Origin of the sequence: Pseudomonas abietaniphila (assembly GCF_039697315.1) — a bacterium.
In the GTDB taxonomy this organism is placed as follows: domain Bacteria; phylum Pseudomonadota; class Gammaproteobacteria; order Pseudomonadales; family Pseudomonadaceae; genus Aquipseudomonas; species Aquipseudomonas abietaniphila_B.
In genome coordinates, this window is sequence record NZ_CP155619.1 from 3,555,451 (window position 1) to 3,670,793 (window position 115,343).

Below are 115,343 nucleotides of genomic sequence, written 5' to 3' on the forward strand. Positions count from 1 at the left end.
TCGATTTCCTCGGTGGATTTTTGTGTGCGTTGCGCCAGGCTGCGAACCTCGTCCGCGACCACCGCAAAACCGCGGCCGGCCTCACCCGCGCGCGCCGCTTCGATCGCCGCGTTCAGGGCCAGCAGGTTGGTCTGTTGAGCAACCGACTTGATGACGTCGAGCACGCTGCCGATTTTGTCGCTCTCGCGCTTGAGCTCGCCCATGGCCGTTGTGGAACGGCCCACCTCGCTGGCCAGACGCTCGATCTGAGCGATGGCTTCGTTGACGACCTTGTCACCCTCACGGGCTTGCTGATCGGCAGCGACAGCCGCCTCTGAAGCTTCCTCGGCGTTACGCGCCACTTCCTGCACGGTTGCCGTCATCTGATGCATGGCTGTGGCCACCTGATCGGTTTCGACCTTCTGGCTGTTGACGCCCGCGCTGGTCTGTTCGGTGACCGCCGAGAGTTCTTCGGCGGCGCTGGCGATCTGAGTCACGCTGTCGCTGATGCCGCCGATCAGTTCGCGCAGGCTCAGGGTCATGCGCTGGATACCACCTTGCAACTGGCCCAGTTCGTCGCGACGCTCGATGTTCAGGTTATGGGTCAGGTCGCCGGAGGCCACACGATCAACGGCAATCAGGGTTTGCTTCAACGGGAGGGTGATCTGGCGCGTGATCGCCCAGGCCGCCAGTATGCCGAAGAACAGGGCAAGTACGGTCGCAAGGCCCAGCATCGACTGCGCCTGACGGCTGTCGGCATCACGCTTGGCGTTTTGCGAAACAGTCAGTTTGTCGCTGATATCCAGCAATTGCTGGCCCAGGTTGGTCATCTTTTCCAGGGCTTGTCGGCTGACCTGTTGAGCATCGCGATACTGACCCACGGCGGCGCGATACCCTTTGAGCGCCAGATTGGCCTTTTGCAATTGCGGGATGTACTGAGACGAGACGTCTCCGGCCAGTGTATTCACACCGACGATGGCTTCATCGATGGCCGCGTTCGCGTTCTTCTCGAAATCGGGGTTACCGCTGAAGGTGTAACCGCGCACCTGAAACCGCGCCTGCTGGATCAACTTGCTGACGCTCACTGCGCTGTTGAACTGCAGGATGTTGTCATGCTGGATCAGGGCTTCTTCGATCTTGTTGACCTCGTCCACCGCCGCATCGGCGGTAGCGCCCAGGTTCACACGGCTGGCTTCGCGGACCTGGATCGCCTTGGTCATGTCGTCAAACGCGCGACGGTAATCGGCAGCGGCCTGGATCTGCCCGTCCAGTAGCTTGAGGTCATCAGTGCCGGTGATTTTGCTGCGGGCGTTCTTGAGGTCTATGTCGAGTGTGTCCAGCGCGGTCATGACACCCGTCGCCGCCTCGGCGCTGGATTGCGTTTCATAGCGCATGCGTGCGGTACGCAGGTCCATCGTCTGCTCGCTGATCTGCGAAATGGCTGCCAGCTTGTCGCCGCGTTCAATCAGCGACGAAACGCTCGACCATCCGGTGGCGGTGATGATCAGCGTCAACAACAGCACCAGTCCGAAACCGATACTGAGTTTGCGACTGACACTCACATTGCCGAGGCGTTGGGCAAACCAGCGATACATGTTGTGATTCCTTGCACATTGTTTTTATGGACATCTGTAGATCGGCCATCATGCCCCAAACTGAAGCACCGTATGGCGGGCGATCCTGCCAACTGTTGTAGGGATTGCCGCGGCCTCGAACGACGTGATTCAGGCAGGTGAAATACCTTCCCTGTGGGATCGGGGCTTAGAACAAGCGGGCGAGTAGGGCGGTGACGGCGGTTTCGACGCGCAGGATGCGCTCGCCGAGCTGGACAGGGTTTAAACCCGATGCGCGCAGCAGCTCGATCTCATAAGGAATCCAGCCACCTTCAGGGCCGATCGCCAGCGTTACCGGCTGCTCGACGGCACGGGGGCAGGCAGGGAAATCCCCCGGGTGTCCGACCAGTCCCAGTGTCCCGTCGACAATGGCGGGCAGACGGTCTTCCACGAACGGCTTGAAGCGCTTCTCGATGACGATCTCAGGCAGCACGCTGTCGCGGGCTTGTTCCAGACCCAGAATCAGCTGCTCGCGAATGGCCGCAGGCTCCAGGAACGGGGTCTGCCAGAAGCTTTTTTCAACGCGGTAGCTGTTGACCAGAATGACCTTCTGCACACCCATCGTTGCGACGGTCTGGAACACCCGGCGCAGCATCTTCGGGCGTGGCAGCGCGAGGACCAGCGTCAACGGCAGTTTGGCAGGAGGTTCGCGGTCGAAGGCCACCGAGAGCTCGGCCTCCCGAGGTTCCAGACGCAGCAACTCCGCGCTGCCCAGCAGGCCGCCCATGCGACCGACGCGCAGGCTGTCGCCGACTTCCGAGCGATGCACTTCCTGCATGTGCTTGAGGCGTCGGTCACGCAGGACCACACGATCCGCCGAAATGAAGTCGGCTTCTTCCAGAAGCAGCAGGTTCACGGCTGTGCCGCTGGCGGCTGGTCTTTTTCGTCTTCGGCCTTCTCGTCGTCTTCGTGGTCGCCCCGTTTGGTCACCATCGAGCTGCACAGCACCCCGATTTCAAACAGCAGCCACATCGGTACGGCGAGCAGTGTCTGCGAGAAGATATCCGGCGGGGTGAGAATCATGCCGACCACGAAACAGCCGATCACCACGTACGGACGAATCTTCTTCAGGTATTTGACGTCGACGATGCCGATCCACACCAGCAACACGACAGCCACAGGAATTTCAAAGGCCACGCCAAAGGCCAGGAACAGCGTCATGACGAAGTCCAGATAACTGGCGATGTCCGTCATCATCGACACGCCTTCCGGGGTCACGCTGGCGAAGAAGTGGAAAATCAGCGGGAATACCAGGAAGTAGGCAAACGCCATCCCGGCATAAAACAAAATGATGCTGGACACCAACAGCGGCACCGCCACGCGTTTCTCGTGTTTGTACAGGCCCGGTGCGATGAAGCCCCAGATCTGATGCAGGATGACCGGCATGGCGAGGAACAGCGCGACCATCATGGTCAGCTTGAAGGGCGTAATGAACGGCGAAGCCACGTCGGTGGCAATCATCGTCGCGCCTTCGGGCAGGAATTTGCGCAATGGCGCCGAAACGAAGGTGTAGATCTTCTGCGTGAAATAGAACAGCGCGCCGAAGATCAAGAAGATCGCCAGTACACAACGCAGCAGGCGCGAGCGCAGTTCAGTAAGGTGCGAGACCAGCGGCATTTGCTGGTCGTTTTCCGGAATTTCGCTCATGGGGCTCGTGGTGGCTGTGACGAATCGTTGGCGGAAGGTGCGCTCTGCACCGCAGTGGCCGGTGTAGTGACCGGTGCTGGCCCAGGTGTCGAGGCTGGCTGTGCCGGCTCGGGATGAACCTGAGCGGGCGCTGAGCTGACCGACGCGCTTTCAGCCGGTGCAGCCGGGCCTATATCGGCAGCAGGGCCTGGCGAAGGCGCTGCGCCCATGACCGGCTGGCTGGCGGGTGGCGTATCGGTCTGCGCACTTGGCTGCACGACCGGCGGAGCCGGTGGCTGCTGCGGCTGCATGATTTTGCGCGCTTCTTCTTCGAGCGAAAGAATGTGCTCGTTGTGCAACTGACGGCGAATTTCATCGGCGCCGATTTCGCGCTCAACTTCCTGTTTGATCGCATTGAAGCTGCGTTTCAGACGCCCGACCCAAAGCCCGGCGGTACGCGCTGCGCCCGGCAGGCGCTCGGGACCCAGCACCAGCAGGGCAACGAGACCGACCAGCAGCAGTTCAGAGAAGCTGATACCAAACATGCGTCACGACCTAGTCTTTGCGGATGGGCTCTTCGACTTTCTGCGCCTGCGCATCGATGGTGTGCGGCTGATGCAGCGGCTGGGTCGGCGGAACGGGCTGCGCAGTCGGTTGCGGCTGAACCGGTGGCTGCTCGGAAGGCTTCTCGTCGTCGTTCATGGCTTTGCGAAAGCCTTTGATCGATTCCCCGACGTCGGTGCCCAGGTTCTTGAGTTTCTTGGTGCCGAAGACCAGTACGACGACCACAAGAATGACGATCCAGTGTTTCCAGTCAAAAATGCCCATGTCACGTTCCTCACAAGAAATTCAGAGCCCGCAGGCCCACTGTTTATTCCGCCGAACGAGCTGCTTTTTCGGCGTGGCCGGAGAGCCCGAAACGGCGATCCAGTTCATCCAGTACGGCTTGTGGATGCTGGCCCAGTGCTGCAAGCATGACCAGGCTATGGAACCACAAATCAGCGGTTTCGTAGATGACATCGCTGCAGTCACCGCTGATGGCGGCGTCTTTGGCGGCGATGATGGTTTCGACCGACTCTTCGCCGACTTTCTCCAGAATCTTGTTCAGCCCCTTGTGGTAGAGACTGGCGACATAGGAAGAATCGGCAGCCGCGCCCTTGCGCTCTTCGAGCACTTGCGCAAGGCGGGACAAGGTATCAGTCATGTTCAGTGTCCTGCTTGATAAATGGCTTCGGGGTCTTTGAGCACCGGGTCCACGGTCTTCCAGCCGGCATCGTCGTAGACGCGGTAGAAGCAGCTTTCGCGGCCGGTATGGCAGGCGATGCCGCCGATTTGCTCGACCATCAGAATGATCACGTCGGCGTCACAGTCCAGACGCAGCTCGTGCAGTTTCTGCACATGGCCCGATTCTTCGCCTTTGCGCCACAATTTGCCACGCGAACGCGACCAGTAGATGGCGCGGTTCTCAGTGGCGGTCAGGCTCAGTGCTTCGCGGTTCATCCAGGCCATCATCAGGACGCGCCCGGTTTTATGGTCTTGCGCAATCGCGGGCACCAGACCGTCGCGGTCCCACTTAATCTCGTCCAGCCAGTCTTTCATCCTCGGCTCCGGCCGCTCTATCGAAGGGTTAGTGTGCCAGTGGCGCCTGCCGATGGCTATCGGCGCACGACCAGATAAAGGCCTGCGACCAGCATCAACAGGGCGGGCCAGGCGCTCAGCGCCATCAGCTCATCACCCGATTGAGTATGGGCCGTTCCCAGTACCACGCCACCTGCGAGCAGCGCCGCACCGATCAACCGCAGCGCCCAGTGATCGCCGTTGTGCGAGTAGGGCGGCGGCGGATCGTTGCGATGAGGCTGCGACAAACGCTCCAGCAGGTCGCGCGTCATGTTGGCCAGGTGAGGAATCTGCTCGACCTGGGACTGCAGGTTGCCGATCACTGTCCTGGGGCTGACGCGCTCACGCATCCAGCGCTCCAGGAACGGTTGAGCCGTGCTCCACAAGTCCAGCTCCGGGTACAGCTGACGGCCCAGACCTTCGATGTTGAGCAGGGTCTTCTGCAGCAACACCAGTTGCGGCTGCACTTCCATGTTGAAACGGCGCGCGGTCTGGAACAGGCGCATCAACACCTGACCGAAGGAAATGTCCTTCAGGGGCTTTTCAAAGATCGGCTCGCACACTGTACGGATGGCTGCTTCGAATTCGTTGAGCTTGGTTTCTGCAGGCACCCAGCCTGAATCGATGTGCAACTGGGCGACTCGGCGGTAGTCACGCTTGAAGAAGGCGAACAGGTTGCGCGCCAGGTAATCCTGATCTTCCGGTGTCAGGCTGCCCACGATGCCGCAGTCGATGGCAATGTACTGCGGATCCCACGGCGCAACGGTGCTGACGAAGATGTTGCCGGGGTGCATGTCGGCGTGGAAAAAGCTGTCGCGGAACACCTGGGTGAAGAACAGCTCCACGCCACGTTCGGCGAGTTTCTTCATGTCGGTGCGCTGATCGGCCAAGGTCGCCAGATCGGTGACCTGAACCCCGTAGATGCGCTCCATCACCAATACTTTCGGCCGGCACCAGTCCCAGTAAACCTGCGGCACGTAGAGCATGGTCGAGCCTTCGAAGTTACGGCGCAGCTGGCTGGAGTTCGCCGCTTCGCGCAACAGGTCGAGTTCGTCGTAGATGGTCTTCTCGTAGTCGGCGACCACGTCCACCGGGTGCAACAGACGGGCGTCGGCAGACAGCCGTTCGGCGATTTTGGCGAGAATGAACAACCAGGCCAGATCCGACCCGATGATCGGTTTCAAGCCAGGACGCACCACCTTGACCACCACCTCTTCGCCGGTTTTCAGTTGCGCGGCGTGAACCTGTGCCACCGAAGCGGACGCCAGGGGGGCGACGTCGAAGCGGGCGAACACCTGGTTGATCTTCGCGCCGAGCTGAGACTCGATCAGTGCGATGGCTTTCTCGGATTCGAACGGCGGCACTCGGTCCTGCAAGAGCATCAGCTCGTCGGCGATGTCTTCAGGCAGCAGGTCGCGCCGGGTCGAAAGCAGCTGGCCGAACTTGATGAAGATCGGCCCCAGGTCCTGCAACGCCAGGCGCAATCGAGCGCCGCGCGTCAGCTCATTCTTGCGTCGCGGAGTCCAGCGCCACGGCAGCACGAAGCGTACGGCCAGCAGCCACCAGGGCAGCGGCAGGGCAAACAGCAGGTCATCGAGGCGGTAACGAATTACGACACGCTGGATGCGAAACAGGCGGCGGACGGCAAGCAGGCTCATGCGTTATCGCTGGATGTGAGGGATTGGGCCAGACGCTCGAAGCGGGCTTCGAGGCGTTCCAGGTCTTGTTTGGTCTGATCCAGTTCGGCGAAGCGGGCTTCTGCCTCGCGTTTGCCGACCAGGGTGCGTGATTCTTCGGCCAGATACTCGGCCAGGTTCAGGCTCAGGCTGGCGAAGCTGTCGCTGGTCCAGCGTGCGCTGTTGCGCAAGTGGCCACCGATCAGCGTCGTGGCCACGGGCCCCAGCCAGCGTTGCAGCTCATATTCCCAGTCCAGATCGAGGTCTTGCAGCACGCCGGTCAGTTCCAGCAGTACGGCGCTCTCGCCATCGAGCTCGACTTCCGGGCTGTGCAGCACCGCCGTCTTGTCCTTGCTCAACGCCAGACGCATCAGGCTCGCCGCAGGTGCGCGCAGGGTTACATCCGCACCACCTTCCCAGTTCGCGGCCAGCATCAGGCCTTCGTCACTGGGGAGGATGTACAGATGAAACGCAGGGCTGCTGCACTCGACCGCGATCACCTTGCCACTGAGCCGGTCAAGGCGTGGCAGGGCGGTGCTGTCCATCTGCAGCACGCGATTGATGCCGTGCTCGACGCCGGCGAGCAAGCCGCTGATCAACATCAGGGCTTGATACCACGGTGCAGGGCAACGATACCGGAGGTCATGTTGTGGTAAGTCACGCGGTCGAAACCGGCGTCCACCATCATCGACTTCAGGGTTTCCTGATCCGGGTGCATGCGGATCGACTCGGCCAGGTAGCGGTAGCTTTCCGAGTCATTGGTGATCAGCTTGCCGGCCAGTGGCATGAACGCGAACGAGTAGGCGTCGTAGACCTTGGACATCACCTTGTTGGTCGGCTTGGAGAACTCCAGCACCAGCAAGCGGCCGCCCGGTTTGAGCACGCGCAGCATGGAGCGGATGGCGTCGTCTTTGTGAGTGACGTTGCGCAGGCCGAAGGCGATGGTCACGCAATCGAAGTAGTTGTCCGGAAACGGCAGCTTTTCAGCGTCGGCCTGGACGAACTTGATGTTGCCTGCCACACCGCGATCAAGCAGACGGTCACGACCGACCTTGAGCATCGAAGCGTTGATGTCGGCCAGCACGACTTCACCGGTCGGGCCGACCAGGTGGGAAAACTTCTTCGCCAGATCGCCCGTGCCGCCTGCGATGTCCAGCACGCGGTTGCCGGTGCGAACGCCCGAAAGCTCGATGGTGAAGCGCTTCCACAGGCGGTGCATGCCGCCGGACAGCACGTCGTTCATCAGGTCGTACTTGGCTGCAACGGAGTGGAAAACCTCGGCGACTTTCTCGGCCTTCTGGCTTTCCGCTACGGTTTTGTAACCGAAGTGGGTGGTGGGTTCGGCATCGCTGCCTTTGCGCGGATCGTTCATATCGCTGTCACCGGAATAAAGTGCCGCCATTCTAATCGTCGGGGCTGGCTTTGTCTTGACAAGGCTTACCGTGAACAGTTTCTTCGTTGGGCGCCGCTGGTATAGTGCGCCGACGATTTACCTCGATGAAGGAGCCCGCCAATGGCGCGAATTACCGTAGAACGCCCGCATGCGCTGGGTAAGGACAAGGCCCGCGAGAAGGCCGAGCTGCTCGCTGAAAAGCTGGGCGACAAATATGGCATCGAGCACACCTGGAATGGCGACACGGTGTCGCTGGAAGGCAAGGGCGCAAAAGGCACCGTTGAAGTCGAAGAGGCGCTGGTGCGCGTCAACATTGAACTCAATTTCTTCCTCTCAGCCATGAGCAGCACGATTCAGTCGGAGATCGAGCGGCAGCTGGACAAAGCGCTGACGGCCTGAGGCCTGCCTCTTCTTGTAGGAGCGCGCTTGCCCGCGATGCTAGCGACGCGGTCGTTCAGACACACCGCGTATTATTCATCGCGGGCAAGCGCGCTCCTACAGTCATCTTCTATGCAGCGATCCCAACCTAGGGTGAGCTTTCTAATTTTTCTCTCTACTTTGTGCCCATGCCCCGACTTCCAGCGGGCGGTTCCTCCTATCCCTTTCGAGCGTGAGGTGCGACATGGTCAAAGTTACCTTGAAGAAGAAAATCGAAGCCGAAGAAACGAAGGCCGTTTCCGAGGTTCGTCTTTATGCGCGCAAGATCTGGCTCGCGGGCCTGGGCGCTTATGTCAAGGCTGGGCAGGAAGGCGCCGAGTACGTCAAAGAGCTGATCAAGACGGGCGAGCAGACCGAGAAAAAGGCCAAGAAAGTCATCGATGAAAAAGTCGAGGCGGCCAACAGTGAAATCGATTCGGCCAAGGGCGAGATCAAGGGCGAAATCACCAAGGCCAAAGGTCGTGTCGAAGTGCAGCTCGACAAAATCGAAAGCGCATTCGACCGCCGTGTAGCCAGCGCCTTGAATCGCATTGGCATTCCGTCTAAACATGATGTTGAGACACTCTCTGCTAAGCTCGATGAGCTGACGGCATTGCTCGAACGTGTCGCGCGTAAACAATAAGGAGAGCAGGATGGCTGGCAAGAAGAAATCTGAAAAAGAAGGCAGCTCCTGGATTGGCGAGGTTGAAAAATACTCCCGTCAAATCTGGCTGGCTGGTTTAGGCGCTTACTCGAAGATCAGCAATGACGGCAGTAAGCTTTTCGAAACGTTGGTGAAAGACGGCGAAAAAGCCGAGAAGGAAACCAAAGCGACCGTTGGCAAGACTGTCGACACCGCCAAGGCTTCCACCAAGTCCCGCGTCGGCGACGTGAAAGACCTGGCACTGGGCAAATGGGGCGAACTGGAAGGGGCGTTCGACAAGCGCCTGAACAGCGCGATTTCTCGCCTGGGTGTTCCGAGCCGCAACGAAGTCAAAGCCCTGCACAGCAAGGTTGATCTGTTGACCAAGCAAATCGAGAAACTGACCGGTGCATCGGTCACGCCTATCTCGACAACCGCAGCGGCAAAACCTGCAGCCAAGCCAGCGGCCAAAACCACCGCCAAGCCCCTGGCCAAAGCAGCTGCCAAGCCTGTCGCCAAAGCGGCCAGCACCGTTGCGAAGAAAACCGCAGCGGCCAAACCAGCAGTGGCCAAGGCCGCAGCCAAACCGGTAGCGGCAGCGTCGAAGGCAGCGGCTTCCACCGCCGCCAAGACGAAAACGGTCGCCGCCAAGCCTGCACCAAAGGCCGCCGCGAAACCGGCTGCCAAGCCAGCGGCGAAACCAGCAGCAGCGGCGAAACCGGCTGCCAAACCAGCGGCAAAACCAGCCGCCGCGAAAAAGCCTGCAGCAGCCAAAAAGCCCGCCGCAGCCGCCAAACCGGCCGCAGCTTCTACCCCGGCTCCCGCTGCCAGCGCTGCACCCACCGCGTCAGCACCGTCGGCCCCTGCCGCTACACCGTCGCCAGCCTCCACGGCGTCGACACCGTCCAGCCAGTCCTGATTCCCGGCTGGCCACACCGAAACCCGATCTGTGAAAGCAGGTCGGGTTTTTTTGTAGGTGACCTCTTGCCTGTGTAGGAGCGCGCTTGCCCGCGATTGCGGTGTGTCAGGCAATCAATCAATGCCTGACACATTGCAATCGCGGGCAAGCGCGCTCCTACAGGGGGTCGCCAAACCCAACGTGGTTCAATCCTCCAGATAATGCCGCGCCAACTGCTCGGCGGCGTGCCGTGCGCCGGGTTTCAGGTGCGGCGCGACGAGCATCATGATCTGGTAAACCACCACGCGCGTTTCACCTTCGCGATCCAGAATGCGCTGGTAATCCAGCGAAAACAGCAGCGTCATGGTGATCTGTTCCACCAATTGCCCCAACGCCTGCGTGTCGCTGGTGACCTGGCCTTCGGTTTTGAGGCGAGCCAGTAACGAGGCGAGGGTGCGTTTGATCGAGTTGAGCAGATTCCGGATGCCGCGAGCGAGTTTGGGCAGGCGGCTGGCGAGGTTCGACAGGTCCTGAAACAGAAAGCGATAGTGCGAGAGGCGCTCGACGATCAGGTGCAGGAACAGCCAGTAATCCTCGGCGTCCAGACGTGCGTCGGCGGGTGGGTCGAGCAGCGGTGCCAGCTCGTGCTGAAAGCGCTCGAACAGCTCCATCACCAACGGCTCCTTGCCGTGAAAGTGGTAGTAGAGGTTGCCCGGGCTGATCTCCAGCTCGTTGGCGATTTCCAGAGTTGAAACGTTGGGTTCGCCCTGTCGATTGAACAGCAGCAGGGCGCATTCGAGTATGCGGTCGCGGGTCTTCATCCAGTCTTCTTAGTTCGGTGCATAAGCTGATTTGTTGTGCGCAGCGATGAACTGTAGGAGCGCGCTTGCCCGGGATTGCGTCAGTTCAGGCATATCGTTGGCGCCTGACACCCCCCAATCGCGGGCAAGCGCGCTCCTACAGGTAAAGCGTCGTTAGCGGACGCGCACATACGTCCCCGGCGCAGCCTCCATCGGTGGGTAATTCTGGTTGCCCAGCGCCGTCAGGGTTTCGCGCTGCGCTCCGGAGCGCTCCTGAATCCAGCTCAACCAGTTTGGCCACCAACTGCCTTCGTTGCGCTTGGCGTCGAAATACCACGCGCGTGGGTCGCTGCTCAGTTTGCCGTTCTCGACGAAATTCGCCTTTGAGTTGCCTGGCGGGTTGAGAATGCTCTGGACGTGCCCGCTGTTGGAAAGCACAAAACGGCGCTCGCCACCCAGCAGCAACGTCGAGCGATAGACCACGTCCCATGGCGTAATGTGATCGTTGATGCCTGCGACGCTAAAGCTGTCCACCGTGACCTTCTGCAGGTCGATCGGCGTCCCGCAGACTTCAAGGCCGCCAGGATGCGTCAGCGGGTTGTGTTTGAAGAAGTCCAGCAGGTCGCCGTGCAGCGCAGCCGGCAGACGCGTGCTGTCGTTGTTCCAGTAGAGAATGTCGAAAGGCGGCGGCGCCTTGCCCAGCAAGTAATTGTTGACCCAGTAGGACCAGATCAGATCGTTGGGGCGCATCCAGGCGAACACCTTGGCCATGTCACGCCCGTCCAGAACGCCGCGCTGATAGGAGCGACGCTTGGCTGCTTCCAGTGTTTGTTCATCAATGAACAGCGTGGCCGGGCTCTCGATCTGGCTGTCCAGCAGACTTACCAGATAACTCGCACTCGACACCCGGCGCATCTGCCGCTTGGCTTGCAAATGACCCTGCAGCGCCGCGATGGTCAGACCGCCCGCACAGGCGCCCATGAGGTTGACCTGGGGTGAACCGGTGATGGCACGGCACACGTTCATCGCTTCTTCGGCGGCTTCGACGTAACTGGACAGACCCCATTCACGATGTCGCACATCCGGGTTGCGCCAACTGATGATGAAGGTCTGCAAGCCGTTTTTCAGCGCGTACTGGACGAAGCTGTTGGTCGGGCTCAGGTCGAAGATGTAGTACTTGTTGATTTGCGGCGGCACGATCAGCAGCGGGCGCGCGTACTGTTTTTCGCTCATGGGCTTGTACTGGATCAACTCCAGCAGCTCGTTGCGAAATACCACGGCGCCGGGCGTTACCGCCAGCGTGCGGCCGATCTCGAAGGCGTCCTTCGTGGTCTGGCTGGGCAGGCCATTGTTGTGCAAGAAGTCGTCGAGCATGTGGCTCAGGCCTTTCACCACACTGGTGCCGCCTGAATTAAACAGCTCTTTGACCGCCAGAGGATTGAGCAGGCTGTTGGTCGGCGCCAGCGCATCGTTGAGCAAGGCAAAGATGAACTGCGCGCGAGAGCGATCGTCTTCCGACAGGCCGCTGTCATCGATCCAGTGACGCACTTGGTGCTGCCAACTCAAATAGGCCTGCAGGCCGCGGCGGTAGAGCGGGTTGTGGCTCCAGGTCGGATCGCTGAAGCGTGTGTCGTTGGGGTGCGGCTGGTGCGGCGTGTCGCCCAGCATCACGCGGCCAAGTTGCCCACCGAGCGCAAGCGCATGACGCGCTGTGTAAACCGGGTGTTTCAGGCCTTGCAGCGCCACGTTGCGCAAGGTTGAAAACAGGTCCCTGCCGCGCAGACCGGTGATCGCACTTTGCGCGTTGATGTAGGTCGCAGGCGTTGTATAAGCACTCTTCGCCGGTTTGTCTCGCATGGATCAACACTCCTTCGTCAGACCATCAGCACATACACCTGCGCAGGCAACGACATGATCCGTTGCCCGCGCCACCCTGCACCTTGGCAATCCCGCTGACAGTGCAGTCAATGAAGCGATTTATGTTTTTGAAGCACGAGCGCTTGCTACGCCAGGCAAATCCTTCAGGGCTGTCGCACGACGGGTGCGGGTTGAGGATGCATGACGGCGCGTTGCCGTTCCTGCTGAAGAAACTTCATGATGATCGGCGCGACCGCCTCGGCCCGGGTAATCAAAAACAAATGACCGTCGTCGATTATGTGTAGCTGGGCATTGGGTATCCGCCAAGCCAGTAGTCGCATATTGATCAGCGGAATCAGCGGATCGTCATCACCGGCTAGCACCAGCGTCGGCTGTCGAATTTTGTGCAGCCAGTGGATGCTGGTCCAACCCATGCCGGCGAAGAGCTGCCAGTAGTAACCCAACTTCCCGGACGAGCGGACCTTGGCCGCATGATTGGCGGCCAGATGCGGGTCGCGACGGAACGCTCCTCCGTAGATTTCCGGGGCGATGCGAATCACGTGGGACGGCTGGATGTAGCGGCGCGGGCTCGCCATCAGCCACAGCACTTTCGGCTTGCCTGGCACCATCACGGCACCTGCCGCGGTTGCGGCGAGCACCAGCTTCTTGCAGCGCTCGGGATAGTCGTGAGCGAACTGCTGAGCCAGCGCGCCGCCCCATGACACGCCAATCGCGTTGACCTGGCCATAGTTCAGATAATCGAGCATCCGCGCCGCGAGTTTGGCCAGGCCGGGAAAACGGTAGGGGCGGCTGGGCGTCGATGAGCCGCCTACGCCGGGCACGTCGAAGGCGATCACCTCAAGGTCCGGGTCCAGCGCGTCGACGAAGGGAAACACCAGCTCCAGGTTGGCGCCGATGCCGTTGAAAATCAGTAGCGGCGTGAGATGACTCTTGCCGGGGCGCACCGCAGTGCGGATGTTGTGGCCATCCAGATCGATGGTGCGAAATACAAACGGTTGCGGCATGCGCGAAGCCCTGTGGGTTAAACGCCGGTAATGCAGTCCTGCGCGTTTTCCGGTCCTGAAACCGCCTCGGCGGTTCCTGTGTGTTCGATGCTTGCCGTTCCATTTACAACGCATGCCCCTGTAGGAGCGCGCTTGCCCGCGATTGCTTATGGTCTGACACCACAACTGTGCCTGACACACCGTAATCGCGGGCAAGCGCGCTACTACGCCCTTCGGGCAGAATCAAAAGCGCATCGCCGCTTTGAATTTATCTCTCGTGAACATACGTCCCTGGCGAAGCCTCGCCCGCCGGGTACGCCTTGTTACCCAGTGTAGCGGGGGATTTTTTCAGTTTGCCGGAGCGCTCTGCCTGCCAGGCCTGCCAGTGCAGCCACCAGGAATCCGTGTGCTTGGTTGCGTCTTCCTGCCAGCGGTTGGCGTCGTCCGGCATCTCCGGGTTGGTCATGAACCGCGCCTTCGGGTTGCCCGGCGGGTTCAGGATGCTCTGGATATGCCCACTGTTGGACAGCACGAACTCGGTCTTGCCGCCAAACAGTCTGGCCGACTTGTAGCACGACACCCACGGTGTGATGTGGTCGTTGGTGCCCGCCAGACAGAAGATGTCACTTTTGACCTGCTTCAAGTCGATCGGCGTACCGCACACTTCCAGCGCGTTGGGGCGAACCAGCGGATTGTTCTTGAACATCTCGATCAAGTCACCATGAAACGCGGCGGGCAGACGGGTGGTGTCGTTGTTCCAGAACAGGATGTCGAACACGGGCGGCTCGTTGCCCAGCAGGTAGTTGTTCACCCAATAATTCCAGATCAGGTCGTTGGGGCGCATCCAGGCGAACACCTTCGCCATATCTTTGCCCTCCAGCACGCCTGCCTGATAAGAGTGGCGCTTGGCCGACTCCAGCGTCTGCTCGTCGACGAACAGCGCCACCTGTGTGTCCAGCGTGGTGTCGAGCACGCTTACCAGCAGGGTCAGCGCGTTGACTTTCTGCTCGCCGAGGGCTGCGTAATGGCCCAGCAATGCGGTGCAGGTGATGCCGCCGGAACACGCGCCCAGCATGTTCACGTCCTTGCTGCCGGTGATCTTGCAGACCACGTCTACGGCTTCTTTCACAGCGTCGATGTAGGTCGACAGGCCCCATTCACGTTGCGCCTTGGTCGGGTTGCGCCAACTGATGATGAACGTCTGCACGTTGTTGCGCAGGCAGAAGCGGGCCAGGCTTTTGTCCGGGCTCAAGTCGAAAACGTAGAATTTGTTGATCTGCGGTGGCACCACCAACAGTGGTCGTTCAAACACCTGCTCGGTGATCGGCTTGTACTGGATCAGCTCCAGCACGTCGTTGCGAAACACCACCACGCCTTCGGTGGTCCCCAGATTCTTGCCGACTTCGAACGCGTCCATGTTGACCTGGCTCGGCATGCCGCCGTTGTTCACCAGGTCTTTGGCCAGATGTGACAAGCCGTCGAGAATGCTTTTGCCGCCGGTTTCGAAAAAGCGTTTGACCGCTGCCGGGTTGGCCGCGCCATTGGTGGGCGACATCGCTTCGGTCATCAGCGTAATCACGAAGTGACCCCGGCTGATGTCCTGATCGGACAGGCTGCTGTCGTCGATCCAGTCGTGCAGCTCCTTGCGCCAGGCGAGGTAAGTTTGCAGGTAGCGGCGGTAGAGCGGGTTCTGGCTCCAGGCCGGATCGACAAAGCGACGGTCGTCGCTGTCGGGCGTCAGCGTGGACCTGCCGAGCAGGACGTTCTTGAGTTCGAGCCCAAAGTGGGCCACGTGCTTGGCGCTGTGGAAGGGTTGCCTGATGGCCTGAGTCAATACCATGCGTGCCGTGGTGAGCAAATCCTTGCGCCTCAGGCCTACAACAGGGTTCAACCCCAAGGTGTGTTCAGAGGCTTGACGCGGCAGATCATCATTACTCTTGTTACTCATCTACGACGCTCCATTGTCCTGAGACGAGCACTGGCATCCCTGTGAAAACACGCCACGGGCAAACGCCAGTACTGCTCTCGGGTGACCGATGATTAACACAACAGGTGTGAACGCTTACGCCAGGCACCGAGTTTTTGGGGGTGCTTCAGGCGACCGCTACGAACAACACCGACAGGCTTCTGCAACTACTCCAATGCAGATGGCTCGCCAGAATCATTGGTTACGCGAGATTTCAAAAAATCGCAAGCAGGGCCAGTCATTGACCGCTGCGCGGAACATTGAAGCAAATGGAATTAGAAAGTGCGTCCTAAAACGCCAGTCGGTCGTCCAGCGCCCGGGCTAGAGCACTGGCTTAAAGCATCAGTCGAATGACTTGCTCGGAAGGGTCGCGGGATTTGCCTGCTGCTTTGAGCTCGGCCAGATAGTCGTCCCACAGCTGCGTCTGGCGTTGCGCCAGTTGCTCGAGGTACTCCCAGGTGAACAGTCCGCTGTCATGACCGTCGTCGAAGGTCAGTTTTAGTGCGTACTGACCGGCCGGTTCTATCTTGCTCAGGCCGACACCCAACTTGCCGAATTGCAGAATCGGATTGCCATGCCCCTGGACCTCGGCGGAAGGCGAATGCACTCGCAGAAATTCGGCAGGCAAACGGTATTCCTCATCCGGGCCGTATTTCAGGCTGAGGATTTTCGAGGCTTTGTGAAGCTGGATCGCGGTGGGGATTCGAGGCATGGAATTCGCGCCTTGCACAGAACATTGTAGGAGCCGGCTTGCTGGCGAATGCCATAGCACAGTCGACATCGCGGCGACTGATCTGCTGCATTCGCCAGCAAACCGGCTCCTACAGGAGATCTGCGTCCAGCCCGAATAGTAGCGGCTGGACAGACCTCATGGTGGATGCGGTTAAAGAATATAGCGCGACAAGTCTTCGTCTTCCGCCAGCTCGCCCAGATGGCTGTTGACGTAGTCGGCGTCGATCTGGATCGTTCCGGCGTCCTGCGAAGTCGCCAGGTCGCCCGCGCTGAAAGAGACTTCTTCCAGCAGACGTTCCAGCAAAGTGTGCAGACGACGGGCGCCGATGTTTTCGGTCTTCTCGTTGACCTGCCAGGCGATTTCCGCCAGACGCTTGATGCCTTCAGGCATGAACTCGATGTTCAGGCCCTCGGTTTTCAGCAGTTCGCGATATTGCTCGGTCAGGGAGGCGTGTGGCTCGCTCAGGATGCGTTCGAAATCCTGTGGGCTGAGCGCTTTGAGTTCCACACGGATTGGCAGACGACCTTGCAGCTCAGGCACCAGATCGCTCGGCTTGCTCAAGTGGAACGCGCCGGAAGCGATGAACAGGATGTGGTCGGTCTTGACCATGCCCAGCTTGGTGTTGACGGTGCAGCCTTCGATCAGTGGCAGCAGGTCGCGCTGTACACCTTCGCGAGACACATCGGCACCACCGACGTTGCCGCGCTTGGCGACCTTGTCGATCTCGTCGATGAACACGATTCCGTGCTGTTCAACGGCTTCCAGCGCCTTGCCCTTGAGCTCTTCGTCATTGACCAGACGGCTCGCTTCTTCGTCGCGGACCATCTTCAGTGCGTCCTTGACCTTCAGCTTGCGGCTCTTTTTCTTGCCCTTGCCCATGTTGGCGAACAGGCTTTGCAGCTGATTGGTCATCTCTTCCATGCCGGGCGGCGCGGAAATATCGACACCGCTCATTTCGGCGACTTCGATTTCGATTTCCTTGTCGTCCAGCTGGCCTTCACGCAGGCGCTTGCGGAACAGTTGGCGCGTGTTGGAATCGTTGCTCGACGACGCGTCCTCGTTGAAGCCAACGCGTGCCGGTGGCAGCAGGGCGTCGAGAATGCGGTCTTCGGCAGCGTCTTCGGCACGATGACGCACCTTGGTCATTTCCTGTTCGCGCAGCAGCTTCATGGCGGCGTCGGCCAGATCACGAATGATCGACTCGACGTCACGGCCCACATAACCGACTTCGGTGAACTTGGTCGCTTCGACCTTGATGAACGGCGCGTTGGCGAGTTTGGCCAGACGACGGGCGATCTCGGTTTTACCGACACCGGTGGGGCCGATCATCAGAATGTTTTTCGGGGTGACTTCGACGCGCAGCTCTTCTGGCAGCTGCATCCGGCGCCAGCGGTTGCGCAGCGCGATGGCGACGGCGCGTTTTGCATCGTCCTGGCCGATGATATGGCGATTGAGTTCGTGGACGATTTCACGGGGAGTCATGGACATGGTTTTCAACGGTCCTCGGTCGTGGATGAGTTCAGCGGGCCGCGATGAATTGCGACCCGCGGCAGGACTCATTCAGCGAGGTCCTGCTCCTCAATGGTGATGTGGTGGTTGGTGAATACGCAGATGTCGCCCGCGATGTGCAGGGCCGTCTCGGCGATTTCACGCGCCGACAGTTCGGTTTTCAACAGTAGGGCGCGCGCGGCGGCCTGGGCGAAAGCACCGCCGGAACCCATGGCGATCAAGCCGTCCTCGGGCTCTACGACGTCACCGTTGCCGGTGATGATCAGCGAGGCATCTTTGTTGGCAACGGCCAACATGGCCTCCAGGCGGCTCAGAGAGCGGTCGGTCCGCCAGTCTTTCGCCAGCTCGACGGCTGCACGGACGAGGTGGCCCTGGTGTTTTTCCAGCTGAGCTTCGAAGCGTTCGAACAGGGTGAAGGCGTCGGCAGTGGCCCCTGCGAAACCGGCGATGACCTGACCGTGATAAAGACGGCGGACTTTTTTGGCGTTGCCTTTCATGACGGTGTTGCCGAGGGAAACCTGGCCGTCACCCGCCATAACGACTTTGCCTTGGCGGCGCACTGAAACGATGGTGGTCAAGGGGAGAGTCTCCACGCTGCGGGGCGAAAATGCCCTGATGGAAACTCATATGGGGGTGGGGGCGGGTATTTCAACTGCCGGAGGGGTTGGGGGATGAATGGCAGCTGTGGGTAATCGCAGGATGCTGCATCCCACTGTAGGAGCGCGCTTGCCCGCGAAGGCTCCGTGTCAGACGGCATATTCGTTTATGACACACCGCATTCGCGGGCAAGCGCGCTCCTACACTGGAATGCGCAGGCTTTTTATCGGCTTTGACGCTGTTGCAGCAACAGGTTGCTGAACCCGCCACCGGCCAACTGCTTCTGTGCGGTCGTCAGCTGTTCGCGGTTGCTGAACGGGCCTACCAGCACGCGGTACCAGGTTTCATCCTTGACCGTACCCGACTCGACCGTCGCGGCCTGGCCCAGCAGAATGATTTGCGCACGCACCTTGTCAGCATCGGCCTGCTTGCGGAACGAACCCGCCTGCAGGAAGAACGTTGTTACAGGGGCTGGTTTGTTAACCGGTGGCGCCGGAGGAGGCGTCAGGCCGCTGAGCGCCGCCTGAGCGCGGGCCGTGTCTATCTTCGCCGCCTGTTCAGGAGTGACCGGCGTCGTTGGCGCGACCACGGGAGGCGGTGTCTTCTCGGGCACCGCTTCGTTCGGGACGATGACTTCCGACTCAGGCAGCAAGGTATAGAAGTCGTACTTCGGCTTGACCGGCGCGGTCGGGCTCGGCGGCGTCTTGTTCGCCTCGGCGATCTTTGCGGCCTTGGCGTCAGCCTTGGTGCGCTTGATGTCGTCGCCGCTGCCGGGCTCCAGTTTCATCAGGAAAACGATGAAGGCGCCAACGGACAGGCCGATCGCCAGCCACAGCCATCCCGGAATCGGCTTCTTTGCGGGGGCCTCGTACCGGCTGGCGCCGCGCTTGGGAGCAGGTTTCTTTTTGACTGCCAACTTACATACGCTCCAGAGTTTCCAGACCCAGCAGTTGCAGGCCTTGCTTGAGGGTGCGACCGGTCAGGTGCGCGAGGCGCAGACGGCTTTGCTGTTGCTCGGGGTTTTCTGCGTTCAGGATCGGGCAGTTCTCGTAGAAACTCGAGAACAGACCCGCCAGATCGTACAGGTAGGCGCACAGCACGTGCGGTGTGCCTTTGTCGGCGACGTTGTTCACGGTTTCGCCGAACTGCGCCAGGCGCGCCGCCAGGTCCTGTTCCTGCGGTGCGTCGAGGATGATCTGGCCTTTGCTTTCGTCGAATGTCTCGCCTTTCTCTTCCAGCTTACGGAACACACCGACCACACGGGTGTAGGCGTACAGCAGGTAAGGCGCGGTGTTGCCTTCGAAGCTCAACATCTGATCGAAGTTGAAGCTGTAATCGCTGGCGCGGTGCTTCGACAAGTCGGCGTATTTGACGGCGCTGATGCCCACGGCCTTGGCGATGGTGCGCAGTTCGTCTTCGGCGACTTCAGGATTTTTCTCTTTCACCAGCACGTAGGCGCGCTCTTCGGCTTCGTCCAGCAGGTCGACCAGCTTGACGGTGCCGCCATCGCGGGTCTTGAACGGACGGCCATCGGCGCCGTTCATGGTGCCAAAGCCCATATGCTCCATTTGCATGCCGTTGGTCACGAAGCCTGCGCGACGGGCCACTTCGAACACTTGCTGGAAGTGCAGGGCCTGACGTTGATCGACGAAGTAAAGCGCGCGGTCGGCTTTCAGGACGTTGCTGCGGTAGCGGACGGCCGCCAGGTCAGTGGTCGCGTACAGATAACCGCCACCGGCTTTCTGCACGATCACGGGCAGCGGTGTGCCTTCTGCGGTCTTGAATTCTTCGAGGAACACGCACTGGGCGCCGTTGCTCTCGACCAGCAGCCCGGCCTTCTTCAGGTCGGCGACGACATTGGCCAGGTCGTCGTTGTAGGCGCTTTCGCCCATCACGTCCTTCGGCGTCAGTTTGACGTTCAGCCGTTCGTACACTTGCTGACAGTGCGACAGCGAGATGTCCTTGAAGCGGGTCCACAGCTTTAGGCACTCAGGGTCGCCCGCTTGCAGCTTGACTACCAGGCCGCGCGCACGCTCGGCAAATTCTTCTGACTCATCGAAGCGACCCTTGGCGGCGCGGTAGAAATTCTCCAGGTCCGACAGCTCGTCGCTGGTGGCCGGGGTTTCCTGAAGGTAGGCCAGCAGCATGCCGAACTGGGTGCCCCAGTCGCCGACGTGGTTCTGGCGGATGACGGTGTCGCCAAGGAATTCGAGAACGCTGGCCACGCCGTCGCCAATGATGGTCGAACGCAGGTGACCGACGTGCATTTCTTTGGCCAGGTTCGGCGCCGACAGATCGACCACGACGCGCTGCGCAGGGCCGTTCTTGCGGACCGACAAGGTGACGTCGGCCAGCGCGGCATCGAGGCGCGACGCCAGGGCCTGAGTGTTCTGGAAGAAATTGAGGAAGCCTGGACCGGCAATATCGACCTTGCTGATCTGCTCGTCGGCGGGCAGCGCGGCAACGATTTTTTCAGCCAGATCGCGAGGTTTCATGCCCGCAGGCTTGGCCAGCATCATGGCGATGTTGCTGGCGAAGTCGCCGTTTTTCTTGTCCTTGGCGTTTTCCACCTGAATCGCCGGCGTCAGCCCTTCCGGCAAGACGCCTTCGGTGACGAGTTGGCTCAGAGCTTCTTGGATCAGCTGGCGAATGGTGTCTTTCATGGTGCTCTCTTTCGACCGCAAGCGCGGCAGCGCTCGATGCGCGGGTGGAAAAACTGGGCATTATCCGTTGCCGGAGCCACCTTGCCAACCGCGATGGATGCGCGGTTGTGATTTTGGTCGCGACCGCAATCACCTGTAGGAGCGTGGCTTGTCCCGCGATCTGGCGCGCAGCGGCAGCATACCCTGTGGGTGCGGTCCGTCAGAATGAGCCTAGGTGCGCAGGCTGACGACTGCTACGCAGCCTATCGCGGGACAAGCCACGCTCCTACAGGCTCGGTTGCACCCTCAATAAAGATCCACCGGATCGACATCCAGCGACCACCTGACCTGTCGCCCGCTCGGCATGTTTTCAAGGGCCAGCAGCCAGGTCGCCAACAGTTTGTGCAACGGCGCGCGGGCGCTGGCCTGGACCAGCAATTGCGCGCGGTATCGACCGGCACGGCGTTCCATGGGAGCCGGAACCGGGCCCAACAGTTCAATTCCACCCAACGCCATTTCCTTCAACAGGTGCTCCGCTTCCGTGCAGGCTTCGTCGAGAAATCCCTCAGCCTGACCCGGCTTGTGCGCTTCGGCGCGCAACAACGCCAGATGCGAAAACGGCGGCAAGCCGGCAGCGCGGCGCTCACTCAAGGCTTGTTCGGCGAAGGCGAAATAGCCCTGCTCGGTCAGCTGAATCAACAGGGGATGTTCGGCCAGGTGCGTCTGAATGATCACCTTGCCCGGCTCCTCCGCGCGCCCGGCCCGGCCCGCCACCTGCACGATCAGCTGCGCCATCCGCTCGCTGGCCCGGAAGTCGCCAGAGAACAAACCGCCGTCGGCGTCCAGAATCGACACCAGCGTCACGCGCGGGAAGTGATGCCCTTTGGCAAGCATCTGTGTGCCGACCAGAATGCACGGCTGGCCTTTTTGAATCGTCGCGAACAGCTGATTCATCGCGTCCTTGCGCGAGGTGCTGTCGCGGTCGACGCGCAGCACCGGATAGTCGGGGAACAGGATCGCCAGCCGCTCTTCGGCGCGCTCGGTGCCTGCGCCGACCGGGCGTAGATCGACTTTTCCGCAGGCCGGGCAATTGCGAGGCACGCGCTCGACATGGCCGCAGTGGTGGCAGCGCAGCTCGCCCGAGCGCTGATGAACGGTCATGCGCGCATCGCAGCGGTTGCACTCCGACAACCAGCCACAGTCGTGGCACAGCAATGTCGGCGCAAAGCCTCGGCGGTTGAGGAAGACCAGCACCTGCTGGCCTGCCGCCAATGTTTGGCCGATGGCTTGCTGCATCGGTCCGGAGATTCCGCTGTCCAGCGGCCGGCTTTTCACGTCCAGGCGCAGGAAACGGGGCTGTTGTGCGCCACCGGCACGTTGATTCAGCCGCAGCAGCGCGTAACGGCCGGTGTAGGCGTTGTGAAGACTTTCCAGTGAAGGCGTGGCCGAGCCCAGCACAATCGGGATGTCTTCCTGCCGCGCGCGCACCAGCGCCAGGTCGCGAGCGTGATACCGAAGGCCTTCTTGCTGTTTATAAGAGCCGTCGTGTTCTTCGTCGATAATGATCAGGCCGGGATTTTTCATCGGCGTGAACAGCGCGGAACGAGTTCCAATAATGATGTCGGCTTCGCCATCACGCGCCGCCAGCCACGCATCCAGGCGGTCGCGGTCGTTCACGGCCGAGTGCAGCAGGGCGATGCGTGCGTTGAAGCGCTGTTCGAAACGGGCGAGTGTCTGCGGGCCGAGATTGATCTCGGGGATCAGCACCAGCGCCTGTTTCCCGGCCTCCAGCGTCTCGCGGATCAGTTGCAGGTAGACCTCGGTCTTGCCGCTGCCGGTCACCCCGGCCAGCAGCGAGGCGTGAAAGCTGCCGAAGCCCGAACGGATCGCTTCGTAGGCCGCGCGCTGTTCAGTGTTCAGTGCCAATTCCGGCTGCGCCAGCCAGTGCTCGTGTCGCGCCGCAGGGGCATGGCCGCGCACTTCAACCGTTACCAGCTGCTTGGCCAGCAACAGGTTCAGGCTGTCCCGGTTCAGCATCAGTTTGCTCAACAATTGATGAGCAACGCCGTGAGGATGCTGCGCCAGGGTTCTGAGGGCTTCTTTCTGTTTGGGCGCGCGGGCAATGCGCGGGTCATCCACGCTCGCGCCTTCTGCAACCTGCCAGAAACGTTCCTGACGGGCTTCTGCCGGTTCGCCCTGACGCAGCAACACCGGCAGCGCCCAGCTCAAGGTGTCGCCGAGGCTGTGCTGATAGTACTGAGCAGTCCAGAGGCAGAGCTTGAAAAGCGAGGGCGGCAGCGGCGCTTCCTGGTCCAGCAGGGCGATCGCAGGCTTTAATTTGTCAGCGGGTACTTCGCTGTGATCGGTGACTTCCACGAGAATCCCGATCATTTCCCGACGGCCAAACGGGACCCTCAGGCGCATGCCAGGCTGCAGGGCGCTGCGCGCGACTCCGGCGGGAGCGCGGTAATCGAACAGGCGACGCAGGGGCGAGGGCAGGGCGAGGCGCAGTATGGCGTCGGGCACGCGGGGGATTTCCTGTTACGGAGTATGACCAAGGGCGCGATCTTAGCAGACGACCGGCGTCAACGTGCCCTTGCGTCATTTGCAAGCTCTGTTAATATGCGCGGCCTAATTCCGTGCGGTATTCAACAATAGTGTTGGGTGGCGGCACGCTAGCCTGAGGAAATACCGATGAAAGCTGATATCCATCCAGTTTACGAAGACGTCGTTGCGACCTGCAGCTGCGGCAACGTCATCCACACCCGTTCGAACCTGGCCAAGCCGCTGAGCCTGGACGTGTGCAACGAGTGCCACCCGTTCTACACCGGTAAGCAAAAGACTCTGGACGTTGGCGGCCGCGTCGACAAGTTCAAGTCGCGTTTCGGTGCGTTCGGCGCAACCAAAGCGAAGTAAGAGTGGTCATTCTGGATCGCTCCCCGAGCTACTCCAGGCTGCTCAAAAAGGCGTCCCTTGCGGGCGCCTTTTTTGTGTCTGCGATTTGGCTCTCCGCGGCTCAGGCGCTGTGCCCGGCGCCGGATTCCTTGCCCGTTGCACAGGTGCAGCGCGTGGTCGACGGCGACACGTTGCGCCTGAGCGACGGACGCAGCGTGCGCATGATCGGCCTCAATGCGCCAGAAACTGGCAAAAAAGGTCAGTCTGCCCAGCCATTCGCCGAAGCGGCCAAGCGTCGGCTGCAAACCTTGGTCGATGACAGCGGCGGTCAGGTCAGTCTGCGTGTCGGTGAACAGGCCACCGATCATTACGGACGCACCCTGGCCAATGTCTATGGCCGCAACGGCGCCAATCTGGAAGCGCAACTGCTGGCTGAAGGACTTGGTTATCTGGTCGCAGTGTCGCCCAACGTCGCGCTGGTCGATTGCCAGCAGGCGGCGGAAAAGACGGCTCGTCAGGCGGGACTCGGCGTATGGCGCAACTCGCCGGTGCAGTCGCCGGATCAGGTCAGGACGGGCGGGTTCGCGGTGGTGTCGGGACAGGTCACGAACGTGCAGCGCAACGGGGGCGGGATCTGGATCGAGTTCTCAGATGCCCTGGTGCTGCGCATTGCGCCGGACCTGTTGAGACAATTCGACAGTGCGACGCTGTTACGGCTTAAAGGGCAACGGATTGAGGCGCGTGGCTGGATTGTGGATCGCTCCCGCCGCGGCGGACTGAAAGCAAATCAGGCGCGATGGATGATGCCGATTACGCATCCGGTCATGTTGAATACAACTGGCGGATAAATTTGTAGACAATATTCATCTCGCATTGTTTTCAATGAAAGCCTTGTATTTCGCGGTTCTTCGCTGAAAGTCGTAGATGCGACCTCTTGACACAGCTGACTCGCCAGTCTTGTTAGGACTTTGTGACTTGCGTATGCTCGGTCGTCCGTCTGTCCAACAGCAAAAAAAGCGGAATGCCCACATGTCAGATTTGAAAACTGCCGCTCTCGACTATCACGCCAATCCTCGTCCAGGGAAACTGAGCGTCGAACTCACCAAAGCCACCGCCACAGCTCGCGATTTGTCACTGGCGTACAGCCCGGGCGTCGCTGAGCCGGTGCGTGAAATCGCACGCGACCCTGAACTCGCTTACAAATACACCGGCAAAGGCAACCTGGTCGCGGTCATCTCCGATGGCACTGCGATCCTCGGCCTGGGCAACCTTGGTCCACTGGCTTCCAAGCCAGTCATGGAAGGTAAAGGTGTACTGTTCAAGCGCTTCGCGGGCATCGACGTGTTCGACATCGAAGTCGATTCGGAAAGCCCGCAGGCCTTCATCGACACCGTCAAGCGCATTTCCATCACCTTCGGCGGCATCAACCTGGAAGACATCAAGGCACCTGAGTGCTTTGAGATCGAAAAGGCGCTGATCGAACAGTGCGACATTCCTGTGTTCCACGATGACCAGCACGGCACCGCGATCGTGACCGCAGCCGGCATGATCAACGCACTGGAAATCGCTGGCAAAACCCTTGAGCAGGCAAAGATTGTCTGTCTGGGTGCCGGTGCTGCGGCCATCTCCTGCATGAAATTGCTGGTGAGCATGGGCGCGAAGATCGAAAACATCTTCATGATCGACCGTAACGGCGTGGTCCACGCTGACCGTTCCGACCTGAACCAATACAAAGCGCAGTTCGCTCACGCGACTGAAAAGCGCACGCTGGCCGATGCACTGGATGGTGCTGATGTGTTCGTGGGTCTGTCCGGTCCTAACCTGCTGAGCGCTGAAGGCCTGAAGTCCATGGCCGCAAACCCGATCGTGTTCGCGTGCTCCAACCCTGATCCGGAAATCTCGCCGGAACTGGCTCACGCCACTCGCGACGACGTGATCATGGCGACCGGCCGTTCGGACTACCCGAACCAGGTCAACAACGTGCTGGGCTTCCCGTTCATCTTCCGTGGTGCACTGGACGTTCGCGCCAAGCGCATCAACGAAGAAATGAAGATCGCTGCAGCCAACGCCCTGCGTGAGCTGGCCAAGCTGCCGGTGCCTCAGGAAGTCTGCGACGCCTACGGCGGCATCAAGCTGGAGTTCGGTCGTGAGTACATCATTCCGAAGCCGATGGACGCACGCCTGCTGGGCCTGATCTCCGACGCGGTTGCCAAGGCAGCCATCGAGAGCGGCGTAGCGACCCTGCCGTACCCGAAACACTACCCGCTGAAAGGCGTGGATGACGTGTTTAACGGGTAAAGCAGTCGCTGCCCCACAAAAAAACCGGCCTTAGCGCCGGTTTTTTTGTGGGGCCGCTTCAAGCTGTAAGTCGCAAGCTGCAAGTAAAAGCGTGTGCGGTGCGGCTTTTACTTGCGGCTTGCAGCTTGGTGCTCGTAGCTACTTTTAAAAAAGATCGATCGGCGCTGACTCATCGGCTGGCAACGGGCTGCCAGGTGCCGGGCCGCCGTTCAGCTCGTTCACGCTTGGCGGAGTGTCTTCGCTCTTGAACAGTTCGAAGAACGCGCCCGCCGTGCTTGGCGTGGCCGAGCGGCCGCTGACCGGGTCGATGCGCAGGCTGAGGATGCCGTCAGGCTCGGCCTGTACATGCGGTGGCTTGTCCTTGAGCGCAGCGCTCATGTAGCTCATCCAGATGGGCAGTGCGACGGTGCCGCCGAACTCATGGCGACCGAGGCTTTCGGGCTGATCGAAGCCGGTCCAGACCGTGGTCACGTAATCGGCGTTATAGCCCGAGAACCACGCATCCTTCGAATCGTTGGTCGTACCGGTCTTGCCCGCGATGTCTGGACGGTTCATCGACAGCGCACGTCGACCGGTACCGCGCTTGATCACATCCTGCAGCATGCTGTTGAGGATATAGGTCGTGCGACCGTCGACGATACGCGGTGCCACGGCAGGCGCAGGTGGCGCGCCGCTGGTGTCCAGCGCATTTGGGACCGTATTGGCCGTCAGTGCGGGTGTTTCCGGCGCGGCGAAGGTCGAGGCATCGCTGATCGCCGCTTCGCTGACTGCCTTCGGATTTGGATCACTGGCCGGAACGGTTGGCGGGTTGGCGACGAACAGCGTCTTGCCTTCGCGGTCCTCGATCTTGTCGATCAGGTATGGGCTGATCTTGTAACCGCCGTTGGCGAAGGTGCTCCAGCCGCTGACGATTTCCATCGGCGTCAGCGTCGCGGTGCCCAGTGCCAGCGAGAGGTTAGGCGGCAGGTCTGCCTTGTTGAAGCCGAAACGGGTGATGTAGTTGATCGCGGTGTTGACGCCCAGGCTCTGCAGCAGGCGGATCGACACCAGGTTGCGCGACTTGTACAGCGCTTCCCGCAGACGAATCGGGCCGAGGAAGGTGCCGGTGTCGTTCTTCGGACGCCAGACCTTGTCGACGGCTTCGTCGACGAACACGATCGGGGCGTCGTTCACCAGGCTCGCAGCGGTGTAGCCGTTGTCCAGAGCGGCCGAATAAAGGAACGGCTTGAAGCTGGAACCCGGCTGACGCTTGGCCTGCATGGCGCGGTTGTAGTTGCTCTGTTCGAAGGCAAAGCCACCGACCAGCGCGCGTATCGCACCGTTGCGCGGATCCAGCGACACCAGTGCGCTCTGGGCGAGCGGGATCTGGCTGAACTTGAGCGAGTTGTCCGGCTGACGCTGGACGCGAACCAGATCGCCGACGTGGGCGACATCCGACGGCTGCTTAGGATTCGGGCCAACACTGTTGGTGTTCAGGAAGGCCTTTGCCCACTTCATGCTGTCCCAGGCAACGGTTTCTTCTTTCTCGCCATTGCGCGTCAGCACGTGTATGCCGTTCTTGTCGACCTGGCTGACGATGGCCGGCTCAAGACCGCTGATCGGACGCTGCTTGGTCAGTTCTTGTGCCCAGCCATCGCGGGTCAGGCCCGGGAAGCGGCTTTCAGGGCCGCGATAGCCATGGCGCTGGTCGTATTCGATCAGACCATCCTGCACGGCTTTGTTGGCGTCTTCCTGAAGATTGCTTGGCACGGTAGTGGTGACGCGGAAGCCTTCTGTGTAGGCTTCGCTGCCGTAACGGCCGACCATTTCGGCACGGGCCATTTCGGCGATGTACGGCGCGTTCACTTCCGGGCTCTGAACGTGGTAGCTGGCGTTGATCGGCTCGGCCAATGCGGTCTGGTAGGTGTTCTGGTCGATCTTGCCTAGCTTGAACATGCGGCCCAGAATCCAGTCACGACGCTCTTTGGCGCGCACCGGGTTGGCCAGTGGGTTGAATCGTGACGGTGCTTTGGGCAGGCCCGCAATCATCGCCATCTGCGCAACGCTCAGGTCGCGGATGGATTTACCGTAATAAACCTGTGCTGCGGCCTCGATACCATAAGCCCTGTTGCCCAGGTAGATCTTGTTGACGTAGAGCTCGAGAATCTCGTCTTTGGTAAGTTGGCGCTCGATTTGCAAGGCCAGAAGAATCTCGGTGGTTTTCCGTGAGAAGCTGCGCTCGCTGGTCAGGAAGTAGTTCTTGGCGACCTGCATTGTGATGGTCGAGCCGCCGGACTGAATGTGACCGCTCTTGACCAGCTGGCTGGCGGCGCGCATCAGGCTGCTGGGGTCCACGCCATAGTGGTTGGCGAAGTTGTCGTCTTCGGCGGACAGCAGCGCATGAATGAAATTAGGCGGAATATCGGCGAAACGGATGGGAGAACGGCGCATTTCACCGAACTCCGCAATCAGCTTGCCATCGCTGCTGAACACGCGCAGCGGGATTTGCAGCTGAATATTGCGCAGCGCGTCGACCGAAGGCAGGTTCGGCGACAGGTAAAGGAAGGCGCCGCTCAAACCGAGCAGTAGCCCGCAGACGATAGCGACAAAGGACCACCAGAAAAACTTCAGCAGGCGTATCAAGGCTTTTGGATTTCCAGAAAAAAGAATGGGTTAAGCGCAGGCATTTACAAATGAACACGCCTTGAAGCTTCGCTACACGAAAAAAACGCTGGGCATTATAAGCATTTTTCGTCGCCGAGCGTTATTTGCGCTACTGTCAAGGCTGCCGACAGTGGCGTTGGACAAAAAATATCCGTAAGTAACGGAAACGCATAGGGAATCGGTTGTGTTCGAACTCTTCAGTAAGAAGGCCAATACCCTTCTAGGGATCGATATTAGCTCCACCTCGGTAAAACTCCTTGAATTGAGTCGTTCCGGTACCCGCTACAAGGTCGAGTCTTACGCGGTAGAACCCCTCCCCGCCAACGCGGTGGTCGAAAAGAACATTGCCGAGCTTGAAGGCGTCGGCAATGCGTTGACGCGCGTGCTGGTCAAGGCCAAGAGTAACGTCAAAATCGCGGCGGTCGCCGTCGCGGGTTCGGCAGTCATTACAAAGACCATCGAGATGGACGCCGGTCTTTCCGACGACGAGATGGAAAACCAGCTCAAGATCGAGGCCGACCAGTACATTCCCTATCCGCTTGAAGAAGTCGCCATCGACTTCGAGGTGCAGGGGTACTCCGCGCGTAACCCAGAGCGCGTTGAAGTCCTGCTTGCCGCTTGCCGCAAGGAAAACGTCGAAGTCCGCGAAGCGGCGCTGGCGCTGGCCGGTCTAACGGCACGCGTGGTCGATGTCGAAGCCTATGCGCTGGAACGCTCCTTTGGCCTGCTCTCGGCTCAGCTCGGGCAGGATCACGAACAATTGACGGTGGCCGTCATCGACATCGGCGCGACCATGACCACCCTCAGCGTGCTGCACAATGGCCGCATCATCTATACCCGCGAACAGCTGTTCGGCGGGCGTCAGTTGACCGAAGAAATCCAGCGTCGCTATGGCTTGTCGGTGGGCGAAGCGGGGCTTGCGAAGAAGCAGGGCGGGCTGCCGGATGACTATGTGCGCGAGGTCCTGCAACCCTTCAAAGATGCCGTGGTTCAGCAGGTTTCCCGTTCGCTGCAATTCTTCTTCGCGGCCGGCCAGTACAACCGTGTCGACTACATCATGCTGGCGGGCGGGACGGCGTCCATTGCAGGTCTTGATCGCTTGATCCAGGAGCGCCTGGGCACGCCAACCATGGTGGCTAACCCGTTTGCCGACATGGCGTTGAGCGCCAAGGTCAACGCCGGTGCGCTGGCCAGCGATGCGCCGGCATTGATGATCGCGTGCGGTCTGGCTTTGAGGAGCTTCGACTAATGGCACGGATCAACTTACTCCCATGGCGTGAACAGCTGCGCGAAGAGCGCAAAAAACGCTTCCTGATAGCACTTGTCGGCGTATTGGTGGCCGGTATCGGCGCCATTTTGCTGGCTGATCAATATTTGAGCAGCGCGATCAGTCATCAGAATGCTCGCAACCAGTTCATCAAGACCGAAATCGTTCAGCTCGATGCGCGCATCAAAGAGATCGGTGAGCTGAAGGCGCGGCGCAAGCAACTGCTAGAGCGGATGAAGATCATTCAGGACCTGCAGGGCAATCGGCCGATCATTGGCCGTATCTTCGATCAACTGGCTCGTACACTCCCGGACGGCGTGTATTTCAACCAGGTGAAGATGACCGACAAGCTGATCAGCATCTCCGGTGCTGCAGAATCGAACAATCGCGTATCGGACCTGTTGCGCAATCTGGACGCGTCCGATTGGCTGGAGGCGCCCAGTCTGACCGAGGTCAAGGCCAATACCGCAGGGGCGGTCGATCAGTCCAACACCTTCCAGTTGACCGTGCGTCAGACCCAGCCGGCTGTCGAAGGAGTCAAGCCATGAATGTGAATGAATGGCTGGACAGCCTGCGCAAGGTCGACGTTAACGACCTGGATTTCAATAACGTCGGTTCCTGGCCCGCGGCGCTGAAGACCATCGCTGGCGCCTTGCTTTTGGTGCTGGTGCTGGCCGGTGGTTACTTTTTCTACATCCAGGACATGCAGGCCCAACTGGATCAGGCGCGTACCGATGAAGTCACGTTGAAGGAGCAGTTCTCCAGCAAGGCCTTTCAAGCGGCGAACCTGACGGCTTACAAAACCCAGATGGTGGAGATGGAAAACACCTTCGGCGCCTTGTTACGGCAACTGCCCAGCGACACTGAAGTGCCGGGTTTGCTCGAAGACATCACCCGCACAGGGCTTGGAAGCGGTCTGGAGTTCGAAGAGATCAAGCTGCTGCCTGAGGCGGCTCAGCAGTTCTATATCGAATTGCCGATCCAGATCACCGTGACGGGCGCTTACCACGATCTGGCGACGTTCGTCAGTGGTGTGGCGAGCCTGCCGCGCATCGTTACCCTGCACGATTTCGAGATCAAGCCGGTGGACGCCAAGTCTCCCGGGAAACTGCGTATGAGCATTCTCGCCAAGACCTATCGCTACAACGACAAGGGGCTTCAGAGCACTGACAACAAGGGACCCGCGAAATGAGGACCGTGCATTGGTTGTGCATTGGCGTCACCTTGATGGCGTTGGCGGGTTGTGACGGTTCTGGCGATTTCGATGATCTGAAGCAGTTCATGGCCGAGGTGCGTGCCCGTCCGGTCGGCAACATCGAGCCGATGCCCAAGTTTCGTCCGTACGAGGCCTTCACGTATGCGGCGGCGAGTCTGCGCAGTCCGTTCCAGCCGCCGATCAAGGTCGATCTGGTGAACCGGCAGAAAGGCTCGCGCCTGGTTCAGCCGGATCCGACGCGGGTCAAGCAGTTCCTGGAAGGCTTCAACATCGATGGTTTCGAAATGGTCGGCACATTGAGCAATGAAACCGGTATGTTCGCTTTGCTGCGCGGCGCTGGCGGTGTGCATCGGGTCAAGGTAGGTGACTACCTGGGGCGCAACGACGGGCGGATCGTCGGCATCACCGAGTCGGCGGTGCAGGTGATAGAAATCGTGCCTGATGGAGAGGGGGCGTGGCTGGAGCGGCCGCGAAGCATTTCCCTGAAAGAACGCTCATGAAGACGACAAGCAAGCGAAACACCTTCGGATCTGCACAGTGGTGGAATGTAAACATGACTAGGATTCTTTCAATGATCGGCGTGTCGCTATGGATGGCGATGCTTTCACCGATTCTCCAGGCGGCCAACCTCAAGACGCTGGATGTCGCTGCATTGCCGGGGGATCGGGTCGAGTTGAAACTGTCCTTCGACGGTCCGGTCGCCGCGCCGCGCGGTTACACCACGGAGCAACCGGCGCGTATCGCGCTGGACCTGCCCGGCGTGACCAGTCAGTTGGCGATCAAGAGTCGCGACCTGGGTTCAGGTAATGCGCACAGTGTCGTGGTGGTCGAGGCCAAGGATCGCACGCGCGTGATCATCAACCTCACCACTCTGGCGCCTTACAGCTCGCGGGTCGAAGGGAACAACTTGTTTGTGGTGGTCGGTCAGGGTGCTGCTGCCGCACAAGGTTCGCAGCCGAGCACGGCTCTGGGCGCTCCGCGGGTTGGCGTGCCACCCGTGCCGACTCAGGCGGCCCAGCCCAAACCTGCGCCGCGCTCGTACGCGCCGGGCCCGCGCTCGGTGAAAAATGTCGATTTTCAGCGCGGTGAGCTGGGCGAGGGTAACGTCGTCATCGAGCTGAGCGACGCGGGCATCGCGCCGGACATTCAGGAGCAGGGCGGCAAGATCCGTGTCGACTTCGCCAAGACCCAGCTGCCTGATCCGTTGCGCGTACGGTTGGATGTGAAGGACTTCGCCACCCCGGTTCAGTTCGTCAACTCCAGTGTCACGGGCGACAATACCAGTATCTCCATCGAGCCTTCCGGCGCGTTCGACTATTCGGCGTACCAGACTGACAACAAGCTGACCATCAGCGTACGTCCGCTCACCAACGAGGACGTGCAGCGTCGTAATGCCGAAAAGCTTGTGTACACCGGTGAGAAGCTGTCTCTGAATTTCCAGGACATCGATGTTCGCTCGGTGCTGCAGCTGATCGCTGATTTCACCAACCTGAACCTGGTCGCCAGTGACACCGTTCAGGGTGGCATTACCTTGCGCCTGCAGAACGTGCCGTGGGATCAGGCGCTGGACCTGGTGCTCAAGACCAAAGGCCTGGACAAGCGCAAGGTCGGCAACGTGTTGCTGGTGGCGCCGGCGGATGAAATCGCTGCCCGCGAGCGTCAGGAACTGGAGTCGCTGAAGCAGATCTCCGAGCTGGCGCCCCTGCGTCGTGAACTGTTGCAGGTGAACTACGCCAAGGCTGCCGACATTGCCAAGCTGTTCCAGTCCGTGACCAGCGGCGATTCCAAGACAGACGAACGGGGTTCGATCACGGTCGATGAACGCACCAACAACATCATTGCCTATCAGACCCAGGATCGCCTGGACGAGCTGCGCCGTATCGTTTCCCAGCTGGACATTCCGGTTCGTCAGGTGATGATCGAAGCACGTATCGTCGAAGCCAACGTCGATTACGACAAGGCGCTGGGCGTGCGTTGGGGTGGTTCGAGCACTCACGGCAACTTCACCACCGGTGGTAATGGCACGGTGACTGGCGTGGGTAACACCAACGGTCCGTATGTCGACATGGGCGTGGCCGATCCGACATCGTCGATTGGTCTGGGCTTTCTGACCAACAACACGATTCTGGATCTCGAGCTGTCGGCCATGGAAAAAACCGGCAACGGTGAGGTGGTGTCGCAGCCCAAAGTCGTGACCTCGGACAAGGAAACCGCGAAGATCCTGAAAGGTACGGAAGTGCCGTATCAGGAAGCCAGCTCAAGCGGCGCGACGTCGGTGTCGTTCAAAGAGGCTTCGCTGTCGCTGGAAGTGACGCCGCAGATCACCCCGGACAACCGCATCATCATGGAGGTGAAAGTCACCAAGGATGAGCCTGACTACGTGAACACGGTGCTCGGCGTGCCGCCGATCAAGAAGAACGAGGTCAATGCCAAGGTCCTGGTTGCGGATGGCGAAACCATTGTAATTGGTGGTGTGTTCTCCAATACGCAGAGTAAAGTCGTCGACAAGGTGCCATTTTTGGGCGATGTGCCGTATGTTGGCCGCCTTTTCCGGCGGGATGTGGTTTCGGAGAAAAAATCCGAGCTGTTGGTGTTCCTCACTCCGCGTATCATGAATAACCAGGCGATTGCTGTGAGTCGTTGATTCTGTGCGAAATTTAATACTTGTGGGACCGATGGGGGCTGGCAAGAGCACCATCGGTCGTCTGCTGGCCAAAGAGCTTCGACTGCCGTTCAAGGATTCCGACAAGGAAATCGAACTGCGAACGGGCGCCAATATCCCGTGGATCTTCGACAAGGAAGGTGAAGCGGGCTTTCGTGATCGCGAACAAGCCATGATTGCCGAGCTCTGCGCCCTCGATGGTGTTGTGCTGGCGACCGGCGGCGGCGCCGTCATGCGTGAAGAGAACCGTCGTGCGCTGTATGCGGGCGGGCGCGTGGTTTACCTGCACGCCTCTGTGGAGCAGCAGGTGGGGCGGACGTCCCGTGATCGCAACCGGCCTCTTTTGCGTACTGCCGATCCGGCGCGGGTGCTGCGTGAGTTGCTGGCCATTCGCGATCCGCTGTACCGGGAAATCGCCGATGTCATCATCGAAACCGATGAGCGGCCACCCCGGATGGTCGTTCTTGACATCCTTGCGCTGTTGGCCGAGCTTCCTCCCCGTTAAAGCACAGGCAGAAATGCGCTATCCTCGGCGACCATAAAAAGCGGGGTCGCCAAATGGCCTTGCGCCGTGGTCCGTATCGACGTCTGAGCGTCGAACAGGCATCCAATTGTTAGAACAGTGTGGGGACACATGCAGACACTCAAGGTCGAGCTCGGCGAGCGCAGCTACCCGATTCATATTGGCGAAGGCTTGTTGGATCGGCCCGAACTGCTCAAGCCCTACATTGCCGGCAAGCAAGTGGCGATCGTTTCCAACGCCACCGTCGCGCCGTTGTACATGGAGCGTCTGACTCAATCGCTCGCCGGTTACAACGTCCTGCCGATCGTCCTCCCGGACGGCGAAGCCTTCAAGAACTGGGAAACCCTTCAGCTTATCTTCGACGCCCTGCTCACCGCGCGCCACGACCGTCGAACCACTGTGATCGCGCTGGGTGGCGGTGTAATCGGTGACATGGCGGGTTTTGCCGCCGCCTGTTATCAGCGCGGTGTCGATTTCATTCAGGTGCCGACGACACTGCTGTCTCAGGTCGACTCTTCCGTCGGCGGCAAGACCGGGATCAACCATCCGCTGGGCAAGAACATGGTGGGCGCGTTCTATCAGCCCAACGCTGTGCTCATCGACACCGCGTCGCTGAACAGCCTGCCTGAACGTGAACTGTCGGCCGGGCTTGCCGAGGTCATCAAATACGGCCTGATTTGTGACGAACCGTTCCTGACGTGGCTCGAAGAGAATGTGGACAAGCTGCGCGGTCTGGATCAGGTGGCGCTGACCACGGCCATCGAGCGCTCCTGTGCGGCCAAGGCTGCGGTCGTGGGTGCTGATGAGCGCGAGTCGGGCGTGCGCGCCACCTTGAATCTGGGGCATACGTTCGGCCATGCCATCGAAACCCATATGGGTTACGGGGTCTGGCTGCATGGCGAAGCCGTTGCTGCGGGTACGGTCATGGCGCTGGAGATGTCGGCGCGGCTTGGCTGGATCAGCGAACAGGAACGAGACCGTGGTATCCGTCTGTTTCAGCGCGCCGGCTTGCCGGTGGTTCCGCCTGAAGACATGACGCCTGAGCATTTCCTCGAGCACATGGCGGTGGACAAGAAGGTGATCGATGGTCGTCTGCGCCTGGTGCTGCTGCGCCGGATGGGCGAGGCAGTGGTGACTGACGAATATCCAAAAGAAGTACTACAGGCCACACTGGTCGCGGACTACCGCGCCTTGGTGGATCAGCTTAGAGGTTAATGAAAAATCCATGACTAGTTTGCACGCCGATGAGGCCTTCCTCGGTCATTACCAATTGAGTCATGACCCCTTTGCCACGCGGGTCCCCGGCTTCAAGTTTTTCCCTGCCCAGCGCAAACCCGTGCTGGGGCAGCTGCACCATCTCGCCCGCTACAGCCAGTTGCTGTTGCTGGTCACCGGGCCTCACGGCAGCGGCAAGACTTTGCTGCGTCAGGCGCTGGTTGCGAGCACGAACAAGCAGTCTGTGCAGAGCGTGGTGGTTTCCGCCCGTGGTGCCGGTGACGCGTCTGGCGTGTTGCGCCAAGTGGCTCAGGCGCTGAATGTCGCCCAGCCCGAAATGAAAGCCATCCTGTCACAGGTCGTGCAACTGGCCCTGACCGGCCAGGAGGTCTACATCCTCGTGGACGATGCCGAACAACTGGGCGAATCCGCACTCGAAGCGTTGTTGGGATTGGCGGCGGGCACTCCGGAAGGTCGTCCGCATGTCTTCCTGTTCGGCGAGGCATCGATCATCGATCGTCTGGATCAGTTGTGCGCCGAGAGCGGCACTGAGGAAGAGCGCTTCCACGTTATCGAGCTTGCACCGTATACCGAAGAAGAAACCCGTGAGTATCTGGCACAGCGCCTGGATGGCGCTGGTCAAGGCATTGAGGTGTTCAGTGCCGAGCAGATTGCCGATATTCACGAGCAGTCCAATGGATGGCCGGGTGCGATCAACCAGGTCGCGCGCGATTCGATGATCGAAGCCATGATCGCCAGCCGCTCTGCGGTCAAGCGTCCAAGTATGGGGTTCAAAATGCCTAAGAAACACGTGTTGGCTTTGGGTGGGGTTGTTGTTGCAGCCGTTTTGGCTGCCTGGTTGATTCCGGGTCGCAACAATGCGCCCGCGACAGCACCGGCCAATTCCCAGGCACAACTGCCGCTGGGCCAGGGTCAAGCGCCTGCGCAGCAGTCGAACAACGGAGGGCCGGCCATTGAGTTCGCCGGTAACTCGCAGCCGATGCCGCTACCGTTGGTCGGTAACTCTCAGCCGGTCATGCGCGGCCCTCTGGCCGAAGCAGCGGGCTCCGGTGAAGGTGATGGCGAGGACGGTGGTCCAGCCGCCAACCAGTCGTTGCAGCCACCGACCGTGACCACGACGGCACCACCCGCTGGCGCCGCAGCGGGTCCTGCTCCAGCGATGGCGCAAACGCCAGTGCCGACACCGCGTCCAGCACCGGCCGCCAAACCCGCTCCAGCCCCGGCACCTGCTGCGAAACCGGCACCGGCGCCGACTCAGGTCGCTACGGCCAAGCCAGCGCCTGCACCTGCCGCCAAACCGGCTGCCGCTGCTCCCGCTTCGGCTGGCGGCACCTGGTACGCCGGTCAGGCGCCGACTCATTACGTGGTGCAGATCCTCGGCACCAGCTCTGAAGCCACTGCTCAGAGCTACGTGAAAGAACATGGCGCCGAGTACCGTTATTTCAAGAAAACCCTGCAGGGCAAGCCTCTGTACGTGGTGACCTACGGCAGTTTCGCAGACCGCAATGCAGCGCTTGCCGCTATCAAGGTCTTGCCAGCGAAGGTTCAGGCTGGTAAACCTTGGCCTCGCACTGTCGGCAGTATCCAACAGGAACTCGCCGCAGCTCGCTAATGACGCAGCGACCTTATCCAGGTCGCTCGATTAGCTCTCCCGAAAATCACACATGAGCGTGCTGCCAATGAGCAGCGCGCCTTGTGGTGTCTGCGTCTCAGACACGCATTGAATTTTGGGTTCTGTTTGTTCAGACTCGCAACAAAGCTCTGGCTAGCACGATAATCGTTTTAAAGCCTTTCATGAATGCGACATAAATTTGCGACGTTTCGTCGCTAAATTTGTGAGGTTTTGTGTCGGTGTGTACAATGACCTCCCTTTTGCTCCCGCAAAGCTGGCGTACGTTCAGCGTGGACGGTAAATGGTTGAATTGAAAAGAAATTTGTCTCGTTAAGAGGCAGCCTGGTGAGAATGTGTCTATGAAAGCAGGTCTGTACCATCCAGAAGAATTCAAGGATAACTGTGGTTTCGGCCTGATCGCCCATATGCAAGGCGAGCCCAGTCATCACCTGTTGCAGACGGCTATCGAAGCCCTGACCTGCATGACCCACCGTGGTGGGATCAACGCCGACGGCAAGACCGGTGACGGTTGCGGGCTGTTGATTCAAAAACCCGACATGTTCCTGCGCGCTGTGGCCAAAGAGCAGTTCAGCGTCGAGCTGCCGCGTCAATATTGCGTGGGCATGGTTTTCCTCAACCAGGACGATGCCAAGGCGCAGGCTGCTCGCGAGAACATGAATCGCGAAATCCTCGCTGAAGGCCTGACCCTGATCGGCTGGCGCGAAGTGCCGATCGACACCAGCGTGCTGGGGCGTCTGGCGCTGGAGCGTCTGCCGAAGATCGAGCAAGTATTCATCGGTGGCGAAGGCCTGAGCGATCAGGAATTCGCGATCAAACTGTTCTGTGCCCGTCGCCGTTCGTCAGTGGCCAACGCCGCTGACACCGATCACTACATCTGCAGCTTTTCGCACAAGACCATCATCTACAAAGGCCTGATGATGCCGCGTGACCTCACGGCATTCTATCCAGACCTCAACGACGAGCGCCTGCAAACCGCAATCTGCGTGTTCCACCAGCGCTTCTCGACCAACACCTTGCCGAAATGGCCGCTGGCTCAGCCGTTCCGCTTCCTCGCCCACAACGGCGAGATCAACACCATCACCGGTAACCGCAACTGGGCGCAGGCCCGTCGCACCAAGTTCACCAACGAACTGATGGACCTCGACGAGCTGGGTCCATTGGTCAACCGTGTCGGTTCGGACTCCTCGAGCATGGACAACATGCTGGAGCTGATGGTGACGGGCGGCATCGACCTGTTCCGCGGCGTGCGCATGCTCGTGCCGCCTGCATGGCAGAACGTTGAGACCATGGACCCGGATCTGCGGGCGTTCTATGAATTCAACTCCATGCACATGGAGCCATGGGACGGCCCGGCCGGTATCGTGATGACCGAAGGTCGCCACGCCGTCTGCCTGCTCGACCGTAACGGTCTGCGTCCGGCGCGCTGGGTCACCACCAAGAACGGCTACATCACCCTGGCCTCGGAAATCGGCGTGTGGAACTACACGCCGGAAGACGTCATTGCCAAGGGCCGTGTGGGCCCGGGCCAGATCTTCGCCGTGGACACCGAAACCGGTCAGATCCTCGACACCGACGCCATCGACAGCCGTCTGAAGTCGCGCCACCCGTACAAGCAGTGGCTGCGCAAGAACGCACTGCGCATCCAGGCCACCCTGGAGGATCACGATCACGGTTCGGCGTTCTACAACCCGGATCAGCTCAAGCAGTACATGAAGATGTTCCAAGTCACGTTCGAAGAGCGCGACCAGGTGCTGCGTCCTTTGGGCGAGCAAGGTCAGGAAGCGGTCGGCTCCATGGGCGACGACACGCCGATGGCTGTACTGTCGCGCCGTGTGCGCACGCCGTACGACTATTTCCGTCAGCAGTTCGCGCAGGTGACCAACCCGCCGATCGACCCGCTGCGTGAAGCCATCGTCATGTCGCTGGAAGTCTGCCTCGGTGCCGAGCGCAACATCTTCCAGGAGTCGCCGGAGCATGCTTCCCGCGTGATCCTGAGCTCGCCGGTCATTTCTCCGGCCAAATGGCGCTCGCTGATGAACCTGGATCGCCCAGGATTCGACCGCGCGATCATCGACCTGAACTACGACGAGAGCATCGGCCTGGAAGCGGCCGTGCGTAACGTTGCCGATCAGGCTGAGGAGGCCGTGCGTTCCGGTCGTACCCAGGTCGTGCTGAGCGACCGTCATATCGCCCCGGGCAAGCTGCCGATTCACGCGTCGCTGGCCACCGGTGCTGTGCACCACCGCCTGACCGAAAAAGGTCTGCGTTGCGACAGCAACATTCTGGTCGAAACCGCGACGGCGCGTGACCCGCACCACTTCGCGGTACTGGTTGGCTTCGGTGCGTCAGCGGTGTATCCGTTCCTGGCCTATGAAGTACTGGGCGACCTGATCCGCACCGGCGAAGTGCTGGGCGATCTGTACGAAGTCTTCAAGAACTACCGCAAAGGCATCACCAAGGGCCTGCTCAAGATCCTGTCGAAGATGGGCATCTCGACCATCGCGTCGTATCGCGGTGCGCAGCTGTTCGAAGCCATCGGTCTGTCCGAAGAAGTCTGCGACCTCAGCTTCCGTGGCGTGCCGAGCCGCATCAAGGGCGCGCGTTTCGTCGACATCGAAGACGAGCAGAAGGCGCTGGCCGGCGAAGCCTGGAGCCCGCGCAAGCCGATCCAGCAAGGCGGCCTGCTGAAGTTCGTCTACGGCGGCGAATACCACGCCTACAACCCTGACGTGGTAGCGACGTTGCAAGCGGCCGTGCAGCAGGGCGACTACAGCAAATTCAAGGAATACACCGCGCTGGTGGACAACCGTCCGGTGTCGATGATCCGCGACCTGTTCAAGGTCAAGGAACTCGATACGCCGTTGTCGATTGACGACATCGAGCCGCTGGAAGCGATCCTCAAGCGTTTCGACTCGGCGGGTATCTCGCTGGGTGCGCTGTCGCCTGAAGCTCACGAAGCGCTGGCCGAGGCGATGAACCGTCTGGGCGCGCGTTCCAACTCCGGTGAGGGCGGTGAAGACCCGGCGCGCTACGGCACCATCCGCAGCTCCAAGATCAAGCAGATCGCAACCGGTCGTTTCGGTGTGACGCCAGAGTATCTGGTCAACGCCGATGTGCTGCAGATCAAGGTTGCTCAAGGCGCCAAGCCGGGCGAGGGCGGTCAGCTGCCAGGCGGCAAGGTCAACGGCCTGATTGCCAAGCTGCGTTACGCAGTGCCAGGCGTGACCCTGATTTCGCCGCCGCCGCACCACGACATCTACTCGATTGAAGACTTGTCGCAGCTGATTTTTGACCTGAAACAGGTCAACCCGTCGGCGCTGGTCTCGGTCAAGCTGGTGGCAGAAGCGGGCGTCGGCACCATCGCTGCCGGTGTTGCGAAGGCTTATGCCGACCTGATCACCATCTCCGGCTATGACGGCGGTACCGGTGCATCGCCGCTGTCGTCGATCAAGTACGCGGGCTCGCCGTGGGAAATCGGTCTGGCCGAAACCCATCAGACCCTGCGCGGCAACGACCTGCGCGGCAAGGTCCGGGTGCAGACCGACGGCGGTCTGAAAACCGGTCTGGACGTTATCAAAGCCGCCATCCTAGGTGCCGAGAGCTTCGGCTTTGGTACTGCTCCGATGATCGCGCTGGGCTGCAAATACCTGCGTATCTGCCACTTGAACAACTGCGCCACCGGCGTGGCGACTCAGAACGAGAAGCTGCGCAAGGACCACTACATCGGCACCGTCGACATGGTGATCAACTTCTTCACCTACGTGGCTGAAGAAACCCGCGAGTGGCTGGCCCGCCTGGGCGTGCGTTCGCTGGAAGAACTGATCGGCCGTACCGACCTGCTGGACATCCTGCCGGGCGAAACCGCCAAGCAGCAGCATCTGGACCTGACGCCATTGCTGGGCAGCGATCACATTCCGGCTGACAAGCCTCAGTTCAGCCAGGTCGACCGCAACCCGCCGTTCGACAAGGGCCTGCTGGCCGAGAAGATGGTCGAGATGGCGAAGTCGGCCATCGAGTCCAAGTCCGGCGGCGAATACGCACTGGATATCTGCAACTGCGACCGTTCCATCGGCGCGCGGATTTCCGGCGAAATCGCCAAATTGCACGGTAACCAGGGCATGAAAGACGCGCCGGTCACCTTCCGCTTCAAGGGTACGGCGGGTCAGAGCTTTGGTGTGTGGAACGCCGGTGGTCTGAACATGTACCTGGAAGGCGACGCCAACGACTACGTCGGTAAAGGCATGACCGCTGGCAAACTGGTGATCGTGCCGCCTAAAGGCAGCCCGTTCAAAACCCAGGACAGCGCCATCATCGGCAACACCTGTCTGTACGGCGCCACGGGCGGCAAGCTTTTTGCTGCCGGAACCGCAGGCGAGCGTTTCGCGGTGCGTAACTCTGGCGCTCACACCGTGGTGGAAGGCACGGGTGACCACTGCTGCGAATACATGACGGGCGGCTTCGTCTGCGTACTGGGCAAGACCGGCTACAACTTCGGTTCGGGCATGACCGGTGGTTTCGCCTACGTGCTGGATCAGGACAACACCTTCGTTGACCGGGTCAACCACGAACTGGTTGAAATCCAGCGCATCAGCGGCGAAGCGATGGAAGCCTATCGCAGCCACCTGGAGCGTGTGCTGGCCGAGTATGTGGCGGAAACCGACAGCGAGTGGGGCCGTAATCTCTGGGAAAACCTGGATGACTACCTGCGTCGCTTCTGGCTGGTGAAGCCTAAGGCTGCAAACCTGAAATCCTTGTTGTCCAGCACCCGCGCAAATCCGCAATAAGGGCAGCTGTCAGCGGCAAGCTTCAAGCCGCAAGCTAACGGCAGCGCGCGAGTGCCTGCGAACATGATTTTCTTGCAGCTTCAGGCTTGGCGCTTGAGGCTGCAGTCAGGAGTTTTAACACCATGGCTGAACGTCTGAGTAACGACTTCCAGTTCATCGATGTCGGGCGCAAAGATCCGAAGAAGAAACTGTTGCGTCAACGCAAGAAAGAGTTCGTGGAAATCTACGAGCCCTTCAAACCCCAGCAATCGGCCGATCAGGCTCACCGCTGCCTGGGTTGCGGTAACCCGTACTGCGAATGGAAGTGCCCGGTGCACAACTTCATTCCGAACTGGCTCAAGCTGGTGTCCGAAGGCAACATCCTCGCGGCGGCCGAGTTGTCACACCAGACCAACACCCTGCCGGAAGTCTGCGGCCGCGTGTGCCCGCAGGACCGTCTGTGCGAAGGTGCGTGCACCCTCAACGACGGCTTCGGCGCTGTCACCATCGGTTCGGTGGAGAAGTACATCACCGACACCGCGTTCGCCATGGGCTGGCGTCCGGACATGTCCCGCGTCGTGCCGACCGGCAAGCGCGTGGCCATTATTGGTGCGGGCCCTGCGGGCCTGGGCTGTGCCGACGTGCTGGTACGCGGTGGCGTGACCCCGGTCGTCTTCGACAAGAACCCGGAAATCGGCGGTCTGCTGACCTTCGGTATCCCGGAGTTCAAGCTCGAGAAGAGCGTGCTGAGCAACCGCCGCGAAGTCTTCACCGGCATGGGTATCGAGTTCCGTCTCAACACCGAAGTCGGCAAGGACGTGTCGGTCGAGCAACTGCTCGAAGAGTACGATGCCGTGTTCATGGGCATGGGAACGTACACCTACATGAAGGGCGGTTTCCCCGGTGAAGACCTGCCGGGCGTACACGATGCGCTGGATTTCCTGATCGCCAACGTCAACCGCAACCTTGGCTTTGAAAAGTCGCCGGAAGACTTCGTCGACATGAAGGGCAAGAAGGTGGTCGTGCTGGGCGGTGGCGACACCGCGATGGACTGCAACCGCACTTCGATCCGTCAGGGTGCCAAGTCGGTCACCTGCGCCTATCGTCGTGACGAAGAAAACATGCCGGGCTCGCGCAAGGAAGTGAAAAACGCCAAGGAAGAAGGCGTGAAATTCCTCTACAACCGTCAGCCGATCGCCATTGTGGGCGAGGACAAGGTTGAGGGCGTCAAGGTCGTCGAGACCCGTCTGGGCGAACCTGATGCCCGTGGTCGTCGCAGCCCTGAGCCGATTCCGGGTTCCGAAGAGATCATCCCGGCCGACGCCGTGGTCATCGCATTCGGTTTCCGTCCAAGCCCGGCGCCATGGTTCGAGCAGTTCAGCATCGACACCGACAGCCAGGGCCGCGTCGTTGCGCCAGAACAAGGCAAGTTCAAGCACCAGACCAGCAACCCGAAGATTTTCGCCGGCGGCGACATGGTTCGTGGTTCCGATCTGGTGGTGACTGCGATCTTCGAAGGACGCAATGCCGCTGAAGGGATCCTGGACTACCTGGGCGTCTGAGTCGCGGTAGTCGCGCGAATGTGGGTCAACCTGTGGGAGCGAGCTTGTTCGCGAAAGCGATCGAACCGTCAGCAACGTTGTTGAATGTGATGGCCTCTTCGCGAGCAAGCTCACTCCCACAGTTAACTGCAGTGTTGCTGAGCCCCGAATCTCTGCGACAAATCGCCCCCATAGACAAAAGGCACGGTACTTACCGTGCCTTTTACGTCGGTGTCTGAGAAAATGCCCGCACTTTTTTTGCGGATGCCGCCATGACTGCCCTCAAGAACGACCGTTTCCTTCGCGCCCTGCTCAAGCAACCCGTTGACGTCACGCCGGTTTGGATGATGCGTCAGGCGGGTCGTTATCTGCCGGAATACCGCGCCAGCCGCGCTAAGGCCGGCGACTTCATGAGCCTGTGCATGAATCCGGCGTTCGCTTGCGAAGTCACGTTGCAGCCGCTGGAACGCTATCCGCTGGATGCGGCAATCCTGTTCTCCGACATCCTCACCGTGCCTGACGCCATGGGCCTTGGCCTGTACTTCGAAACCGGCGAAGGCCCGCGTTTCAGGAAAACCGTCAGCACCCTGGCCGACATCGAAGCGTTGCCGATCCCGGATGCCCAGAAAGACCTGGGCTACGTGATGGACGCCGTCAGCACCATTCGTCGCGAGCTCAATGGGCGCGTGCCGTTGATCGGCTTCTCCGGCAGCCCTTGGACCCTGGCGACGTACATGGTCGAAGGCGGATCGTCCAAAGACTTCCGCAAATCCAAGGCGATGCTCTACGACAACCCGCAAGCCATGCACCTGTTGCTGGACAAGCTGGCGCAGTCGGTGACCGCGTACCTCAATGGTCAGATCCTGGCGGGCGCGCAAGCCGTCCAGATCTTCGACAGCTGGGGCGGTAGCCTCTCTGCTGCTGCGTATCAGGAGTTTTCCCTGGCCTACATGCGCAAGATCGTCAGCGGCCTGATTCGCGAACACGACGGCCGTAAAGTGCCGGTCATCCTGTTCACCAAAGGCGGCGGCCTGTGGCTGGAAAGCATCGCCGACGCGGGTGCCGAAGCACTGGGCCTGGACTGGACCTGCGACATCGGCGAAGCCCGCCGTCGTGTCGGTAGCAAAGTGGCGCTGCAAGGCAACATGGACCCGACTGTCCTTTACGCAAATCCGCAGGCCATCCGCCAGGAAGTTTCGAACATCCTCGCCAGCTACGGCAGCGGCACCGGCCACGTCTTCAACCTCGGCCATGGCATCACGCCGGAAGTCGACCCGGCGAACGCAGGGGCTTTCATCGAAGCGGTGCACGAGATGTCGGCGAAGTATCACCAGTAAGCGCTGATACGCCGATACAAAAACGCCCGGTCGATGCCGGGCGTTTTTGTATGTGCATGGAAGGCTTACTGTGAATCCGGTTTGCTTCTGCCGAAGGCGTAGGAGCGGGGCTTGCTCGCGATCTGGCGCCCAGCGGCAGTAGATCCGGCACATGCGGTCTGCCTGTAACGACGAAGGGGGCTGGTTTTACTGCAGCTGCGGTTTGACGCGAACCCGGAGAGATCGTGGGCAAGCCTCGCTCCGCCCTTGGGGCAGGATTCTAAGCGATCTCCTTAAACCTGCACATTCACCGCCAGCGGCTGCACTTTGGCGAGTTTCAGCGCCACGCCCAACGCCGCGAGCAAGACCAGGCCGATGAACACGCCGATGCCGTTCCAGCCGGCGTAATGCCAGAACACGCCGCCGCCGGTGCCCGCGACGCTTGAGCCGACGTAGTAGCTGAACAGGTACAGCGAGGACGCCTGGCCCTTGGCTTTGATCGCGCGGCGGCCGATCCAGCTGCTGGCGACCGAGTGGGCGCCGAAGAAGCCGAAGGTGAACATCAGCACACCGATGACCACGACGGCCAGCGGAGTGAACATGGTCAGGGCCAGACCTATCAGCATGAGGACGATCACGGCCCACAGCACGTTGCGGCGTCCAAGCCTGTCCGCCAGTGCACCGATTTTTGCCGAGCTGTAGATCCCCGACAGGTACACGACCGAGAACAGGCCGACCACCGCCTGGCTCAGGTTGTAAGGATCGGCCAGCAGGCGATAGCCGATGTAGTTGAACAGCGTGACGAAGGCGCCCATCAGCAGGAAGCCTTCAAGGAACAGCAGCGGAAGACCGGCGTCGCGGAACTGCAGGACGAAGCCTTCCAGCAGGTTACGGGCGTTCAGCGGATTGGGCCGGAAGTTGCGCGAAGGCGGTAGAAACTTCCAGAACAGACCGGCAGCGCCGAGGGCGATCAATCCCATGATCAACAGCGAGGTGTGCCAGCTGACGAAGTCGCTCAGCACTCCAGTGATCAGCCGCCCGCTCATGCCGCCAATGGCGTTGCCGCCAATGTACAGCCCCATGGCCAAGCCGATGTGCTGCGGATGAATCTCTTCACTGAGGTAAGTCATGCCTACCGCTGCCAGGCCGCTCAACGAAAGCCCGACCAGGGCGCGAGTCACCAGCACGCCTTCCCACGTCGGCATCAGGGCACTTGCGATGGTGAAAAAGGCGGCTGAGAACAGCGCGAAGACCATCAGGGGTTTACGCCCAAGACGGTCAGAAATCGGCCCAGTGATCAACAGGCCGATGGCGAGCATGGCGGTGGACACCGACAAAATCAGGCTGCTCTGGGCCGCGTTGATCGAGAACTCCCGGGACAGCACCGGCATCATTGGTTGAACGCAATAGAGCAAGGCAAACGTGGCGAAGCCGCCGGAGAACAGGGCGAGGACGGTGCGAATGAAAGCAGGCGTGTCTTTTTCGATGTAGGTATCGCCCAGCGGGATGGCGGCTTCGATCATTTCAGATTCGGACGCGGCGGGAGATGCAGCAGTATTCACGGTGGACCTCAGGGGGAGCGGGGCGGCGATGTGAAAAAGAATATAGCTGGCTAACGATCCTTTCCAATATATTGTTCGACCTGTTTGATAGGTTTGACGACCTAATAGGATCTCTATGGAATTACGTCATCTGCGCTACTTCATTGCCGTTGCCGAAGAGCTGCATTTTGGACGCGCCGCCGAGGTGCTGGGCATCTCTCAACCGCCGCTGAGCCAGCAGATTCAGGCGCTGGAGCAGGAGCTGGGCGCGCGCCTGTTCGAGCGAACCAACCGACGAGTGGAGCTGAGTGAGGCGGGCAGGCTGTTTCTCGACGAAGCACGACTGGTGCTGGCGCAGGTCGAAAAGGCCTCCGACGTGGCTCGACGTGCTCAGTTGGGTGAGTTGGGAGAGTTGAAGATCGGCTTCACGGCATCTGCCCCGTTCACCTCCAGCATCCCGCAGGCAATCTTCGCTTTCCGGCAACGCTATCCTGCGGTTCATTTGGCTTTACAGGAAATGAGCAGTAAGGAAGTGGCCGAGCGGCTTGAGGAAGAGTCGATGCAGGTCGGCATCATGCGGCCCTTGCCGTTACCGGACTCCTTGGTGGCGGTGGAGCTGTTGCGCGAACCGCTGGTGGCTGTCTTCCGTTCCGATCACCCTCTGGCGGCGGGCAGCGAAAAGGGCATGTACCTCAAGGAGCTGGCGACCGAGCCTTTCGTGTTCTTTCCCCGGACCTATGGCAGCGGGTTGTATGCCCAATTGTTGAGTCTGGCCCGGGAGGCGGGATTCAGCCCGATGTTCACTCAGGAGGCGGGCGAGGCCATGACCATCATCGGCCTGGTGGCGGCGGGATTGGGCGTGACAGTGCTGCCCGCGTCGTACCAACGCATGCGGATCGACGGCGTGGTGTATCGAACGCTGCTCGATCCTGAGGCGACTTCGGCGGTCTGGCTGGTGCAGCGCAAGGACCAGAAATCGCCGATGGCGAAGGCGTTTGTCGAGTTGGTGACGCGCAAGGCCGGATGAGAACCGGATGACTAGTGACTGGCTTTGCCTCGCAAGGGGCTGACGACGTAACGCAACCCGTCATCCAGGCTGATTCGAAAAAAACCTTCGGTCGCGTAATCAACGCTCCAGCGCTCATCAAGACTGCGGCCGTGCGGCCTTAGTTCGACGCCGGGGTAGTTGAAGCGCACGTCTTTTTCCGGGGTCAAGGCGAACAGAACGGCGGCACACAGCTCCCGAGTTTCCCGGTCTTGCTCTCGGTTTTCACCCTTCTTCCAGGTTTCCTCGATCAACTCCTGCTGACCCAGAAGGCTGCCTGAGGCGTCTGTCAGGATACAAAGCACGCCGTGACGCTGTTTGTTGATGTCCAGCCGCCACTGCTCATGTTCCCGTGCCTGATCGCGTTGGACGTTGAGTTGCTGTGGGAACTTGATATGGGGCAGCTGTGCTGGAACGGGCGCGTGAACGGCGCACGCACTCAGGAGCAGGGCACAAGCAAGCACGATGACGCGGATCATTGCGAATTACCTTCCAGTGGCGCCGACCGGGGCTATAAACCCCAGGCGGCTGAATCGGATGTTTCAGTGAGGATGCGGTTCAGGAGCTGAACGCCCTAAAAAGCGCATCATCCTCGTGAGGCGAGCATTGGGCAAATGTGTGAGCGGAAAATTTCATTCAGGTGTGCACGGGCTTCGGTCCCAGCGTGCTTATTTGGTTGAATGTCCTCGCCCTTGTCACGCTCTGCGCCTAGACTCGGGACCCATCACGAGACGGCATCGCCAGCCGTCTATCAGTATCACGACAGGGAGTTTTCACATGCGGCGTGTGGTGTTCAATCAGAAAGGTGGCGTTGGCAAGTCGAGCATCGCCTGCAATCTGGCGGCCGTGAGTGCCCATGAGGGCCACCGGACGCTCTTGATCGACCTCGATGCTCAGGCGAACTCGACGCAATACCTGACGGGTTTGACCGGCGAGGACATTCCCATGGGCATCGCCGACTTTTTCAAGCACACGCTGTCTGCCGGCCCGTTCTCCAAAAAAAACCAGGTCGATATCTACGAAACGCCTTTCGAGAATCTGCACGTGGTGACGGCGACCGCCGAACTGGCTGATCTGCAGCCAAAGCTCGAGGCCAAGCACAAGATCAACAAGCTGCGTAAATTGCTGGAAGAGCTCGATGAGGATTACGACCGTATCTATCTGGATACACCGCCAGCGTTGAATTTCTATGCCGTGTCGGCGTTGATCGCGGCAGATCGGGTGCTGATTCCCTTCGACTGCGACAGTTTCTCGCGTCAGGCGCTCTACGGTCTGCTCAAGGAAATCGACGAGTTGAAGGAGGACCATAACGAAGAACTGGAAGTGGAAGGGATCATCGTCAACCAGTTCCAGTCACGGGCCAGCCTGCCGCAACAGATCCTCGACGAACTGATCGCCGAGGGGTTGCCGGTGCTGCCGGTTTACCTCAACAGCTCGGTGAAGATGCGCGAATCGCATCAGGCCAACATGCCGCTGATCCATCTGGACCCTCGGCACAAGCTGAGCCAGCAGTTTGTGGAGTTGTATCAGTTGCTGGAGAGCAATCCGGTGCAATGACGCCAGCGGTATGCCTGAGCGTGCCAGTGATGGCACGCTCAAGGGCGTTCCTTGAATGGGCCCTGCGGCTACACGCGTTCCGCTTCGTACCGAAGCTTTCCGAGCTGTTCTGCCCGCTTGCGCGCCTTACGGGCCTCATCCCTGGGAATGACAATGGCCGCGTCCATATCAGCCACTAGATGATCCTGGCTGGCGATCAGTCGATTGATACCTTCAGCGCAGCCACATTTCACGGCCTGTGTGTGCGTCGCCACGGCGATCAACTGATCGATGAAGGTCGGGTTGCCTTCTGCGATGAACCCGACTTGCTCACATTCCGGACACCACACCGGGTCGCCCATGCGGGCCAGGCGGCGGTCCTCCCATGTCAGTGATCCCGAGGCCTTCAAAACGGTGCCGCCTGTCGTCGTCGCGTCGCCTTCTCTGATCGCACGTGTCATCGCTTACTACTCCAGGGTTGCGGTGGGAATGGCAAACCCTAGACGCTGATGTCGGCGGCCGTGATGCTGAAAAGCGCTTTCAGAAATGACCTACATCGTTGGCTGTCGTGCGCCTCAAGCTCGTGCGAATCGGCTGTCAAATCCCTTGGCTGGCGAGCCAGGCCGTCAGTTGCTGAAGCGGCATGGCCCCGCTCTGGCGTGCCACTTCGCGACCGTTCTTGAACAGGATCAGGCTGGGAATTGAACGAATGCCCAGCTGGGCCGAGAGTTGCTGATTGGCTTCACTGTCCAGTTTGGCCAGACGCACCCGACCGCTCAGCTGCACGGCCGCCTGCTCGAAGGTGGGCGCAAAGGATTTGCACGGCCCGCACCAGTCGGCCCACACGTCGACCAACAACGGCAGGTCGCCCTTGATCTGGCTGGCATAGTCGCCTTGGGTGAGGTTGAACGGCTTGGAAAGCAGAACAGGCTGCTTGCAGCGCCCGCACTTCGGCTGATCGCCGACCCGGTCCGCGGGGATGCGATTGAGGCCGTTGCAGTGAGGGCAGGGGATCAACAGAGCGTCGGACATGATGGCTACCGGAAAGAAGGGCTGATAACCGGTAAGTGGAGGCTGGGGCGCGTTTTATCAAGCTGAGTGCTCACCTCATGTTCTGGAGTGCTCGGCGATGCTGAGAATGTCCTGATTAATGCGATAGAGACCTTGGAATCACGGTTATTCAGACGGTTTTTCTTCAATGGTTTATCCCAAAGAACCCCCCGTTCGCCCAGCTATCCGCCCTCCATCTCCATCGATAGCCTCCCATCAAGGGGCTATCAATCCACCTTTCGGAACATCCGCCCCTGACCATTCATTGCCAGGGAAACGCCGATGATCAGTCAGCTGCAAAACGCTCTTTCCGCCATCATGCCGAGTAAGACGGCACCGTCGACCTCGTCCGAACAACAGAGTGATCCGGCCGTTGTGGATAAAACCACGAAGACGCCCGTCGACAAGGCGACCTTCTCGACGCTCGCCAGCCAACTGAACGAAAGCACGGTGCGTGCGGCCGCGCGTGATGCGGTCATGACACATGCCGAGTTAGGCAAGTATGGCCTCGATCGCATTAATGAGTTTCTGGTGGAATCACCCAAGGCCAACAGCCATACCCGGGCGCTCGAAGTGCCCAAGACCCGCGACCCTGAGCTTCTGGACCGGGCGCGGAAGGCCAGTGAGTTCGTCACCCTGACGCTGGCTGGCCATTCGAATGCGAAGAGCCCGTTTGAAAAGCTGTCTCGCGAACAGCTCAACGTGATTGTTTACGACGACAGCGGCGCGTTCACCCTGAACGAACGACGCGCGGCGTACCATGGCGTGCAGAAAATGGACGATGCCTGGCGCAAGACCGCTATTCCCGACGGTATCCTCGAGCAAGCTCGCACCGGCAAGGCCACGAAGTTCTATAACGACGCCCTCAGCTACTACAAATCACTGCCCGCGATCGAAAAAGCAGTGGACTACCCAAAGGACGCCGAGGCCCTGCTTAAAGCAAGGATAAAGTCCGATCCCGCACTGCCGAGTTTCCCGGGCGCCGTGACCCGTCAGGGCGGCGATCGCAAGCTGACGCTTTACGACATCCTCGCCGGGATCGTCGATACCCAGAAAAGCAAAGCCGATCCGACCAGCCCCGCCCTCAGCAGGAAATTCACCCCCAGGACTTCGCCGACGCCAGTGTCGTGGAATGAACGATGGGCCAAGCAAGAGGCCTCTGCGGCCAAGGCGGTCAAACCCGTACAGGCAGCGTCCCTCTCAACGCCCCTCCCTGGTGGATCGAGCGCCACCGCGTCAATGGGTAAAGGCGAGGCGGTGAGCAGTCCGACGTTGACTGCAGAATAGTCGGCGGTATCACTTCAAGATTGAAATCTTCAGGAGTTGCGAAGGGGGTAATGGTGTTGTGCTCCGAAAGGACTATCCGTTCGAGTCGTTGTGGTGATTGTTGGTATCTGATTAGTTTTTTTCAGATCTAATAAAAGAGGATGTTCAAAATGAGAAATGCCAAGACGATTAAATCTGCCATGACGGTGGTTGCAATGCTTAGTGCAGGATCGGCTATTGCAACGCCGCAGGTTACCGTAAGCTTTACTAACAATACGACGGAGTTTGCGACTTACCAGCCCGGTAGTAGCCGGAACGAAACAACGACTTACTCGAACGCATCGCCGAAGCCATCAAATGTGCCGCCAGGGGCTAGCGAGAGCTATACAGTTCGCGCTACAGGCTCCTCGCCAATCACTTATGGGATGGTGACATACAGGTCGGGCAGCAAATCATGCCAGTTTACGACCAGTTATCTGATGAACTCTACGCCGGGCGGTGTTAGAACTCCTAAGTGGAATAAAAATGCCGTCGCTAGTGGGTGCGAGATGTGACATCAGCATCACCGCTGTGAACTATTCCAATCATGATTGGAGCGTAAATCTCATAATGCGTTAATAGGCTCAGCTTAAGGATGGCCGCTAAATAGGTGGCCATCTTGAATATCACAATACTGAAGGGCGATATGATCCAAGGCATAGGCGTTGCGATAACGGCACCTGTCAGTGTGAAAGTGAATAAGGAAACCACTGCTGACAGAGAGGTTGTGAAAGAGCCAGATTCGACAATGATACAAACGGGTAAAACGAATGTGTCTCTGCTCGCCCGGCAGTTGAGTGAAAGCGCACTTCGATCCAGCAAACGAGAACAGGAACTGTCTCGTGATGAACTGGCTGCTTACGCAAAGAAGCAGATAAACAATTTTGCGTTGGACGGGTACACGTTCGGTAAATCCCGGCACGATCTGGAGCAACCTGGCACAGATGATCCCGAACACCTGGCTCGGGCGAGGCAGGCCACCGAATACGTCAACCAAACCATCAACGGCAGCCGGTACGCAAAAAATCCGTTTGCGGGCTTGTCTCAAGATCAGTTGGCGCTCATTGCCTACGACGACAGTGGCGGTTACACCATCAACGAGCGGCGGGCAGCCTGGTGTGAAGGTCAGCGTATGAAATCGGAGTGGGCGAAAGGAGCGGTGACTCGCAGTCAATTGGAAAGCGCACAAACCGGAAGAGTGCCGGTCTTCCTCACGGAGGTCCTGAACTTCTACAGAGGGCTGCCTAAAATTGAGCAGGTTCAGGATTGCTACCCGGGAGATTACGAAGCTGAGTTGCTGGAGAAGATTCGTGTGGAGTTGGCCAGCCCTAGTGGGGAGTCAAATGAGCTGGCGGAGCGGGGACTCAATTTGTACGACATTCTGGCGAGTATCGCGGTGCCAGAGAAAAAAGAGGCAGAGGTCAAAAGTGACCTCTCTGTACAACAGCGCTCCCAGCAGGTGCCCACTTCGGTCTCTGTTTTAGATAAGCCTTTTCTGCCTCGTGATACCGAACCCTCGTCCAGCACTACGACGAACAACTGATCTCCAGATGCTTGCCCCAATCCGGCGGACGCTGTGCATAACTGTCCATGCCGGGCTGTTCTTCGAACGGCGTGCACAGCACTTGGTGCAGTCGGCGGACTTCGCTGTAGTCGCCTTGCTCTGCGGCTTCGATGGCGCGTTGGGCGAGGTAGTTGCGCAGGATGTAGAGCGGGTTGACGGCGTGCATGCGGGTGCGACGGTCTTCCTGGCTTGTAGCCGGTTCGCGGGCGATGCGGGCCTTGTAGGCCTCGGCCCAGGCGTCGAAGCCGAGCATGTCGACGAAGTCGTCGCGCAGGCGGCTGACGGCGATGTCGGCGGACTCTTCGCCCAGGCGGCGGAAGAACAGGCTGTAGTCGACGCCGCTGTTTTGCATCAGTTGCAGCAAGCGGGCGATGAGGTCGGCATCGTCATCCTCGGCCGTCGTCAGGCCAAGGCGGCGGCGCATCAGGTCCAGGTAATGCGCCTGATACAACGGCAGGAACATACCCAGCGCTTCACGCAGCGCTTCGACGCTGATGAATGGCGTCAATGCCTGAGCGAGCGCGCTGAGGTTCCACTGACCAATCGGCACTTGATTGCTGAAGGAGTAGCGGCCTTCGTGGTCCGAGTGGTTGCAAACGAAGTTCTGATCGAAGTCGTCGAGAAAGGCGAACGGACCAAAGTCGAACGTGATGCCCAGAATCGACATGTTGTCGGTGTTCATTACGCCGTGGCAGAAACCGTAGGCCTGCCACTTGGCGATCAGTTCGGCCTGACGTTCGACGATCGTGCGGAACATCGCCAGATAAGGTTCCGGCTGTTCCAGGCATTCGGCGTAGTGAAGCGACAGCACGTGGTCTGCCAGTTCTTTTAACTGCTCGTTCTGCTTGGTGTAGAAGAAATATTCGAGACTGCCGAAGCGCACGTGGCTTTGTGCAAGCCGCAAGACCATCGCCGCACGTTCCTGCTTTTCCCGCCAGACCGGGGTGCTCGAGCCGATCACGCAACCCGCGCGACTGGTCGGGATACCCAAGGCGTGCAGCGCTTCCGACGCGAGAAACTCGCGGATGGAGGAGCGCAACACGGCGCGGCCGTCACCCATGCGCGAGTAGGGCGTCTGACCGGCGCCTTTCAGGTGCAGGTCCCAATGTTCGCCTGCGTCGTTGTACACCTCGCCGAGCAGCAGGCCACGGCCGTCGCCCAGACGTGGGTTGTAGGAACCGAATTGGTGGCCGGAATAGACCATGGCGCGAGGGTCGGCTTCGGCCCACAGCTTGTGGCCGCTGAACAGCTCGGCGAATACCGGCTCTTCGGCCTGCGCAGGGTCCAGGTCCAGCAACGCCAGGGCCGCATCGCTTGCGACCACCAGGCGTGGTTCGGCAATGGGCTCGGGCAGTACGGACGTGGAAAACGCGTCGCCCAGGCGGGCGAAGCGGTTATCGAAGGTCAGCTCGTCGAGGGCTTTCAAGGGATGCCTCCAGCAGAATGTCCGACCATTCTGCTGGGATTCTTCGGGTCAGTCGAGCTTGACGTCCGGCGGCTCAGGCACATCCTTCGGGGCGGACGGCATGGCCGTCGGCGAGGCAGGCGCCGGGGCGACGGTTTTCGTCTCTGGCTCGATCGGCACCATCTTGTATTCCTGTCCCTGCATGTTCTTGAGATAAACCTCCATCTGCCGGAACGAGATGTTGATGTGCTGCTTCTTGAATTCCTTGTTGATGAAGCGGTTGATCTCGTCGAGCACCGGGTTGCGGTCGCCAAGGTCACGCACGTGCATGCGCAGTTCGTGATCCAGCGTGCTTTCACCAAAATTCAGGAAGTACACAATCGGCGCAGGTTCCTTGAGCACGCGCGGATTGTCATTGGCGGCTTTGAGCAGCAGGTTGCGCACCAGGTCCAGATCGGAGCCATAGTCCACGCCCAGCTTGAGCGTGACGCGGGTAATGGTGTCGGTCAGCGACCAGTTGATCAGTTGCCCGGTGATGAACGTCTTGTTCGGGACAATGATGTCTTTGCGGTCGAAGTCGGTGATGGTCGTTGCACGAATGCGGATCTTGCTGACCGTCCCCGACAGGTTGCCGATGGTGATGGTGTCGCCGATTCGGACCGGGCGTTCGAACAGGATCATGATGCCGGAGATGAAGTTCGCGAAGATCTCCTGCATGCCGAAACCGAGGCCGACCGACAGCGCGGCAACCAGCCATTGCAGCTTGTCCCAGCTGACGCCCAGCGCCGACAGCGTGGAGACGAAGCCGACGCCCGCAATGATGTAGGACAGCAGCGTCGTCGTGGCGTAAGAGCTGCCCTGCTTGAGGTTCAGCTTCGACAGCACCAGCACTTCCAGCAAGCCGGGCAGGTTACCCGCGAGCACGAAGGTGATGCCGATGATCACCAGTGCGCCGATGAGGTCGCCCAGGCTGATCGGCACCATGCTCATGTTGGCGCCGGTGCCACTCGTGTACTCGTACAGGGTGATGTTGTCCAGGTACGAGAACACGGTGATCAGATCGGCCCAGACGAAGTAGAGCGCCCCGACGAAGCCGGCCAGCAAGGCCAGACGAATCAGTCGCAGCGACTGCTGGTTGACCTGTTCGATGTCCAGTGTCGGCTCTTCCACCGGTATCTCGCCGTCGCCCGCCTCTTTGGCCGCCTGACGTTTTGCCAGCGCTCGCTGATAGGCCAGACGCCGCGCCGCGACGCCAAGTCCGCGAACGAAGGCCGCTTCGATGACCAGCCACAGCATCAGCACATAGAGGGTGTCGATCAGTCGGTCGCTGAGTTTCAGCGCGGTGTAGTAGTAGCCGAAGCACACGGCGACGAACAGCGCGATCGGCAGCGCGGTGAAGGCAAGGCCCACGGCACGCCGGAACAGCGAGGCGTTCTGGTGGGTCGGGCTGGTCAGCAGCAACCGGCCGAGCAGCCACGCCATCAAGGCGTAGCAGGTCAGCACCACGGCGATGCCGATGACGTCGTCCGCCAGCGCTGAAGGTTCGTGCTCCGCGACGGCAACCACGGTGACCAGCGCCAGCACCACCAGACCCAGGCGACGAATCCAGCCACGCAGGAATTCCACCTGCGACTTTTCCCAACGGAAGTGCAGTTGCGCTACGCCGCCGGGTGCCAGGATGCGGTAGGCCGTATAGAACACCAGCCAGGCCAGCGAGATTTGCAACAGTGCGGCGCCCAGATTGACGTTCTGTTCCCGCGCGTCAATCTGCAACGCCAGCGCACACGACGCCAGCGCAAGTGACAGCGGCATGGCCAGCAAGATGTTGATGAAAATCGCCAGCGGCGTTTGCCACTGCCGATCGCGCTTGAAGTGCCCGATGTCTCCGTGAAGCCGGTTGAGCTTGTCGTACAGCGCCTTGCGCTTCCACATCAGTGCGCCGATCACCAGCAGCAGAGGCAGGAAAATCAAAGGGCGCTGGGTCAGGCCGTCGGCCAGTTCGCTGAGGCTGGACGTCCAGGGCAGGGTCGTGACCTGTTTCATCAACCGCGGCTGAACACGCTCGAACCATTCCAGATCCAGCGGTTTGTTGCTCGGGATCCAGAACATCTGCTCGTCGAGGGTCTGACGCAGGCTGAGCGCCGTGCTGACCAGTTGCTTCTGGTTCAGCTGCAGGGTGATGGATTCGTTGAGCAGCGCGCTCAGTTCGCGATTCAGGCGTTCCAGCAGGTCGGTTCGGGTGGTCGCCAGATCCAGCAGGGTCTTGCGCAGCGCGGGCGTGACATCTTCCGGCTTCTGCGTTGCGAGCAGCGTGTCGACATAGTTGCCCGGGTTGCTCATCTCTTCGCGCTGCTGATTGACCTCGAACTGGTACAGGCGGATGTCAGCGATTTCATCGGCCAGGCCGCTGTCGAGTTTGAGCTTCGGCAGGGACTGCTTCTGTTTGTAGAGAATCTTGGAGAGCAGCAGGCTGCCGCTCAACACGTTGATCTGCTCGTCCAGCGCCTGATCGGTCTGGGTGATGGCATCCAGCTGGGTCTTGGTCTTGAGGTTCTGTTGAGTCAGCTCGTTGAGGCGGTCGGTGCCGCGCAACAGGTAGTCGGAGAGTTTGAGGTTCGCCGCACTTTCAGTCGCCAACAGGCTGCTTCCGCCGGCTTTCTGCGCTTCGATCGACAGCTGCGTCACGGTTTCCTGGGACTGCGCGCGGCGTTTGTCGTTGATCAGGGTCTGCAGGTCCTGAATTTCCTGATCCTGACGGGCGACCTTTTCGGTGAGCAAGTCGCGTTGACTGCCACCCAGATCCTGCAACTGGCTATTACCCGCCAGTTCCTGACGACGCAGCGCGATCAGGGCGTTGATCGAGGCCAGTTCAGCGTTCAGCTGATTGCGTTGGTCGGCATTGATTGTCTTGCCGGCGTCCTTGCCGCTCTTGAGGATGCCGTTGATGGTCTGGATGCGCGTCTGGCTGCTGCTGATTTCCGCTTGCGCACGCTCGGGGCGGGTCTGAGCGGTGATCGTCATGCTGTTGGCATCGTTCAGGGCTTTCTGCAGGTCAGCCTGTTGAGCGCTGCGGTCGCTGAGCATCTGTTCAAGCTGCGGAACGCTCATATTGGCGTAACGCTGGGCGACAGGCATCTGACGAATGCCTTTGAGGCGTGTCAGCTCTTTCTGGTTCTCGGTGGTCTGCCTGGGCGCGTCGGCCAGCTGCTTTTTCAGGTCATCGAGCTTCTTCTGGTTTTCCTTCTGGCTGGCGAGGAAAGCGAGCGTCTGCTCCAGCACTTGCTGCATTGCCTTTTGATCGTCAGGCGACAGTTTGCGGTCGGCGATCTTGTCCAGGCTCTGCTGAACGGCTTCGCTGGAAGGTGGAGGCGTATCGGCGGCAAGCGCCGGCAGTGACGACAGGCATAGCCCAAGCAGGGCCGAGGCAAAAAAAGTACGCAGCGTGAACATAGACACCGGGTCGAACGATCAGGAAAGGAGAGCAGTTTAGAGGAAGAGCCCGGGACCCGGGCGGCTTCCTTCGGGGAATCTGACGCCCACTTTGAGGATCTTGTTCCCGTCCATAACGGCAACTGTCCAAATAGTTCCGTTCCATTCGACCTGATCGCCAACAATTGGCGCGCCGCGATTCTTCTGAATGATGAACTGGCTGAGCGGCATATTCGAATCCAGGCCGTCGAGCTTCAAACCGTACAATGCCGCGACAGCCCCGAGCTGAGCGTCTCCCTCGAGCACGAAGTCGCCGAAGAAGCGCAAATCCAGACCCCGTTGCGGTGCCTGGCTGAACAGCTTTCCGAGCGCTGGAAGGTTGTGTTCATGGCCAATCACGCAGAGCAGGTCACCCGTCTCCAGAACCGTACTACCCGACGGATGGAGCAGTTGCTGACCCCGAAAAAGGGCCGCGATGCGGGTGCCTTCCGGCATTTTCAGCTCGCGAAGGGCGGCGCCGATGCACCACTTTTCCGCGCCAAGGCGGTAAACGAACAACTCCCACTCGCTGGTGACGTGAACCTCAAGCGCTGCTCGGGAGATTGGGGCAGGATCCGGCGGAACCGTCACCTTCAGCCATTTGGCGACCCATGGCAGGCTCGTGCCCTGAACCAACAGCGAGACGAGCACGATAAAGAACGCCAGGTTGAAGTACAGCTGAGCGTGGGGCAGGCCCGCCATCAGCGGGAACACCGCCAGAATGATCGGCACCGCGCCGCGCAGGCCGACCCAGGCGATGAACGCCTTTTCGCGGCCGTGGAACACCCGGAACGGCAGCAGGCCCGCGAGCACCGACAGCGGACGCGCCACCAGAATCATCCACAGCGCCAGACCCAGGGCGGGCAGGGCGATGGGCAGCAGGTCATGGGGCGTGACCAGCAGGCCCAGCACCAGGAACATGCCGATCTGCGCCAGCCATGCCATGCCGTCGAGCATGTGGAGGATGCCGTGACGGCTGCGGATCGGCTTGTTGCCGAGCACCAGCCCGCACAGATAAACGGCCAGGAAACCGCTGCCGTGGATGGCATTGGTCAGCGCAAACACCGCCAGGCCGCCTGCGACCACGAGGATCGGATAGAGGCCGTTGGCCAGATTGATCCGGTTGACCAGTTGCAGCATCAACCAGCCGCCACCCAGACCTATGATCCCGCCGATGCCGAATTCCTGAATCAGGTGCCCCAGCAGGCTCCAGTGCAGGCCGGTCTGGCCGCTTGCAAGCATGTCGATCAGGGTGACGGTGAGGAACACCGCCATCGGGTCATTGCTGCCGGATTCGATTTCAAGGCTGGCCGTGACCCGTTCGTTCAGGCCTTTACCGCCGAGCAACGAGAAGACCGCTGCAGCGTCCGTGGAGCCAACAATGGCGCCAATCAACAGGCCTTGAATGATGTTCAGGTCGAACAGCCAGGCCGCGACCATGCCGGTCAACCCGGTGGTGATCAGCACGCCGACCGTGGCCAGCGACAGGGCAGGCCAGAGCGCCACGCGAAAGCTTGCCACCCGCGTTCGCAGGCCGCCGTCGAGCAGGATCACAGCGAGTGCGAGGTTGCCGACCAGATAAGCCGTAGGGTAGTTGTCGAAGATGATGCCGCCGCCGTCCACGCCCGCGACCATGCCGACCGCCAGGATGATCACCAGAATCGGGATGCCCAGGCGCGAGGATAGCGAGCTGACCAGAATACTTGCACCCACCAGCAACGCGCCGATCAGGAACAGGCTGTTGATGGTCGTGGCATCCAAGGGCGGTACTCCAGACGAAAGCAAAAATGGAAAGCACGGGCGGACTGACCATGCAGTCGGCGTGCCAAGGGATTTAACCTGTTGAATTGGCAGGCTGTCAAAGCTTTGCCAATTAATACGGCCCTCGCCGACGCGACGAATAATCCCCCTCGCCATAAATAGTTACCGCCTCCGGCCTTTTCAAACTGGTTACGTGCATGACTTTCCTACAACACAAGGACAGGAAGTCATGCAGTCAGCCACGCTCGGAATGACCACCGTCAGCGCGCCCCACGCGCTATTTACCGGCGAAACCCTCAAACGACGCGCAGCCACGCTCATGGGTACATACCCGGATCTTTACGCCATGGCCTTTCAGGCTGCCCGTGCGATTGTCATCAAGCACACGGGCAAGCCCTTGGACCCGGCGAAGGTGTTTTGGCATCGCTTTAACCGGGCGAACAACAGTGGCGCGACTTTCACCGGCTGGGAGCACCTCGGGCCCCCGTCCGAATCCATGACGCTTATCGAACTGGTCATGCATCGCTTCAGCGCCAGTGACACCGTGTCCGCCGATGAGTTGAACACCTACAGCGGCTTTTACACGGTGGGTGCCGATCAACAGTTTTATAACGAAAACAACGAAGTCCCGATGTTGCCCAGCGACGTCTTGCAGGATTTCTGGACGCTGGATTTCGCCGCTGATTGCAAGCAAAAGGTCGAGGCGTTCTGGCGTGCACATGAGCAGGACTTCTGCACGTTCGCCAAGATCAACCTGCTGTCGTCGGCAGGCCTGGCGTTGAGCAAAAAGCGGTTGTCGATGGGCGATTTTCAAACCGTGCTGATGGCTGTCACCGGTGCCACCGACCCGCGCGTGACTTGGGACATGCTGCAAGAGAACCCGGGCTTTTCGGCGGGTGTGACGATGCAGGTGTTTCAGCTCGCAGGGCATGAAGCCAGGGACATGCTGCTCATCAAGGACGGGCAGGGCCGGCAGATCGTAGTCAAGCCTGACGCGCAACCGCTGTTCCATTGTTTTGCCGATGAGCAAGCGCTGTATCAATGGGTGCAATCGCAACTGGGCGAGCCGGAAACCAAGGCGGCGTTGCTGGCGCATTTTGCGCGAGGGCCCGAGCAGCTGGCATTTGCAGACGCCAGACTGACAGCGCGCGCTGCTCAGCCATGGTCGGCCGAGCAGACGCTCATCGGCGATTCCCCGGCCGCGAGCCCGCAGTCTGTTTTCGAGCGCCTGCGTGACACTGCACAGCATGAAATGAACGAGGACCTCAACGCCCAATTGACCAGCAATGCCAGTCTGCGCAAACAGATGTGGATCGGCTATCTAGGCGCGTTCATTCGTGTGGCAGGCGGTGTGGCGCCGCTGGCGTGGCCGGTTGCGCTGACCCTGGTGGGCGCCGGCATCGCCAGTGTCGGTTTGAACATCGACCAGGCCATCCATGGGCGTACCAAGACGCTGCGCAAGGCGGGTGTGACCGGCGCGATCATCAACGCGGTGTACCTGTTTCTCAACCTGCCGCTGTTGGTCAGCATCGGTCGTGCGGCTGAGGCTGCGTCGTTTCCTGAGCGTGCATCCGGAACGGACACTGAGTCACTGGCGGGCCTTGAGGGCAATGAGGTACTCGACGACATCCCCGCAGACGCAGGGACCGGCAAGGCTCGTGGCGTACATGTGTTGGAAAACGGCGAAACCTGGATCACCCTCGGTGACCTGCCCTATCGGGTGCGCTATCTGAACGACCTCAAGACCTGGGCCATCGTCGATCCGCACAATCCGTTCGCGTTCAGCGGCGCTCGACCGGTACGGCTCAATGCGCTGGATCAGTGGGAATTGCTTGAACCGCCAAAACTGGTGGGCGGGAAACCACCGGTGGAGACGCCAGGCGAAGCGCCCAAGGCGTCCGGTTCCCAGGCAGGGAAGCCTTACGCCACGACCTCGTCGCCCTTCTGGGACACCCACATGCAATTCAACCTGGATGAAGAGCGTCGCCTTTCGGCGTTGGGTAATCAGCGTCAGGCATCGGCAGTCAATGTGTACGAACTGGACTCCGACGAGGAAGTGGTTTCCGACTCAGAGGGTGAAGACGTGGTTATCGACGCCTGGAATGAAAAGCACCGGGTGTTCAAAACCACAGACAATGCTTACTTCGGGGGTGCGATCACTCGCTACACCGAGGACGACGATGCCTACAACGTTTTCTTGCGCACCGGAGAGCAGCGGGGCGCTGATCAAATCGAGGCGATCGAGCGTTTGGTCGAGGACATCTCCGAGGTGGAGCCTAACAACGACGTCGCGCTGTATCGAGGCGGCAGTGGTGAGCGCGGCACATCGGGAAAAGTGTTTCGTGAGGGCACGCTTAAAGCGGGCGATGTTCTGGTCAACACCGACATCACGTCGTTCAGTGAAAACCCTTACATCGCCCGGGTGTTCGCCAGTAGCCAGGGCGGCGCCTCATCGGCAAGCCACGAAGGCGCGATCACCTTCGATGACACCTCGGTGGTCTTTGAATTACCGGCGGGCGAATACCTGAACGCAACCCCCATCAGCCCGTTCTCTGCCAGTCCGAATGAAGTCGAATCCGTGTTCCTGCCAGGCCGCTACTTCCAGATTCAACGCATCGAAGAAGTGGCGGGCAGCAACTATCGATTCATGAATGTTCAACTCAGACAGATCCCGGTCGAGCAGGTGTCGGGCCCCGCGTATGACTTGCGCACCGGCGAGGTGTTCAGCCGAGACCAGTACGCCGCCAGACTGGGCGAAGACGCGAAGGCGCTGGTGGACGCTTTTTTCCCTCCGAAACCCTGATGCGCTGAGTCAGAACCAATCGTTCTGCATCGACAGGCACACGTCATCACGGGCTTGCAAAATGGCCAGCTCGTGGTGACAGGACGGTACTTCCCATGTCAGAAAATACCGCGCCGCCTGTAGTTTGCCGTTGTAGAAATCGGCGTCCGCCGTGTTGCCGGTATTTAATCCTTCCTGCGCGCGGATGGCTTGTTCCAGCCAGCGCCAGCCGATGACGGTGTGGCCAAACGCTTTGAGGTACAGCGCGGAGTTCGCCAGGGTTGCAGTGACTTTGCCTTGAGCGAGATCGGTCAGCAATTCCAGGGTGACCGACTGCAGGCGAGCAACGAGTTGCTCCAGCGGCTGGCGCAGGATGGACAGCGATTCATGCGCCTGTGCTCGCTCACAAGTGTCGGCAATCAACCTGAGCAACTGTTTGAGGCCCGCGCCGCCGTTTTGCGCCAGTTTGCGGCCCAGCAGATCCAGTGACTGAATGCCGTGGGTGCCTTCATGAATCGGATTGAGGCGGTTGTCACGGTAGTACTGCTCGACCGGGTATTCACGCGTGTAGCCGTGACCACCCAGAATCTGGATCGCCAGCTCGTTGGCCTTGAGGCAGAACTCCGAGGGCCAGGATTTGACGATGGGCGTCAGCAGGTCGAGCAGCTCATGGGCGAGCTTGCGCTGCTCCTCGGTTTCGCCTGTCTGCGTGTCGTCGAACAGGCGGGCCGCGTAAAGTCCCAGGTCGAACGAGCCTTCCACGTACGCTTTCTGGGTCAGCAGCATGCGCTTGACGTCAGCGTGCTGAATGATCGAGACCGGCGCGCTTTCCGGGTTCTTGCTGTCTGGCAGACGACCCTGCGGGCGCTCGCGGGCGTACTCCAGTGAATACAGATAACCGGCGTAACCCAGCATGACGGCGCCCATGCCCACGCCAATCCGCGCTTCGTTCATCATCTGGAACATGTAGCTCAACCCGTGGTGCGGCTTACCCACCAGATAGGCTACGCACTGGCCTTTGTCGCCAAAATTCAAGGCCGTGGACGTCGTTCCGCGCCAGCCCATCTTGTGAAACAGCCCGGCCAGCAGCACATCGTTGCGTGCGCCGAGACTGCCGTCGTCATTGACCAGGAATTTCGGCACGATGAACAGCGAAATGCCCTTCACGCCCGGCGGTGCGTCAGGCAGTTTGGCCAGCACCAGGTGGACGATGTTTTCCGACAGCGGATGGTCGCCGCCAGAGATAAAGATCTTGTTGCCGCGCAGCCGGTAAGTGCCGTCTTCGGCGGGCTCGGCACGGGTACGAATGTCCGACAGTGACGAGCCTGCGTGCGGCTCGGTCAACGCCATGGTGCCGAAGAAGCGGCCCTCGATCATCGGTTGCAGGAAACGCTGTTTCTGCTCGTCGCTGCCGAAGTTTTCGATGAGGTTCGCCGCGCCCATGGTCAGAAACGGGTAGGACGTCGACGCCGCGTTGGCTGACTGGAAATGCGCAAAACACGCTTGAGACAGCAGCGTCGGTAATTGCATGCCGCCCGCTTCAAAGCTGCGCGCCGCGTTCAGAAAGCCGGCCTCCAGAAACGCGTCCACAGCCGGCTTGACCTCAGGAATCAACACGGCCTCACCGTTCTCATAACGGGGTTCGTTCTCGTCATTCTTGCGGTTGTGCGGCGCGAAGAACTTCTCGGCGATGGTCCGGGCGGTGGTGATCGCTGCGTCGAACGTCTCGCGGCTGTGCTCGGCAAAACGCTCACGTTGCGTCAGCGCTTCGGCATCCAGCACTTCATACAGCTCGAAAGCCAGATTGCGGGAACTGAGCAGCGTCTCGGACATGGCGGCGTACCTTTTGTTGGAGTGCCATGAGTCTAGGTGTGCAGGGGAGGGGTGAACAGCAAGATTGATCTGGGTGATAGAGGGGTAGAACGCGGATCGAATTCAGGCGTGATGAGCACCGCAAAACTGTAGGAGCGCGCTTGCCCGCGATTGCGATCAACAGGCACCGATGGGGTGTCTGCATTGACGCATCGCGGACAAGCGCTCCTCCATGAAGATTGCGTTTCGCCAGCTCCATGAAGCTGGCGCCCCGGAATTACCCGATGGTCATCAAGCTCGCGTTGCCCCCTGCTGCAGCGGTGTTGACGCTCAATGCACGTTCAATGACCAGACGCTCCAGCGCGATGCCCGTTTCGCCTTTTGACAGGCCGTGAACGCCCACGATGGCGCCGCTGCGCAGGGCAACCTGCTCGCAGATGGCGCGCAACTGATCGGAGTCGCCGTGGTGCAGGACGGCGTCGATGACGACGTCGTCTTTGCTCCAGTCGCTCACCAGCTTGATGCGTGCCTGAACGTCTTTTGGCAGGCGTTTGTACAGTGGCTTGCTCAGCTCGTTGTCCGGCACGATGGCCGTGCTGCCGACAGCCATCACGGCAGCCAGTTGGGTCAACAGGTCGGCTTCGTCGTCCGCCAGACACAGCACATGCTCACGCGGCAGGATGCTGTAGCTGTTGCGCTCGCCGGTCGGGCCCGCCAGCAGGCGGGTAACGCCGCTTTGCGATTGCTCGGCGAACTGCGCGCACAGAGTGTCGAGTTCCGTCAGCTGTTGGCTGGCAGCCCAGGCCTTCAGCGCGGTCAGCGGCTTGAGCAGGCTGTCACGCATGCGTGTGTCCGGCGCAGCCTCGGCATCGCGGTTGGCGAACGACTTCTGCACGGCATCGACCGGACGGGTCGACAACAGGCGGTAAAGGTACAGCGGGCCACCGGCTTTCGGGCCTGTGCCCGACAGGCCTTCGCCACCAAACGGCTGCACACCCACCACGGCACCCACGATGTTGCGGTTGACGTACATGTTGCCCGCGTTGACCGAGTCGATCACCTTGGCGATGGTTTCGTCGATGCGGGTATGCACGCCCAGTGTCAGGCCGTAACCCGAAGCGTTGATCTGTGCGATCAGTTGATCCAGCTCTTTGCGCTTGTAGCGCACGACGTGCAGGACCGGACCGAAGATTTCACGTTGCAGTTCGTCGAAGCTTTCCAGCTCGATCAAGGTCGGCATCACGTAGGTGCCACGCTTGATCTCGTCGCTGTCGGCGATGGCGACCTGATACACGTTGCGGCCTTTGTCACGCATGGCCTGGATGTGTTTCTCGATGCCAGCCTTGGCTTCGGCGTCGATGACCGGACCAATGTCGACCGACAGGCGTTCAGGGTTGCCCAGGCGGTTTTCGGCCATGGCACCTTTGAGCATTTCGATGACGCGGTCGGCGGAATCTTCCTGCAGGCAGAGCACGCGCAGCGCCGAGCAACGCTGACCGGCGCTGTCGAAGGCGGAAGACACCACATCGATGACCACCTGCTCGGTCAGAGCAGAGGAGTCGACGATCATTGCGTTCTGGCCGCCGGTTTCGGCGATCAGTGGAATCGGACGGCCCTGGGCATCAAGGCGTCCGGCGATGTTGCGTTGCAGCAGACGAGCGACTTCGGTGGAACCGGTGAACATCACGCCTTTGACGCGCTCATCACCGACCAGCCGCGCGCCGACGGTTTCACCACGGCCTGGCAGCAGTTGCACCACGCCTTCCGGAATACCGGCTTCGAGCAGGATGCGCACGGCCTGTGCGGCCACCAGCGGCGTCTGCTCGGCGGGCTTGGCCAGCACGGGGTTACCGGCAGCCAGAGCGGCAGCGACCTGACCGCTGAAAATCGCCAGCGGGAAGTTCCACGGGCTGATGCACACCACGGGGCCCAGCGGACGGTGCGCGTCGTTGCTGAAGTCGTTGCGTGCCTGCACAGCGTAATAGCGCAGGAAGTCCACAGCCTCGCGCACTTCGGCGATCGCGTTGGCGTAGGTCTTGCCGGCTTCGCGGGCCAGCAGGCCCATCAGCGGCTGGATGTCGGCTTCCATCAGGTCGGCGGCGCGCTCAAGGATGGCAGCGCGTTCGGCCGGCGGTGTGGCTTGCCAGATCGGGCCTGCGCTCAGGGCGCTAAGCAAAGCATTGTCGACGTCTTCCAGGCTGGCTTCCTGAACATGGCCGACCACATCACGCAGGTCCGACGGGTTCAGGACAGGCGCTTCGGCGCCCGCGCTGACCGGGCTGCCCAGCATCGGGCCGGCTTTCCAGTCGTTGTGCGCAGTAGCAAGCAGCGCCGAGGACAGCGAGGCCAGGCGATGTTCGTTGGCCATGTCGATACCGGCCGAGTTGGCGCGCTCACGGCCATACAGATCACGCGGCAGCGGAATGCGCGGATGTGGCAGACCGAACCCCCCTTCCTGCGTGGCCATGCGTTCGATGCTGGAGACCGGATCGGCCACCAGCTCCTGAATCGAGATCGACTGGTCGGCAATGCGGTTGACGAACGAAGTGTTGGCGCCGTTTTCCAGCAGACGACGGACCAGATAAGCCAACAGGGTTTCGTGAGTGCCTACCGGGGCGTAGACACGGCACGGCCGGTTCAGCTTGCCATCGGCGACCTTGCCGACAACCTGCTCGTACAGCGGTTCGCCCATGCCGTGGAGGCACTGGAACTCGTACTGACCGGGGTAATAGTTCTGACCGGCAATGTGGTAGATCGCCGACAGGGTATGAGCGTTGTGAGTCGCGAACTGCGGGTAGATGACTTCCGGTACCGACAGCAGTTTGCGAGCGCACGCAATGTAGGACACGTCGGTGTACACCTTGCGGGTGTAGACCGGATAGCCTTCCAGGCCTTCGACCTGGGCGCGTTTGATTTCGCTGTCCCAGTAAGCGCCTTTCACCAGACGGATCATCAGGCGATGGCGGCTGCGGCGGGCCAGATCGATGACGTAGTCGATCACATACGGGCAGCGTTTCTGGTACGCCTGAATCACGAAGCCGATACCGTTCCAGCCAGTCAGCTGCGGTTCGAAGCAAAGGCGTTCGAGCAGGTCCAGCGACAGCTCCAGACGGTCGGCTTCCTCGGCGTCGATGTTCAGGCCGATGTCGTACTGCTTGGCGAGAAGAGTCAGGGACAGCAGGCGCGGGTAGAGCTCTTCCATCACACGCTCGTACTGCGCGCGGCTGTAACGCGGATGCAGCGCCGACAGCTTGATGGAGATCCCCGGACCTTCGTAAATGCCGCGGCCGTGCGACGCCTTGCCGATCGAATGGATCGCCTGCTCGTACGACGCGAGGTACTTCTGCGCGTCGTGTTCGGTCAGCGCCGCTTCACCGAGCATGTCGTAGGAATAACGGAAGCCTTTCGCTTCGAACTTGCTGGCATTGGCCAGCGCTTCGCCGATGGTTTCGCCGGTCACGAACTGCTCGCCCATCAGGCGCATGGCCATGTCGACGCCCTTGCGGATCATCGGCTCGCCGGACTTGCCGATGATGCGGCTCAGTGAGGACGTCAGCCCGGCTTCGTTGTGGGTGCTGACCAGTTTGCCGGTCAGCAATAGGCCCCACGTGGCGGCGTTGACGAACAGCGACGGGCTGTTGCCCAGGTGTGGATGCCAGTTGCCGGTGCTGATCTTGTCGCGAATCAGCGCGTCACGCGTGCCCTTGTCCGGAATACGCAGCAGCGCTTCGGCCAGACACATCAGGGCCACGCCTTCCTGCGACGACAGCGAGAACTCTTGCAGCAAGCCCTGCACAATGCCGGCCCGCCCGCCCGCGCTCTTCTGATTGCGTAGTTTTTCGGCAATCGAAGCGGCCAGTTTGTGCGTCGCGTCCGCCATCGGTGCTGGCAGGCGCGCCTGTTCCAGCAACATCGGCACGACTTCCGGCTCGGGGCGGCGATAGGCCGAGGTGATGGCGGCGCGCAGTACCGATTGCGGCAGGATGCTTTCGGCGAACTCAAGGAATGCCTGATGGGCGTTATCCACCGGCAGTTCGCCTTGATCGTCAGCGTCCTTACTGCCCTGGCCGTTGAGTTCGCTAAGGGTTGCACCACCCTCGAGTTTTTCGAGGTAATTGAAAATCGCCTGCTTGATGAGCCAGTGCGGGGTCCGGTCAATGGACTGCGCAGCAGCTTTCAATCGCTCGCGGGTCGGGTCGTCGAGTTTGACACCCAGGGTGGTGGTCGCCATGTCTTGTCCTCATAAGAGCCACGATGTGTGTGGCTATAGCTGCCGCCAAGAGTAGCTGTGCCAAAGTTAGGGTGCAACCGGGTGCAACCGGTTTTTTCCAGATATTTCCGAGCTGCCGTCTGAGCGCCCAGGGAGGCCGGTAATTTGTCGCACAGCCTTGGTGCCTGCGGCCTGCAAGATGCCTCGTAGCGCGCGAAAAAAGAGCAGGTATTCCAGTTGGTTACAATTTATGCGGGGAAAGTTGAAACTAATTCTCATCTGTGGGTTGCGCCTCGCTTGCGATGTTGACTAGCATGCGCGCCCTTGGTGCAACCCGTTGCTCCTGCCATAAAAACAACGCACGGACACACAATGAGCGTCAGCAATCCAACTTTGATCACGTTTGTGATCTACATCGCGGCAATGGTCCTCATCGGACTCATGGCCTATCGCTCCACCAACAACCTGTCGGATTACATTCTGGGCGGGCGCAGCCTCGGCAGCGTCGTGACTGCGCTGTCAGCGGGTGCTTCCGACATGAGCGGCTGGCTGCTCATGGGCTTGCCAGGCGCCATCTACCTGTCGGGCCTGTCGGAAAGCTGGATCGCCATCGGGTTGATCGTCGGCGCTTATCTGAACTGGCTGTTCGTCGCCGGTCGTTTGCGCGTCCAGACCGAGCACAACGGCGACGCATTGACCCTGCCGGACTACTTCGCCAGCCGGTTCGAAGACACCAGCGGCCTGCTGCGGGTGATTTCGGCCATCGTGATCCTGGTGTTCTTCACCATCTACTGCGCCTCGGGCATCGTTGCCGGTGCGCGTCTGTTCGAAAGCACCTTTGGGATGTCCTACGAAACGGCATTGTGGGCGGGCGCTGCTGCTACTATTGCCTACACCTTCATCGGTGGCTTCCTCGCCGTGAGCTGGACCGATACGGTACAGGCCACGCTGATGATCTTCGCGCTGATTCTCACGCCGATCATCGTGCTGCTGGCCACCGGTGGCGTCGACACCACGTTCCTGGCCATCGAGGCGAAAGATCCGACCAGCTTCGACATGCTCAAGAACACCACCTTCATCGGTGTGATTTCCTTGATGGGCTGGGGGCTGGGTTACTTCGGCCAACCGCATATCCTGGCGCGCTTCATGGCGGCTGATTCGGTCAAGTCGATCGCCAAGGCCCGCCGTATCTCCATGACCTGGATGATCCTGTGCCTGGGTGGCACGGTCGCCGTGGGCTTCTTCGGCATCGCCTACTTCTCGGCACATCCTGACGTTGCCGGTCCCGTGACCGAAAACCATGAGCGTGTGTTCATCGAACTGGCCAAGATCCTGTTCAATCCCTGGATCGCCGGCGTGCTGCTGTCGGCAATTCTGGCGGCGGTCATGAGCACCTTGAGCTGCCAGTTGCTGGTGTGCTCAAGCGCGCTGACCGAAGACTTCTACAAAGCCTTCCTGCGCAAGCAGGCTTCGCAGCGTGAACTGGTGTGGGTCGGCCGTGCGATGGTGCTGCTGGTGGCGTTGATCGCCATTGCCCTGGCCGCCAACCCCGAAAACCGGGTGCTGGGGCTGGTCAGCTACGCGTGGGCAGGCTTCGGTGCTGCATTCGGTCCGGTCGTGCTCATCTCGGTGATCTGGAAGGGCATGACCCGCAATGGCGCGTTGGCCGGCATTCTGGTGGGCGCTGTGACGGTCGTGGTCTGGAAGCATTTCGAACTGCTGGGTCTGTACGAAATCATTCCGGGCTTCATCTTCGCCAGCCTCGCCATTGTGGTGTTCAGCGTGCTGGGCAAAGGCCCTACCGCTGGCATGCAGGCGCGATTCGACGCGGCTGAAAAAGAGTACCGCGAGGCGTAAACCGTCTGGCCTCATAAAAAGCCCGCGTTTCATGAGAAGCGCGGGCTTTTTTCGTTGGCGCAGACGCTCGATCAAGACTTGTTGTGGTCGACATCCAGATTGAAGAACATCGCCTTGCCGCCTTCGCTGGTGTACCCGGTGTTGTCCTGGGTATAGACCCCGGCCTTGAAGTACAGCTGTTGCTTGCTCCAGGTGGCACTGATGCGGTCGTTCCACACCATGTTCTTTGCCTTCACACTGAGCAGCCCGGCCTTGTTGAGGTGGATGACGTAATTGAAGGTTTCGTTGAGATGGATGCCTTCGGCGATGGTGAAGATACGTGCCTTCTTGTCGTCGGGATGGAATCGCACCTTGGCGACGATGATCCCGTCCTTGGTTGCATCCTGGTATTGATATTCGAGCTTGAGCAGCGGCTGAGTGCTCTCGTAGACATGGATCTGGCCGATCACGATTCGCCCGGAAGACGGGACCTGAAGCACCTTGAGCTTGGCGTTCAGAAAGTTGTCGGCTTCGGTGTAGGTCCAGTTGTGAAGCGTGCCGTTGGACCAGGTTTCACGCAACTCGGTGCGGGGGTAGATCGCGTTGGCAGTCTTTGCGCCGGTCACTGGCGCCCAGAAGCTGATATTCGATGACCCGGACTTGAAGTATTTGTCGTCATAACCCTGAAGCAATTGTTTCGTTTCGATGGTGGCGGGTGGCGAGCCCACTGGAATACTCAAATTCCAGGTTCCCAAATCAATCATTGTGTCTTTCGTCCGATATGTCTCATTGCCAGCAAACGTGTCTGGCGCAAGGGTTTGAGGGGTGCTCCTTATACGTTTCACCTCGCCGTTTGTTAACGTGAATCCGTCGAGCGGTTGACGTCAAATTGCCGCTATTTTTGATGCGCGGCAGGGTGGGAGGACCGCTCAGGGCGATGACCGTTAGTCGGATTGGATCCTGATTTAGGATGGCAAAACGGTGGCCTGCCTTCTTTTTTTTCCATTCGGGTCTAGAGTAATCGCCAACCGGATCATGGGCGGAGCCCCTTCACAAGGCAGTAGAAGTGAATGAGTAGCAGCATGGAATGCGCGCAATCCCAACCACCCAATGGCAAGTCAGTCTTGTTGGTGGTCGACGACTACCCGGAAAATCTGGTCACGATGCGTGCCGTCCTGCAGCGCCAGGACTGGGAAATCGTCACCGCCAGTTCAGGCATGGAGGCGTTGGGCCTGCTTCTTGATGTGGACGTCGACCTCGTCCTGCTTGATGTGCAGATGCCCGAAATGGACGGCTTTGAAGTCGCCCGCCTGATGCGTGGCAGTCAGCGAACCCGCCTGACGCCGATCATCTTTCTGACCGCCAACGAACAATCGCGCGACGCTGTGCATAAAGGCTATGCCAGCGGCGCCGTGGACTACCTGTTCAAACCGTTCGATCCCAATATCCTCAAGCCCAAGGTTCAGGCCCTGCTGGAACATCAGCACAACCGGCGTGCCTTGCAGAAACTCAGCCGCGAGCTGGAGTCGGCACGGGCGTTCAACGCGTCGGTATTGGCCAACGTGGCTGAAGGCATTCTGGTGGTCAACGAAGACGGCATCATCAGCTTTGCCAATCCGGCGATCTGCCGATTGCTGGGCATGACAGACGGCGAGCTGCGTGGTACCGGGTTGTGCTGTTATCTGCAGGAGCCGGTGGTCACTGCCTGGACCGATTCGGGGTTCTATCACCACTACCGGCGCGCCGACACCTACCGGGTCCACGATGCCGTCATGCGCACGCCCGAGGGGCGCCAGCTGCCGGTGGCCTTGTCTTGCGCGCCCTTGCCGGAAGAACAGAAAGCGATGGTGTTGAGCGTGCTCGACATGTCGGTGGTACGCGACCTCTACAGTCAGCTTGAACTACAGGCCGTGACCGATTCGCTGACCGGGCTGCTCAATCGTCGTGGCTTCTACCAGACCGTCGAAGGCATGTTGTCGCGCAACGAGCATGCCGGTAAATACCTCGTGGTCCTGTACCTCGATCTGGACGGCTTCAAGCACGTGAACGACTCGCTGGGCCACGATGCCGGTGATCAGGTGCTGGTCTGGGTTGCCGAGCAATTGAAGGAATGCCTGCGGCCTTATGACGTGCTGGCGCGAATGGGCGGCGACGAATTCGTGGTCGTGATCGACGGACTCGACTTTCCCGAACATGCCGCCAAAGTCGCGGAAAAACTGATTGATCGCGTGTCTGCCCGGCGTGTTGTCGACGGAATCGAGGCGACATTGGGTGCCAGCATCGGTATCGCGGTGTATCCGGACTGCGGCACCAACCTGGACGGTTTGCTGCGTGCGGCGGACATCGCCATGTATGAGGCCAAGCGCGCCGGTCGCCATCAGTACCGTTTCTACGATCAGTATATGAATGGTCGTGCCCGTTCCCGCTTGATGCTCGAAGAAAGCGTGCGCACGGCGATCGAGGGCAAGGATTTCTCTATCGTCTACCAGCCGCAGATCAACGTGATCACGGGGCGAACCCGTGGTTTCGAGGCGTTGTTGCGCTGGAATCACCCGGACGCCGGCGATGTGCCTTCGAGCCTGTTCATTCCGTTGCTGGAGGAAACCCGGCTGATCAACAAGCTGGGAGGCTGGATCTTCGAGCAGGGCGCAGCGCAGCTGCAACGGTGGGACGGGATCTTTCCGGCGGATCTGGTGATGAGTGTCAGCGTCAGCCCGGCGCAATTCAGCATGCCCAATCTGGCGGCCGAGTTGCAGCGCGCGATGCACATCCACGGCCTGCAACCGCGCCAGCTGGAAGTTGAAATCACCGAGCCTTCGCTGGTCCACAATCTGGTGCACAGTCGCAAGCAACTGCAAAGCCTGCACGACATTGGTGTGCGCGTGTCGCTGGATGACTTCGGTGCAGGCGACAGCTCGCTGGCCCATCTGCGAAACCTCGACCTGGATACGCTGAAGATCGACCGGCACTTCATCAGCGGCATGATGAGTTCGCCGCGTGATCTTGCCGTGGCGCGCACGGTCATGGACCTGTGCCGGATGCTGAACATCGACGTCATCGCCGAGGGTGTGGAAACGCTGGAGCAATATCAATGGCTGGTGGCCAACGGCTGCGAGATCATTCAGGGATTCCTGCTGGCGCATCCGATGACGCCGGATGAGGCCTTGCGTTTTGTCGAGCCGATTGTTCTGCCGACGACCCATCCGCTGCTTGAACAGCGCTGACGCGGTAGACTGACGCCCTTTCACTCCTTCGATCCGAACATGACCCTCACCGCGACAACGCCGCTCAAATACCTGCAGGCCTATCCGGCCTCCTTGCAGGATCAGGTCCGGCAACTGATTGCTCAGGACAAACTGGGCGCCTATCTGGAGCAACGCTATCCGGGACGTCATGACGTGCAGAGCGACAAGGCGCTGTACGCGTATGCGCTCTCGCTCAAGCAGGAATACCTGCGCAATGCGCCCGGCATCGACAAAGTGCTCTTCGACAACCGCCTTGATCTGACGCATCGCGCACTGGGCCTGCACACCACGGTGTCGCGTGTGCAGGGTGGCAAGCTCAAGGCGAAGAAGGAGATCCGCGTCGCGTCGTTATTCAAGGACGCAGCCCCCGAGTTCCTCAAGATGATCGTGGTTCACGAACTCGCGCACTTCAAAGAGACCGAGCACAACAAGGCGTTCTACCAGTTGTGCGAGCACATGCAGCCGGGTTACCACCAGTTGGAATTCGATCTGCGCATTTACCTGACATGGCGCGACATGCAGCAGGGTTAGCGACCCCCTTTCTCTTCGACAAGGACATGACGATGGACGTCAGCAAGACCAAGAGCAGCTTCTACCGCCGGCTTTACGTGGCGTACCTGATCGACACTGAAATGGCCAGTAGCGTGCCAGCGTTGACCGAGGTCACGGGCATGCCGCGCCGCACCGCGCAGGACACCATCGCGGCGTTGGCCGATCTGGACATCGTCTGTGAGTTCGAGCAACTGGACGGCGGGCGTAACCACGCAGGCGGCTACCGGATTCGCGACTGGGGCGCGATCGACAGGCAATGGATTGTGCAGAACCTGCGGCAGGTCAAAGCGGTGTTGGGGTATCCCTGAGGGGATGGCCAGAGATGAATACTGTGGGAGCGAACTCATTCGCGAGAAGTTTTTACATCCGATACATCTGTATCGACTCTACTCCCGTATCGCGAATGAATTCGCTCCCACAAGTCCGGCTCAAACTACCGGCTACGTGAGCATGAGGACTTAATCCAGATCCCGGCGCATGCCGAGGTGCGGGATGCCGTCTTCGACATACACATCGCCCACCGGATTAAAACCATAACGGCTGTAATAACCCTGCAAGTGCGCCTGCGCGGACAGATAAATCGGCTGGTCCGGCCAGTTGCGCTCCGCGTGTTCCAGCGCTTGCACCATCAATTCGTGGCCCATGCCCTTGTTGCGCATTGATGGAGCAGTCACCACGCGACCGATGGTCACGTCACCGTTCTGCTGGATCGGGTCCAGCAAGCGCAGATATGCCACCAGTTCGTTGTCTTGCCACGCCATCAAATGCCGGGTGTCACCCAGTAAATCCTGGCCGTCGACGTCCTGATACCAGCATTTCTGTTCCACCACGAACACCTGCGCGCGCAATTGCAAGATGGCGTACAACTGCTCTTTGCTCAGGGCGGTATGGTGTTTGCAAATCCAGTTGATCGACATGTCGCCAGCTCACGAAAAGAAGTCCATGGCGGATACTAAACGCATATTGCTGTCAGCCCAAAGTAACCGTGTGGTGACCCTTCACAGTTGGGTTGTGCATGCCATAGTTTTCTTGTACGACTTTTTTGAACGACCGCACAAACATCGTCCTCTTAAGAGTTGTGGAAAACGTAGAACAGGTCTTCAATGAAGGCCACTTGCTATCGCCGCACATTGCCTCATCCGGGCCATGCACGTTGCCCGTCGCTCGCACCAGGGACGTCACAGTCGCTTTATCGCAGCTGAAACAAATGCAGACTGGCCGTCTGCCTAAGGATCTTGAGCATGTCGCGTTTGCTTCGAGCCATGGGTCTGCTGGGGTTACTGCTGATCGCGCAGGACACCCTGGCTCAGAAACTGCGTCTGGCGGGGGACGCGTGGGCGCCTTATGCGGATGTCTCGCTGCTCAACGACGGTCTCTCCACCGACTTGATACGCACGGCCCTGGGCCGTGCCGGCTATACCACCGAATACGAGCAAGTGCCCTGGGCGCGGGCCATTCATGGTATCGGAGAGGGGCGATACGACATCTTGATCAATGCCTGGTACAGCGAAGACCGCACGCGCATCGGCCAGTTTTCCGGCGAATATATGGTCAATCGCTTGCGCTTTCTCAAGCGCAAGACCTCAACTGTTGACTACCAGAGCCTGACCCAGCTGCACCCATACTCAATCGCCGTGGTGCGCAGTTACGCCTATTCGCCCGCGTTCGACAGTGATGCCGAATTGAAAAAGGTGCTGGTCGCAAGCTTCTCGACCGCCGTGCGCATGTTGGCGGCGGGGCGAGTGGAATTGACCGTTGAAGACGAGTACGCCGCACGTTTCGCGCTCAGTCGCGAGCCTGATGAAGTGCGCGACAACGTCGAGTTCCTGCCTAAATCACTGAGTGAAAACAGCCTGCATATTCTGGTCAGCCTGAAGAACCCCGATCACGAAAAAATCGTCGCGGACTTCGACAAGGCCATTGCGGCCATGAAAGCCGACGGCACCTACGACAAGCTGTTCAAGCTGCACGGTCTGTAATTTCGCCTTCTTTCTCCGGCGCCTTGATCAGGTGCGCGGCGAGCGTGCGCAACGGCCCGAGCTGGCGACAGATCAGCGCCAACTGGGTCTGCACCAGACGCTGAGCCTCGTCGATCTCTTCCGGCATCTGCTCCAGATCCGCGGCCAGCGCCTCTTCTGCATCGCTGTGCACGGCCACGGGTTGCCGTGTTGCCAGGCCATGGGCGATCTCATCGATGCTCGACGCCAGCTGGGCGCCTGCACCCTCTATCAATTGCTCGCGGACATCACTCGGTAACTGGGTGTCCCGATGCGCGCCCAGGCCCGACAAATAGCTGAGCAGCGTGTGCGAGAGCACCAGAAAGCGGAAGCCCACATCAGCTTCCTTGCGGAAGTGCCCTGGCTCCATGAGCATGTTCGCCAGCGTGGTCGACAGGGCGGCATCGGCGTTGTGGGCGTTACGGCGGGCAAGCCGATAGGCCAGGTCGTCGCTCTTGCCTTGCGCATATTGCTGCATGATCTGACGCAGATAGATGCTGTTGCAGGACAGGGTGTTGGCCAACACTTTGTTCAGGCGACGGCCTTGCCAGTCAGGCAGGAACAGCAGCACGGCCAGGCCTGCGATCAGGCTGCCCAGCAAGGTGTCCATCAGGCGTGGCAGGAACAACCCGTAACCGTTTCCGACCTGATTGAAGCAGAACAGGATCATGACGGTGATCGCGGCCGTCGACAGCGTGTAACGCGTGGTGCGGTTGACGAAGAACACCACACCGGCCAGCACCGCGCACATCGATTGCAGGACAGGCGTGGTGATCAAGTCGAACAGAATCCAGCCGGCGGTCAGGCCGATGGCGGTGCCGATGATCCTCTGGCCGAGTTTACGTCGTGTGGCGCCGTAGCTCGGCTGACAGACGAAGACCGTGGTCAGGATGATCCAGTAGCCCTGCGACGGGTGAATCAGGTGAAGCATGATGTAGCCAATCACCAACGCCAGCGGCAGGCGCAGGGCGTGCCGGAACAACAATGACGTGGGCGTCAGTTGCAGGCGGATGCGGGTGACGACGTCTTTGAGAGTACGGGGAGAGCGGTCCAGCAGGCTGCTGTCGGTGGCGTCGGCGAGGGCGTCCGGGTTGCTGGCGTCGCTGAGCAGGCGGTCCAGCGTCGCCAGATTGTTCGCCAGTGCGCGCAGCGAGCGCAGCAAACCGCGCCAGGCGGGATTGCTCTGAATCCTCAAGTGTTCGAGGGAGGCGCGCAAGTCGTCCAGCGCATGGGCGAAGCTGTCGTCGTAGATGAACGGTTGGCGCAGCTGGATCGACACCGACAGGTCGCGGCAGGCGTTGCCCTGTTGGCGAAGCAGGCGCTGGCAGCGGAACAGGACGTCGCTGTGGAAGAACGCCTCGGCCAGCGAGTTGTAGGGGTAATGCGAAGAGCTGGCGCGCTCGTGGATGTCCTGAGCGAGGAAATACAGCTTCAGGTAGCGGCTGACTTTCGAGCCTGGCCGCCCGCTGCCGACTCGGTTGAGGATGATTTCCTTGGTCACGTTGAGCGCGGCCACGACCTTGCCGTTCTGCTTGGCCAACTCCAGGCGCCGGGCTTCGACGTCCAGGGTGCGAATCGGCTCGAACAGCTCCGATTTCAGCTTCAGGTACAGACCCAGTTCGCGGAACAACCGCGCCAGGGCCTGCTGCACGGGCTGGTTGGAAAACAGCATCTGCCACAGCACGGACAGCAAGCCGTACCACGCCGCACCCGCCACCAGCAGCATCGGTTCGTGCCAGAAGTCGGTGACCTCGCCGCCGCGCTGATCCACGCCGATCATGGTGTAGACCGAGAGAATCAGGGTCGCGTAGGCGATCGCGCCATAACGCTCGCCCAGCGCGCCGAGCATCGTCAGGCAGAACGCCGCCAGCGCGAAGGCGCAGATGAACAGGACGGGGTAGGGGAACAATAATTCAACGGACAGCGCCGCGATGCTGAAGCACACCAGCGTCACGGCCAGTGCGTTGAGGCGGCCTTGCCAGCTGTCGTCGGTTTCAGACAGGGCGCTGGCGATAATCCCGAGGAACAGCGGGATCACCAGCGACATTTCGTTTTGGTACCAGCACAGCGCCATGCTGCCGGTCAGCGCGATGAAAACCCGCACGCTGTAGGAAAACTTGTCCAGCGCCCAAAGGCGGCGGAAGGTGTTGCGCAACGATTTCGATGCCATGAACGCTGACGGCCTTGTTCGCGATTAATTCTGCTGAAGGATATGTACAGCGCCCGGTGCGCGCTGTACATCCGGTTAGCAAAATTTATTCCGAATTCGCCATCGACACCCAGCCCCGTGTGAGCTGCCCGGTATAAACCTTGTGGGAGCTGCCGGAGGTTACGACGGTGGCGAATGCGGACTTTCAGCTGCCAGAGGTGTGTTGGCTGTGCCGGCCTCTTCGCGACCCTCGTAACCTCGGATTGCTCCCACAGAGACCGCGTGATGCGACGGATACCGCCCGGCACAAACCCTGTGGGAGCTTGCCCGGTCCAAACCTTGTGGGAGCTGCCGGAGGTTACGAGGGTGGCGAATGCGGACTTTCATCTGGCAGAGGTGTGTTGACTGTACCGGCCTCTTCGCGACCCTCGTAACCTCGGATTGCTCCCACAGGGACCGCGTGATGCGACGGATACCGCCCGGCAAATCCTGTGGGTGCCCGGCACAAACCCTGTGGAAGTATCCGACACAAATCCTGTGGGAGCTTGCCCGGTATACGTTGTGGGAGCTGCCGGAGGTTACGACGGTGGCGAATGCGGTCTTTCAGCTGCCGGAGATGTGTTGACTGTACCGGCCTCTTCGCGACCCTCGTAACCTCGGATTGCTCCCACAGGGACCGCGTGACGCGATGGATACCGCCCGGCAAATCCTGTGGGTGCCCGGCACAAACCCTGTGGAAGTATCCGACAACTCTGTGGGAGCTTGCCAGGTACAAACCTTGTGGGAGCTGCCGGAGGTTACGACGGTGGCGAATGCGGACTTTCATCTGGCAGAGGGGTGTTGGCTGTGCGGGCCTCTTCGCGACCCTCGTAACCTCGGATTGCTCCCACAGGGACCGCGTGACGCGATGGATACCGCCCGGCACAAACCCCGTGGGAGCTTGCCCGTATAAACCTTGTGGGAGCTGCCGGAGGTTACGACGGTGGCGAATGCGGTCTTTCAGCTGCCAGAGGTGTAGTGACTGTGCGGGCCTCTTCGCGACCCTCGTAACCTCGGATTGCTCCCACAGAGACCGCGTGATGCCGTCGAGAACCTTTGGAGGCATTCAGCTGCCGGAGGCTATCAGGCTCAGACGTACTGCGCCGCCGCATACGCCGACGCCCAGGCCCACTGGAAGTTGAAGCCGCCCAGATGACCGCTGACGTCCAGCACTTCGCCGATGAAGTACAGCTTCGGCGATTTCAGCGACTCCATGGTTTTGGAGGACAATTCCCGCGTGTCTATCCCGCCCAGCGTCACTTCAGCCGTGCGATAGCCTTCGGTACCTGCCGGAACCACCTGCCAGCTCGACAGTTTGTTAGCGATGTCGGCCAGTTCGGCGTGGGTGTACTGCTTCATCGGCTTGGAGACGAACCACTGTTCTGCAATCAGGTTGGCCATCTTCTTGGTGAAGAGCTCGCCGAGCAGGGTCTTCAGTTCGCTGTTGGGGCGTTCGGCTTGTTGCTCGGTCAACCAGCTGTGGGCGTCGTGATCGGGCATCAGGTTGATTTCCACGGCGTCACCCGGATGCCAGAACGAAGAAATCTGCAGGATCGCCGGACCGCTTAAACCACGATGGGTGAACAGGATGCTCTCGCGGAAACTGACGTCGTTGCAGCTCACGAGGCAGTCCACCGAAGTGCCGGTCAGCTCGGTGCACAGCTCTTTGAGCTGATCGGTGATGGTGAACGGCACCAGGCCTGCGCGTGTCGGCAGCAGCGTGTGACCGAACTGCTTGCCGACCTGATAGCCGAAGCCCGTGGCACCCAGTGTCGGAATCGACAGGCCACCCGTGGCGATCACCAGCGACTCGCAGCTGATGTCACCCAATGTGGTGCTCAGCAGGTAGCCGGTCTCGGTTTTCTCGATGGTCTGGACCGACGTATCCATGTGCAGGCTGACGCCGGCGTCGTCGCACTCGCTGAGCAACAGGCCGAGGATGTCGCTGGACTTGTTGTCGCAGAACAGCTGGCCGAGCTTCTTCTCGTGGTACGGCACACCGTGTTTACCGACCAGCGCAATGAAATCCCACTGGGTGTAGCGGGCAAGCGCGGATTTGCAGAAGTGCGGGTTCTGCGAGAGGAAGTTGGCGGGCTCGGTGTACATGTTGGTGAAGTTGCAGCGGCCACCGCCCGACATGAGGATTTTCTTTCCCGGCTTGTTGGCGTGATCGATCAGCATGACCTTGCGGCCACGATTGGCTGCGGTGAACGCACACATCAAACCTGCGGCGCCAGCGCCAATGATCACAACGTCAGTAACGGGCAAAGCGGTGTCCTCAGGAGAATCGGTGGTGTGTCAGAAGGCCTGATCGTTCCCACGCTCTGCGTGGGAACGCATTTTGCGACGCTCCGCGTCGCCCGGACGCGGAGCATCCAGCACGGCATTCCCACGCAGAGCGTGGGAACGATCATTTCGGGGGCTTACAAAATCCGCACCCGCAACGACTTGCCTTTGATCTTGCCGTTGTTCAGACGCTCCAGCGCCTGTTTGGCGATGCTGCGCTCGACCGCCACATAAGCCTGGAAATCGAAAATCGCGATCTTGCCGACCTGAGTGCCCGGCACACCCGCTTCGCCCGTCAGCGCGCCCAGGATGTCGCCCGGACGGAGTTTGTCCTTACGGCCCGAGCCGATGCACAGGGTCGTCATCGGTGGTAGCAGCTTGCCGCCTTCCTTGCGGGTGAGCTGGTCGTACTGCTGCCAGTTCAGCGGCGCTTTCTGCAGTTCTTCGACGGCGCGCGCACGCTGGCTTTCGCCCGGTGCGACGAGGCTGACGGCGATGCCGGTTTCGCCTGCGCGACCGGTACGGCCGACGCGGTGAATGTGGATTTCTGAATCTCGGGCCAGCTCGACGTTGATCACCATGTCCAGTGCGTCGATGTCCAGACCGCGGGCCGCCACGTCAGTCGCAACCAGCACTGAGGTGCTGCGGTTCGCGAACATCGCCAGCACCTGATCGCGATCACGCTGCTCCAGGTCACCGTGCAGGCCCACGGCCGACATGCCTTTGGCGGTCAAGTGATCGACCACTTCCTGAACCTGTTGCTTGGTGAAACAGAACGCCACACAGGACTGCGGACGGAAATGGTCGAGGACCTTCACCACCGCTTCCAGGCGCTGCTCAGGGGAAATTTCGTAGAAGATCTGCTCGATCTGGCTGTCGGCGTGCAGCGCTTCGACCTTCACGGTCTGCGGGTCGCGCATGAACTTGGACGCCAGTTGCTTGATGCCGACCGGGTAGGTGGCGGAGAACAGCAGCGTCTGACGGCGCTCCGGGGTCTGCTCGATGATGTCCGCGATCGCGTCGTAGAAACCCATGTCGAGCATGCGGTCGGCTTCGTCGAGGACCAGCGTGTTCAGGCCGTCCAGCACCAGCGAGCCTTTGCGCAAATGCTGCTGGATACGACCCGGCGTGCCGACGATGATGTGCGCGCCGTGCTCCAGCGAGCCGATCTGCGGGCCGAAGGACACGCCGCCGCACAGGGTCAGGACCTTGATATTGTCTTCGGCGCGGGCCAGACGACGGATTTCCTTGGCCACCTGATCCGCCAGCTCGCGGGTCGGGCACAGGATCAGTGCCTGGCAGCCGAAGTAGCGCGGATTGATCGGGTTCAGCAGGCCGATACCGAAGGCCGCTGTCTTGCCGGATCCGGTTTTGGCCTGGGCAATCAGGTCCATGCCCTTGAGCATCACCGGCAGGCTCTGCGCCTGAATCGGCGTCATCTCGGCATAACCAAGGGATTCCAGGTTAGCCAGCATGGCAGCGGAAAGGGGCAGTGAATTGAACGCGGTGTTAGTCACAAGGGTGGCCTGCAAAACAAAATGTCGCGCAGTGTATCAGGTCGCGGGCCCTGCCTTGGGGGCGCGGGCGATAAATGGTGGGGAATCGGGCGGTTCGTCTTTCGCGTTTTTCCTGTAACCACCGATTCCCTGTGGGAGCGAATTCATTCGCGAAAAGTTTCAAGGCGAATAGGCACGGGTCGGATGGACCGGCCTTTCGCGAATGAATTCGCTCCCACAGTGGATCCGCGCTTAGCCAGCGGACCGCTTCACGCCTCGATTTCCGGCTCGGTCTGTGGCTTGCGCGGTGGATTCTCTGGCGGCATGCGCGGTGAGAGCTGCAGAAAGATCGACGCCGCCAGCATGGCCAGCACGCCCACGCACAGGAACGTCAGCTGGAAGGCACCCAGCACGCTGCTGACCTCGCCGGTCGCGACATCGTCCGTAAACCCGCCGAGCAATGCGGCCGCGCAGGCTACGCCCAGGCTCAGGGACAACTGAGCCACCACCGACAGCAAACTGTTGCCGCTGGCTGCACTGGCGTCATCGAGATCGATCAGCGTGACGGCATTCATCGCCGAGAACTGCAGCGAGTTCACACCGCCCAGAAACGCCAGATGAATCAGCAATACCCAGTACGGCGTGTCGGCATCGACCAGCGCCATGCTCGCCAGCAGGATCCCGAGCAGCAACGTGTTGCCGGTCAGGACGATGCGATACCCCAGGCGCTCGATCGCCCGCGTGGCCAAGGGTTTGGCGAACATCGCCGCCAGCGCCAGCGGGATCATGCTCATCCCGGCGTGGGAGGGCGAGTAACCCAGCGCGACTTGCAGCATCAATGGCACGAGAAAGGGCAGCGCACCGCTGCCCAGCCGCGCAAACAGATTGCCCATGATGCCGACGGCGAAACTTCGGGTGCGAAACAGCGAGGCCGAAAACAGCGGCGATTCCACGTGCCCGGCGCGCAGCCAGTACGCGGCCAGGCAAGCCATTCCGCCGAACAGCAGCATCACCACGCGCAAATGCGGCAGACGCAGTTCGCCCAGGCCTTCCAGGGCGATGGTGATCAGCACCATCGACGCGCCGAACAGCGCAAACCCCACCAGATCGAAACGTGTGCGCCCGCCGCCCTGTAGATCCGGGATGAACTTGCGCACGGCAAAGCAGCCGAGGAGGCCGACCGGAATGTTGATCAGGAAGATCCAGTGCCAGCTCAGGTATTCCACCAGCCAACCGCCCACGGTCGGGCCCATCAACGGGCCGAGCAGGGCCGGCATGGTGATGAAACTGAGGGTGCGCACCAGCTCGGTTCGTGGGTAAGCGCGCAGCACAATTAACCGGCCCACTGGCATCATCAGAGCACCGCCCAGACCCTGAACCACGCGAGCAGCGACCAGCATGCCGAGGGAGTTGGCAGCCGCACACAGCAGCGAGCCGAAGCTGAACAGCAGGATGGCGCTGAAGAAAATGCGCTTGATCCCGAACCGGTCGGAAATCCAGCCCGAGGCCGGAATCAGCAAGGCAATCGTCAGCATGTAGGCGATGATCACCGACTGCATGCGCAGCGGGTCTTCAGACAGCGAACGGGCCATGGACGGTAGCGCGGTGTTAAGGATCGTGCCGTCCAGGCTTTGCATGAAAAAGGCAATGGCGATGACCCAAGGCATCCAGCGCAGGGTTCGGGCGTCCAGTGGCGGCGTCGAGGTCGGCATGTGAAGTTCGAGTTCCTTATGGTTTTATCGCGCGATGGATCCGGCATGTGGCAGATCCAAAGGGTCAGGCCGAGATCCCTGTGGGAGTGAGCTTGCTCACGAAGAGGCCGTTATATCCGCCACATCTCTGCTGTCTGATCGCCAGCATTCGTGAGAAAGCTCACTCCCACAGGATTTGTGGTATTAGCCTGACAGCGGAGTGTCAGGCAACCCGATACGTTACAACGTCAACGTCAGCCTGCTCACCAACGCGCCCGGCAGCAGGTTCGAGGCCGTCTGACGTTGACTGTAGGTACTCGCCGACAGGATGAGTTCCCTTTCAGTCGTCAATTGCTCTAGCGCGCTGCCCAGCAGGCTGAAAAGACTGTCGTCGAAGCGCATGGTACTCACCGGCGCCTTGATCTTGCCGTCTTCGACCCAGAACGTCGCAAAGCGGGTCATCCCGGTGATGCGTCCGGCCGTGCGGTCCGAGAAATTCAGGTACCACAGGTTGCTGATGTACAGCCCAGTGCCCAGCTCCTTGAGCACATCGTCCAGGGCCAACGAGCCGCCGTTCATGCTCAGCGCGCTGGGCGACTCACCCCAGCCGGCGCCGTTGGCGGTCAGGCCGTACTCGGCCGCGCTGCGTGAGTCGATCAGACGATCCTTCGCAACCCCCTCGACCACCAGCGACAGGTCGGCGCGTGGATACCCTTCACCCGAGAACGCTGGCGACAACGAGCCCGTGACCTGCTCATCCAGGCTCACCAACGGATTCAGCGTCCCGTGACCGTCATAGAGGCGCTGCAGCGGACTGGTCTTGTCCGCCAGCGACTGCGCGGAGAAACCGCCCCAGCACAGCATGCCCATGACTTCTTCCAGCGCCGCAGGTGCCAGATAAGCCCGGTACTGGCCTGGCGGCAGCGGGTGCGATGGTTGCCCCAGAAACTCAAGCTGCTCGCGGGCGAGGGCGAAGCGTCTGGCGAATGCCACGTCGTCCCACGCGTGACCCGCGTAATTGGCCTTCACGGCCTGACCGTTTTCGTGGAACAGGCTCCAGTCAAAGTTGAAGCTGTTCGCCTGATGCCAACCCAGCGCGCCGCTGGAGCTGGCGAATCCGCGATAGATCGGTCCGGCGGCGTAGATGCCGACCAGGTCCAGGCCTTCGCCCAGTTGTGCGATCTGTTCGACCACATGTGCGCTGTCGGGCAACGCCGCGTCCTGAATATTGCTGCTCTGCCAGGCATCGTCGTTGAGCAGCAGATAAGGGTCGACCGGTAGCAGCGTCAGGGTTTCGCGCAGCTGGTGCAGCGCTTCGCCCAGACGCTGACGGTCCACAGCGTCGTCGCCGGACAGCGTCAGGTTCAGGTCGGCGTGGCGACCGTCTTCGATCAGTTTGAAGTGCAGACTGGCTTGCTGCACATGACCTGCCTGGCGCACCTTGGCGTGGTTGAACCGAATGAAATCCGACGCCTCGGCGTTGTAGCTCAGGGTGAAGCGTTCCTGAGGCGTGACGGCGCCGCGCAGCCAGTCGGCCAGGGCATTGAATCGGGCTTGATGGGACATCAGGCGTCACCTCCGAAAACATCGACGTTGGCGAACACGCAGGCGGGCGAGGCATGGCCGACGCGCACTACTTGGTTGGGCTCGCCTTTGCCGCAGTTCGGCGTGCCGAGGACCTTGAAGGTGCTCGCGTCGCCGACGGCGCTGAGGTTGCGCCAGAACTGCGCTGAAATGGCGCGGTAGTTTGGGTTCTTCACCACGCCCTTGAGCTCGCCATTCTCGATCAACTGACCCCATTCACAGCCGAACTGGAATTTGTTGCGCGCATCGTCGATCGACCACGAGCGGTTGGTGCTCATCAGGATGCCGTGCTCGATACCGCCGATCAGTTGCGCCATCGATTGATCGCCCGGCTCGATGTTGAGGTTGGCCATGCGGTCGATGGGCGCCCGGTTCCAGCTACAGGCGCGACTGTTGGCAACGCCTTCCATGCCGGAGCGGTATTGCGACAGCGCGCCACCCAGTGGGCGTTCGAGGATGCCGTCCTTGATCAGGAACTGCTTGCTGGCGGGTGTGCCGTCGTCGTCATAGCCATAGCTCGCCAGTTGCTCGGGAATCTCTGGGTCGAAGGTCACGTTGAGCAGGCTCGAGCCGTATTGCAGGCTGCCGAAGTCGCTGGCTTTGACGAAGCTGGTGCCGGCGTAGTTGCGCTCGTCGCCGAGGATCCGGTCCAGTTCCAGCGGATGGCCGATGGACTCGTGGATTTGCAGGATCATCTGGTCCGGTGTCAGCAGGAGGTCGCGGGGGCCGCTTGGGGTGTTGGGCGCCAGGATCAACTGCAACGCCTGATCGGCGACGTTGGCCGCCGCGCCAATGATGCCGCACGAGGTGATGACTTCCGCGCCGCCTTGCTGGCCGAAGTTCTCGCGACCCAGGCTGCGGGTCTGGCTGTCTTTGCCGTCATAGGCCGTGACGCTGAGGCCGGGGAATACAAAACGCTGAGCCTGACGGATCTCGGCGCCGGCGCTGTTGAGGTAGATCTGCTCGACGTTTTCCAGCCCCAGGCTGACTTGCCAGTTCACCAGACGATCGTCCTTGGGCACGGACGCGGATTCGCTGCCGAGCAAGGCGTAACAATCGCTGAGCGACGGGAAGGCGCTGGTCAGGTTGGGTGAGAGGTAGTCGGCGCGGCTGGTCGCGACCGCCTGCTCGCGCAGGTCGAGCAGCGAGTGCGGGGCGAGGAGGCGGGCCTGCGTTTCGGCCCGTTCCAGCGCGGTCTGTAGACCCTGTTGCGAGAGGTCGTTGGTGGCCGCATAGGCTTCGACGCCCTGAATGCGCACGGTGAGCATCGCGCCTTCATCGGTGCTCAGTTGCGGGGGTTCAGCGACGTTCTTGCGCACGGACAGGTGCTGACTGGTCTGTTTGACATAGCGCAGGGAGAAAAACTGGGCGCTGCTCTGCAGGGCGGCGAAGCGCTGCTTGAGTTGAGCGGAGAAGTCGAACATGCAGGAAGGCTCCTTGGCGATTCGGACAGGCAATGGTCCGAATCATAGCGCGCTTGAGCGTTCGGGCGGGGAGCTAAGAAGGGTTTGCATAGGCTGTGCCGACCTCTTCGCCACCGTCGTAACCTCCGGCAGCTCCCACAGGAAAATGTTCAGCAACCAGAAATTCGACGCTGCCGTAACCTCCGGCAGCTCCCGCAGGATTCCGCTCAGCAGTCAGAAATTCGCCGCTGAGCGAGTCTCGCGTCAGAGGAAATCCAGTGTGTCACGGGCTCTCTGTGGGAGCTGCCGGAGGTTACGACGGTGGCGAATGCGTAGAGTCAGCCACCCTCAATGCTGAAGTGCCGATGCATTCGCGAGCAAGCTCGCTCCCACAGGATTCCGCTCAGCAGTCAGAAATTCGACGCTGAGCGAGTCTCGCGTCAGGGGAAATCCAGTGTGTCACGGGCTCTCTGTGGGAGCTGCCGGAGGTTACGACGGTGGCGAATGCGTCGTGTCAGCCACCCTCAATGCTGAAGTGCCGATGCATTCGCGAGCAAGCTCGCTCCCACAGGATAATGCTCAGCAGTCAGAAATTCGCCGCTGAGCGGGCCTCGCGTCAGAGGAAATCCAGTGTGTCACGCACTGTCTGTGGGAGCTGCCGGAGGTTACGACGGTGGCGAATGCGTCGTGTCAGCCACCCTCAATGCTGAAGCGCCGATGCATTCGCGAGCAAGCTCGCTCCCGCAGGGTTAGGGTTCTGTCCCGGGAAGCGAGCGGTTGGCTCAATGCGCAGTTTGGGCAGCTTCACGCATCGGCTTGCCACGCACCGGCGCATCGCCCGCCACGTAGTATTTGGCGGTGCTGCGTGGCAGCGGCGCGCGACCACGGATCTTGTCGGCGATTTTTTCGGCGATCATGATCGTCGGCGCATTCAGGTTGCCGGTGGTGATGATCGGCATGATCGAGGCATCGACCACACGCAGGTTTTGCACCCCGTGCACACGGCCTTCACTGTCAACCACGGCCATGTCATCCGTGCCCATCTTGCACGAGCAGGACGGGTGATACGCCGTTTCCGCGTGTTCACGGACGAACTGGTCAAGCTGCTCGTCGGTCTGCACGTCGATGCCCGGACTGATCTCGCGACCCCGGTACTTGTCCAGCGCAGGCTGCTGCATGATTTCGCGGGTCAGGCGGATGCCGTCGCGAAACTCCTGCCAGTCTTGCTCGGTGGCCATGTAGTTGAACAGAATGCTCGGGTAGTCACGCGGGTTCTTGGACTTCAGCTGCACGCGGCCGCGGCTCGGCGAGCGCATCGAACCGACGTGGGCCTGGAAACCATGCTCCTTCACGCCCTTGCTGCCGTTGTAGTTAATCGCCACCGGCAAGAAGTGATACTGAATGTTCGGCCACTCAAATTCTTCACGCGAACGAATGAAACCACCGGCCTCGAACTGGTTGCTGGCACCGATACCTTTGCCCAAGAACATCCACTCGGCACCAATGGCCGGCTGGTTCCACCAGAGCAGGGAAGGGTACAGCGAGACCGGTTCCTTGCAGGCGTACTGCAGGTACATCTCCAGGTGGTCCTGGAGGTTTTCACCCACGCCCGGCAGGTCATGAACCACCGGAATGTCGAGCTTGTTCAGCAGCGCGGCAGGGCCGACGCCGGAACGCTGGAGGACTTGCGGCGAGGCAATCGCGCCGCTGCACAGCAAGACTTCCTTGCGCGCACGGGCTTCGACGCGTGTGTCGCTGTCGCCGACCAGGTACGCCACGCCCACGGCGCGCTTGCCCTCGAAGAGGATGCGATCGGTCAGCGCGTGGGTGACGATGGTCAGGGTCGAGCGCTTCTTGGCTTCGTCCAGATAGCCGCGGGCGGTGCTGGCGCGACGACCGAACGGGGTGACCGTGCGATCCATCGGGCCGAAGCCTTCCTGCTGGTAGCCGTTGAGGTCTTCGGTGCGTGGATAACCCGCCTGGACACCGGCTTCCACCATCGCGGCGAACAGCGGATTGTTACCCGCTTTGGGCGTGGTCACGCTGACCGGGCCATCGCCGCCATGGTAGTCATTCGGGCCGATGTCGCGGGTTTCAGCCTTGCGGAAGTACGGCAGGCAGTCGAGGTAGGTCCACTCTTCCAGACCGGGCAATTTCGCCCAGCCGTCATAATCCATCGCGTTGCCACGGATGTAGCACATGCCGTTGATCAGCGACGAGCCGCCCAGGCCCTTGCCACGACCGCATTCCATCCGGCGGTTGTTCATGTGCGGCTCGGGCTCGGTTTCGTAAGCCCAGTTGTAGCGACGGCCCTGGAGCGGAAACGCCAGCGCGGCAGGCATTTGGGTGCGGAAGTCGGCGCGGTAATCCGGGCCGCCGGCTTCGAGCAGCAGGACGGTGACGCCCGCGTCTTCGGTGAGACGGGCTGCTAGGGTGTTACCGGCAGAGCCGGCGCCGATGATGATGTAGTCGAATTCCTGGGACATTGAGAATGCTCCCTCTTCAGAAGGTGATCAGGGAAAAGGCTGTTGACTCAATCTCCTGTAGGAGCAGCCGGAGGTTACGACGGCCGCGAAGCGGTTTATCTGACACACCGCTTTCGCGGCCGTCGTAACCTCCGACTGCTCCTACAGAGATCGGGTCAAGGCGTAAGGCCGGGTTTAGAACACCGACGCGTAATCACCGAGCTCGACCTGTACCGATTTGATGCGCGTGTACTGCGCCAACGAGCTGATCCCGTTCTCACGGCCCACACCCGATTGCTTGTAGCCGCCGACCGGCATTTTGGCGTCGGACTCGCCCCAGGCGTTGATCCAGCAGATACCGGCTTCCAGTTGGTGAATCACGCGGTGGGCGCGGTTCAGGTCTTTGGTCACGATGCCGGCGGCCAGACCCATTTCGGTGTCGTTGGCGCGGCGGATCACTTCGTCCTCGGACTCATAACTGAGGATGCTCATGACCGGGCCGAAGATCTCTTCTTTGACGATGGTCATGTCGTCGCTGCAGTCGGTGAACACGGTCGGCGCAACGAAGGCGCCTTTGGCGAATTCGCCGTCGGTCAAGCGATCGCCACCGACCAACAGGCGCGCGCCTTCTTCCTTGCCTTTGGCGATGTAGCCCAACACGCTCTCCATGTGCGCGAAGCTCACCAGCGGGCCGAAGTTGGTGTTGTCATCTTCGGGGTTGCCGACGCGGATGCGTTTCACGCGTTCCAGAATCTTCGCTTCGAAGGCCGACTTGAGTGCGCTCGGCACAAACACCCGCGTGCCGTTGGTGCAGACCTGACCGGAACTGTAGAAGTTGGCCATCATGGCGATGTCGGCGGCGCGATCCAGATCGGCGTCGTCGAAAATGATCAGCGGCGACTTGCCGCCCAGCTCCATGGTCACTTCCTTGAGCGACGAACTGGAGGCGCTGGCCATGACTTTCTTGCCGGTGTCGGTGCCGCCGGTGAACGAGACTTTCTCGATGCGCGGGTGCTCGGTCAGCCATGTGCCGACTTCGCGGCCGCTGCCGGTCAGCACGTTGAACACGCCGTCGGGCAAACCGGCTTCGGTGTAGATCTCCGCCAGTTTCAGCGTGGTCAGCGAGGTGACTTCGCTCGGCTTGAAGATCATTGCGTTGCCAGCCGCCAATGCCGGTGCGGATTTCCACAGGGCGATCTGGATCGGGTAGTTCCACGCGCCAATGCCGACCGTGACGCCCAGTGGCTCGCGGCGGGTGTAAACGAAAGAAGAGCTGCGCAGCGGGATCTGTTCGCCTTCGATCGCCGGGACCAGACCGGCGTAGTACTCCAGCACATCCGCGCCGGTCACGATGTCGACGTATTTGGTTTCGGAGATCGCTTTGCCGGTGTCCAGGGTTTCGAGCGCGGCCAACTCATCGTTGCGCTCGCGCAGGATATCGACGGCGCGACGCAGAATGCGCGAACGCTCCATGGCGGTCATGGCAGCCCAGATTTTCTGGCCTTTTTCAGCGCTGACGACAGCGCGCTCCACGTCGGCCTGACTGGCCCGTTGAACCTTGGCAAGCACCTCGCCGTTGGCCGGGTTGATGGCTTCGAAGGTCGCGTCGCTGCTGGCGTCGACGTAACCACCGTCAATGTAGAGTTTTTGCAATTCGAAACGGGCCATAAAGTCCTCGCAGTTGTCTGTGAATGACGGTGACCGAGTGCGCTGAGCGCAGTGCCGGTCGTTGTCGGGCGGCTGTGTCAGCGCGCCGCTTTTGCCAATTGGAAATCCATGTATTCGTAGGCGAGTTGTTGCGCCTGTTCGGTATCGAAGGCATCGCCGGAAAGCGCGCCGCGCAACCACAATCCATCGATCAATGCCGCCAGGCCGCGAGCCGCAGTGCGTGCGTCGTCCAGTGGCAGCACGCGGCGGAACTGGCAGCACAGGTTGGAATACAGGCGGTGATCGTTGATGCGCTGTAACCGGTGCAACGACGGCGAATGCATGCTGGTGGCCCAGAACGCGAGCCAGGTTTTCATGGCCGGGCCGTTGACCTGACTGGCATCGAAGTTGCCCTCGATGATGACTTTCAGATGCGCCCTGGGGCTGTCGTCGGTCAGTGCCTGTCTGCGTTCGGCAACGTTGATGATCAGTGCATTCATCAGGTGGCGCATGGTCGCTGCGATCAGGCCGTTCTTGTCCTGAAAGTAGTGACTGATGATGCCGTTGGAGACACCCGCCAGTTTGGCGATCAACGCGATGCTCGCATCGCCCATCCCGACCTGATCGACGGCCGAAAGCGTGGCCTGAATCAGCTGCTGACGACGAATGGGTTGCATACCGACCTTGGGCATCTGTGAGTCTCCGTGGCTCGCCGGGTGATCGTGAAAGACTGAAAAACGGCCTCCAGTCTAGTGCTTTTTAATTGAACGTTCAATCAACAAAAAACCATGGGCGCGCGGAAAGCACCGAAAACCCCGTGTTCTGAAGCCTGAGATAAGGGCTCTGATCGTTCCTCACGCTCTGCGTGGGAATGCCGCCCCTGACGCTCTGCGTCATGCCGTGGGACGCGGAGCGTCCCGGGATGCGTTCCCACGCGGAGCGTGGGGACGATCAGGTCGTGCTTTTAGCCGTGATTTTTACCGAGCAACGCGTGGTACAGCTCGCTGTCGCCCAGGATGCCGACCAGTTTGTTGTTCTCTTGCAGCACCAGCTTGTTGCCGGTGTGGTAACGGATCTGCAGCGCTTCACGCATGCCGATGTCAGAGTGCACCACGGTTGGCTTGCGACCCAGGTTTTCGACCGACTGGCCAGGCTCCCAGCTTTGCAGGTCAACCGCCGCGCCGTGCTGACGCAGGCCTTTGATCTGGTTGCCCTCTGCCAGGTCGATCCAGGAATCGTCGCCCGGGTCCAGGCACACTTGCGAGCCGTTGATGCGGGTGCAATCGGTGATAGGGCGCATCAGGCTGCGGCCGCACAGAACGTTGAGCGGGTTGGTGTGCGCGACGAAGGTCCGCACGTATTCGTCGGCGGGGTTCAGCACGATCTCTTCCGGCACGCTGTACTGGATGATCCGGCCGTCTTTCATGATCGCAATGCGGGTGCCGAGCTTGAGGGCTTCGTCCAGGTCGTGGCTCACGAACACGATGGTCTTGCTCAGTTTCTTCTGCAGCGCCAACAGTTCATCCTGCAGGCCCTGGCGGATCAGCGGGTCGAGGGCGGAGAACGGTTCGTCCATCAGCAGAATGTCGGCATCCATCGCCAGCGCGCGGGCCAGGCCCACACGTTGCTGCATGCCGCCAGACAGCTCGTCAGGCTTCTTGTTACGCCATTGGGTCAGGCCCACCAATTCGAGTTTCTCGTCCACCAGCTGGCGACGTTCTTTCTCGGGGCGACCCTGCATTTCCAGACCGAAGCTGATGTTCTCGCGAACGGTCAGCCACGGCATCAGGGCAAACTTCTGGAACACCATCGCGATGCGCTTGGTGCGCATCATTTTCAGCTCGGCCGGGGTGCAGTTGGCGATGTTGATCTGCTTGCCTTCGTGCTCGACGAACAGCGAACCGCGACTAACGGTGTTCAGGCCGTTGATGCAGCGCAGGAGGCTGGATTTACCCGAGCCGGACAGGCCCATCAGCACGCAGATTTCGCCTTTGTTGATTTCCAGGCTGGCTTTTTCCACGCCAACGATCTGGCCGGTTTTCTTCAGGATTTCTGGCCGCGCCAGGCCCTGATCCAGCAGCTTGAGAGCCTCGCGCGGGTCTTTGGAGAAGACGACGTCTACCTGGTCGAATTTGATGATGCTCATGCGTCGGCCCCCACTTTAGCGTCGGGTTGTTTGCAGATACGGTCGAGCATGATCGCCAGCAATACGATCGCCAGGCCTGCTTCGAAGCCCAGTGCGATATCAGCAGTGTTCAGTGCGTTGACCACAGGTTTGCCCAAGCCGTCGGCACCAACCAGTGCTGCGATCACCACCATCGACAACGACAGCATGATGCACTGGGTGATACCGGCCGCGATGCTAGGCATGGCGTGGGGCAGTTCGATTCGGGACAGCAATTGACGACGGGAGCAGCCGAAGGCCTTGCCGGCGTCGAGGAGTTCTTGCGGGACATCGCAGATGCCCAGGTAGGTCAGTCGGATGGGTGCGGCAATCGCGAACACCACCGTCGAAATCAGACCCGGTACCACGCCCAGCCCGAAGAGGGTCAGGGTTGGAATCAGGTAAACGAACGTCGGCACCGTCTGCATCAGGTCGAGGACGGGACGCATGCAGGTGTAAAACATCGGCTTGTGCGCGGCAACAATGCCCAGCGGCACGCCAATCACCACACAGACCAGGGTGGCGAACAGCACCTGGGCGAGGGTTTCCATGGTTTCCTGCCAATACCCCAGGTTCAGGATCAGCAGAAAGGAAATGACGACAAAGGCGGTCAGGCCCCACTTGCGCTGAATGAAGTGTGCAAGCAGAGCAATCAGGCCGATCAGGACAAAAGGATTGAACCAGGTCAGACCGGCGGTCAGTCCGTGGATCATGGTTTCCAGTGACGAGGCAATGGCGTCGAAGGTGCTGGCGCCGTGTTGGGTCAGCCATTCGACAAAGCCTGCGATGTACTGGCCTAGGGGGATTTTATGATCAGTCAGCATGATATCGATTGTCCGCGTGCGGGATGAAAAGAGGACAACAGGCGGGCGAACCCGCCTGCGTGTCGAGTTACTTCGTCAGCTCGGCTTTTGCGGCTTCCAGGCCAGGTTTACCGTCCACTGTGGTGACACCCGCCAGCCAGGTGTCGAGTACTTGAGGGTTCTTCTTCAGCCACGCCTTGGCGGCGGCTTCAGGCTTCATCTTGTCGTCCAGGATGTTGCCCATCAGCTCGCTTTCCATGTCGACGGTGAATTGCAGGTTCTTCAGCAAGTTGCCGACGTTGCTGCACTCCTGGGTGTAACCTTTGCGCGTGTTGGTGGCCACGGTCGCGGCACCGAAATCAGGGCCGAAGAAGTCGTCACCGCCCGTCAGGTACTGGATCTTGAAGCGCTTGTTCATCGGGTGCGGCGCCCAGCCCAGGAACACCACGGCGGTGTCGCGCTTGGCGGCACGATCCACTTGGGAAAGCATGCCGGCTTCGCTCGATTCAACGACTTTGAAACCCGCGGTTTTCAGGCCGAATGCGTCTTTGTCGATCATGCTCTGGATCAGACGGTTGCCGTCGTTGCCAGGCTCGATGCCGTAAATCTTGCCGTCGAGTTCTTTCTTGAATTTGGCGATATCGGCGAAATCATGCAGGCCTTTGTCGTACAGCGCTTGCGGTACGGCCAGTGTGTATTTGGCGCCTGTGAGGTTGGTGCGCACCACTTCAACGGTGCCGGCGTCGCGGTAAGCCTTGATGTCGTTTTCCATGGTCGGCATCCAGTTGCCGAGGAACACGTCCATGTTCTTGCCATCGGCCAGCGACTTATAGGTCACCGGTACGGAAATCATGGTGGTCTTGGTTTTGTAGCCCAGTGACTGAAGAACGACGCTAGTGGTGGCGGTGGTCGCGGTGATATCGGTCCAGCCTACATCGGAAAAATTGACTGTCTTGCACGCCTCGGGCTCTGCAGCCTGGGCCAGCAAGGGCAGACTCAGCGCAACGCCCAGCAATAGCTTGTGTGAACCTTTCATGGTTGGACTCCTTAGGTGTTTTCTTCTCGTCATCAGTCAGGGCTGACGCGTTTTTGGGTGTCGGCGAGTCAAGTGGGAAAACAGCTCTATCACTGCGTCTGGCGATCGAGTCGACAACGATCATGTAACAGGGAAAAACAAACGCCTACAGGGCGCGTCGTAACCAGTACAGAGGGGGTCGTATCCAGTGTCAGTGACGTCGCTTACAGATTTTTTCCCCGGTCGCCGAATGGTTTTCGAGTGTCGATGCGGCAAAAAGTGTCGAAAACAGTGGCTCTTCTTCTGGAGGATGTGCTCCTGGAGGCTTCTGCGTAGCCGCGACGTTTGTGGACAAGAGTGGGTCGGTGTGAGACGCCGGCCTTCGAGATAAAAGGCTGATGATGCCGCCATCTCGACGGATAGCAGCTTGAGCGTAGCAGTTCCGTCGCCGGCCGCCTGGCGTGCCGGAAACCCTGTTTTGCGGAGGTTTGCGGTTAATGGCTATCAGCGTGTTCGACCTGTTCAAGATCGGTATCGGCCCTTCCAGTTCTCACACCGTGGGGCCGATGCGCGCAGCGGCATTGTTCGTTCAAGGCCTGCGTGAACGCGACCAGTTGGCGTCGGTTTCGCGCATTGAAGTGCGTCTGTACGGATCACTGTCAGCGACCGGCGTCGGGCACGGCAGCGACAACGCAGTGATCATGGGCTTGATGGGCGAATGGCCTGACGCAATCGACCCGACGTTGATCGGTCAGCACATTGCCGAGCTGCGTGAAACCGACACCCTGAAGCTCAACGGCGATCACCCGATCACGTTCGTCTGGCAGCGCGACATGCAGCTGATCGACGAAAACCTGCCCTTTCATCCCAACGCCATGACCTTGACCGCCTTCGATGCGAGCGGCGAGCTGCATCGTGACACCTACTACTCAGTGGGCGGCGGCTTTGTTGTCGATGAAGCGCAGGCGGCCAGCGGTGTGCTGGACATGGATAACACCGTCCTGCCTTACGATTTTTCCAGTGCCGATGAGCTGTTGATGCTGTGCGAGAAACACGGCCTGCGTGTTTCGGAGCTGATGATGGCGAACGAGAAGGTCTGGCGCAGCGAAGAGGAAATTCGTGCCGGGCTGATGCGGTTGTGGCGCGCCATGCAGGAGTGCGTGGAGCACGGCCTTAAGCACGAAGGCATTCTGCCGGGCGGCCTGAACGTGCGTCGCCGCGCAGCACGCCTGCATCGCAGCCTTCAGGAGCTGGGCAAGCCGAACGTGATCGGCTCGACCTTGAATGCGATGGAGTGGGTCAACCTGTTCGCGCTTGCCGTTAACGAAGAGAATGCGGCGGGCGGGCGCATGGTCACGGCGCCTACCAACGGCGCGGCGGGGATCATTCCGGCGGTGCTGCATTACTTCGTCAAATTCAGCGATGAAGTCAGCGAAGCCAACGTGGTGGATTATTTCCTGGGTGCAGCGTCGATCGGCATCCTGTGTAAGAAGAATGCCTCGATCTCAGGCGCCGAAGTGGGGTGTCAGGGTGAAGTAGGTTCGGCGTGTGCCATGGCAGCGGCGGGGCTGGCGGACATTCTCGGTGCGACTCCGGCGCAATTGTGCAACGCCGCCGAAATCGGCCTTGAACACAACCTGGGCCTGACCTGCGACCCGGTCGGTGGCCTCGTTCAAGTGCCTTGCATCGAGCGCAATGCCATTGCCGCCGTGAAGGCGATCAATGCCGCACAGATGGCGTTGCGTGGTGACGGTAATCACTTCATCTCGCTGGACCGGGTGATTCGCACCATGCGCGACACCGGCGCTGACATGCATGACAAATATAAAGAGACTTCGCGCGGTGGGTTGGCGGTCAGTGCGGTGGAGTGTTGACCCAGGACTCGGCGGCGCTGGTTCCGACGCCTTCGTGAGCAAGCTCACTCCCACAGGATTTGAGGCGTCCGCGAAGGTAATGCACAGCACATCCGCTGTGGGAGCAAGCTCACTCCCACAGGATTTGAGGTGTCCGCGAAGGTAATGCACAGCGCATACGCTGTGGGAGCAAGCTCACCCCCATAGAGTTTGAGGCGTCCGCGAGTGTAATGTGTGCCACAGATCCACTGTGGGAGTGAGCTTGCTCACGAAAGCGTAGGTGGGGACGCCCCGGATACTGAACCCTCACCTCAATCGCTTCTGCTCACTTTTGAATCACGTTACAAACTCGCCGCTGCCTTTTGGCGCGTGATCCGTGTGGACATGGCGCAAAGCCATGCCACACAGGCGTTCACCGGCCTGCCGTCGGTCACCCGTGCATGGGGTGACACTCGCCTGTATCAGAGATTTCGGCAGTTCACACAAGTGCTACCGAATTGCTCATCCCCTCCTTTATTTCCGTGGCCCCGGGATCGATAGGTCGCTAACGGAACACCCATGTCGTTCCCGAATAGACGCATCACGACGTCGCAATCAGGGTTTATTGAATGCCCATTCAACTTTAGGCATGGCATTTGCGTTGCAATAGCAAAGCTCTCCACTGACGAGAGCCAAACAACAAGAGCCTCTAACTGGGGCCATCAACCGCTTTACGTGTGAGGAGATACCGTGATGACTTCGTTCAACTCCGGGGCTCAACCCCAGAACCGTGCGCCTCAATCCATCGGCTTTCTGCTGCTGGACAATTTCACACTCATCTCGCTCGCTTCTGCGGTTGAGCCACTGCGCATGGCGAACCAGTTGTCCGGTCGTGAGCTGTATCGCTGGACTACCCTGAGCGTCGATGGCGGCCAGGTGTGGGCCAGCGACGGTCTGCAAATCACTCCTGATGCTTCGATGCACAAGGCGCCGGTGCTGGACACCGTGATCGTCTGTGGCGGCGTCGGCATTCAGCGCACCGTGACCCGCGAACACGTGAGCTGGCTGCAGAGCCAGGCGCGCCAGTCCCGTCGCCTCGGCGCCGTGTGCACCGGCAGCTGGGCCCTGGCCTGCGCAGGCCTGCTGGACGGCTTCGATTGCAGCGTGCACTGGGAATGTCTGGCGGCGATGCAGGAAGCTTTCCCGCGCGTGGCCATGAGCACACGCCTGTTCACCCTCGACCGCAACCGTTTCACCAGCTCCGGCGGCACCGCTCCGCTGGACATGATGCTGCACCTGATCAGCCGCGATCACGGCCGTGAACTGTCCGCCGCGATCTCGGAGATGTTCGTCTATGAGCGCATTCGTAACGAACAGGATCACCAGCGTGTGCCGCTTAAACACATGCTCGGCACCAACCAGCCGAAGCTGCAGGAAATCGTCGCGCTGATGGAAGCCAACCTCGAGGAGCCCATCGACCTCGACGAGCTGGCGGTCTACGTTTCAGTCTCCCGACGCCAGCTTGAAAGGCTGTTCCAGAAATACCTCCACTGCTCGCCATCGCGTTACTACCTGAAGCTGCGCCTGATCCGCGCGCGTCAGTTGCTCAAGCAAACGCCGATGTCGATCATCGAAGTCGCCTCGGTCTGCGGCTTCGTGTCCACGCCGCACTTCTCCAAGTGCTACCGCGAATACTTCGGCATCCCGCCACGCGACGAGCGCGTAGGCTCCAACACCGCACAGCAAGTGGCGATGATGCCAATTCCTCAGGCCATGGTCCTGGCACCGCTCTCCGGCCCGCTGTCGGCACTGAGCCAGGCGCGCAACGAATCGACGTTTGCGAGTGTGAGATTGTAAGCATTGGTCGTTTAAAGGGCGGGCGCGCTCACCGCGATGAGCGTGCCGCCTGCTCTGGGAATATGTTCGTCCGTGACTTCCCTTGTATCGGTTTGCTCTTAGGCATGCTCAGACGATTCCCATTCGGAACTAAAACGCTTCGGCGTCGTACTTTTGGGCTGTTTCGGCACTGTCTGAATACCCACCTGTCAACTATGACAGTAGCCGGATATCAGATTTCGTAGTGCACTGTGGTCTCGCACATATCGCATGGACTGCAGACATGGACTCGCACATTGCAAGGACCGCTCCCTATAGTCAGTGGCTAATCATCAGGCTGTTGGCACTTCTGATTAGCGCGATCTCTTCCTCCATTTTTGCCGCAGCGCCACCTGCTTCGAATCTAATCGAATTGGAGCAGGTGATTGATCGTGCTGCGCCGCAATCCAGTAGCTCTGATTATCTTAAAAGGTTGCTGGATGATCCTGCTAACCAAGAGCTTCGTTGGGTTACTGCCAATCCGGCCGTCATCACTGAGGCGGCCCAGAACATCAGCTTTGCTGTCTCGGAGCAAAAGACAAAGACCTTCCATTTGAGGAGTTTCAAGAACTCTATAGATGGGATGGTGGTCTGGATAGGTGATACCCCCTCTGACCGCAAAACCAGATTCCCTGGCAGTAATGAGGTTGATTTCGACCCGTTCAATAACGCGATTATTGTGCGTGATGGAGACAAACTCTCGGGCACCTTCATGGTCGACGGTCAGCCCTACAAACTTGCATTTATCGAAGACGGGCGGCATGCGCTTATCAAGATCGATGAGACCAAATTAGCGCCCGAAGGCGAGCCTTTGCCAGGGCAAGAGGAAAGTGCAGACGTCAGCATCACGCCCGCTGCTGATTTATCGATTCGTCACATCCGGGTCTTGATGGTGACGACCCGTCAATCCAGAGCCAGCCGCCCAACCATCCGGGCCGATATCGTGAACGCCATCGAGGCCGCGAATCTGGCAACCTACAACAGCGGCGTCCTGATTCAATTTCAACTGGCTGGCATTTACGATGCTGCCTACGATGAAGAAGGCGATAGTAATGTACTTCTGTCAAACTTGAGGAATGTTCAAACCGACCTTGGGAAAGCGGTCGCGGATAACCGTAATTTATATTTGGCAGATTTGGTGTCCATGGTGATGACTAGCCCTGAGGTGTGTGGGCGTGCCTACCTCAATGCAACTAAGGCGAGTGCATACTCGGTCATCAGCTGTACTTCATCGTTAGCGCATGAGATGGGTCATAACTTGGGGGCGGACCATAACAGGGAAGGGTTTTCCGGCATGGACTCGCCGCCTTATATGTTTGGGTATCGTCATGAAGCGGAACCGAAGTTCCGTACGAAAATGTCGGCTCAGTGCCGGACCGGGAGCTGTCCGAGAATCGCTTTTTTCTCAACGCCTTACCGGTCTTATGAGGGCATACCGATGGGGACCGTCGAACACAATAATGTCGCGCGCAGGCTGAATGAGCGTCGTGGGGTGGTGGATGATTTCTACCCGGGAAACCATAAGGGCTACAAACCGTTTCTGAACCGCTTCATGCTCGACGCCCACCTGTCGCTGTGCCTGCAAACCAACAGTGCCGACAGCTCGGTGGCCATGGGGCCCTGTAGCGCAGCCGGTACTGACGCTGATCAGAATTCAATGCGTGAATGGAAAGCAGTTTCTTCCGACGGGACCTATTGGAACATCAGAAATCACTTCATCGACTCGCGAAGTACGGAGGATCAGTGCCTGATGACCACACGAAAACTTGACGCTGTCGGCAAAGTAATGATGGGCGCTTGTAGCCCTGCCGCAGGTGAATACGTAAGCCAGCGGCAATGGACGTTGGAATCGGTGGGTAACGGTCTTTATGAGCTGAAAAACAAATACAGTCACGATGCGCATAATGGCGAATGTTTAAGAACATTTGCCGAGAACAAGACCGTTTTACTGGATAACTGCAGGCCAAACGGTAAGGCCGATTACAACTCGATGCGGCGCTGGAACTGGGAAATGTTCCAATAGCGATTAAAACCTCAAGCGTCGTGCCGGCGGTAGCGTTCTTGAAGGCGCGCCGCCGGCGGGACCGCTACGGAGCCTCAAGCCTGCGCGCGGCCTTTGTTATACGTCGCCAACGCCGGCAATAGCTGTTGATCGATCGCCTGACGCACGGCTGGCAGGATGGTTGCGCTGCTGGTGAGCATCTTTTCCACCAACTGGCGCAATGCGCGGGCGCGGTCGTCGTTCAAGCCACACACCACTTGGGCGCAGGCTTGTTCAGCGGTGGCGCCGGAAGGCATTTCAAAGCCGATCGATCTGAGTTGACCCAGTAGATCGTCCTGGTCGATCAGGTCCGCATGCATCATGACGCTCGCTCCTTTTCTTGGGATTGAGCCGATTCTGGTAGCGCCGCGCACGCTCGGCAATACCTGTCGTCGGCAATGTCTGGCATACGCAACAGCACGTCGGTTTTGGCTATGTAACCATTTAGTTCATTCGGCATAATCGCTTCATTCACATTGCGCGGGCGACGGTTTGGTCACCCTCTGGTCCGTGCATGTCCCTCAACCCCGGTTTTGTAACGGCTTAACCGGGGCTTTTTTTGCCTGTGATTTGGCTTACCGCGCGCGCCAAGGCACGAGCGGTCTGCGCAACGGCGGCTGTTTTGTTAAACTCCGCAGCCTTCCAGGAGCCGCCATGAACTACCGTCACGCCTTCCACGCTGGCAACCACGCCGACGTCTTCAAACACATCGTCCTGACTCGCTTGATCGCGCTGATGTCGCGCAAGGAGCAGCCGCTTGCCTACCTCGACACCCACGCGGGCCTGGGTCTGTACGACCTGCAAGGTGATCAGGCCACGCGCACCGGAGAGTGGATCGAAGGCATCGGCCGTTTGTGGGACGCAGAGGATGTGCCGCCCATGGCGGCCGGATATCTGGACGTGATCCGCCAGATGAACCGCAAGACCGGCGAATTGCGCTACTACCCCGGTTCGCCTGAGCTGGCACGACGTCTGACCCGCGAGCAGGATCGCGTGCTGCTCAACGAGAAGCACCCGGAAGACGGCGCGCTGCTCAAGGACAACATGAAATACGACCGCCGCGTGGCGGTGCACCTGGGTGAGGGCTGGCACGTACCGCGAGCCTTGCTGCCGGTGCAGGAGAAGCGTGCGGTGATGCTGATCGACCCGCCGTTCGAGCAACTCGACGAGATGAAGCGGTGCTCGGTAGCGCTCAAGGAAGCCATCGGTCGCATGCGTCAGACCGTCGCTGCCATCTGGTATCCGGTCAAGGACCAGCGCGCGCTCAAGCGTTTTTATCAGGAATTGGCTGAAACCGGCGCGCCGAAGCTGTTGCGTGTGGAGTTGCTGGTGCATCCGCTGGACACACCGAACAGCCTGAACGGCTCAGGCATGGCCATCGCCAACCCACCATGGGGCTTGGAAGAAGAACTGCGTGAGCTGCTGCCATGGCTGGCCGAGAAGCTGGGCCAGACTAAAGGTGACTGGACGATGGACTGGCTGATCGCTGAGGCTTGATTTGCCCTCGGTAGCATAGTGGGCGGATAAGTACGGCCCTGAAAACGCCGTGATCCCTGTGGGAGCGAGCTTGCTCACGAAGGCTGCGGATCAGTCACCACAGATGCATTGGGTGCACCGGCCTCTTCGTGAGCGAGCTCACTCCCACAGTGGTTGAATGTCGGGGCGGATATTGCGCCCGTCCCGAGCTCACTCGTTTTAAGGATTCAGACTCGGCGGCATGCAAACGCCCGTGCCGCCAATCCCGCAATAGCCTTGCGGATTCTTCGCCAGATATTGCTGGTGATACGCCTCAGCGAAATACACGGTCGGCGCCTGGTCGATTTCCGTGGTGATCTCCCCCAGACCCGCCTTGGTCAGTTCCGCCTGGAACACCTTGGCGCTAGCCTGAGCCGCTTCCAGCTGTTCTGGCGTGGTGGCGTAGATCACCGAGCGGTACTGGGTGCCGATGTCGTTGCCTTGACGCATGCCCTGGGTTGGGTTGTGCAGTTCCCAGAACATCGCCAGCAGCTCCTGATAGCTGACTTTCGCCGGCTCATACACCACCAGCACGACTTCGCTGTGGCCGGTCAGGCCAGAACACACCTCTTCATACGTCGGGTTCGGCGTAAAGCCGCCCGCGTAGCCGACGACGGTGCTGACAACACCCTCACGTTGCCAGAAACGACGCTCGGCGCCCCAGAAGCAACCCAGGCCGAAGATGGCGAATTCAACGTCTTCAAAGAACGGGCCCAGCAGCGGGTTGCCGTTGACGAAGTGCGTTTCCGGCAGGGCCATCGGGGTTTCGCGGCCCGGCAGCGCTTGCTGGGCAGTAGGGAGTTCGTTTTTGTTCACAAGGATTTCCGAGCGCAGGGCCATGAGGTAGACCTCTCATGGACAGGACAACCGACAGGGTTTGTCAGTGAAGGACGTATATGGGGTCAGATTGTGTTGTTACAAATGAAAGGCGACAAGTGTGCCGTACGCGGCATGAGCGGGGAAGGGGTCCGACACCTGGATGTCAGAGCTGAGGCCCGCGCGGGTAGCGCCGTAACGCGTTGATCAAGTCTTCACCCGGGATGGGTTTATCGAACAGATAACCCTGGCCTACGTCGCAGCGGTGGCGACGCAGGAACGCCAGTTGCTCGGCGGTCTCGATGCCTTCCGCGACCACGGTCAGCTTGAGGTTATGCGCCATGGCGATGACCGCCGAAGTGATTTCCATGTCGTCCTGATCGTCCGGAATGTCGCGGATGAAGCTGCGGTCGATCTTGATCACGTCGATCGGGAATTTCTTCAAATAACTGAAGGACGAGTAGCCGGTGCCGAAGTCGTCCATCGCCAGCGTCAGGCCGAGGGTCTTCAGGGACTCCAGTTGGAGACGCGTATCTTCCGTCGCTTCCAGCAGCAGGCCCTCGGTGAGCTCCAGCTCCAGCAGCGACGGGTCGAGCTGTTCTTCGCGCAGAATGTTGGCGAGCGAGGTCACCAGCTCAGGGTCGGAGAACTGCTTGGGCGAGACGTTGATCGCCACGTGCAGCTTGCCGTAACCGGCGGCGGTGAGTTGTTTGCTCATGCGGCAGGACTGGCGCGCGACCCATTTGCCGATCGGGATGATCAGGCCGGTTTCCTCGGCGACGCTGATGAACTGGTCCGGTCGGATCATGCCCTTTTCCGGATGGTTCCAGCGCAAGAGCGCTTCCATACCCAGCAGACGCCCGGTGCGCAGGCACAGCTTGGGCTGATAGAAAACTTCCAGCTCGTTTTGCGTCAGGGCGCGGCGCAGGTTGTTCTCGACGAACAGCTTGTAGCTGGCCTCGGCGTTGAGCGCCTCGGTGAACACCTGGACCTGATGCTTACCGTTGGCCTTGGCCTTGTGCAGCGCCAAGCCGGCGTTCTTCATCAGGGTTTGCGGGTCGCGACCGTGCAGGGGCGCGCAGGCCAGGCCGACGGAGCCGGTCACACTGATCAACTGGTTATCGACGAACATGGGCTTGTCCAGCGTCGTCAGCACCTGGCTGGCGATGCGCTGACCGTCTTCGAGACCGGTGTCGTCGAGCAGCACAGCGAACTCGTTACTGGCAAAGCGCGCGAGAATCCCGGTCGGGCTCAGGCTGTTGCGTAAACGCCGCGCGAGGCTGATCAGCAACTTGTCGCCGGTCTGGTGACCGAGGCTGTCGTTGATGCGTTTGAAATTGTCGATGTCCACCAGCAGCAGGCTGATCGGCGTTTCGATGTCCCGGGCGAAGTGCTCGTCGAGGGTGCGAATGAACGCCGGACGGTTGCCCAGATTGGTCAGGTTGTCGGTGTACGCCAGGCGCTCGATCCGCTGCTGGGAGAGCTTGGCCTGGGTGATGTCTTCGTAGATGCCGATGTAATGGGTCAGCTCGCGGTTGTCGCCAAAGACCTTGGAAATCGACAACTGACCCCAGTAAGGCTCTAGGTTCTTGCGGCGGCTCTTGAATTCGCCCTGCCAGCTGTTGCCGCTGACCAGGCTTGAATTGGCGTCCAGCAGAAGCGAATTGAGATTCTCCAGTGCGGGCAGTTCCGACAGGCGATGGCCATGGACTTCATCCGCGGTGTACTGGGTTATCTCAGTGAAACTTGGGTTGACGTACTCGACCACGCCGTCGCAATTGACCAGCAGAAACGCATTGGCGCTCTGTTCCACGGCGCGCTGGAACAGGTGCAGCGCGTTGGTGGCGGTGCGGCGATTGTGGTTGTTGATCGCCTGTGCGAACTGGTCGGCCAGCTCACCCGCGAAAGCAATCTCGTCGGACTGCCAGTCGCGCGCCGTGCCGGTCTGTTCCAGGCACAACACGCCAACGACGTGGCCGTCGATACGTATGCTGGCGTCGAGAATTGCATTGATGTCACGCGGCCCAAGGCTTTCGGCCAGTTCACGGGTGCGCGGGTCGAGCTGCACGTCATTGGCGTCGATGGCACGACTGGTGTGCAGCGCTTCGAGGTAGCTGGGGTAACGACTGATGTCGATCGCGGCGGGTTTGAAGTAACCGTCGATGTCCCGGCGATACTCGGCGATGGCCTCGAGTGTCTGGCCGTTGAGGTTCCAGATGGCCGCGCGATCAATATCGTAGATCTCGCAAGCGCTCTTGGTGATCAGCTCGGCGGCTTCCTGCAGGGAATTGCTGGAGCTGTAGCGATGGCGCGCCAGACGCAGAATCAGGCTCTGCTGCGCGCGAACCCGTTCCAGATGCTGCAGCTGTTCGTATTGAGCGCGTTGATTCAGCTCCAGGGCGATCTGCAGGCGTGAGTTCTGAACTTCCAGGTCCGGACTGAACGCCAGCTCGCTGGTGTCGAACACTTCATCCACCACCATCAGATACCCGCGCAGCAGGTGACGGTTGTGCTGCTTGTAGCCTTCACCGATCTCAAGCAGGCCCAGCGGGCCGCGAGTGGTGTGCAGGGTGTAGCGGATGACGTAATGCGAGTTGCTGGCCAGTTGCATCTGCACAGCATCGTGCAAGTGGTAGCGAGCTTCCGGTTCCATCAGGCTGGCATAAGGCGCGCCGATGAGGGCGCACAGCTCCATGGCCGGCATGTCGAACTGCTTTTCACAGTTAGGATCCAGGTACAGCATCGCCCAGCTGGGTTCATTCAGCCGTTCGAAACGCAGCATGCCGAGCCGCGAGGGCACCGGCAATTGCGTCACGACCTCGGCTGCCGATCGGGCGGCAGCATCAGGTTGGCTTTTCATGAAGAAACTCGCTTTAAGAGTACTGTCGCGGATGGGCAAGGAGCCCATCGTTAAATCGCGTGTCGCAAGGTTGCATCATGGCGAACGGGCTGACAAGTGAGCGCGATGGCTTAGTGCTATAAATCTGTCGGCAAATCGGGGATTAACTAAAGGTTGTTGGTCGGATTTGTCTGGAAAGGGCGGTAAGTGGTTGATGTGGGTGTTGGCGGTGGGCGCTTTTGTTGCGCATGTCCCCTCGTTCGATGATCGTTCCCACGCTCCGCGTGGTAACGCATCGATTGACGCTCCGCGTCGAGTTCGACGCGGAGCGTCTCGCCCTGCATTCCCACGCGGAGCGTGGGAACGATCAAGCAGAAACATCAGGTTGACGCAGTCCGTGTAGGAGCGTGGCTTGTCCCGCGATCTGCCGACCGGCAGCAAAACCTGTGTACAGAGTGTCAGGCATGATTGAGTCGCCTGATTTTGCTACCGCTGCGCGGCAGATCGCGGGACAAGCCACGCTCCTACAGTAAAGAGTGGAGCGGGGAGATGAATGCACGACTCAAGAATGCGAAGAGCGTTAGCTCCAGCCCGAGTTGCTCTAGTGCGCGGAAGTCCAGGCCCCACAAAACGCGACTTGGGTGCAGGCTGAGCGCAGGTGGCGCGGAGTGGGTCGAGCGGCATGGATGCCGCGAGAGCGCCGTCAGGACATGGATGTCCGTTCGGCGCGGGCCCACGGAGCGTCGCCGGAGTGAAGGAACCCGACGAAGTCGGGCCCAACCGGGAGCCGGACCCTTGGTTACTTGGGGTCTTTTCAAGTAACTCGCCGAAGGCGAAACAGGTCTGGCGTTAGCCAGAGCAGAGGTTGCGGCACCACCGAACTCGGCTATACCCCCAATCCCAATCCCAATCCCAATCCCAATCCCAATCCCAATCCCAATCCCAATCCCAATCCCAATCCCAAAAACATACGCCCAAAAAAAGCCCCGCCAAATAAGCGGGGTTGAGGTACGAGCGTGGCAGCTCGAAAAACAGCGAAGGCCCGTTTCATGGGAAACGGGCCTTGTACGGCTTACAGCAGAATCGTACGAATATCCGCCAGCAAATCGCTCAGACGCTTGGTGAAGCGAGCCGCTGCTGCGCCGTTGATCACACGGTGATCGTAAGACAGCGACAGCGGCAGCATCAGGCGAGGCTGGAACGCCTTGCCGTCCCAGACCGGTTGCATGGTGGCCTTGGACACACCCAGGATCGCCACTTCAGGCGCGTTGACGATCGGCGTGAAGCCGGTGCCGCCAATGTGACCGAGGCTGGAGATCGTGAAGCAGGCGCCTTGCATCTCGTTGGCCGACAGCTTCTTGCTGCGGGCTTTCTCAGCCAGCTCGGCAGCTTCGGCAGCCAGTTGCAGCAGGCTCTTCTGGTCGACGTTCTTGATCACAGGGACCAGGAGGCCTTCCGGCGTGTCCACGGCGAAGCCGATGTTGACGTATTTCTTGCGGATGATGGCCTTGCCGCTTGGCGCCAGCGAACTGTTGAAGTCCGGCAGTTCCTTGAGCAGGTGTGCGCAGGACTTGAGCAGCAGAGGCAATACGGTCAGCTTCACGCCCGCTTTCTCGGCGACGGCTTTCTGCGCAACGCGGAAAGCTTCCAGGTCGGTGATGTCGGCCTGATCGAACTGAGTCACGTGCGGGATGTTCAGCCAGCTGCGGTGCAGGCCGGTGGCGCCCAGTTGCATCAGGCGAGTCATCGGCACTTCTTCGATTTCGCCGAACCGACTGAAATCGACTTCCGGAATCGGTGGAATCCCCATGCCGCCGGCAGCGCCGCCAGCAGCTGGCGCGTCCTTGGACTTGGTCATGATGGATTTGACGTAAGCCTGCACGTCTTCCTTCAGCACGCGACCGTGTGGGCCGGTGGCAGTCACAGCGCTCAGCTCGACGCCGAACTCGCGGGCCAGCTGACGAACAGCCGGGCCTGCGTGAACCTTGGCGCCGTCTTTGGCAGGAGCGGCTGCAGGAGCAGGGGCTGCTTCGGCTTTCGGAGCAGGTGCAGCGGCCGGTGCTGCTGCAGGCGCGTCAGCCTTGGCCGGAGCCGGAGCTGCTGCCGGAGCAGGAGCAGCGGCCGGTGCAGCGCCAGCCACTTTCAATTTCAGGATCAGGTCGCCCGTGCCGACTTCGTCTTCGACCTTGACGCTGATGCTCTCGACCACGCCCGCGGCTGGAGAAGGAATCTCCATCGAGGCTTTGTCGGATTCCAGCGTGATCAGCGATTGATCGGCTTCGATGCTGTCGCCAACCTTGACCATCAACTCGATGATACGAGCCTTGCCCGACGAACCGATGTCAGGGACGTGGATGTCCTGAACGGCGGCTTCGGCAGCAGGGGCGGGTGCGGCAGCGGCCGGGGCAGCGGCTTCAGCAGGCTTTTCAGCCGCAGGTGCCGGAGCAGCTGCAGCAGGTTCAGCGGCAGGCGCAGCCGCGGCTTCGCCTTCGACTTCCAGCTCGAACAGCTCGTCGCCTTCTTTCAGGCGGTCGCCCAGCTTCACTTTCATGCTTTTGATGACGCCGGCTTTAGGCGCAGGGATTTCCATGCTCGCCTTGTCCGACTCCAGCGTCAGAACGCTCTGGTCCGCTTCGATGCGATCACCGACCTTGACGAACAACTCAATGACTTCACCTTCACCGTTGCCGATGTCGGGTACGCGAATTAACTCACTCACAATGTCTCTCCTTAGGAGAACCTGTTCACTCGACTGCGCTGCCGGTAGTGCGACAAAACAGCCTTGGATGCTCATTTACCGGAGTAAATTCCGCATCCTTGGCTGTCTTGCGCAATGTCGCAGCGCGCTTTGCGATCGTTAACGCAGACCTTAGCAGTCCAGCGGGTTGCGTTTATCCGGGTCGATACCGAACTTGGTGATGGCTTCCGCCACGACCTTAGGTTCGATGTCGCCACGATCGGCCAAGGCTTCCAGGGCGGCCAGCACGACGAAGTGACGGTCAACTTCGAAGAAGTTGCGCAGCTTCTTGCGGCTGTCGGAACGGCCGAAGCCGTCGGTGCCCAGGACTTTGTATTCCTTGGTCGGAACCCACTGACGGATCTGGTCAGCGAACAGTTTCATGTAGTCGGTCGAAGCGATCACCGGACCTTTACGGCCGTTGAGGCACTCTTCAACGTAGCTCACTTGTGGCTTCTGGCCTGGTTTCAGGCGGTTGGCGCGTTCTACGGCCAGACCGTCGCGACGCAGTTCGTTGAAGCTAGTAACGCTCCAGACGTCCGCACCGACGTTGAACTGCTCGCGCAGGATCTTCGCCGCTTCGCGTACTTCGCGCAGGATGGTGCCCGAACCCAGGAGCTGCACGTGATGCGCGGCTTCCTTGGTGTCTTCTTCCAGCAGGTACATGCCCTTGACGATGCCTTCTTCGGAACCTGCCGGCATGGCTGGCTGGACGTAGGATTCGTTCATCACGGTCAGGTAGTAGAAGACGTCCTGTTGTTCTTCGAACATCTTCTTCATGCCGTCCTGAATGATCACCGCCAGCTCGTAGCCGTAGGTTGGATCGTAGGTGCGGCAGTTCGGGATGGTCGAGGCCAGTATGTGGCTGTGACCGTCTTCGTGCTGCAGACCTTCACCGTTCAGGGTGGTACGACCGGCGGTGCCGCCGACCAGGAAGCCACGGGTGCGGCTGTCGCCTGCGGCCCATGCCAGGTCACCGATACGCTGGAAACCGAACATCGAGTAGAAGATGTAGAACGGAATCATCGGCTGGTTGTGGCTGCTGTACGAAGTACCGGCAGCGATGAAGGAGGACATGGCGCCTGCTTCGTTGATGCCTTCCTCGAGGATCTGACCTTTCTTGTCCTCGCGGTAGAACATCACTTGTTCTTTGTCGACTGGCTCGTACAGCTGACCTACGGAGGAGTAGATGCCCAGCTGACGGAACATGCCTTCCATACCGAAGGTACGGGCTTCGTCCGGGATGATCGGAACGATGCGCTGACCCACTTCCTTGTCCTTGACCAATTGGGTCAGGATGCGCACGAACGCCATGGTGGTGGAGATTTCGCGGTCGCCAGTACCGTCCAGGATAGCCTTCAGGGTTTCCAGTGGCGGGGTCGGCAGGCTGAAGCTCTGTGCACGACGCTGCGGCACGAAACCGCCCAGCGCAGCACGACGCTCGCTCAGGTAACGGGCTTCGGCGCTGCCTTCTTCCGGTTTGAAGAACGGCAGTGCTTCCAGCTGGTCGTCTTTGACCGGAATGTCGAAACGGTCGCGGAAGTGACGCAGGCTGTCGACGTCGACTTTCTTGGTGTTGTGCGCGGTGTTTTTCGCTTCACCGGCGCCGGTGCCATAACCTTTGATGGTCTTGGCCAGAACCACGGTCGGTTGACCTTTGTGGTTAACGGCCTGGTGGTACGCCGCGTAGACCTTGTACGGGTCGTGGCCGCCACGGTTGAGCTTCCAGATCTCGTCGTCGGACATGTCTGCAACCATCGCCTTGAGTTCTGGCGTGTTGAAGAAGTGTTCGCGAACGAAGGCGCCGTCTTTGGCCTTGTAGTTCTGGTATTCGCCGTCGATGACTTCGTCCATGCGACGTTGCAGGATGCCGTCGACGTCCTTGGCCAGCAGTGGGTCCCAGAAACGGCCCCAGATGACTTTGGTCACGTTCCACTGAGCACCGCGGAAGACGCCTTCCAGTTCCTGGATGATCTTGGCGTTGCCGCGAACCGGACCGTCCAGACGCTGCAGGTTGCAGTTCACGACGAAGATCAGGTTGTCGAGCTTCTCGCGACCGGCCAGGGCGATGGCGCCCAGGGATTCCGGCTCGTCGGTCTCGCCGTCGCCCAGGAAGCACCAGACTTTCTGCTTGCCTTCAGGGATGTAACCGCGGTGCTCCAGGTACTTCATGAAGCGCGCCTGGTAGATCGCCTGGATTGGACCCAGACCCATGGAAACGGTCGGGAACTGCCAGAAGTCTTTCATCAGCCACGGGTGTGGGTAGGACGACAGACCGTTGCCATCGACTTCCTGACGGAAGTTGTTCATTTGTTCTTCAGTGATGCGGCCTTCCATGAACGCACGGGCGTAGACGCCTGGCGATGCGTGACCCTGGAAGTAGATCAGGTCGCCGCCGTGTTCGTCGGTCGGGGCCTGGAAGAAGTAGTTGAAGCCAATGTCGTACAGGGTTGCACTGGAAGCGAAGCTGGAGATGTGACCGCCCAGATCCGGATCGCCGATGTTGGTTTTGACAACCATTGCCAGGGCGTTCCAACGCACCAACGAGCGAATGCGGCGTTCCATGAACAGGTCGCCAGGCATGCGTGCTTCGTGGGTGACAGGAATGGTGTTGCGGTATGGCGTGGTGATGGCGTACGGCAGCTGCGAACCACTTCGTGTGGCCAGCTCACCCATACGGGTCATCAGGTAATGAGCACGGTCTTCGCCTTCTTTGTCGAGAACCGATTCCAGGGCGTCCAGCCATTCCTGGGTTTCGACGGGATCGAGGTCTTGCATGGCTTGCTCCAGGGCGGAAAGGCTTCCAGAATCGGTTGCCTGAGTTTGTTGCGACTGGCCTTGTGGGCAGACGACGTAAAAATTCTTGGATGACCGGAGTTGTACCCGGCGTTGTGTAGTTTTACTACAAATCTTTGGCCGTTTCAGCTTTTTGACTTGTATATACAGTAGTAAAACTACAGGTGAACGATGTTTTCGCTCGGGTCACGCAGTGAAACAAATCGCTAATGTTGGTTGAAACAACAAACAGATCAAGTGAAAGCTGATGCTGGCAACCAAAAATAATGAAGCGCTAGCAATTTTTAACCTTTGTTCGACAGTCCTGTCCGTATCGTGTGTACAAACCTCCACGGCGGGTAGTCTTTTGAACGCCGACCAAGGATAGACCATGAGCCTCCCTTTGCTGGCTGATCTGCCGGCCGTCCTGCTGCCGTTGGTCACTCGTGCACAGCAGTCGTTCCGCGCTGCGCTTGTCTCTCTGACGGACGCCGGTCCGGCGACTTTCGACGCCTGGCCCGCTGAACGTCTGGCCGCTTTCGATCGCGTCTGCGCGGCCAGCGACTTTGTCGCCGATCAGGTGAGCCGCGACCCTCAGATGCTGCTCGACCTCGCCGAATCCGGTGAGCTTGAGCGTGGCTATAAAGCCGGTGAGCTGCGCGAACAGATTGCTGTCGCAGTGCAGGAAGCGCTCAGTGACGATGAGCTGGGGCGTAATCTACGTCGGCAGAGGACGCGGCAGCAAGTCCGAATTATCTGGCGCGACCTGACACGGCAAGCCGATCTGATCGAAACCTGTCGCGACCTTTCCGACATGGCCGATGGCAGTATCGACCTCGCGTACCAGTGGCTGTATGAAAGGCATTGCCAGCAATTCGGAACACCCACCGGGCGTCGCAGCGGCGAGCCGCAGCACATGGTGATCCTCGGCATGGGCAAGCTTGGCGCGGTCGAATTGAACCTGTCTTCAGACATCGACCTGATCTTCGCCTACCCCGAGGGCGGCGAAACCCAAGGGGTCAAACGTCCGCTGGATAATCAGGAGTTTTTCATCCGTCTGGGCCAGCGTCTGATCAAGGCGCTGGATCCGGTCACGGTCGACGGTTTTGTCTTTCGCGTCGACATGCGCTTGCGGCCCTATGGCTCGTCTGGCGCGCTGGTGCTCAGCTTCAACGCGCTTGAGCAGTATTACCAGGATCAAGGGCGCGACTGGGAACGCTACGCCATGATCAAGGCACGCGTGGTCGGCGGTGATCAGGCCAAGGGTGACGAGTTGCTGGAAATGCTGCGACCGTTTGTTTATCGGCGCTACCTGGATTTTTCGGCCATCGAAGCGCTGCGCACCATGAAGCAACTGATTCAGCAGGAGGTCCGGCGCAAGGGCATGGCGGCCAACATCAAACTGGGTTCGGGCGGGATCCGCGAGGTGGAATTCATCGCTCAAGCGTTCCAGCTTATTCACGGCGGTCGCGACCTGAGCCTGCAGCAGCGTCCGTTGCTCAAGGTGTTGCGCACGCTCGACGGTCAGGGCTATCTGCCTTCGGCCGTCATCGATGAGCTGCGTCAGGGGTATGAATTCCTGCGCTACACCGAGCACGCCATACAGGCCATTGCCGACCGCCAGACACAGATGCTGCCCGAGGATGATCAGGACCAGTCGCGCATCGCGTTTATCATGGGCTTTGCCGACTGGGACAGCTTCCACGAGAAGCTTATGTATTGGCGCGGTCGGGTTGACTGGCATTTCCGGCAAGTCATCGCCGACCCGGATGAAGAAGACGGTCAGGAGGACGGCGGCGAGGAGATCGTCGGCGGCGAGTGGTTGCCACTGTGGGAAGAGTCACAGAATGAAGAGAGCGCCTGCCTGCAATTGCAGGAGGGCGGGTTCACGGATGCGCCGAAAGCGCTGAAGCATCTGAGTAATCTGCGTAACAGTTCGCAGCTGCGCTCGATGCAGCGTCTGGGGCGTGAGCGACTGGATGCATTTATTCCGCGCCTGTTGGCGCAAGCGGTCGAGCACAGCAATCCTGATCTGGTCCTCGAACGTGTGCTGCCTTTGGTCGAAGCCGTGGCGCGGCGGTCGGCTTATCTGGTGCTTCTGACCGAAAACCCCGGTGCGCTGCGCCGATTGCTGACCTTGTGCGCGGCAAGTCCCTGGATCGCCGAGCAGATTGCGCGCTTCCCGTTGCTGCTGGACGAATTGCTCAACGAAGGGCGGTTGTTCAGCCCGCCACAAGCGCTGGAATTGGGCGCCGAGTTACGTGAGCGCCTGACCCGCATTCCAGAAGATGATCTTGAACAGCAGATGGAAGCGCTTCGGCACTTCAAGCTGGCGCACAGCCTGCGTGTCGCGGCGTCGGAGATCACCGGGAGTCTGCCGTTGATGAAGGTCAGCGATTACCTGACCTGGCTGGCAGAGGCCATTCTGGAACAGGTGTTGGCGTTGGCGTGGCGGCACACGGTGGCGCGCCATGGCGCGCCACGGCGCCCGGACGGCACGGTGTGCGATCCCGGCTTTGTGATTGTCGGTTATGGGAAAGTCGGCGGGATCGAACTGGGGCATGGTTCCGATCTGGATCTGGTGTTCATCCACGATGGCGATCCACAGGCCGAAACCGACGGCGCCAAACCGATCGACGGCGCGCAGTTCTTTACGCGTCTGGGGCAGCGGATCATCCATTTGATCACCACGCAGACCAACTCCGGTCAGTTGTACGAAGTAGACATGCGCCTGCGGCCTTCGGGTGCGTCGGGTTTGCTGGTGAGTTCACTGGGTGCGTTTTCCCGTTATCAGGAAAACGAAGCCTGGACCTGGGAGCATCAGGCACTGGTGCGTGCCCGGGTGCTGGTGGGCAGTACGGACGTGGGCCGGGGATTCGAAGCGGTTCGCGCAGCGGTACTGGGCCGCGAGCGCGATCTGGACACGCTGCGTCAGGAAGTCAGCGAGATGCGCGCCAAGATGCGCGACAACCTCGGCACCAAGGGCACAACCGCCGGCAAGGGGGCAAATGCCTTCGAAGCCACGGCGTCGTTCGATCTCAAGCAGGACGCCGGTGGTATCGTCGATATCGAATTTATGGTGCAATACGCGGCCTTGGCGTGGTCCAGAGAGCATCCCGCGCTGCTTCGATACACCGATAACATCCGCATTCTTGAAGGTCTGGAGCAGGCGGGTTTGATGCCGGCCGACGATGCCAGCCTGCTGCGCGAGGTGTACAAGGCGTATCGTTCAGCCGCTCACCGACAGGCCTTGCAGAAGGATGCGGGGGTGGTCAGCGGCGATCAGTTTGCGGCCGAGCGGCGTGAAGTGATGCGGATCTGGGCGCAGTTGGGGTTGAGTTGATGTTGACGCAGGACACATCACTCCCTGTGGGAGCGAATTCATTCGCGAAAGATGTGTCAGGCGACGCAGACGTGTCGATGGGTCTGGCTCATCGCGAATGAATTCGCTCCCACAGGTGGCGAGCCAGGCAGTGACAGCACTGCAACGCCCTAATTGAAGGGCATATATAAAGCTATGACAGGGAGGCGTCAGGCTGTGTGGAAGCGTCACGCAGTCTGATGGGCCTCCCTGCTCGTTTCTGGTCGTTTTTGGATTGAGCATGAGAATTCTGATCGTAGGGCCCAGCTGGGTCGGTGACATGGTGATGGCGCAAACGCTGTTCCAGTGCCTGAAACAGCGTCACCCGCAATGCGAAATCGATGTGCTGGCGCCCGAGTGGAGCCGGCCGATCCTTGAGCGTATGCCCGAGGTGCGCAAGGCCTTGAGCTTCCCGCTCGGCCACGGCGCGCTCGAACTGGCGACCCGTCGTCGCATCGGTAAATCCCTGAAGGGCCAATACGATCAGGCGATCCTGCTGCCGAACTCGTTGAAGTCGGCGTTGGTCCCGTTCTTCGCCGGCGTCCCGAAACGCACGGGCTGGCGTGGCGAATTTCGTTACGGCCTGCTCAACGACGTGCGCATCCTCGACAAGCAGCAATACCCGCTGATGATCGAGCGGTTCATGGCGCTGGCCTTTGAGAAAGGCGCCGAGATCCCGCGCCCGTATCCCAAGCCGAGCCTTCAGATCGAAACCGCCAGCCGCGATGCCGCGCTGGC

82 protein-coding genes (2 of these 82 only partly in view) are annotated in these 115,343 nt (G+C 60.2%); 33 read left to right on the forward strand and 49 right to left on the reverse strand.

Features of this window, described 5'->3' with window-relative positions; translation table 11 throughout:
* The 10 genes from ABDX87_RS15865 to ubiE form a co-directional block, all read right to left on the reverse strand.
* On the reverse strand, positions 1-1,574 hold the 5' portion of the coding sequence (locus ABDX87_RS15865; RefSeq protein WP_346828738.1) for a methyl-accepting chemotaxis protein. 343 nt of this gene lie to the left of the window's left edge; only the first 1,574 of its 1,917 coding nucleotides appear in the window; the start codon lies at positions 1,572-1,574; the stop codon falls past the left edge of the window.
* Positions 1,575-1,740: 166 nt separating this feature from the next.
* Complete coding sequence (locus tag ABDX87_RS15870) at positions 1,741-2,448, reverse strand: 16S rRNA (uracil(1498)-N(3))-methyltransferase (RefSeq protein WP_346828739.1); 708 nt, start codon at positions 2,446-2,448, stop codon at positions 1,741-1,743.
* Positions 2,445-3,239, reverse strand: coding sequence for a twin-arginine translocase subunit TatC (tatC, locus tag ABDX87_RS15875; protein ID WP_346828740.1), 795 nt, complete (start codon positions 3,237-3,239; stop codon positions 2,445-2,447). The genes ABDX87_RS15870 and tatC overlap by 4 nt, the downstream gene beginning before the upstream one ends.
* Entirely contained in the window at positions 3,236-3,763 is a 528-nt protein-coding gene (tatB, locus tag ABDX87_RS15880; RefSeq protein WP_346828741.1) for a Sec-independent protein translocase protein TatB, read from the reverse strand. Before tatB ends, tatC begins: the two co-directional genes overlap by 4 nt.
* Positions 3,764-3,773: 10 nt before the next feature.
* Positions 3,774-4,046, reverse strand: coding sequence for a twin-arginine translocase TatA/TatE family subunit (locus ABDX87_RS15885; protein ID WP_074751517.1), 273 nt, complete (start codon positions 4,044-4,046; stop codon positions 3,774-3,776).
* A 43-nt stretch (positions 4,047-4,089) separates the two neighbouring features.
* A complete protein-coding gene (locus ABDX87_RS15890; RefSeq protein ID WP_062379266.1) occupies positions 4,090-4,422 on the reverse strand; it encodes a phosphoribosyl-ATP diphosphatase in 333 nt (110 codons plus the stop codon).
* Between the two features lie 2 nt (positions 4,423-4,424).
* On the reverse strand, positions 4,425-4,817 hold the full coding sequence (hisI, locus tag ABDX87_RS15895; protein ID WP_346828742.1) for a phosphoribosyl-AMP cyclohydrolase: 393 nt from the start codon (positions 4,815-4,817) through the stop codon (positions 4,425-4,427).
* Between the two features lie 56 nt (positions 4,818-4,873).
* A complete protein-coding gene (ubiB, locus tag ABDX87_RS15900; RefSeq protein ID WP_346828743.1) occupies positions 4,874-6,493 on the reverse strand; it encodes a ubiquinone biosynthesis regulatory protein kinase UbiB in 1,620 nt (539 codons plus the stop codon).
* Positions 6,490-7,113 (reverse strand): ubiquinone biosynthesis accessory factor UbiJ, encoded by a 624-nt coding sequence (locus ABDX87_RS15905; protein WP_346828744.1) that lies wholly within the window; start codon positions 7,111-7,113, stop codon positions 6,490-6,492. Before ABDX87_RS15905 ends, ubiB begins: the two co-directional genes overlap by 4 nt.
* On the reverse strand, positions 7,113-7,883 hold the full coding sequence (ubiE, locus tag ABDX87_RS15910; protein ID WP_346828745.1) for a bifunctional demethylmenaquinone methyltransferase/2-methoxy-6-polyprenyl-1,4-benzoquinol methylase UbiE: 771 nt from the start codon (positions 7,881-7,883) through the stop codon (positions 7,113-7,115). The genes ABDX87_RS15905 and ubiE overlap by 1 nt, the downstream gene beginning before the upstream one ends.
* 141 nt (positions 7,884-8,024) lie before the next feature.
* Here ubiE and ABDX87_RS15915 point away from each other — a divergent pair, with 141 nt between their 5' ends.
* From ABDX87_RS15915 to ABDX87_RS15925, 3 genes are all read left to right on the forward strand, one after another.
* On the forward strand, positions 8,025-8,303 hold the full coding sequence (locus ABDX87_RS15915) for a polyhydroxyalkanoic acid system family protein (RefSeq protein WP_346828746.1): 279 nt from the start codon (positions 8,025-8,027) through the stop codon (positions 8,301-8,303).
* 223 nt (positions 8,304-8,526) lie between these two features.
* A complete protein-coding gene (locus tag ABDX87_RS15920) occupies positions 8,527-8,964 on the forward strand; it encodes a phasin family protein (protein ID WP_346828747.1) in 438 nt (145 codons plus the stop codon).
* A gap of 10 nt (positions 8,965-8,974) precedes the next feature.
* Positions 8,975-9,883, forward strand: coding sequence for a phasin family protein (locus ABDX87_RS15925; protein WP_346828748.1), 909 nt, complete (start codon positions 8,975-8,977; stop codon positions 9,881-9,883).
* Between the two features lie 185 nt (positions 9,884-10,068).
* Here the strand turns inward: ABDX87_RS15925 and ABDX87_RS15930 are convergent, their stop codons facing one another.
* The 10 genes from ABDX87_RS15930 to ABDX87_RS15975 form a co-directional block, all read right to left on the reverse strand.
* A complete protein-coding gene (locus ABDX87_RS15930) occupies positions 10,069-10,683 on the reverse strand; it encodes a TetR/AcrR family transcriptional regulator (protein WP_346828749.1) in 615 nt (204 codons plus the stop codon).
* Between the two features lie 153 nt (positions 10,684-10,836).
* Entirely contained in the window at positions 10,837-12,519 is a 1,683-nt protein-coding gene (gene phaC / locus ABDX87_RS15935; RefSeq protein ID WP_346828750.1) for a class II poly(R)-hydroxyalkanoic acid synthase, read from the reverse strand.
* Between the two features lie 164 nt (positions 12,520-12,683).
* Positions 12,684-13,544: a poly(3-hydroxyalkanoate) depolymerase gene (gene phaZ / locus ABDX87_RS15940; RefSeq protein ID WP_346828751.1), complete on the reverse strand. Its 861-nt coding sequence runs from the start codon at positions 13,542-13,544 to the stop codon at positions 12,684-12,686.
* A gap of 247 nt (positions 13,545-13,791) precedes the next feature.
* Positions 13,792-15,471, reverse strand: coding sequence for a class II poly(R)-hydroxyalkanoic acid synthase (phaC, locus tag ABDX87_RS15945; RefSeq protein WP_346828752.1), 1,680 nt, complete (start codon positions 15,469-15,471; stop codon positions 13,792-13,794).
* 352 nt (positions 15,472-15,823) lie between these two features.
* Positions 15,824-16,201, reverse strand: a complete 378-nt coding sequence (locus ABDX87_RS15950; RefSeq protein ID WP_346828753.1) for a DUF971 domain-containing protein — start codon at positions 16,199-16,201, stop codon at positions 15,824-15,826.
* 171 nt (positions 16,202-16,372) lie between these two features.
* On the reverse strand, positions 16,373-17,710 hold the full coding sequence (hslU, locus tag ABDX87_RS15955; protein WP_346828754.1) for an HslU--HslV peptidase ATPase subunit: 1,338 nt from the start codon (positions 17,708-17,710) through the stop codon (positions 16,373-16,375).
* Between the two features lie 68 nt (positions 17,711-17,778).
* Positions 17,779-18,309, reverse strand: coding sequence for an ATP-dependent protease subunit HslV (gene hslV / locus ABDX87_RS15960; RefSeq protein ID WP_074751539.1), 531 nt, complete (start codon positions 18,307-18,309; stop codon positions 17,779-17,781).
* A 242-nt stretch (positions 18,310-18,551) separates the two neighbouring features.
* Positions 18,552-19,244 carry an SPOR domain-containing protein gene (locus ABDX87_RS15965; RefSeq protein ID WP_346828755.1) on the reverse strand — a complete coding sequence of 231 codons (693 nt, stop codon included), beginning with the start codon at positions 19,242-19,244 and terminating at the stop codon, positions 18,552-18,554.
* 1 nt (position 19,245) lies between these two features.
* Complete coding sequence (gene argS, locus ABDX87_RS15970; protein ID WP_346828756.1) at positions 19,246-20,991, reverse strand: arginine--tRNA ligase; 1,746 nt, start codon at positions 20,989-20,991, stop codon at positions 19,246-19,248.
* A 285-nt stretch (positions 20,992-21,276) separates the two neighbouring features.
* On the reverse strand, positions 21,277-23,496 hold the full coding sequence (locus ABDX87_RS15975; protein WP_346828757.1) for a primosomal protein N': 2,220 nt from the start codon (positions 23,494-23,496) through the stop codon (positions 21,277-21,279).
* Between the two features lie 168 nt (positions 23,497-23,664).
* Here ABDX87_RS15975 and rpmE point away from each other — a divergent pair, with 168 nt between their 5' ends.
* The 3 genes from rpmE to ABDX87_RS15990 all read left to right on the forward strand — a co-directional run bounded on the left by rpmE (position 23,665) and on the right by ABDX87_RS15990 (position 26,163).
* Complete coding sequence (gene rpmE / locus ABDX87_RS15980) at positions 23,665-23,886, forward strand: 50S ribosomal protein L31 (RefSeq protein ID WP_062379238.1); 222 nt, start codon at positions 23,665-23,667, stop codon at positions 23,884-23,886.
* A gap of 2 nt (positions 23,887-23,888) precedes the next feature.
* On the forward strand, positions 23,889-24,713 hold the full coding sequence (locus ABDX87_RS15985; protein WP_431061154.1) for a thermonuclease family protein: 825 nt from the start codon (positions 23,889-23,891) through the stop codon (positions 24,711-24,713).
* A 181-nt stretch (positions 24,714-24,894) separates the two neighbouring features.
* On the forward strand, positions 24,895-26,163 hold the full coding sequence (locus ABDX87_RS15990) for a malic enzyme-like NAD(P)-binding protein (protein ID WP_346828758.1): 1,269 nt from the start codon (positions 24,895-24,897) through the stop codon (positions 26,161-26,163).
* Positions 26,164-26,307: 144 nt separating this feature from the next.
* On the opposite strand, the gene ABDX87_RS15995 is transcribed toward ABDX87_RS15990, so the two are convergent.
* Positions 26,308-28,782 carry a penicillin-binding protein 1A gene (locus ABDX87_RS15995; protein ID WP_431061260.1) on the reverse strand — a complete coding sequence of 825 codons (2,475 nt, stop codon included), beginning with the start codon at positions 28,780-28,782 and terminating at the stop codon, positions 26,308-26,310.
* Positions 28,783-28,990: 208 nt separating this feature from the next.
* On the opposite strand from ABDX87_RS15995, the gene ABDX87_RS16000 reads away from it, so the two are divergent.
* The 11 genes from ABDX87_RS16000 (at position 28,991) to hemE (ending at position 44,984) form a co-directional block, all read left to right on the forward strand.
* On the forward strand, positions 28,991-30,055 hold the full coding sequence (locus ABDX87_RS16000) for a pilus assembly protein PilM (protein ID WP_074751550.1): 1,065 nt from the start codon (positions 28,991-28,993) through the stop codon (positions 30,053-30,055).
* Positions 30,055-30,621 (forward strand): PilN domain-containing protein, encoded by a 567-nt coding sequence (locus ABDX87_RS16005; protein ID WP_346828760.1) that lies wholly within the window; start codon positions 30,055-30,057, stop codon positions 30,619-30,621. Before ABDX87_RS16000 ends, ABDX87_RS16005 begins: the two co-directional genes overlap by 1 nt.
* Positions 30,618-31,265, forward strand: a complete 648-nt coding sequence (gene pilO, locus ABDX87_RS16010; RefSeq protein ID WP_346828761.1) for a type 4a pilus biogenesis protein PilO — start codon at positions 30,618-30,620, stop codon at positions 31,263-31,265. The genes ABDX87_RS16005 and pilO overlap by 4 nt, the downstream gene beginning before the upstream one ends.
* Positions 31,262-31,789 carry a type 4a pilus biogenesis lipoprotein PilP gene (pilP, locus tag ABDX87_RS16015; RefSeq protein WP_346828762.1) on the forward strand — a complete coding sequence of 176 codons (528 nt, stop codon included), beginning with the start codon at positions 31,262-31,264 and terminating at the stop codon, positions 31,787-31,789. Before pilO ends, pilP begins: the two co-directional genes overlap by 4 nt.
* Positions 31,790-31,842: 53 nt before the next feature.
* Positions 31,843-33,933, forward strand: coding sequence for a type IV pilus secretin PilQ (gene pilQ / locus ABDX87_RS16020; protein WP_346828763.1), 2,091 nt, complete (start codon positions 31,843-31,845; stop codon positions 33,931-33,933).
* A gap of 4 nt (positions 33,934-33,937) precedes the next feature.
* On the forward strand, positions 33,938-34,456 hold the full coding sequence (gene aroK, locus ABDX87_RS16025; protein WP_346828764.1) for a shikimate kinase AroK: 519 nt from the start codon (positions 33,938-33,940) through the stop codon (positions 34,454-34,456).
* 129 nt (positions 34,457-34,585) lie between these two features.
* Complete coding sequence (gene aroB / locus ABDX87_RS16030; protein ID WP_346828765.1) at positions 34,586-35,689, forward strand: 3-dehydroquinate synthase; 1,104 nt, start codon at positions 34,586-34,588, stop codon at positions 35,687-35,689.
* A gap of 10 nt (positions 35,690-35,699) precedes the next feature.
* Entirely contained in the window at positions 35,700-37,322 is a 1,623-nt protein-coding gene (locus ABDX87_RS16035) for an SPOR domain-containing protein (protein WP_346828766.1), read from the forward strand.
* Between the two features lie 359 nt (positions 37,323-37,681).
* The gene (gene gltB, locus ABDX87_RS16040) at positions 37,682-42,127 is read left to right on the forward strand and encodes a glutamate synthase large subunit (protein ID WP_346828767.1); all 4,446 of its coding nucleotides are present in this window, start codon (positions 37,682-37,684) and stop codon (positions 42,125-42,127) included.
* Between the two features lie 122 nt (positions 42,128-42,249).
* Positions 42,250-43,668, forward strand: a complete 1,419-nt coding sequence (locus tag ABDX87_RS16045; protein ID WP_346828768.1) for an FAD-dependent oxidoreductase — start codon at positions 42,250-42,252, stop codon at positions 43,666-43,668.
* Between the two features lie 251 nt (positions 43,669-43,919).
* Positions 43,920-44,984 (forward strand): uroporphyrinogen decarboxylase, encoded by a 1,065-nt coding sequence (hemE, locus tag ABDX87_RS16050; protein ID WP_346828769.1) that lies wholly within the window; start codon positions 43,920-43,922, stop codon positions 44,982-44,984.
* Positions 44,985-45,256: 272 nt separating this feature from the next.
* Here hemE and ABDX87_RS16055 read toward each other — a convergent pair whose 3' ends face one another.
* Positions 45,257-46,486, reverse strand: a complete 1,230-nt coding sequence (locus ABDX87_RS16055) for an MFS transporter (RefSeq protein WP_346833534.1) — start codon at positions 46,484-46,486, stop codon at positions 45,257-45,259.
* A 154-nt stretch (positions 46,487-46,640) separates the two neighbouring features.
* Here ABDX87_RS16055 and ABDX87_RS16060 point away from each other — a divergent pair, with 154 nt between their 5' ends.
* A complete protein-coding gene (locus tag ABDX87_RS16060; RefSeq protein ID WP_346828770.1) occupies positions 46,641-47,531 on the forward strand; it encodes a LysR family transcriptional regulator in 891 nt (296 codons plus the stop codon).
* An 11-nt stretch (positions 47,532-47,542) separates the two neighbouring features.
* Here the strand turns inward: ABDX87_RS16060 and ABDX87_RS16065 are convergent, their stop codons facing one another.
* Positions 47,543-48,028, reverse strand: coding sequence for a hypothetical protein (locus ABDX87_RS16065; protein WP_346828771.1), 486 nt, complete (start codon positions 48,026-48,028; stop codon positions 47,543-47,545).
* Positions 48,029-48,326: 298 nt separating this feature from the next.
* On the opposite strand from ABDX87_RS16065, the gene ABDX87_RS16070 reads away from it, so the two are divergent.
* Positions 48,327-49,106 (forward strand): ParA family protein, encoded by a 780-nt coding sequence (locus tag ABDX87_RS16070; RefSeq protein ID WP_346828772.1) that lies wholly within the window; start codon positions 48,327-48,329, stop codon positions 49,104-49,106.
* Positions 49,107-49,174: 68 nt separating this feature from the next.
* Here the strand turns inward: ABDX87_RS16070 and ABDX87_RS16075 are convergent, their stop codons facing one another.
* Positions 49,175-49,546, reverse strand: coding sequence for a PAAR domain-containing protein (locus ABDX87_RS16075; RefSeq protein ID WP_346828773.1), 372 nt, complete (start codon positions 49,544-49,546; stop codon positions 49,175-49,177).
* Positions 49,547-49,682: 136 nt separating this feature from the next.
* Positions 49,683-50,117 (reverse strand): thioredoxin TrxC, encoded by a 435-nt coding sequence (trxC, locus tag ABDX87_RS16080; protein WP_346828774.1) that lies wholly within the window; start codon positions 50,115-50,117, stop codon positions 49,683-49,685.
* A gap of 300 nt (positions 50,118-50,417) precedes the next feature.
* On the opposite strand from trxC, the gene ABDX87_RS16085 reads away from it, so the two are divergent.
* Together ABDX87_RS16085 and ABDX87_RS16090 are read left to right on the forward strand one after the other, a co-directional pair.
* Entirely contained in the window at positions 50,418-51,422 is a 1,005-nt protein-coding gene (locus tag ABDX87_RS16085) for a hypothetical protein (protein ID WP_346828775.1), read from the forward strand.
* A 637-nt stretch (positions 51,423-52,059) separates the two neighbouring features.
* Complete coding sequence (locus ABDX87_RS16090) at positions 52,060-52,983, forward strand: hypothetical protein (protein WP_346828776.1); 924 nt, start codon at positions 52,060-52,062, stop codon at positions 52,981-52,983.
* On the opposite strand, the gene selO is transcribed toward ABDX87_RS16090, so the two are convergent.
* The 3 genes from selO to ABDX87_RS16105 are packed head-to-tail and all read right to left on the reverse strand — an operon-like array spanning position 52,967 to position 59,638.
* Positions 52,967-54,430: a protein adenylyltransferase SelO gene (gene selO / locus ABDX87_RS16095; protein ID WP_346828777.1), complete on the reverse strand. Its 1,464-nt coding sequence runs from the start codon at positions 54,428-54,430 to the stop codon at positions 52,967-52,969. The two genes, ABDX87_RS16090 and selO, sit on opposite strands and share 17 nt — an antisense overlap.
* A gap of 48 nt (positions 54,431-54,478) precedes the next feature.
* Entirely contained in the window at positions 54,479-57,859 is a 3,381-nt protein-coding gene (gene mscK / locus ABDX87_RS16100) for a mechanosensitive channel MscK (RefSeq protein ID WP_346828778.1), read from the reverse strand.
* 36 nt (positions 57,860-57,895) lie between these two features.
* Positions 57,896-59,638, reverse strand: a complete 1,743-nt coding sequence (locus ABDX87_RS16105; RefSeq protein ID WP_346828779.1) for a potassium/proton antiporter — start codon at positions 59,636-59,638, stop codon at positions 57,896-57,898.
* A gap of 229 nt (positions 59,639-59,867) precedes the next feature.
* Between ABDX87_RS16105 and ABDX87_RS16110 the strand changes: the two genes are divergently transcribed.
* Complete coding sequence (locus ABDX87_RS16110; RefSeq protein WP_346828780.1) at positions 59,868-62,441, forward strand: dermonecrotic toxin domain-containing protein; 2,574 nt, start codon at positions 59,868-59,870, stop codon at positions 62,439-62,441.
* Positions 62,442-62,450: 9 nt separating this feature from the next.
* On the opposite strand, the gene ABDX87_RS16115 is transcribed toward ABDX87_RS16110, so the two are convergent.
* A complete protein-coding gene (locus ABDX87_RS16115) occupies positions 62,451-64,253 on the reverse strand; it encodes an acyl-CoA dehydrogenase (protein WP_346828781.1) in 1,803 nt (600 codons plus the stop codon).
* Between the two features lie 256 nt (positions 64,254-64,509).
* Positions 64,510-68,463, reverse strand: coding sequence for a trifunctional transcriptional regulator/proline dehydrogenase/L-glutamate gamma-semialdehyde dehydrogenase (gene putA / locus ABDX87_RS16120; RefSeq protein ID WP_346828782.1), 3,954 nt, complete (start codon positions 68,461-68,463; stop codon positions 64,510-64,512).
* A gap of 351 nt (positions 68,464-68,814) precedes the next feature.
* Here putA and putP point away from each other — a divergent pair, with 351 nt between their 5' ends.
* Positions 68,815-70,299 (forward strand): sodium/proline symporter PutP, encoded by a 1,485-nt coding sequence (gene putP / locus ABDX87_RS16125; RefSeq protein WP_346828783.1) that lies wholly within the window; start codon positions 68,815-68,817, stop codon positions 70,297-70,299.
* Positions 70,300-70,370: 71 nt separating this feature from the next.
* Here the strand turns inward: putP and ABDX87_RS16130 are convergent, their stop codons facing one another.
* Entirely contained in the window at positions 70,371-71,042 is a 672-nt protein-coding gene (locus ABDX87_RS16130) for a polysaccharide lyase family 7 protein (protein ID WP_346828784.1), read from the reverse strand.
* A gap of 318 nt (positions 71,043-71,360) precedes the next feature.
* Here ABDX87_RS16130 and ABDX87_RS16135 point away from each other — a divergent pair, with 318 nt between their 5' ends.
* From ABDX87_RS16135 to ABDX87_RS16145, 3 genes are read left to right on the forward strand one after another with little or no spacing between them, the layout of a single operon-like run.
* Positions 71,361-73,502, forward strand: coding sequence for a two-component system response regulator (locus ABDX87_RS16135; RefSeq protein WP_346833535.1), 2,142 nt, complete (start codon positions 71,361-71,363; stop codon positions 73,500-73,502).
* Between the two features lie 39 nt (positions 73,503-73,541).
* The gene (locus tag ABDX87_RS16140; protein ID WP_346828785.1) at positions 73,542-74,054 is read left to right on the forward strand and encodes a M48 family metallopeptidase; all 513 of its coding nucleotides are present in this window, start codon (positions 73,542-73,544) and stop codon (positions 74,052-74,054) included.
* A 32-nt stretch (positions 74,055-74,086) separates the two neighbouring features.
* Positions 74,087-74,383 (forward strand): winged helix-turn-helix domain-containing protein, encoded by a 297-nt coding sequence (locus ABDX87_RS16145; protein ID WP_346828786.1) that lies wholly within the window; start codon positions 74,087-74,089, stop codon positions 74,381-74,383.
* A 150-nt stretch (positions 74,384-74,533) separates the two neighbouring features.
* Here ABDX87_RS16145 and ABDX87_RS16150 read toward each other — a convergent pair whose 3' ends face one another.
* Positions 74,534-74,992, reverse strand: coding sequence for a GNAT family N-acetyltransferase (locus ABDX87_RS16150; protein ID WP_346828787.1), 459 nt, complete (start codon positions 74,990-74,992; stop codon positions 74,534-74,536).
* A 324-nt stretch (positions 74,993-75,316) separates the two neighbouring features.
* On the opposite strand from ABDX87_RS16150, the gene ABDX87_RS16155 reads away from it, so the two are divergent.
* Positions 75,317-76,054: a substrate-binding periplasmic protein gene (locus tag ABDX87_RS16155; RefSeq protein ID WP_346828788.1), complete on the forward strand. Its 738-nt coding sequence runs from the start codon at positions 75,317-75,319 to the stop codon at positions 76,052-76,054.
* On the opposite strand, the gene yccS is transcribed toward ABDX87_RS16155, so the two are convergent.
* From yccS to ABDX87_RS16215, 12 genes are all read right to left on the reverse strand, one after another.
* Positions 76,035-78,242: a YccS family putative transporter gene (gene yccS, locus ABDX87_RS16160; protein ID WP_346828789.1), complete on the reverse strand. Its 2,208-nt coding sequence runs from the start codon at positions 78,240-78,242 to the stop codon at positions 76,035-76,037. The two genes, ABDX87_RS16155 and yccS, sit on opposite strands and share 20 nt — an antisense overlap.
* Positions 78,243-79,349: 1,107 nt before the next feature.
* Complete coding sequence (locus ABDX87_RS16165; protein WP_346828790.1) at positions 79,350-80,528, reverse strand: NAD(P)/FAD-dependent oxidoreductase; 1,179 nt, start codon at positions 80,526-80,528, stop codon at positions 79,350-79,352.
* A gap of 155 nt (positions 80,529-80,683) precedes the next feature.
* Positions 80,684-82,063, reverse strand: a complete 1,380-nt coding sequence (gene dbpA / locus ABDX87_RS16170; RefSeq protein WP_346828791.1) for an ATP-dependent RNA helicase DbpA — start codon at positions 82,061-82,063, stop codon at positions 80,684-80,686.
* 248 nt (positions 82,064-82,311) lie between these two features.
* Positions 82,312-83,754: a multidrug transporter subunit MdtD gene (gene mdtD / locus ABDX87_RS16175; RefSeq protein ID WP_346828792.1), complete on the reverse strand. Its 1,443-nt coding sequence runs from the start codon at positions 83,752-83,754 to the stop codon at positions 82,312-82,314.
* A 219-nt stretch (positions 83,755-83,973) separates the two neighbouring features.
* Positions 83,974-85,299: a TldD/PmbA family protein gene (locus tag ABDX87_RS16180; protein WP_346828793.1), complete on the reverse strand. Its 1,326-nt coding sequence runs from the start codon at positions 85,297-85,299 to the stop codon at positions 83,974-83,976.
* The gene (locus ABDX87_RS16185; RefSeq protein ID WP_346828794.1) at positions 85,299-86,741 is read right to left on the reverse strand and encodes a TldD/PmbA family protein; all 1,443 of its coding nucleotides are present in this window, start codon (positions 86,739-86,741) and stop codon (positions 85,299-85,301) included. The genes ABDX87_RS16180 and ABDX87_RS16185 overlap by 1 nt, the downstream gene beginning before the upstream one ends.
* Positions 86,742-87,502: 761 nt before the next feature.
* On the reverse strand, positions 87,503-89,206 hold the full coding sequence (gene betA, locus ABDX87_RS16190) for a choline dehydrogenase (RefSeq protein WP_346828795.1): 1,704 nt from the start codon (positions 89,204-89,206) through the stop codon (positions 87,503-87,505).
* A 174-nt stretch (positions 89,207-89,380) separates the two neighbouring features.
* Positions 89,381-90,853, reverse strand: a complete 1,473-nt coding sequence (gene betB / locus ABDX87_RS16195; protein WP_346828796.1) for a betaine-aldehyde dehydrogenase — start codon at positions 90,851-90,853, stop codon at positions 89,381-89,383.
* Between the two features lie 77 nt (positions 90,854-90,930).
* Positions 90,931-91,524 (reverse strand): transcriptional regulator BetI, encoded by a 594-nt coding sequence (gene betI, locus ABDX87_RS16200; protein WP_346828797.1) that lies wholly within the window; start codon positions 91,522-91,524, stop codon positions 90,931-90,933.
* A 272-nt stretch (positions 91,525-91,796) separates the two neighbouring features.
* Positions 91,797-92,978 (reverse strand): choline ABC transporter ATP-binding protein, encoded by a 1,182-nt coding sequence (gene choV, locus ABDX87_RS16205; protein WP_346828798.1) that lies wholly within the window; start codon positions 92,976-92,978, stop codon positions 91,797-91,799.
* Positions 92,975-93,823 carry a choline ABC transporter permease subunit gene (gene choW / locus ABDX87_RS16210; protein WP_346833536.1) on the reverse strand — a complete coding sequence of 283 codons (849 nt, stop codon included), beginning with the start codon at positions 93,821-93,823 and terminating at the stop codon, positions 92,975-92,977. The genes choV and choW overlap by 4 nt, the downstream gene beginning before the upstream one ends.
* A 64-nt stretch (positions 93,824-93,887) precedes the next feature.
* Entirely contained in the window at positions 93,888-94,835 is a 948-nt protein-coding gene (locus ABDX87_RS16215; protein WP_346828799.1) for a choline ABC transporter substrate-binding protein, read from the reverse strand.
* Positions 94,836-95,311: 476 nt separating this feature from the next.
* Here ABDX87_RS16215 and ABDX87_RS16220 point away from each other — a divergent pair, with 476 nt between their 5' ends.
* The 3 genes from ABDX87_RS16220 (at position 95,312) to ABDX87_RS16230 (ending at position 100,544) form a co-directional block, all read left to right on the forward strand.
* Positions 95,312-96,688, forward strand: a complete 1,377-nt coding sequence (locus ABDX87_RS16220; RefSeq protein ID WP_346828800.1) for an L-serine ammonia-lyase — start codon at positions 95,312-95,314, stop codon at positions 96,686-96,688.
* Between the two features lie 711 nt (positions 96,689-97,399).
* Positions 97,400-98,503 (forward strand): GlxA family transcriptional regulator, encoded by a 1,104-nt coding sequence (locus tag ABDX87_RS16225; protein ID WP_346828801.1) that lies wholly within the window; start codon positions 97,400-97,402, stop codon positions 98,501-98,503.
* A 262-nt stretch (positions 98,504-98,765) separates the two neighbouring features.
* On the forward strand, positions 98,766-100,544 hold the full coding sequence (locus ABDX87_RS16230) for a zinc-dependent metalloprotease family protein (protein WP_346828802.1): 1,779 nt from the start codon (positions 98,766-98,768) through the stop codon (positions 100,542-100,544).
* A 74-nt stretch (positions 100,545-100,618) separates the two neighbouring features.
* On the opposite strand, the gene ABDX87_RS16235 is transcribed toward ABDX87_RS16230, so the two are convergent.
* Entirely contained in the window at positions 100,619-100,885 is a 267-nt protein-coding gene (locus ABDX87_RS16235) for a hypothetical protein (protein WP_346828803.1), read from the reverse strand.
* Between the two features lie 331 nt (positions 100,886-101,216).
* Between ABDX87_RS16235 and ABDX87_RS16240 the strand changes: the two genes are divergently transcribed.
* The gene (locus ABDX87_RS16240; RefSeq protein WP_346828804.1) at positions 101,217-102,059 is read left to right on the forward strand and encodes a 23S rRNA (adenine(2030)-N(6))-methyltransferase RlmJ; all 843 of its coding nucleotides are present in this window, start codon (positions 101,217-101,219) and stop codon (positions 102,057-102,059) included.
* A gap of 198 nt (positions 102,060-102,257) precedes the next feature.
* On the opposite strand, the gene msrA is transcribed toward ABDX87_RS16240, so the two are convergent.
* The 4 genes from msrA to aceE all read right to left on the reverse strand — a co-directional run bounded on the left by msrA (position 102,258) and on the right by aceE (position 111,247).
* A complete protein-coding gene (gene msrA, locus ABDX87_RS16245) occupies positions 102,258-102,917 on the reverse strand; it encodes a peptide-methionine (S)-S-oxide reductase MsrA (RefSeq protein ID WP_346828805.1) in 660 nt (219 codons plus the stop codon).
* A gap of 142 nt (positions 102,918-103,059) precedes the next feature.
* Positions 103,060-105,753: a putative bifunctional diguanylate cyclase/phosphodiesterase gene (locus tag ABDX87_RS16250; RefSeq protein WP_346828806.1), complete on the reverse strand. Its 2,694-nt coding sequence runs from the start codon at positions 105,751-105,753 to the stop codon at positions 103,060-103,062.
* 1,051 nt (positions 105,754-106,804) lie between these two features.
* Positions 106,805-108,451: a dihydrolipoyllysine-residue acetyltransferase gene (aceF, locus tag ABDX87_RS16255; protein WP_346828807.1), complete on the reverse strand. Its 1,647-nt coding sequence runs from the start codon at positions 108,449-108,451 to the stop codon at positions 106,805-106,807.
* 150 nt (positions 108,452-108,601) lie between these two features.
* Entirely contained in the window at positions 108,602-111,247 is a 2,646-nt protein-coding gene (gene aceE / locus ABDX87_RS16260) for a pyruvate dehydrogenase (acetyl-transferring), homodimeric type (RefSeq protein WP_346828808.1), read from the reverse strand.
* Positions 111,248-111,635: 388 nt separating this feature from the next.
* Between aceE and glnE the strand changes: the two genes are divergently transcribed.
* Both glnE and waaF read left to right on the forward strand, forming a co-directional pair.
* Entirely contained in the window at positions 111,636-114,587 is a 2,952-nt protein-coding gene (gene glnE, locus ABDX87_RS16265) for a bifunctional [glutamate--ammonia ligase]-adenylyl-L-tyrosine phosphorylase/[glutamate--ammonia-ligase] adenylyltransferase (RefSeq protein WP_346828809.1), read from the forward strand.
* A 259-nt stretch (positions 114,588-114,846) separates the two neighbouring features.
* A protein-coding gene (gene waaF, locus ABDX87_RS16270) for a lipopolysaccharide heptosyltransferase II (protein ID WP_346828810.1) crosses the window boundary here: on the forward strand, positions 114,847-115,343 show its 5' end (the start). The gene runs 538 nt beyond the window's last position; 497 of the gene's 1,035 nt are visible here — the first part of the coding sequence; it begins with the start codon at positions 114,847-114,849; its stop codon lies off the right edge, out of view.

Coding starts and splice junctions, on each gene's coding strand:
- tatC (WP_346828740.1), bottom strand. CDS start 3,239: ATGAGCGAAATTCCGGAAAACGACCAGCAAATGCCGCTGGTCTCGCAC.
- tatB (WP_346828741.1), bottom strand. CDS start 3,763: ATGTTTGGTATCAGCTTCTCTGAACTGCTGCTGGTCGGTCTCGTTGCC.
- ABDX87_RS15885 (WP_074751517.1), bottom strand. CDS start 4,046: ATGGGCATTTTTGACTGGAAACACTGGATCGTCATTCTTGTGGTCGTC.
- ABDX87_RS15890 (WP_062379266.1), bottom strand. CDS start 4,422: ATGACTGATACCTTGTCCCGCCTTGCGCAAGTGCTCGAAGAGCGCAAG.
- hisI (WP_346828742.1), bottom strand. CDS start 4,817: ATGAAAGACTGGCTGGACGAGATTAAGTGGGACCGCGACGGTCTGGTG.
- ubiB (WP_346828743.1), bottom strand. CDS start 6,493: ATGAGCCTGCTTGCCGTCCGCCGCCTGTTTCGCATCCAGCGTGTCGTA.
- ABDX87_RS15905 (WP_346828744.1), bottom strand. CDS start 7,113: ATGTTGATCAGCGGCTTGCTCGCCGGCGTCGAGCACGGCATCAATCGC.
- ubiE (WP_346828745.1), bottom strand. CDS start 7,883: ATGAACGATCCGCGCAAAGGCAGCGATGCCGAACCCACCACCCACTTC.
- ABDX87_RS15915 (WP_346828746.1), top strand. CDS start 8,025: ATGGCGCGAATTACCGTAGAACGCCCGCATGCGCTGGGTAAGGACAAG.
- ABDX87_RS15920 (WP_346828747.1), top strand. CDS start 8,527: ATGGTCAAAGTTACCTTGAAGAAGAAAATCGAAGCCGAAGAAACGAAG.
- ABDX87_RS15925 (WP_346828748.1), top strand. CDS start 8,975: ATGGCTGGCAAGAAGAAATCTGAAAAAGAAGGCAGCTCCTGGATTGGC.
- ABDX87_RS15930 (WP_346828749.1), bottom strand. CDS start 10,683: ATGAAGACCCGCGACCGCATACTCGAATGCGCCCTGCTGCTGTTCAAT.
- phaC (WP_346828750.1), bottom strand. CDS start 12,519: ATGCGAGACAAACCGGCGAAGAGTGCTTATACAACGCCTGCGACCTAC.
- phaZ (WP_346828751.1), bottom strand. CDS start 13,544: ATGCCGCAACCGTTTGTATTTCGCACCATCGATCTGGATGGCCACAAC.
- phaC (WP_346828752.1), bottom strand. CDS start 15,471: ATGAGTAACAAGAGTAATGATGATCTGCCGCGTCAAGCCTCTGAACAC.
- ABDX87_RS15950 (WP_346828753.1), bottom strand. CDS start 16,201: ATGCCTCGAATCCCCACCGCGATCCAGCTTCACAAAGCCTCGAAAATC.
- hslU (WP_346828754.1), bottom strand. CDS start 17,710: ATGTCCATGACTCCCCGTGAAATCGTCCACGAACTCAATCGCCATATC.
- argS (WP_346828756.1), bottom strand. CDS start 20,991: ATGAAAGACACCATTCGCCAGCTGATCCAAGAAGCTCTGAGCCAACTC.
- rpmE (WP_062379238.1), top strand. CDS start 23,665: ATGAAAGCTGATATCCATCCAGTTTACGAAGACGTCGTTGCGACCTGC.
- ABDX87_RS15990 (WP_346828758.1), top strand. CDS start 24,895: ATGTCAGATTTGAAAACTGCCGCTCTCGACTATCACGCCAATCCTCGT.
- ABDX87_RS16005 (WP_346828760.1), top strand. CDS start 30,055: ATGGCACGGATCAACTTACTCCCATGGCGTGAACAGCTGCGCGAAGAG.
- pilO (WP_346828761.1), top strand. CDS start 30,618: ATGAATGTGAATGAATGGCTGGACAGCCTGCGCAAGGTCGACGTTAAC.
- pilP (WP_346828762.1), top strand. CDS start 31,262: ATGAGGACCGTGCATTGGTTGTGCATTGGCGTCACCTTGATGGCGTTG.
- pilQ (WP_346828763.1), top strand. CDS start 31,843: ATGACTAGGATTCTTTCAATGATCGGCGTGTCGCTATGGATGGCGATG.
- aroB (WP_346828765.1), top strand. CDS start 34,586: ATGCAGACACTCAAGGTCGAGCTCGGCGAGCGCAGCTACCCGATTCAT.
- ABDX87_RS16035 (WP_346828766.1), top strand. CDS start 35,700: ATGACTAGTTTGCACGCCGATGAGGCCTTCCTCGGTCATTACCAATTG.
- gltB (WP_346828767.1), top strand. CDS start 37,682: ATGAAAGCAGGTCTGTACCATCCAGAAGAATTCAAGGATAACTGTGGT.
- ABDX87_RS16045 (WP_346828768.1), top strand. CDS start 42,250: ATGGCTGAACGTCTGAGTAACGACTTCCAGTTCATCGATGTCGGGCGC.
- hemE (WP_346828769.1), top strand. CDS start 43,920: ATGACTGCCCTCAAGAACGACCGTTTCCTTCGCGCCCTGCTCAAGCAA.
- ABDX87_RS16055 (WP_346833534.1), bottom strand. CDS start 46,486: ATGATCGAAGCCGCCATCCCGCTGGGCGATACCTACATCGAAAAAGAC.
- ABDX87_RS16060 (WP_346828770.1), top strand. CDS start 46,641: ATGGAATTACGTCATCTGCGCTACTTCATTGCCGTTGCCGAAGAGCTG.
- ABDX87_RS16065 (WP_346828771.1), bottom strand. CDS start 48,028: ATGATCCGCGTCATCGTGCTTGCTTGTGCCCTGCTCCTGAGTGCGTGC.
- ABDX87_RS16070 (WP_346828772.1), top strand. CDS start 48,327: ATGCGGCGTGTGGTGTTCAATCAGAAAGGTGGCGTTGGCAAGTCGAGC.
- ABDX87_RS16075 (WP_346828773.1), bottom strand. CDS start 49,546: ATGACACGTGCGATCAGAGAAGGCGACGCGACGACGACAGGCGGCACC.
- trxC (WP_346828774.1), bottom strand. CDS start 50,117: ATGTCCGACGCTCTGTTGATCCCCTGCCCTCACTGCAACGGCCTCAAT.
- ABDX87_RS16085 (WP_346828775.1), top strand. CDS start 50,418: ATGATCAGTCAGCTGCAAAACGCTCTTTCCGCCATCATGCCGAGTAAG.
- mscK (WP_346828778.1), bottom strand. CDS start 57,859: ATGTTCACGCTGCGTACTTTTTTTGCCTCGGCCCTGCTTGGGCTATGC.
- ABDX87_RS16110 (WP_346828780.1), top strand. CDS start 59,868: ATGCAGTCAGCCACGCTCGGAATGACCACCGTCAGCGCGCCCCACGCG.
- ABDX87_RS16115 (WP_346828781.1), bottom strand. CDS start 64,253: ATGTCCGAGACGCTGCTCAGTTCCCGCAATCTGGCTTTCGAGCTGTAT.
- putA (WP_346828782.1), bottom strand. CDS start 68,463: ATGGCGACCACCACCCTGGGTGTCAAACTCGACGACCCGACCCGCGAG.
- putP (WP_346828783.1), top strand. CDS start 68,815: ATGAGCGTCAGCAATCCAACTTTGATCACGTTTGTGATCTACATCGCG.
- ABDX87_RS16130 (WP_346828784.1), bottom strand. CDS start 71,042: ATGATTGATTTGGGAACCTGGAATTTGAGTATTCCAGTGGGCTCGCCA.
- ABDX87_RS16135 (WP_346833535.1), top strand. CDS start 71,361: ATGGAATGCGCGCAATCCCAACCACCCAATGGCAAGTCAGTCTTGTTG.
- ABDX87_RS16140 (WP_346828785.1), top strand. CDS start 73,542: ATGACCCTCACCGCGACAACGCCGCTCAAATACCTGCAGGCCTATCCG.
- ABDX87_RS16145 (WP_346828786.1), top strand. CDS start 74,087: ATGGACGTCAGCAAGACCAAGAGCAGCTTCTACCGCCGGCTTTACGTG.
- ABDX87_RS16150 (WP_346828787.1), bottom strand. CDS start 74,992: ATGTCGATCAACTGGATTTGCAAACACCATACCGCCCTGAGCAAAGAG.
- ABDX87_RS16155 (WP_346828788.1), top strand. CDS start 75,317: ATGTCGCGTTTGCTTCGAGCCATGGGTCTGCTGGGGTTACTGCTGATC.
- yccS (WP_346828789.1), bottom strand. CDS start 78,242: ATGGCATCGAAATCGTTGCGCAACACCTTCCGCCGCCTTTGGGCGCTG.
- mdtD (WP_346828792.1), bottom strand. CDS start 83,754: ATGCCGACCTCGACGCCGCCACTGGACGCCCGAACCCTGCGCTGGATG.
- ABDX87_RS16180 (WP_346828793.1), bottom strand. CDS start 85,299: ATGTCCCATCAAGCCCGATTCAATGCCCTGGCCGACTGGCTGCGCGGC.
- ABDX87_RS16185 (WP_346828794.1), bottom strand. CDS start 86,741: ATGTTCGACTTCTCCGCTCAACTCAAGCAGCGCTTCGCCGCCCTGCAG.
- betA (WP_346828795.1), bottom strand. CDS start 89,206: ATGTCCCAGGAATTCGACTACATCATCATCGGCGCCGGCTCTGCCGGT.
- betB (WP_346828796.1), bottom strand. CDS start 90,853: ATGGCCCGTTTCGAATTGCAAAAACTCTACATTGACGGTGGTTACGTC.
- betI (WP_346828797.1), bottom strand. CDS start 91,524: ATGCCCAAGGTCGGTATGCAACCCATTCGTCGTCAGCAGCTGATTCAG.
- choV (WP_346828798.1), bottom strand. CDS start 92,978: ATGAGCATCATCAAATTCGACCAGGTAGACGTCGTCTTCTCCAAAGAC.
- ABDX87_RS16215 (WP_346828799.1), bottom strand. CDS start 94,835: ATGAAAGGTTCACACAAGCTATTGCTGGGCGTTGCGCTGAGTCTGCCC.
- ABDX87_RS16220 (WP_346828800.1), top strand. CDS start 95,312: ATGGCTATCAGCGTGTTCGACCTGTTCAAGATCGGTATCGGCCCTTCC.
- ABDX87_RS16225 (WP_346828801.1), top strand. CDS start 97,400: ATGACTTCGTTCAACTCCGGGGCTCAACCCCAGAACCGTGCGCCTCAA.
- ABDX87_RS16230 (WP_346828802.1), top strand. CDS start 98,766: ATGGACTCGCACATTGCAAGGACCGCTCCCTATAGTCAGTGGCTAATC.
- ABDX87_RS16235 (WP_346828803.1), bottom strand. CDS start 100,885: ATGATGCATGCGGACCTGATCGACCAGGACGATCTACTGGGTCAACTC.
- ABDX87_RS16240 (WP_346828804.1), top strand. CDS start 101,217: ATGAACTACCGTCACGCCTTCCACGCTGGCAACCACGCCGACGTCTTC.
- msrA (WP_346828805.1), bottom strand. CDS start 102,917: ATGGCCCTGCGCTCGGAAATCCTTGTGAACAAAAACGAACTCCCTACT.
- ABDX87_RS16250 (WP_346828806.1), bottom strand. CDS start 105,753: ATGAAAAGCCAACCTGATGCTGCCGCCCGATCGGCAGCCGAGGTCGTG.
- aceE (WP_346828808.1), bottom strand. CDS start 111,247: ATGCAAGACCTCGATCCCGTCGAAACCCAGGAATGGCTGGACGCCCTG.
- glnE (WP_346828809.1), top strand. CDS start 111,636: ATGAGCCTCCCTTTGCTGGCTGATCTGCCGGCCGTCCTGCTGCCGTTG.